The following is a 115,343-nucleotide window of genomic DNA, read 5'->3' on the forward strand; positions in this document are numbered from 1 at the left end:
TTCCTAAGCTTTCGAAAGGTTTAGATAATGGTACCATGCCAATGTATATAAAGACACCATCTGCCTCTAATTCTTGCTCGGTCTGATCTACTGTTGAAACAAGTGTCACACTGCCGACTTTGCCCTCTTTTTCATTAATGGACTTAATGGTATGGTTCCAGATAAAGTCCACTTTTTCATTATCAAACGCTCTTTTTTGCAGGATTTTCTGTGCTCTTAATTCGTCACGTCTGTGCACAATGGTAACTTGGGAAGCAAAACGAGTTAAGTATACCCCTTCTTCAACAGCTGAATCTCCGCCTCCAATGACGAATAATCGCTTATTCTTAAAGAATGCTCCGTCACAAACAGCACAATAAGATACGCCGCGTCCACCTAATTCTTTTTCTCCAGGAACTCCAACTTTTTTATATTCTGCTCCTGTTGAGATAATAATAGATCTTGCTTTAAATTCTTTTGATCCAGCCTTAACTGTTTTATATTCTTTTCCGTCCACTATTTCCTTAATGTCACCATATGCGTATTCTGCACCGAATTTTTTCGCATGATTAAACATTTTATTGGATAAATCTGGTCCTAAGATACTTTCAAATCCAGGGAAATTTTCTACATCTTCTGTATTTGCCATTTGCCCGCCTGGTATTCCTCTTTCAATCATTAATGTAGAAAGATTAGCACGAGATGTATATACGGCAGCTGTCATTCCAGCTGGTCCTGCTCCAATTATAATAACATCATAAATTTTTTCTTCCGTCATTTCAAAAACTCCTTTTCCATTAACTACCCAATGCATCTATTAGAATCCACATTGTCCATTTATTATTATAAGTATGATTATCTATTACTATCCTATAAAACAATCCCTTATCCGTCCAAATATCTGCTCATAAATAGTTATAATAAGTTCTTTAATTTCTTTGCCTCATTTTCTTCTTGATTTCTTTATCACTATATGCCTTTTTATTATTTTCCCAATTTGGATTTAATAAATCTAGTTCTTTATAATGCCGAATTTAAAAATTCCCCAATTTTTATTTTTAATTCTCCTTTTTACTTAAAAATTACTCTTAAAACGCGGAGATAAAATGTCACTAATTGGTTTGGTTTCACTCTTTGTATTACATCCATATTCCAGATGAAATGTATGGCACTCAACATCTTGGATTTTACTTATATGGAAAACTTCATATCATGCATCACATAGATTAATTATAACTGTTTTTATTATATATTTAATTAGGCTTTTTAAAAGCTTATAAAAAAGAAGCAGTCCAATTCCTAACTGCTTCTTACTACTATTTATTCAATAAATGCATAAAACATCAAAATAATGGAATCTTAGCTATAGATGGGCTGCATAAAATTCTTCATTGATTTTATATATTTTTGTAAAGTAGAGGTAGAAAGTCCATAATGATTAGCAATTTCTTGCTGAGTTTTTTTCTTCTCGCGAGATTGACTCCACAGATAGTCAATAGCAGCTGCACTCGCAATACAATTTTTAAATAAAGCTCCAGCTGTTTGCATTTCCATGACAGCTGAAAACCATAATAAATATAAACTAGTTTCTTCCGTACCAATTGGATGATAGTTGGTATAAATTTGTTCGGCTGTATGATGTGCAACATATAAGAATGGATCCTCTATCTCAGTGCCATTCTTCACAAAATCACGATAATCTTTTTCTATTTGTGTAAAAACATTCTGTTGCTGAAAAACAGAAGAAGACAGAATCTTATCTTTTTGAGAAGATATTGAAGTTAAAAAAGTAGCAAACATTCGCTCCTCAGCATGGCTGCTTTCAAATCTTTTGAGAATGGAGCTTACATGCTCCTCAAATCCATTGATTGTATATTCCAAATTATTCCAAGGCTCTTGTCCCTCTTTTTCAGGATGAATATCCATTACCTTTTTCCATGCTTTCTTTGCCGTTTGCTTATTTCCTGTGTAATAAGCTGCGTAAGATAACCAATAGTAAAAAGAACCGTCTCCCTGAAATCCTTGTTTATAAATCTTCTTCAACCAGAAATAGGCTGTATCATATTCACCAATAAGTGCGAAAGTGGTCCCTAGTTTGAACTGATGATCAATAGAAATAGGGTTGATTTTTCTTAATATAGCAGCCATTTCTTTCACATGCCTATCGTTATTTTGATAATAAGCAAATACAAGTTTATTACATAAAGCATGTAAGTTTCCGATATTATTCGTTAAAACATGCTCCAAAATCTCACTGGCCTTTTCCGATTGTCCTAGGTAGAAGTGTGCTAACGCTAAATTGTTATATGCTGACCAATATTCTGGATAATCTTGAATAACCTTTGTTAAAGCTTCCACAGCCTGCGCAAAGTTACCAGATTCAAGCAGAGCCCTTGCCTGTTCCTGTCTTGTAATAAGATCTTCTTCCTCGTTAGCTTCCTCTTCCTCGAGCTCCTCTGATTCAAGAGATAACACTTCCATAAGATCTTCCGTATCCTCTACAAATTCCCCATCTTTATCTAAACTTAAATATAGTTTTGCATGATAATATGCATCTTTAAAAAATCCCAAATGGGCGTAATTATTCGCTAGGAAATAATAACACTCAACCATGTCCTCATCTAATTCTTCAATAATAACATGGAGAAGTTCATTAGATTTTTGATATTCTCCAATATCTGCATAAACGACTGCAAGCTGACATGCAATCATTGGTTCTCCCGGTTCTAACGCCAGTGCTCTTTGCAAATATTTAAGGGATTTATAATAATCTCTTTGATGATATGCCTTAATTCCTTTGTTAAAATAAAATTCGCCTGTAGGATTAAATGTAATAAGTTTACCCACTGGTTGTACTCTATCTGAGTTTTTATTCATAAATCCTCCAATATATATGTTCCCTTATCAAGCTGCATTATAAAGTTCCTATTAACTCAACAAGTATACCATACTAAATACAAATCCGAGAAGAGTCAATGCCTTTTTGGAAAAACTTTTAGAGGAGAGAATTTAAATAAAAGAGACATGTGTGGAAAAGAGAGCGGCCCACTAGATGAACCATTCTCTAGTTTGCTTACTTCCCTGTCTTTTCTTCATGGCGCGCTTCTAGCACCTGCAAAATCTCAGAAAATGGAAGTTTTTGTTCTCGTAATAAGACAAATAAATGGTAAAGAAGGTCAGATGCTTCCCACTTCAATTCTTCTGAGTCGCGATTTTTTGCAGCAATAATAACTTCGGCGGCTTCTTCGCCAACTTTCTTGAGAATTTTATCTACTCCCTTTTCAAATAGATACGTTGTATAGGTACCTTCTGGGCGCTTAATATCTCTTTCTTCAATAACTTTTTCTAAGTTAGCAAGAATTTGATAGTCCGCTGAAGTTACATCCCTTTCTTTGTTTTGATACATACTGTCTACAAAACAGCTTGTTGTTCCATTATGGCAAGCGGGTCCATTCGGTTGAATCAGTACTACTAATGCATCTTGATCACAGTCGTATTTTATTTCTACAATAGATTGTGTATTTCCACTTGTTCCTCCTTTATGCCATAATTCCTGTCTAGACCTGCTATAAAACCATGTCTCTCCGGTGCTCATGGATTTTTCTAATGATTCTTTATTCATATAAGCCAGGGTTAACACCTCTTTTGTCACAACATCCTGTACGACAGCAGGTATTAATCCTTTTTCATCAAATTTCAATTCATCTAATATCATCTTACAAGCACTCCTTTTTCCTTTAAATAGCTCTTCACTTCCAAAACAGATGTTTCTTTATAATGGAAAATGGAAGCCGCAAGTGCAGCATCAGCTTTGCCATCTTTAAATGCCTCTTCAAAATGTGCGGCGTTGCCGGCTCCTCCAGAAGCGATTACTGGAACAGAAACAGCCTCACTTACCGCTTTGGTCAATGCTAAGTTAAATCCCTTCTTCTCCCCATCCGTATCCATGCTTGTTAATAATATTTCCCCTGCTCCTAAAGCAACAGCCTCTTTTGCCCATGTGATTACATCCTTATCTACTGGTTTCCTTCCACCATGGGTATAGACACGCCATGTACCAAACTCATATTTAGCATCAATGGCAACAACGATACATTGAGATCCAAAAAAATTAGCTCCCTCTTCAATCAAAGCAGGATTTAACACTGCTGCTGTATTTAAAGATACTTTATCGGCACCAGCCCGCAGAATCTTCTTCATATCTTCTAGGGAGTTTATTCCTCCTCCAACAGTAAAAGGAATGGCAAGTTCGGATGCAACTTCTTTTACTACCTCCACCATTGTTTTTCTACCTTCATGTGATGCAGAAATGTCGAGAAATACAAGCTCATCTGCTCCTTGTTCATCATAGAAACGCGCTAATTCAACGGGATCCCCCGCATCTCTTAATTGAACAAATTGAATTCCTTTGACCACACGTCCCTCTTTTACGTCTAAACATGGAATAATTCGCTTCGTTAACATTAATAAACTCCTCTCACCATATCCAGTTACTTCCCATTCAATCGTTCTAAAGCCTCTCGGAGCGTGAATCTTTTTTCATATAATGCTTTACCAATAATGGCACCTTTAGAGTCGCTTTCCTTTAGTTGGTTCAAATCTTGTATACTGCTGATTCCGCCAGATGCGATCACTTCTTTTTTCGTTATCAGAGCCATTTCTTCAATCGCTTTAACATTGGGTCCACTTAGCATTCCATCTGTTGCAATATCCGTAAAAATAAAAGTTTCCGCCCCAGCATCTGCAAAGCGTTTTCCAAGTTCTACTGCTTTTACTTCTGAAGTGGACAGCCAACCATGTGTCGCAACAAATCCATTTTTTGCATCGATACCTATCACTATTCCCTTTCCATATTTGCGGATCATCTTGATCGCAAAGTCTGGCTGTGAAACAGCGATACTGCCAATTATTACTCTTGTTATCCCATTCTCAAGGTAATGGACAATATCTTCTTCTTTCCTAATACCGCCACCAATTTGCACTTTTACCCCTAATTTTGTTGCTGTATCAATGACAAATTGATCATTTACTTTCTTGCCGTCCTTCGCACCATCTAGATCAACCATATGAATCCACTTCGCACCTTGGTCTACAAAGCTTTTTGCCATATCAAATGGTGAATCTCCATAAATAGTTTCTTTTTCATAATCCCCTTGCAGTAAACGAACACACTTTCCGCCTCGCATATCAATGGCTGGATATAAAGTAAAGGTCATCTTGTTTATCCTTTCTGTATTAAATTAGCGAAGTTGCTTAATAATTGCATTCCCAATTTGCTACTTTTCTCTGGATGAAATTGCATGCCAAACACATTGTTTCTTCCTACTACTGCTGGAACTTCTTTATCATAGGAACAGCTTGCTATAATAATGTCTTCTTTTGTTTCTGCATAATAAGAATGCACAAAATAAACGAAATCATCGTTCAAATCCGGTGTGACTAAAGACTCTCTTTTAAAATGCAGCTTATTCCAGCCCATATGAGGAACTTTATAGGCAGTACCATCACCTGTAATGCCAGGAAAGCGAACCACTTTTCCAGGTAATAAATTTAACCCTTCACTATATCCATACTCCTCACTTGATTCGAACAATAACTGCATCCCCAAGCAAATGCCTAACAAAGGCCTCCCACTATCAACAAATACAGAAATCATTTCAGATAGGCCCGTCTTCTTTAATTTTTCCATTGCATCTTTAAACGCTCCTACGCCTGGAAGAATCAATGCATCTGCCTGAAGTAATCTATCTTTATCCTCTGAAATAAAATAGGGAGCATCTAATCTTTCTAACGCTTTACTTACGCTGAACAAATTCCCCATTCCATAGTCAATAATTCCGATCATTTACAGCATCCCTTTCGTGGAAGGAATCCCCTTTATTCTAGGGTCAATTGTCGTTGCTTCATCTAATGCTCGTGCCATTGCTTTAAAGATTGCTTCGATCATATGATGAGTATTTTTCCCATAATGCAAAATAACGTGAAGATTCATTCTAGCTTCTAACGCTAGTTTCCAGAGAAACTCATGTACCAGTTCTGTATCAAAGGTTCCTACTTTATCATTTGGAAACTCTGCTCGGAATTCTAAATGAGGTCTATTGCTTAAATCGATAATCACTTGTGCTAATGTTTCATCCATCGGCACAAAGCTATTCCCATAGCGTTTAATCCCTCTTTTATCTCCAAGCGCATCTTTAATGGCCAATCCTAAACATATCCCAATATCCTCTGTCGTATGGTGATCATCTACTTCAATATCTCCATTCGCTTGGACTGTTAAATTAAATTGGCCATGTTTGGTAAATAAGTCGAGCATATGATTCATAAATGGTACACCTGTATCTAGTTCAGAAACTCCTTCTCCGTCTACATTAAACGATAACTGAATGTTCGTCTCACCTGTTTTTCTACTAATTGCAGCCGTCCTTGCCATTTTCCTTCCTCCTTTTATTATGTAGGTCTTTCAACTAGCGTCTAATTATCATATCGCGCTTCTATTGCTCTTGCATGAGCTTCTAACCCTTCTAGACGGGCAAACTTGGCTATTTTATGGGCGTTTTCTTTAAATGCTGCTTCACTGTAATGAGTAATACTTGATTTCTTTTGGAAATCATCTACGTTTAGTGGATTGGAGAATCTTGCTGTTCCATTTGTCGGTAAAACGTGGTTTGTTCCAGCAAAATAATCTCCGACTGGCTCTGAGCTATATCTTCCTATAAAAATGGATCCTGCATGACGGATATGTTCAAGGATATCGTATGGATTCTTTGTTAGGATTTCTAAATGTTCTGGCGCAATGGTATTGATGACTGCGACAGCCTTATCCAATGTTTCTACAACCACTATTAATCCATATTGGTCAATTGATTTTTCCGCTATTTCCTTACGTGGTAAATCATTTAACTGCTGCTTCACTTCTTGAGAGACCTCTTCAGCTAATAAAATAGAAGTAGTAACAAGAACAGAGGAAGCTCTTTCGTCATGCTCTGCCTGTGATAATAAGTCTGCAGCAATTTCTTTGGCACTTGCTGTTTCATCAGCTATAATGGCAATTTCACTTGGTCCTGCAATCATATCAATAGCAACATCGCCAAAAACTTCTCTTTTTGCAAGGGCAACAAAGATATTTCCAGGGCCGACAATCTTATCAACTTTCTCAATTGATTCCGTGCCGTACGCTAATGCTGCAATAGCTTGAGCGCCTCCCACTTTGTAAATTTCCTTTACCCCAGCAATATCAGCTGCTACTAAGACAGCACTAGGAAGAATTCCATTTTCATTCGGTGGAGATACCATAACTATCCGCTGAACTCCTGCAACTAATGCTGGAATGACGTTCATTAATACAGACGAAGGATAAGCTGCTGTTCCCCCTGGAACATAAACACCAACGGAATCTAATGGGAGAATCCGTTGACCAAGAACGGAGCCATTGTCTTGGGTAAAATCCCATGAGGTTTTCAGCTGCTTTTGATGGTATTCTTTAATATTTGCGGCTGCCTCTTTTATAATTGAAACCATTTCCTCTTCTACATGATTGTAAGCAGCTGCTACCTCTTCTTCCTTCACCCGAAGACATGTCAATTCGGCTCTATCCCATTTTTTTGTATATTCAATTAAAGCTTGATCACCACTTCTTTTTACCTCTCCCATAATCTCCCGGACCGCTTTTCGCTGTTCTTCCGTACCTGCATCAACAGAGCGCTTTAAACTAATATTCTCAATATCTGTCACAATTCTCATCTAGAATACTCCTTATTCGTTATTTCACACTTTGTTTCGACTTTACTACTGGCTGAAGCCGCTCTACTAATTCACTAATTCGTCTGTCCTTCAATCGATAGCTTGCCGGATTGACAATTAATCTTGAAGTAATATCTACGATTCTTTCGTATTCAATCAGGCCATTCTCAGCGAGTGTCTTTCCTGTCGAAACAATATCGACAATTCGATCTGTTAAGCCGATAATTGGTGCAAGCTCAATGGAACCATTCAGCTTAATAATTTCTACTTGAGAGCCTTGTTCACGAAAATAGGCTGCTGCCACATTAGGATATTTTGTCGCAATTCTAGGAGCAATTTCATTCAGTTCTGTATGAGGAAGCCCTGCTACTGCTAAATAACAGGCACTAATATGTAAATCTAGCAATTCATATACGTCTCTTTCTTCCTCAAGCATGACATCCTTTCCTGCAATCCCCAAATCTGCTACTCCATGCTCCACATAGGTAGGAACATCCATGGGCTTAGCCAAGATAAAGCGAAAGTTTTCTTCTTCAACCTCTATAATTAATTTCCGGGAGTCGTCAAACTCTGCTGGTAAACGAAAGCCTGCATCTCTTAATAAATCAGCTGCCTCTTCGAAAATTCTTCCCTTTGGCATTGCGATAGTTAGCATGTCATTCATTTGATCACCTCCACCCCTTTTTTCCCGACCAATAGTGTGATTTCACTATACTGTTTTGTACAGGCATCTACATCTTTCACTCCATTAATATCTTGCGTAATGACATGGATGCCAGCACGCCTTTTTTCTTGTGCTAATAGAAACGCTTCTTTTCTGCGTTCATTACTAAATAAAATACATTCGATTATGGTCGTTTTTGCCACCTTACCTAATGCTTCTAATAGTCGATCCACTCGAATAGCAAAACCAGTTGCTCCAGTGTCTTTGCCGAATTTTTCTAATAGCAAATCATACCGGCCCCCACTTCCAATGGGAAAGCCCACGCCTTCTGCATATACCTCATATACAATGCCAGTATAGTAGCTCATATGACTGACAAGTGATAAATCAAATGTCACTCTATCTGCTACTTCGTAATCTATGAGAATGTCCCTTAGCTGTTTTAAGTCATCGATTGCTTTTATACCTTGATCTCCTTCCATTAATTGATAGGCAAGGTTAATCACTTCTTCTTTTCCTCTAAGCGTTAAGAAGTCATTTAAGCGCTGTTTATCAATACTTGATAAAGCAAGCTGTTCTACATGCTGACGATAGCCGACATAATTTTTCTCATATAGATACTTGGTTAAACTGTCCACTCTATCTTTTGTTCCAAGAATTTGTTGGAAAAATGATTGGACAAAGCCAATATGTCCTACCGAAACTTGATAGTTTTTCACTCCTGCTTGTTGAAGAGAGGAAATAAGTAGAGAAATTCCTTCTCCATCCGCACTAATGGTTTTATCGCCAATATATTCAACACCTATTTGTTCAAACTCCGCCGGTCTGCCGCCTTCCCGCTGCTGTGCTCGAAACACAGACGCATTATAGGCAAGGCGTAATGGCAAATCTTCTGATAGAAGCTTAGATGCCGCTACTCTTGCTATTGGCGCGGTCATATCTGGGCGAAGAACTAGTGTGTGTCCCTGCTGATCCAATAATTTAAAAAGCTGCTGGTCTAAAATAGCGGAGGCTGTGCCGACTGTTTCATAGTATTCTAATGTCGGAGTTTCAATAAATTGATAACCCCATTTTTTAATTTCTGTATCTATTTTTTGTTTTACTTTATATTTTCTTTCGTAAATCGCTGGTAATGTATCTCTCATGCCTAATGGCTTTTCAAACATAAATAAGCTACTCATCATTACACCTCGTGTTTTAAAATTCCGAATGCTTTAGTTCGCTAATATACTACCAAATTAAAGAGTTGTTTTTAGTGTACTCTTCGTCTGATTCGAGGTCAAGAGAAAAGTTTCATTTATTAGATCTTTCTAAAAAATCCAAGACTAATAAATTCCTTATATAATTCTTTCGATAAATTCCATTTATTGTTATACCCCTCTTTATTTTTTATTTATTCTGATATTTTAAAAAAGACCTATCTTTTCATTACTCCTAGAAACTTATTCTTGAAATAATGGACAGATAGGTATTTCTATTTATTCATCTAAAACATAGGAAGGCTCATTTCGTTTACGTTCTTCCATTTGTTCTGCGGTATAAATGATTTGCATCGGATTTCCCCCAACAAAGCTTCCTGCCGGGACGTCCTTATGTACTAATGTACCTGCAGATACAATCGCACGGTCACCAATTGTCACACCTGGAAGAATAGTGGAATTGGCGCCAATCATGACTTCATCGCCAATTTCAACCTCTCCTAGCCTATATTCCTCTATTAAATATTCATGGGCAAGAATAGTGGTATTGTAGCCTATGACACTATTCTTGCCGACCTTAATTTTTTCTGGAAACATAATATCAAGCATTACCATTAAAGCAAAGGAGGTTTGTTCTCCCACCCGCATTTTTAATAGCTTTCGGTACATCCAATTTTTCACTTTCAAAAAAGGCATATATCTTGCTGTCTGAATAACAATAAAATTTTTAATTACTTTCAAAAACGGAACTGTTTTATAAACATGCCATAAGGAATTTGATCCACTAACCGGATATCTCGTCGTTTTTCTCATGTTTGTTGTACTTCAGGAATAGAAAGGATGTCTTTCATATTCTCAAAAATATAATCAGGATTATATGCCTGCAAAAATTCTTTCCCCTTTAGCGTCCAAGCAACACCCGCTGTTAAAGTACCTGCATTTTTCCCAGACAAAATATCGTGTTTATTATCTCCAACCATAATCGCTTCGCTAGGGGAAGCCTTTAATTTTTCAAGAGCAAGAAGAACCGGCTCGGGATCTGGTTTAGCTTTTGTTACATGATCTAAAGCAACCACTACATCAAAAAATTCATCTAGCTTCGTCAATTTCAAGCCCATTTCCACTACATCGGAAAGTTTCGTTGATACAATTGCCAGCTTAAAGCCTCTTTGCTTTAATTCTTTCATAGCATCGTACACACCATCAAATATCGTAACAATCTTATCGTGATTCGCAATATTATAAGAGCGGTACATTGCCATCATTTCTGGAGCACGCATTTTATCAATCGACTCAAATGTTTCCAATAATGGTGGTCCCATAAAAGGAATGACATCAACTCGTTTATATTTTCCTGGGTAATAATGATTTAATGTATGTAAGTAGGAGGAAATAATTAATTCATTTGTATTTATTAGCGTTCCATCCAAATCAAATAATGCTGTATTAATCTTTCCAGTCAACCTAAACATTCCTTTCCATGATTAACCATTTGTATCTAAATAACGTTCACTCGCAATACCCGTTTTCCGTCTATAAGCGATACAGATAATAGAAATGACAATTAACGCTAAAGAAATTAATTGAGCCATCCGTAAGTCACCTATCATAAGGCTGTCTGTTCTCATTCCTTCGATAAAGAATCTTCCAATCGAATACCAAATAACATAAGATAAAAAGATTTCTCCTCTACGTAAGTTCACTTTCCGTAAAACTAGTAAAATCACGAATCCAACAATATTCCATAATGATTCATATAAAAAAGTAGGATGATAGTAAGTGCCGTTAATATACATTTGATCGATAATAAAATTCGGCAAATGTAAGCCTTCTAAAAAGGAACGTGTAACTTCTTCGCCATGTGCCTCTTGATTCATAAAGTTGCCCCAACGGCCAATAGCTTGTCCCAGAATTAGACTAGGTGCAGCGATGTCTGCCATTTTCCAGAAGGAAATATCCTTTTTCTTTGTAAAAATATAAGTAGTTACGATTGCACCAATTAAAGCTCCATGAATGGCAATTCCACCATTCCAAATTTTCGGTATATCCCCTAGATGATCTTTATAGTAGCTCCATTCAAAAATGACATAGTAAATTCGCGCACATATAATGGAAATCGGGATTGCCCATAACATTAAATCAGGGAAGTCATCCTTTCCAAGTCCTCTTCTATTTCCTTCTCGCATTGCAATAATAAGAGCAAGAATCAATCCAGAGCCAATGATAAGTCCGTACCATCTAACATCAATCGGCCCTAACGAAAAAGCAATTGGATCAATTGGTTGTATATCTTCCATTCGATTTCCTCCTATTTCCCATGTTTTTACTATTTACTTCTAGCTATTTATTTTCGTTCGTCAGATATAACATTGTTTAATTTATTCGTGAATTGTTCGGCTGCATTAACACCCATTCTTTTTAAACGGAAATTCATTGCTGCGACCTCAATAATTACCGCTAAATTTCGCCCAGGGCGAACTGGAATTGTCAGCTTTGTTACTTCTGTATCAATTATTTTCATTTTTTCTTCATCTAAACCTAAACGGTCATATTGCTTGTTCTGCTCCCATAATTCCAGAGACATAACTAAAGATATCTTTTTGTGAGTACGTACAGCCCCAGCTCCAAAAAGCGTCATGACATTAATGATACCTAATCCACGGATTTCCAATAGATGTTCAATTAACTCTGGTGAACTACCAACAATTAAATTCTCATCTTCTTGGCGTATCTCCACACAATCATCAGCAACTAATCGATGCCCGCGCTTTACAAGCTCAAGGGCTGTTTCACTTTTACCAACACCACTTTTACCAGTAATTAAAACGCCCACACCATAAATATCAACAAGTACCCCGTGAACTGCTGTCGTTGGTGCTAATTTTCTTTCTAAGAAGTTTGTAAGACGACTGGAAAAAAGCGATGTTTTATGCTTAGATCGTAGTACAGGTACAGCTAATTCTTCTGATGCCTCTATTAATTGAGGAGGCACCTCCATATTTCGTGTAATGATAATTCCAGGCGTTGTATCACTACATAATTTAGTTAAGCGATTTGCTCTATCTTCCTCACTTAACCGTTCGGCAAAGGTCAGTTCTGTCTTCCCTAACAACTGAACACGTTCTGCTGGATAATAATTAAAATAGCCGGCCATCTCGAGACCTGGTCTTGATATATCACTAACTGTAATTGGTCGATTAATTCCCTCTTCTCCACTTACAATTTCTAAATCAAACTCTTCGATAACATCTTTTATTAGTACTTTCGCTGCCATGAAGCTCCTCCTTTAAAGGTCATTGCTGTTAAGTTTTTATAAACAGTATAGGGTGTTTAAGGTAGTTTTTTTTAGAATTCCATATTCACCTTATTTTAGCATTAAACTCTAAATATATGCTAGAATTCAGTCAAAATAATAAGAAAAGCTGCTAAGTAAAGCAATGGCCTTTTCTCCACTCCTTTACTCGGCAGCTTTTATCCTTTTCCTCGCAGAACTGTGTTTTGAACAATTATATTGCAAAGTGACAGCAGAATGCTAAAAAGTAAACACATACCAAAACTCGAAATTTCAAAACTATCTCCCATTAGCCTGTCTGTTAATGACAGCGTAATAGCGTTGATGACAAATAAAAATAGCCCAAGCGATAACACTGTTACAGGTAACGTCAATAAAATTAAAATTGGTTTGACAATAATATTTAGCAAGGATAAAATCACACTTGCCCCAATTGCCGCACCTATTCCCGATAAATAAAATTGTTCCTGAAATAAACCAGCTAATGCTACAAAGAAAATAGCATTAATCAGTATTCCGATTATCCATCTCATTCCAATTACTCCTTATTAAACACAGAAGAAGCTGATTAATTTAAGATACAGAAGAAGACAACTTTTTATCTTGTCTTCTCCAACGTGCAGTCCATGTATCTTATCCAATTCTTCTATTAAAATTAATTGCTTTTATCAATTTTCTTCACTTTAATCGATCCTGTTTTAGTATTAGCTTCAATTTTTGTATGATGCTCACTTGATTGGATTGATTTAAATTGTAACGTTTTTTGCAGAACTTCATTTTTTTCTTCTATTATTTGTATTCCCTCTAATTCTACATTGAATCCACCAAAATTCGTTTTTAATTCACCACTAACCGCTAAAGATTCTGGTAAACTTACTTCAATGCTTCCTGTTGTTCCTTGAAGTTCAAGGATGTCACAGGCTTCTGAATGATTCACACAAGAAATACTGCCGTTGAAGGCTTGTAAATCAACTTTATTAAAATAACCATCAACCGTAATAGAGCCATTTATTGTTTCTGCATCCAGCTTTTCCATCTTTCCTTTTTCAACTTTAATACTGCCGTTTGCAGCGTCTGCCTCCACTTTTTTATTTTCACCAGCTTTTAGCGTTATTTTACCATTTGCTGTTTTAGCATACAATTTTTCCGCTTTAACATCAAAAGTAGTAATTGGTCCATTAAATAAACGGATAATGGCCGATTCATATGAAATTTGTGGAATATAAACCTGTGTTTTCACTTTCATCCACTTATGGTTCGTTTTCAATACTAAGCGCTCCTCATCTACGATTACATCTACTTCCTTGAGAAATACCTTTTTTGCTTCCTCTAAAGAATTCACTCGATAGACCTTAGCTTTACACTCAATACTTACTTCCTCTTGATCCCATGGAATCAGCTCCACTTCCCCATTGGGAATATCGATATCCACCTTTTTTGGGGCAATATTATGGTATTGAAAAATGTGAGAAACTTCTTCAAAATGACCAAAGTTTAAATCAAGGTCTACTTCCTTCACCTTTTTTATGGTTGTATCAACTATGTCAAAAAGCTTATCTTTCGCTGCTTGAAAATTAAATCCATAATTTGAAGATGTTTCTTTCTTCTTTTCATGAAACTTTGTTTCCTTTTGAAAATCTTCTAAAATTATCTTTTCTTCTTCATTTAAAGACTTCTTCTCATTCACTTCATCAACCTTTTCCATTAGCTTTAACGCTTCATCTACAGTTAATTTTCCACTTTCCACTAATTCTAAAATTCGCTTTTTCTCGTCTGCCACTGTAAATCCTCCTCAAAATAACGATTTTATTCTTTTTAGTACTTTTCACATAAATAAGACGTTAAAACACTGCTTATTTTCATTTGCTAATGTAAAGACTATTTTGTTAAAGGAAAAAACACTTCCAAAGCCGCTCAGTGGTTGAAATTACTAATCAACAGTACGGACTCCTATATGTTAATACGGAATCACCCCTGCAAAAGTTTCAATCTGAATACTTTCTGACCTTTTTATTTTATGTAGCGATTTTCTAATTCAGAAGAACTTCTGCGTAAGTAAGAAAAAAAGAGACGAGGCTTAGCAGATAGCCGAATTGAATAATTAATTCAGCTTTTCTACTTTCCTCGTCTCTTGATTTAAGTTGTAGCGATCTTTTCAGCTTCTATGATACTATCCTTCATTCTTTGCCGTTCTCTCTCTAGGATTGGCTTTAAATATTTCCCTGTATAAGACCCTTTTAGATTGGCAATATCCTCAGGAGTCCCTGTTCCTAATATTGTGCCACCTTTATCTCCGCCTTCTGGTCCTAAGTCGATAATATAATCTGCTGTCTTAATGACATCGAGATTATGTTCAATAACTAGTACTGTATCTCCATTTTCGACTAGTCGCTGAAGAACAATCAATAGTCTTGAAATATCATCAACATGTAAGCCTGTTGTCGGCTCATCCAAAATATAAAAGGACTTACCCGTAGATCGGCGGTGTAGTTCTGATGCTAGTTTTACCCTTTGTGCCTCTCCGCCTGATAAAGTAGTCGCTGGTTGTCCGAGTTTAATATATCCTAAACCAACGTCCACAATTGTTTGCAATTTACGATGAATTTTCGGTATATTTTCAAAAAAGGATACGCCATCTTCTACTGTCATTTCCAATACATCGGAAATATTTTTCCCTTTATATTTCACTTCTAATGTTTCCCTATTGTATCGTTTGCCATGACAAACTTCACAAGGAACATAAACGTCTGGAAGGAAATGCATTTCAATTTTTATGATTCCGTCTCCACGGCAGGCTTCGCATCTTCCACCTTTGACATTAAAACTAAAGCGTCCTTTTTTATAACCGCGTACCTTTGCTTCATTGGTTGTCGCAAAAACATCACGTATATCATCAAACACTCCAGTATAGGTTGCCGGATTCGATCTTGGTGTTCGGCCAATTGGAGATTGGTCAATATCAATGACTTTTTCCAATTGTTCAATTCCCTTAATTTCCTTATGGGCACCTGGCTTTGCCTTCGCACGATTTAGCTTTTGAGCCAAGCCTTTATGAAGAATTTCATTAATTAAAGTACTTTTTCCTGAACCAGAAACCCCTGTCACAGCAATAAACATTCCGAGCGGTATTTTTACATTTACATTCTTTAAATTATTTTCTTTTGCCCCGGTAATTTCAATAAATCTGCCATCACTTTGTTTTCTCTCTAATGGAAGTGGAATGAATTTCTTTCCAGATAAGTACTGACCAGTTATCGATTGCGGATCATTCATTACTTCTTTTGGTGTTCCAACAGAAATAATTTCGCCACCATGGACACCCGCACCTGGTCCTACATCTATTAAATAGTCAGCAGCCATCATAGTGTCTTCATCATGTTCTACAACAATCAATGTATTCCCTATGTCACGCATCTGTCTTAGTGTATCGATTAATTTATCATTATCTCTTTGGTGAAGCCCAATAGAAGGCTCATCCAAAATATAAAGTACACCCGTAAGCCTTGAACCAATTTGTGTTGCTAAACGTATTCTTTGTGCTTCTCCACCAGATAAAGTTCCTGCAGCTCTACTTAGTGTTAGATAATCTAATCCAACATTGATCAAAAATCCAACTCTTTCTTTTATTTCTCGAAGAATTAAGTTAGCAATTTGTTTTTCTTTATCTGTTAAATCAACCTTCTCCATAAATTCATAGCATTCCACCACTGATTTTTCAGTTATTTTACCGATATGCTGTCCGTTAATTAAAACAGCCAAAGCCTCTTTCTTTAGGCGATATCCTTTACATGTGCGACAAGGCTGTTCCGCCATGTATTTTTGCATTTGCTCACGGATGTAGTCAGAACTAGTTTCTTTATATCTTCTTTCCACGTTTTTAATAACGCCTTCAAATTGGATATCATTTTCTCTCACTTGGCCAAAGTCATTTTCATAACGGAAATGGATATATTCCTTTCCAGATCCATAAAGGATTTTATCCATTAGATTCTTCGGAATGTTCTTTACAGGTATATTCATGTCAATCCCATAATGATTACATACACTTTCAAGAAGCTGCGGATAGTATTGAGAACTAATAGATTCCCATGGAGCTATCGCATTTTCCTTTAAAGTTAAATTCCAATCAGGAATAACTAAATCTACGTCTACAACTAGTTTATTTCCGAGGCCATCACAATCTGGACAAGCTCCAAATGGACTATTAAAAGAAAATAACCTTGGTTCTAATTCACTAATAGAGAAACCGCAAATTGGACAAGCGTGATGTTCACTAAACAGTAATTCCTCTTGTCCCATCACATCAATAATGACTTTTCCATTCCCAAATTGTAAGGCTGATTCCAATGAATCTGCCAGACGAGCAGTTATTCCCTCTTTGACAACAAGTCGATCGATAACTACTTCAATATTATGTTTCTTATTTTTCTCTAGAGAAATATCATCACCAATTTCAAACATTTCTCCATCGATGCGCAAACGAACGTACCCTTGTTTTTTTACATCTTCAAGTACTTTCACATGTGTACCCTTGCGCCCTGATACAACTGGCGCAAGTACTTGCAGTCTAGTTCTCTCAGGATATTCGAGAATACGGTCTACCATCTGTTCTATTGTCTGAGAAGAAATTTCAATACCATGCTCTGGACAAGTTGGTCTTCCTACCCTCGCAAATAATAATCTCAAATAATCATAAATTTCGGTTACAGTCCCCACAGTGGAGCGGGGATTTCGACTTGTCGTTTTCTGATCAATGGAAATAGCGGGAGATAAGCCTTCTATTGAATCAACATCAGGCTTATCCATTTGTCCTAAAAACTGCCGCGCATAGGCGGATAAAGATTCTACATATCTTCTTTGTCCTTCTGCATAAATCGTATCAAAAGCAAGAGAAGACTTTCCTGAACCAGATAAACCAGTTATCACTACTAATTGATCTCTCGGTATTGTTATATCAATATTTTTTAAATTATTTGCACGTGCACCTTTTACAATAAGTTTATCTTTTGCCATTGTTCTCTCACCCCTCAGCCTTTAATTCAAGCAATAAATCGCGAAGTTCTGCAGCTCTTTCGAAGTTTAATGCTTTTGCTGCTTCTTTCATTTCATTCTCCATTTGTGCAATCATTGCTTCTTTTTCTTTTTTCGTTAATTTATCAAGTTTTGTAGTTGTTCCATACTCTTCAGGCTCCTCTGCTGCTTGCGTAGCACGGATTGTGTCTCTAATTCCTTTTTGAATAGTTTGCGGGGTAATTCCATGTTCTTCATTATATTTTTCTTGAATTTCTCTACGTCTTTTCGTTTCACTGATGGCGACTTCCATTGAATGGGTTATCTTATCAGCGTACATGATGACTTGACCATTAGAATTTCTCGCTGCACGTCCGATTGTTTGAATAAGGGACCGCTCTGAACGAAGGAATCCTTCTTTATCTGCATCCAAAATCGTAACGAGTGAGACTTCAGGAATATCCAAACCTTCTCGCAATAGGTTAATTCCTACCAATACATCGTATTTCCCAAGACGTAACTCTCGAATAATTTCAATCCGTTCTAATGTTTTTACTTCGGAATGTAGATACTGTACTTTTATCCCTATTTCTTTCAGATAATCTGTTAAATCCTCTGACATTTTTTTCGTTAGTGTTGTTACCAATACCCGTTCATTTCGTTTAATTCTCTCATGGATTTCCGCTATTAAATCATCAATCTGTCCTTCAATTGGACGAACATCAATGGTTGGATCAAGCAATCCAGTTGGACGGATTATTTGTTCAATCATAACAGGAGTATGTTCGATTTCATATGGTCCTGGTGTTGCAGAAACACAAATCATTTGATTAATATGCTTCTCAAATTCTCCAAACGTTAACGGGCGGTTATCAAGTGCTGACGGCAGGCGAAAACCATGCTCTACTAATACGTTTTTCCGCGCTTGGTCACCATTATACATTCCTCTAATTTGCGGCAATGTAACATGAGACTCGTCAATCACAAGTAAGAAATCTTTTGGAAAATAATCCAGCAATGTATAAGGAGTAGATCCAGGAGGTCTTAATGTTAAATGTCTTGAGTAATTTTCTATTCCTGAACAGAATCCCATTTCTCGCATCATTTCTAAATCATAGCGGGAGCGTTGTTCTAGACGCTGAGCCTCTAATAATTTATTATCTGCTCTTAATTGCTCTAATCGTTCTTCTAATTCTTTTTCAATGTTTTCAATTGCTATTTTCATTTTCTCTTCTCTTGTTACGAAGTGAGACGCCGGAAAAATAGCAATATGATTTCGTTCTCCTAATATTTCACCAGTTAATGCATCCACTTCCCGAATCCGATCAATTTCATCTCCAAAAAATTCGACTCTAATACAATGTTCATCTCGGGACGCTGGGAAAATTTCGACTACATCACCACGGACACGAAAAGTTCCCCGTTTAAAATCAATATCATTTCGATCGTATTGAATATCCACTAATTTACGAAGCAATTGATTTCTTTCCAATTCCATACCGGTTCTTAATGATACAACCATTTCTCGATATTCTTCTGGAGAACCTAATCCATATATACAAGATACACTGGCAATAATTATTACGTCATCTCTTTCAAATAAAGAAGATGTTGCTGAGTGACGGAGCTTATCAATTTCATCATTGATGCTTGCATCCTTTTCAATAAACGTATCCGTTTGCGGGACATAAGCCTCTGGTTGGTAATAATCATAGTAGCTAACAAAATATTCTACTGCATTATTAGGAAAAAATTCTTTAAACTCACTATATAATTGACCTGCTAAGGTTTTATTGTGAGCAATAATTAAAGTTGGCTTTTTAACTTCTTTAATCACATTGCTTATGGTGAACGTTTTACCCGTCCCAGTTGCCCCCAGCAAGGTTTGAATCTTCTCTCCTGCTTGTATACCTGAGACTAATTTTTTGATTGCTTCTGGCTGATCTCCTTGAGGAGTATACTTTGAAACTAATTCAAAATCATGACTCACTAAACCATCCTCCGATCTATATAAGCACGCCTGCTTATTCATCCATTCCTTTGCTGCTTTATGTTAATACTCCATTATATTTAGAAGTTATTTTCGTAACTCTGTTGTTTTAAGGATTTAAATTCTTCACAAAAAGCGTCATATTAAGGAAAACAACAAAAATGGAAAAGGCGATTTTTACCATTTCTTTTTTATAATTCCTACCTATGTAATCAATATAACATCATTCTACCACAAACCTTCCATTTCAAACCACAAAAAAGAGAACAAACATTCGATTTATTTTTGAATATAATTTAGAATTAAGACAAAAAACATTTCCCTATAAAAAAATGACTACACGAATACCTATCCTCTTTATCGACGGAAAATCGTTTAGTCATTCTTCTTCTCTATTCTTTTTTATATTTCTTCTATTAAGTATCCTTACTTGCTAATCTCTCTTTCCAATTTCTACTGATCATATAACCAATAGTCATAGAAAAAGCATCAACAACAATTAATAAAAATGTATCAGTATATCCTCTATAAACCGAAGCAGCTATTAAAGCTACGGTTAAGACTAAACCAATAATTGGATAATAGGTTGCTTTTGAAAAAAGGATTACCAATAGGCACGGGAAAAATAGTGCAGCTAGATATTTCCCCATCTATATACACCTCTATTTAACAAATTTCACTTCATTGACCGTTAATCCAAATTTTCCTAGCGCACTTGCTAAATTATTAAATATTGGTATCTGGCTAAAATCTACACCTAGTTGAATAGCTGTTTGTGCCACCTCTGGTCTTAATCCTGAAAGATAACCTTTGACACCAATTAATCGCAAAGCATGAATCACTTGGAAAATTTGATGCGCAACCATTGTATCAATTAGGGGCACACCCGATAAATCAATAAATAAGTGATTAAATCGTTTCTCGTTACATTCCTTTAGTGTATTCTCCATAATTAATTGCGCTCTCTTTGTATCAATATCTCCGATTAATGGAAGAACACCAATTCCCTCCGTAATCGGGATAACTGGGCTGCTTAATTCATATATAGTTTCTTGCTGTGCCATCAATTGCTGAAATTTATATTTATCATAAGAATCAATAAAAATATTTACAAATAAATCAAATGCATAATGAATTAATCGTATCCATTCAAAGAGTGTAGGAATTGTTAAATGAGCAGTAGTCTCCGCAGAAAACTTCTCTACATATGATAAAAGAATCCCTTTAACCGTGTTAAGCTGTTCAATAGATTCTAAAATCGGAACTAATTCTTTCGCCCGCTTTTCTGCAACTTTAATAGCCCATTCAGAAATATTTGCTGAATACACTTCTTCTTCCTCAATAAAAACCTTTATTACATTTTCTAAAAGAGTTTGATGTGCGGTAATTAGTTCTTCCATATTCTCTGCTGATTTATTGGCTGAATAAAAGGATGAAATACTATTTTCTATCTTGCTTAGCCACTCTTTACGCATATCAACAAGATGGTCATTTAAATAAGTATATAAACTTTGCATACAAGGTTCCAACTAATTCTCCTCCTAATTCAAGAAACAAGGCTTCATTAGGTTTCTATATGGCTATTTCTCACAATACAATAACAGTAGCATCCACAACTGTCTATTGTTGATATTCTACTTGTTTTCTTAAAATCCGTTCTAGTGTTTATCGATAAATATATACTATTATATAGTTCTCCTCATAGTGAAACAAGCAAGAAGTCTTTTTTCTAGAAGTAGAATCCTTATGTATTTTTTAACAAGCTTGTTGCAATCACTTGAAAGATTGGTTTCACAGAAGATGCTCTTTTCTTAGCATGCTCTAGCAATACAATAATATCATCTACTTCTTCATGACTTAACTCTTCCACAATCCAATCTTCCAAATCCTGATTCTTAATGACTATCGTACGATTTGGTATATCAATCGTACGATACTTCCTCAATTCATTATGAATGAAATTAATATGATGTTGATATTTCTTTTGCTTATGTAAAGAAAATGTATTTTTATTCAATCGATTCTTCATCCTTATGCTCCTCTCTATATGTATCTATGCATCTTCTTCTATTCTATTTTTGTTAAATATATAGCTATTATAATAGGAAAAATATTCAGAAGGCCTTAATCCCTAGTAAATTCTACTAAAATAGGCAATAAGAAGTGTGATAACTAGTCAGAAAGTCTGTTTTATCTACGATAGAGCTAAGGTAATATTTACTAATAAGGGGATGCGAAGCAGCAATATATAGCCATTATGTAAAGGAGACAATTAATATGGGAAAAGGAACTATGAATATTGTTGGGTATCGTATAAAAAGGGATGTTTATTCAAACTCTATTGAAGGCTTATTTCTACTAAAAAAGAACTCCATCTTAACGAAGAAGCATATTGACTTACTTACAAAGCATCAGGTTAATCCATTTGATGTAATTGAACCTACAGATGAAACCTCTGCCTCCTCCGATAATAAGGAATTTACTAATTTGCTAGATGAGGTAAAAGAAACTTTCCATCGCATCATCGAACAAGATAACAGCACGGTGGAGAAACTTCTGCATGATTTTAAAAACACTATTAATTCTTCTCTTCAAGAATTAGCGATTTTAGAAATGCTTCATAAAGAAGTCTCACCAGATGATTATATTTACCAGCATAGTATTAATGTTGGAATCCTTTCTGCCATTATTGGGAAAATTTTAGGATTACCTAAAAAGCAATGCCATCTGCTTAGTCAAATGGGATTATTTCATGATATCGGCATGTTAAAATTGGATCCATCCATTTTAAAAGTATCTGCTCGTTTAACACAAACAGAATATAAAGAAATGCAAAAACACACGATCTATGGAAAAGGCATCTTATTTCAAGTTCCGCAATTGGATATATTAATATCGCGAACTGCTCTGTTACATCATGAAAAAATAAATGGCAAAGGCTATCCCTCTCAGCGTACAGAAAAGGATATTCCCTTCTTGATCCAAATCGTTTCCGTTGCAGACATATTTAATAGCATGTGTACTTCTAATACGTATAAAGACAAGAAAACCTACATTGAAGCTATCGATGAATTAATAAATGAATCCTATGGAAATGCTTTAAATCCTGCTATTGTTATTCCATTTACCAATTTCATTATGAGAAAGCAGCTCTTTAAAAAAGTCATACTATCTAATAATGAAACGGCAGAAATTATCTTTATTCATCAAAATGAACCTCATTTACCATTGATTCGGCTAAAGGATTCCTATATTGATTTACGCAGGACTTCCTCTTTGAAGATTACTGGATTAGCAAATTGAATAAAAAAAATGGTCAAATCACAAAGATTTGACCATTTTTTTTATTATTCAGGGATTTTTCAAACCCCTTTATAGGCTTTACGATAAATATCTGCCAACTCTGTAACTAATGGTAATTTAGGGTTAGCTGTTGTACATTGATCCTCAAAAGCCCGGTCCGCTAAATAATCCACTTTTGCTTCAAATTCTTTTGCATCTACGCCTTGGGCAGCAATACTCATAGGAATATTCAGTTCTTTCCCTAGTCTAATTACTGCCTTCACAAAGTTGTCTACACCTTGTTCAACTGTATTTGCTGGCAATCCAAGAATTCTGGCAAGCTCTGCATAACGTTCATCTGCTTTAAAGTATTCATATTTAGGGAATGACATGAATTTTTTTGGTTTCTCTGCATTATATCTGATAACATGTGGCAATAAAATTGCATTGGAACGACCATGTGCGATATGGAATTCGGCTCCTAATTTATGTGCCAAGCTATGGTTAATTCCTAAGAACGCATTTGCAAACGCCATACCAGCAATCGTAGAAGCATTATGCACTTTTTCACGTGCTTCTTCATCATTTCCATTGCGATATGCTCTTGGTAAATATTCAAAGATCAATTGAACAGCTTTAACTGCTAATGCATCTGTATAGTCATTTGCCATATTTGATACATATGCCTCCACAGCATGTGTTAGTACGTCCATACCTGTATCTGCTGTAACGGATGGTGGAACTGTCATCACAAATTGTGGATCAATGATTGCTACATCTGGTGTTAGCTCATAATCTGCTAAAGGATATTTAATATTTTGCTCTTTATCTGTAATAACCGCAAAGGATGTTACTTCAGAACCAGTACCAGAAGTAGTTGGAATTGCCACAAATTTAGCTTTTCCTCCCAACGCTGGATATTTATATACTCTTTTACGGATATCTAAGAACTTTTGCTTTAAGCCGAAGAACTCTTCATCTGGATGTTCGTAGAATAACCACATTCCTTTTGCTGCATCCATTGGAGATCCCCCACCAAGAGCGATAATACAATCTGGCTGGAATTTAGCCATCATTTCTGTTCCTCTAACAACTGTTTCAATAGATGGATCTGGCTCTACATCGGAAAATACTTCTACTTGCACTAGATTTGAACGTTTTCTTAAGTTATAAAGTAATTTATCTACATATCCAAATTTGACCATATATGGATCAGTTACGATAAACACCCTAGAAATGTCCTTCATTTTTTGTAAATACTGTACAGAGTTTTTCTCAAAATAGATTTTTGATGGAACTTTAAACCATTGCATATTTACATTCCTTTTTGCTAGTTTTTTTACATTCAATAAATGAATGTCTGTTACGTTAGTAGATACAGAGTTTTTACCATAAGATCCACAACCAAGTGTTAAAGATGGCATGAAGGCATTGTAGATATCACCGATCGCACCCTGAGAAGATGGTGCGTTGTTAATAATGCGGCATGCTTTCATTCTTAGCGCAAAGCTTTCGATTACTTTTGGATCTTCAGAGTGAATAACTGCTGAGTGTCCTAAACCGCCAAATTCTAGCATTTCTTCTGCACGTTTGATTCCTTCTTCTGTTGATTCTACTTTATAGCATGCAAGGACTGGACTTAATTTTTCTCTTGATAGCGGGTAATTTGGTCCCACACCCTCTAATTCTGCAAGAAGTATTTTAGTATCTTCCGGAACTTTTACTCCTGCCAATCCTGCGATATAATGAGCAGATTTACCAACGATATCAGGATTTACAGCACATGTGTTTTCATTAATTACTAGTTTTTCTACTTTAGCTAATTCCTCTTTATTTAAGAAGTAACAGCTATTACGAACTAATAGATTTTTCACTTCTTCATAGATTTCTTTATCAATGATTACTGCTTGTTCAGAGGCACAAATCATTCCATTATCGAATGTTTTAGAAAGAATTAAATCAGTGACTGCTCTTTTAACTTTTGCTGTTTTTTCAATATAACAAGGTACATTACCGGCTCCAACTCCCAGTGCTGGTTTGCCACAGCTGTATGCAGATTTAACCATACCTGGTCCACCAGTTGCAAGAATCAGCGCAATATCGTTATGGTTCATTAGTGCTTTTGTTGTTTCAATCGAAGGCTTTTCAACCCATTGAATACAGTTCTCTGGTGCTCCTGCTTTTACAGCTGCATCCCTTAAGATTCGAGCCGCTTCACTGCTGCATTTTTGTGCAGAAGGATGGAAAGCAAAAATAATTGGATTGCGTGTTTTAATAGCAATAATAGCTTTAAACATTGTAGTAGATGTAGGATTTGTAACAGGTGTTACTCCTGCAATCACTCCAACTGGATCAGCGATTTCGACAATTCCTGTTTGTTGGTCCTCATTTATTACCCCAACTGTACGATCATATTTAATATTGTGGTATATATATTCAGTAGAGAATATATTCTTTGTTATTTTATCTTCATAAATACCTCTTCCGGTTTCTTCTACTGCTAGTTTAGCTAAATACATATGCTTATCTAAGCCAGCAAGAGCCATTGCTTTTACAATTTCATCTACTTGCTCTTGATTTAAGGACATAAACTCCTTTAGTGCTTTTTTTCCTTTCGCTGCCATTTCATCAATAACTGCTTGCACATCAACTTGTTCATTTTTCCCTTTTACTTCTTTTTCAACAACTGACATTGTAGATCCCTCCAATTATAGAGAATGATAATTATGTGAATGTTTTCACATATAACTTTAAAGAAAAAACCACTTTACAAAAGCAGTCTGTTTGTGATTATTTTCACAAATTCTTCTTTAAAGAAAAACTACTAATATAGTAGTTTAATTTTCCTACCAACTTACAGTTCTTGTTGCTTTTTTGCAAATTCTCGTTAGTTTTTCTTTACATGCTTATCATATAACGACTCGCAAAAACCTTCAAGCCTATTTAAATAAAATTGTTCATCTTTTCACAAACTTGTTCACATTTTATTCAAATTTGAAATATCCCTTTATTTTTTCTATAATATTAAATGTGATAAATTCAACAATGAAAGGGTTTACAATGTGAATAAAAAAATAGTTAAGTCAAGTACCAATCATGATACCTATCATTTCATTATCCGTGTTTCCTATCAGTTATTTATGGAATTAGGATATCGGAAGGTTAGTACAAGGATGATTGCAGAACATTGTGGAATTACACAGCCAGCTTTATATCATCATTTTAAAAATAAACAAGATATTTATAAAGAAGTAATTAATACATCTATAAAGCAAACAGAACATGCTCTCTTAAACATTACGAAAGAATTTGAGAATCTTGAAGAATGTCTCTATCAAATTGCTATTTACTTTTTAGAAAATTATCAAGAGGATTTAATGCAAATGTTTCATGACTTACAGCATGAAATGCCGTCTGATGTCCAAACACATTTAAGAATTCGCTGGCAGGAAGGATTTTTGAATCCCATTATACATGTATTTGATCAAGAGGAAAAAAACAATGCAAATATTTCCTACAATAAAATAGACACTAATAGCAAAGAAATTGCCTTGATGTTTCTTCAATATATTCAAACAGCAATGCAGCCTTCTTATATGAAAGAACTATCTTCTAATCAACAAAAAAAAGAAATCCAGCGAAAGGCAAAGTTAATTGTTCATTTATTTTTGTTCGGCCTAGTAGATAGGTAATGATTTTGTAAAAAACACTTCATTTCTTTCTGTATTAATTATATACTCAACTTATCAAGTGATAAGTTTTTTTACATCTTACTTATCGATTGATAAGTTGTCTTTAAGGAGTGGAAAAATGAAACATTATATTCAGCGATATTTTACTGCAGTAACTAGTAAAAAGGGAAAGTGGATTACTTTAATTGCCTGGCTTCTCCTTGTCGGAATAGTAAGCATGTTTTTACCTCAGGCTAGCTCACAGAAAAATGATTTAGCTAGAAATATTCCCACTACTGCTTTATCACAGCAGGCAGAGGAAAAAATAAAAGAAGAATTTCCCAATGAACAAGGAACGCCGGCATTAATTGCTTGGTATCGATCAACAGGATTATCTAATCAAGATTTACAACAAATCCAAGAGCTTACCAAACAACTAACAGAGAAGCCGCTAATCCATCAAGAAATGATTATTCCCTATCATCAACTACCGATTGAGGCAGTAAAGCGACAAATTTCTGAAGATGGAACAACATTCGTTTTCCCGCTTTTATTTGAAAATAATTTAGCAACAAGTGAACTCAAGACAGGTGTTCAGGAATTAGAAAAAGCTGCTAGTAACTTATGGGGAGAAAATCCTTTTAACACCTCAATAAAAGATGAAACAAAATTACATGCAAGAACAACCGGTCCAGTAGGTATCTCTATTGATGCGACAGAGCTGTTTAGCCAAGGTGACTTATCATTACTCATTGGCACAGTTATGATAGTTTTAATTTGTTTGCTTGTCATTTATCGTTCTCCAGTATTAGCATTTATCCCGCTAATCGGAGTTGGAATCGCTTATGGAGTTATCAGTCCTTTACTTGGCTTCTTAGGTGAGTTAGGGTGGATTGAATTTGATTCTCAAAGCATTGCTATTATGACCGTATTGCTTTTTGGAGCCGGTACAGACTATTGTTTATTCATTATCAGTAGATATCGTACGTTACTAACACAAGAATCAGTAAAGGAAATTGCGATGCAAAAAGCCTTAAAACGTTCTGGCGGAGCCGTGGCGATGAGTGGTTTAACAGTATTTTTCTCCCTCATTGCATTATTATTAGCTCAATATGGGGCAGTTCACCGATTTGCCATTCCATTTAGCTTATCTATACTCATAATGATGATTGCTAGTTTAAGTATTGTCCCTGCCATTTTAGCTATTATCGGGAGACTATCTTTTTATCCATTCGTTCCTAGAACAGAAGAATTATTAGCAAAAAAGGGCATGAAAAAAACAGCGAAAAAAAGAAAATCACTTGGAAACGCGATTGGTACAGTAGTAACAAAACATCCATGGAAAGTGACGATTCTCACGACAATATTACTTGGAATTTTTGCTCTTTTTTCTCTTAAAACAGAGTATACGTATGACTTATTATCCTCATTTCCGGATGATATGCCATCAAGAGAAGGCTTTACTTTAATTGAAGATCATTTTAATGCAGGGGAACTTGCTCCCTTATCGGTTATTATTAACACCGAAGGAGAAGCTGTAAAAGTCGAGGAGTCATTGAAACAATTAGATTTTATCGCAAAGGTTTCAGAGGGTGAAGCAGGGAAAAAGAATCCTGATTTAATCAAATATTCAGTGGAGCTTCAAACTAATCCTTATTCAAATGAAGCGATGGATAAACTACCAGCAATTCGGGAAACATTGGAAGAAGTGCTTCAGGAGAATGGTATCAAAAATGCGAACGATAATGTTTGGATTGCTGGAATTACTGCAGAGCAATACGATACAAGAGAATTAACAAATGATGATGCGCAAATGGTCATTCCTGTTATTTTAACCATGATTGCCATCCTTTTACTTATTTATTTACGCTCTATAACAGCAACCATCTATTTGATTGCAACCGTTCTGCTTTCCTATTTTAGCGCATTAGGATTGGGCTGGATTATCCTTCATTACGGATTCGGAGTGGAGGCAATTCAAGGATTAATTCCGCTATACTCTTTTGTATTCATTGTGGCATTAGGAGAAGATTATAATATCTTCATGATTTCAAGCATATGGAAGAAACGCAAAGAAAAGCCCCTCTTACAAGCGGTGAAAGAAGGTGTAGCAGAATCTGGCGGTGTTATTACTTCTGCTGGAGTCATTTTAGCTGCTACCTTTATGGTACTTACGACTTTACCAATGCAAGTACTTGTCCATTTTGGAACCATAACTGCAATCGGAATTGTGCTGGATACCTTTATTGTAAGACCATTTTTAGTGCCTGGAATAACTTCCCTATTAGGAAATGCTGCCTTTTGGCCAAGCAAGAAACTACATGTAAAAGAAAAAGAATAGATTATTTATTCCTCCAAGTCCTGTCTCACTAGAAAGCTTGGAGGATTTTCTTCTCTCCCTTCCATTTAGTCCTTCTTTTTTTAATTTATTTGATTTTCTTAAAACAAAATCCCCTTTCCATACGTCTATTCCTTGTAAAACTTAAGTTATTACGTATTTCTTCCATAAAGGAGCTCTTCTATGTTAAACAAAAATAAAAAAGAAACGGAGTTAATTACATTTATTATGGATCATAAGGAAAGCTTCTACCGATTTGCATACTCTTATGTACGGAATCAAGAAGATGCCTTGGATATTGTACAAGACTCTATTCATAAAGCGTTAAGAAAACAACATCAATTAAAAGATACTGCTATGATGAAAAGTTGGTTTTATCGTATTGTCGCTACAACGTCTCTTGATTTTTTGCGAAAAAAGAAACGGTGGTATGTGGCAGACGATGACAGTTTAGAAGTGCTTGCTTCAAGTTCTGTCGATACTTACAAAAATTTAGATTTAGAACAAGCAATGAATCAGCTTCCACCATCTTATAAAACCATTGTGATTCTTCGTTTTTTTGAGGATTTAAAGCTCGAAGAAATCGCTTCTGTATTAGATGAAAATATAAATACAGTAAAAACAAAGCTTTATAAGGCACTAAAAATACTTCGTATAGAAATGAAATAGTGGAGGAATATAATGGATAGAAAATTAGAAAAGATGAAAAAGGATTATTTAAATATACCCATACCAAATGAATTGGAGAAACAGACACATAAATCGATTAAACGATATCGTACTTTGAGAAGTGTTTCAAAAAACGCTATCTTCTTAGCTGCTTCCATCCTTTTATTCATTACAACGGTTAATATAAGTCCGGCAGCAGCAAGCACCTTATCAGATATCCCTTTTTTAAACAAAGTCATTAAGGTCGTTACAATAACAGAGTGGAAAGAAACGAAAGAGAACAATCAGCTTGATATCAAAACACCTGAAGTAACTGGCTTAGAGAATAAAACTCTTTCACAGACATTAAACCAACAATACGTTCAAGAATCAAAAGAGCTTTATTCTAAATTTCAACAAGAAACAGCAAATGAGAATGGAAACTACTCGCTTGAAAGTGGCTATATCGTTAAAACAGATGATGATTTGTTATTATCGCTGGGTCGATATACGGTCGAAACAAAAGCATCTGCTGCAGAATCTATTCACTATGATACAATCGATAAACAAAACGAACTGTTAATTACATTACCAAGTTTATTTAAAGATAATTCTTACATTGATGCTATTAGTTCGTACATTTTACATGAAATGAACAAGCAAATGAAAGCAGACACCGGAAGCTATTTCATAAAAAATGATACCGATCCAGAAGGATTTGATAAAATCGATCCACACCAAAATTTCTATATAAACAAACAGCATAAATTGGTCATTTGCTTTAATGAATACGAAGTAGCACCAGGATATATGGGAACAGTTGAATTTCTCGTTCCATCCGAGGTAATAAAGGATTATTTAGTAAGTGATTTATATATAAGATAATGGTTATCATTGATAAGTCAGAGGATAGGATTTATTCTTTCCCTCTGACTTTTCTTCTTTTATAGTTGAAAAGTTTTCCTCTGGCAAACTGTTTTCTCTTCCTCATACTTTTGTTGATAGGTATAAAAACGTTGCTCTAGACCCACCCTATAGTGACTTGATATGATTAGTGAGGTAGTTAAGGAGGCATTTGCAATGGATAAAAAATATGAAGACTTAAAGCTCGGAGAACGAGCCGCGATATTAAGCATTATTACATATATTATTTTAGCATCAGTGAAATTAATTATTGGAAATAGCACTGATTCGCAAGCTCTAAAAGCAGATGGATGGAATAATTTCACCGATATTATTGCTTCTGTTGCCGTTTTAATTGGCTTGCGACTATCTCAAAAACCAGCTGATAAAGACCATCCTTATGGTCATTGGAAAGCGGAAACTGTTGCTTCGTTAATTGCTTCCTTTATTATGATGAGTGTTGGATTACAAGTATTATACCAAGCAATCTCTTCCTTCTTTACTCATTCTAGACAAGCACCTGATTTAGTGGCAGCATATACAGCTATCACCTGTGGTGCTGTTATGTTCTTTGTCTATCGGATCAATTTACGATTAGGAAAAAAAATAAATAGCCAAGCTGTAAAAGCAGCAGCGAAAGATAATTTTTCTGATTCGATAGTTAGTTTTGGTACTGCTGTCGGCATTTTTGGAGCACAATTAAACTTGGAATTTTTAGATCCACTAGCGGCTTGTATCGTTGGCCTGTTAATTTGTAAAACAGCTTGGGGAATTTTCCGAGAAACCACTCATTATCTGACAGATGGTTTTGATGTTTTATTGATTGATAAATATAAAAAGACCATTTTGCATACAGATGGCGTTAAAGCTGTAAAAGAAATTAAAGCGAGAAACTATGGGAACAGCCCAGTTGTGGATGTTGTTATTACTGTTAATCAGAAACTAGATATTACCGATGCCCATGATATCTCTTCTGCTGTAGAGAATGCTTTAATAAATGAATTTAATGTATTAGAGGTCCATGTCCATATTGAGCCAGACGAAGAAAAACAATAAAAAACAAATGAGATAGTATTTAGAAGTATAACGGAGAAATCTGGAGATCGACTTTTTTAAGTAATCCCCAAATACAAAAAGGCGGAATTTTCCTCACTATAGGCTAATGCTGCCTTTTGCTTTATTGAGTATCATGAGTATATATGAGCACACACACTATTATGTTGTATAGAGTAAGAAAATAGCCAACTCATTGAGTTGGCTTACATCATTACTCTTTAACTCGTTCCAATAAAATATAAAATAATAATATGTATTGGATAAAAGAAATAGAAAAAATATTTTAAGCCAACTCCTTTTTCCCCATTATAAAAATAGAGAAATGGCAAAGCTAAAATCATCATCCATTGGAAGTCTGCAAACGGAAGTAAAAGTCGGGAAAACCAATTTAAACTACCTCCCCATTTTTCATATACTAAAAAGATAAAAAGGCAATAAATCGAATAGCTTATTACTAGTTGTTTTTTATTTCAAAATAAATAAAAAACAATACCTAATAAAACGAACAAGATTCCCCCTTCTACATGCAGTACATTTCCAAATATAGCTCCATAAAAAGGATATGTCAGAGCTGCATTTAATATAAATATTTCTTTAAAGAGGGTAGAAAGCACCGTACTTATCATCTGCCATATTAAGTAGATACTGAAATATCTCCAACTTCGCTTATCGATTACATAAATTAATAATGCAATTGCAAATAATGTCGCAAAAAAATTATTAGTAATTCCTACTCCCGTATTATAATTTTGATTAATAAACACATTAATGCAAGCCATGATAACACTAGCAATATACAAACGGAAGAGATATCGATGTTTATTAGAGGTGTGAGTCATACCTATTATCACAAAATAAATAAAAATTGGTGCTGCTATTCTCCCTACCCATCTTAAATATACTGGAGTACCAGGGATAAATTCCCCTATATGATCTATTAGCATAAAAATTAAAGCTATTATTTTTATTAAAGTAGTATTCATGATCATCTCCTTAATGAAGAAAAGCACCTATAAAACTAGGTGCTTTATATTTGTCATTTAGTGTTTTTTATTATTTATATTTAAACTTAGAATTTCATGGTTGTCCAAGTAGATGATCTTACATTACCTACCTTTTACATAAATTTCAGCTTTTTTTACTAGAACCATCTACATATTTTCGAGATCCAAATTCCTCGTTTTTTACTATCCATTTGATTTAGGCAAAAATATTAATATGCTTTTGCCCAATATACTAATTTATTAGCTTTTTTGCCACAGCATACACAAGTGTCAGCGATGGTTTCTTGCTCAAAAGGCATACATCTAGATGTTGCACTTGTTTCTTCCTTTATTTTATCTTCACACGCTTGATCTTCACACCACATTGCTTTAATAAATCCTGGCTTTTCTTTTGCCGTCAACTGTTTAAATTCATCAAAATTTACAGCAGTATGAGTGTTTTCTTCTCTATGATCTGTGGCTTTCTTTAACAAGTTGTCTTGGATATCTGTTAATAATTGCGTAATTGTTTCTTCTAATCCATCCATAGAGACAAATTGTTTCTCTCCAGTATCTCTTCTCACAAGAACCACTTGATTTTTCTCGATATCTTTTGGTCCCACTTCTAGACGGAGAGGAATTCCTTTCATTTCATACTCATTAAATTTCCAGCCTGGCTTTTTATCACTTGCATCGATACCAACGCGGATCGAATTACTTAGTTTCTTCTGCAAATCGTAGGCAAAATCCAATACCCCTTCCTTATGCTGGGCAATTGGTACAATCATTACTTGTGTTGGTGCAATCATTGGCGGTACTACTAAGCCGCGGTCATCCCCATGAACCATAATCATGGCACCAATGATTCTTGTCGTAAAGCCCCATGATGTCTGCTGAACATGCTGCAAGTTGCCATCTCTGTCCGAGAACTGAATTCCAAAGGATTTCGCAAAGCCATCGCCGAGATTATGCGAAGTACCTGATTGTAATGCTTTGCCGTCATGCATCAGGCTTTCAATTGTATAGGTGTATTTCGCGCCTGCAAACTTTTCTTTTTCCGTTTTACGCCCTTTGATCACTGGAAGCGCCAAGTACTTTTCGCATATTTCGGCATAGACCTGAAGCATTTGAATTGTTTCTCTATCTGCATCCTCTTCCGTTTCATGACATGTATGCCCTTCTTGCCATAAAAATTCTAAAGTACGTAAGAATGGACGTGTCGTCTTTTCCCAGCGCACAACATTGGCCCACTGATTATATAGCTTAGGAAGATCGCGATAGGAATGAATAATATTTTTATAATGCTCTGCAAAAAGCACTTCTGATGTTGGGCGCACACAAAGTCTTTCTGCTAATTTCTCGTCTCCGCCATGTGTAACCCATGCTACTTCTGGAGCGAATCCCTCAATATGATCTTTTTCTCTTTGTAAAAGGCTTTCTGGAATAAATAATGGCATATAAACATTCTCATGCCCTGTTTCTTTAATACGTTTATCTAAAGCTTCTTTAATATTCTCCCAAATCGCTGTTCCATATGGTCGAATAATCATAGAACCTCTTACACTTGAATAATCGATTAGTTCCGCTTTTGTCACTACATCTGTATACCACTGGGCAAAATCATCTTCCATGCTAGTAATGCTTTTTACAAAATCCTTCGCCATTTTAAAGGGCCTCCTATTTTATCTGTGTTTTATTTCAAGTGGTCTTTTCTTAGTAAAAGACCATAAAAAAAAGCTTTGCTATTCATTAGGGACCAATTAATGGCGGTACCACCCTAATTCAAAGCAAAGCTTTACACTCTTCCATGTTAACGGTATTGAACCGCTGAATCTTCTTAAACAAAGTCTATTCGATACAGAACGAAAAAGGCAGGTTCAACAGGTAAGCCTATAGGTCCTTTCAGCATTTAGACCCTCTCTTTTTATAGACATTGCTGCATACTAATCCTTTTTATAGTTTCATTATTCATTTCTTTGTGAAAAATCATATCGGATAGAAACATTATTGTCAATATAGATTTTTTTATTCTTTTTTAACCGATAGGGCATATATCTTTTATTTTCGATAATGGAGAAGGAGTGAATGGCTTCTCTGTGTTTTCTTTAAGCTCTATGCTTTTTAGGCATAGAAAGTATTTCTCTGGACCCTTATCTATTAACCTCTTAAATAAAAATTTAGCGCTGCTTGCAGTGCTTGGCCTGCAGGGAGTTTTACACCATGGCTAATGAGGCATGCCTCTAAACTCGCAAGTACGAATAAGACATTTTCTTTGCGACAGCTATAGCCCATTGTTCCAATTCTCCATATTTTTCCGTGTAATGGACCAAAAGAGCTGGCTATTTCTACTCCAAATTGCTCAAGCATCATACTACGAACAGATTCTGCATCAATCCCCTCTGGGACGTTAATGCATGTTACCGTTGGCAGCTTCCACCTTTTATCACCGAACAATTCAAGCCCCATGCCTTTTATTCCTTCCATTAACGCTTGTTCATGGTACTGATGACGAGCAAACCTCTTTTCCAAGCCTTCTTCTAAAACAATTCTTAATCCTTCATGAAGAGCATATAACATGGTAGTTGCTTCTGTATGATGATTCAGCCTTCGCGGACTCCAATAATCCTGCAATTGTGCCAAATCTAAATAATTTGAGCGAATTGGGGCATGAGCTTTTATCTCTGCTAGCTCCACTTCTGTAGCTATTCCTCTTTCTACTTTCTTCCGTGCAGTTAACACTTTTTCCACTCGATCATTATACGTAATAGGGGCATTTCCAGATGGAACTGATAAACATTTTTGATTTCCTCCAATTACTGCATCGATATACCAATTATCTGTTTGAACATTGGCTCCTCCAATTGTTGCAACTGCGTCAACGATAAAGAGAATATCTTGTTCTCGACATGCTTTGCCGACCTCTTCTAATGGCTGCATACACCCTGTTGATGTTTCTCCATGAACAAGAGCAACTACTTTCGGTCTCACTCTTTTCATTTCTGCAATAATTACTTCTGGATCAAAAACCTCGCCCCATTTACATTGAAGCAAATGAATCTCAGCCCCATATCTTTCAGAAATTTCCGTCAAAAGATGTCCAAATCTTCCGTAAATTGGAATTAACACTTTATCTCCTGGCTCAATGACACTGGCCAATACAGCTTCTAGTCCAGATCTTGATGTTCCATCAACTGGATATGCCCATTGATTTTTAGTTTGGAAAACTTGTTGAATCATTCTCATAACATCATTCATGATAGATGTAAATGCAGGATCAAATTGTCCCAAAATAGGTGTACTTAACGCCCTTAACACTCTCGGATCAACCTCAACAGGTCCTGGTGTCATAATCGTTCTTAAGGGTGTGTTTAGTTCTAAAAAAGTCACTATGATACTTCCTTTCCTTATCTTTTAGTAATTCCCTCTGCTTGCTTCGTGATCCTTCTTTTTGGTCTTCATCAATCTCATAAACACCACTTTTCCTATTACTCTCCTACTTTTTGGCTTTCATCGACCTCATGAACACTACTTTCCGCCTTCCTCTCCTACTTTTTGGCTTTCATCAACCCCATGAACTCCACTTCTCTCTTTCCTCTCTTACTTTTTGGCTTTCATCAACCCCATGAACTCCACTTTTCCTATTCCACTCTTACTTTTTGGCTTTCATCAACCCCATGAACTCCACTTTCCTCTTTCCACTCTTACTTTTCGGCTTTCATCAACCCCATGAACTCCACTTTCCCCTTTCCTCTCTTACTTTTTGGCTTTCATCAACCCCATGAACACCACTTTCCTCTTTCCTCTCTTACTTTTTGGCTTTCATCAACCCCATGAACACCACTTTCCTCTTTCCACTCCTACTTTTCGGCTTTCATCGACCTCATGAACTCCACTTTCCGCCTTCCCTGCACCTTAAGTACGTTCATCTCAGAAAAAATCAATAAGCCAAACGGTGTAGTAATTCTATAAGGACAACAACCCCATTTTTTAAATCTTCTAGTTTCGTATGTTCCTTTGGTGAATGACTGATTCCATTTACACTAGGAACAAATAGTAACGCTGTCGGGCAATAGGTTCCGAAAATTTGTGCATCGTGACCGGCACCACTAATCATTTTTTGATAAGGAATATCTATTTCCTCCACAATTCTCTCCGATAGCTGCGTTAATTTAGCGTCCATTGCAACGGCCTTAACATCCAGCCATTGATTCCATCCTACTTCCATATCAGCAGTCTTACCTCTCTGTTTAAAATAAGCAAAAATTTTCTCACAATAGTAATCTAGTACTTCTTCTTGGTGGTGCCGGACATCCAGTGTAAACGTAACCTCTTTGGCAATCACATTAGGAATATTAGGAACTGCCTGTATTTTCCCAACTGTCGCCACTAAGTGAGCGTCTATTTCCGTAACTTGTTTAATAGCATATGTAATTAATTCTGCTGCAAGATGTACACTGTCCTTCCGATAGAGCATTGGGGTTGTACCTGCGTGGTTACTCTCCCCCATTACTTTGATCGTAAATCTTCTTTGTCCTACTATATGAGAGACAATCCCTATAGACTTCTGCTCTTTTTCTAAGACAGCCCCTTGTTCTATATGTATTTCTATAAAGCATTCAATATCCTCTCGCTTTACTTGTTTTTCATCTGGCTGCAAACCCGCCGATGTCATAGCTTGAGCAAAGGAAATATTTCTTACGTCAGCTAATCCTTCACAATCCCTTTTAGTAAATTTTCCTGTTACCGATCCAGATCCCCAGAAAGCTAAAGGAAATCTACTCCCCTCTTCCTCACATAACGAGACTACTTCTACTGTCTTTTTTGGTTTGCCATAATGCTTCTTCAAATAATTGACAGCGATAAAACTCGCCATAATCCCGAAGGCTCCATCGTATTTTCCGCCATCTACAACAGTATCAATATGAGAACCTGTTAATATAGCTTTCTCCTCTTGATCTGTTCCTTCTAACCTGCCAAATAAGTTGCCAACACCATCAAAATAAGGATTCAAACCACTTTCTTTCATTTTTTGAAAAAGAGAATGTTGTGCTAAGCGCCAGTTTTCATCATAGAGAAGTCGTGTAACTCCACCACTTTTCGTCTTTCCAAATCGAGCAAGCCATTCTAGCCAATCCCCTACCTCTTTTGTTTCAATATCAATAGTTGTCTTCATTGATTCCGCTCCCCTCCCTGATACTCTCCCCACATTCAAAATAAAAAGAAAGGACTCTCCTCTCTCCTTTTGTTATTTTCTAATAATATTTAAAACTACTTAAAACGCACTCATATTATGTAACCATTATTTTAATAATCACCTGCTAGCAATTCATTAGACAAAATGTTAGAATTATCTAAATAGTTTGTATAAAATAACTAAAGAAGCTTCTTGATTAATTGGATTACTTTAGGAGGGATACATTTGAAATTAGCAGAGATATTACAAAAACCTGCCTTTAAAGAGGTGCAAGTAATTACAGGTCACAAGGGATTAAATAAAGACATAAAGCATATTACCATGATGGATGCACCTGATATCGTCGACTTCTTAAACCCGAACGATTTATTAGTCACTACTGCCTATCATTTTAAAGATAATCCTGGTGTTCTGCTCTCCTTAATAAAAAGTATGCATAAAAGAGATTGTACAGCCTTAGGAATTAAGTCCAAGAGATTTTTAGGACATATACCACAAGAGGCGATTCAATTCGCTGATGAAATAGGATTTCCCCTATTAGAAATACCTTTAGAAACTTCACTAGGGGAAATCGTTAATGCTTCTTTAAACTATATGTTGAGTCAAAGAACAGCAGAGTTAACCACTGCCTTTGAAACTCATCGAAAATTTACGCAGCATATTCTGAAAGGGAAAGGGATAAAAAGGCTTATTGATGACTTATCTCAAATGATTAACAAGCCGATTGTTTTACTGGATGCCCATTTCCAATTACACACTTCTTCTCATAATCGAACATCCATCGATAACTTTTTTAGCTCTCTCCATGCAAATGGATTTGAATTTTTATTAGCTAACGCACCTTATTCATGTTTTTCGAGTAGAAATACAGAAGAAGTGTTTACCATTTTCCCCATTTATACTCATATGAGAAAACCAGCTTTTTTAGTTGTTCTGGGAGAAATCCCCATGAAAGATCACAGCTTACTTCTTACGATTGAACAGGCAACTAATGTGCTTTCTTTTGAGCTAATGAGGGAAAATACAGTGAAGCAATATACTAGAAGAGCAAGAAATGACTTCTTCGCTCACTTTATGGAAGGAAAGTTTAGCTTTGCTGAGGAAATCGAAAGCAGAGCTAAAGAATTTTTCTTAAAAAAAGAACAGGCTTCCATCGCAATAATTGGCAAATTGGATAGCGGCGATCAATATAAATCTTTCACACAGCATTCTGTTGAGGTAGATTATGTATATGAATTTATCGAAACAGAAATAAAAAAGGCACCTTTCGCTTCTCAGCTTTTTCTTATACAAGACCATTGTATTATTATCATGGAAGTTACCCATTCCTCTTATGAGCTAGACAAAACCATTCTTCCTTATTTACAAAATATCCAAACCTATCTTGCGAACACATTTAAAACAAGTATCTCATTCGGTATCAGCAATGTTTATCAGCGTCTGTTAAATTTACCCAATGCTTATCAGGAGGCGCTTAGTGCTTTACATACTGGACAGCTTTCTGGAAACACGCCTTTTATCCAGATACATCGACCAAAGGATGCCTTTGAAATGTTAAGAATCATTCCAACAAAGGATCTGCAGGAATTTTATGACCATATCTTCCATTCTTTTTCTAACAGTCACCAGCAAGAAGAAGAACAAATATTACTCCATACATTATCTGTTTACTTAGAGACCCATTGCCAAATCTCTGAGACGGCGAAACGCCTTTATGTACATCGTAATACAGTAATTTATCGCTTAGAAAAATGTGAGGATCTCTTAGGAAAAAGTCTTAAGGATCCAGAGACTACCTTCCACCTTCGTTTTGCTTTTCGGATTAAATCAATTTTAAAAATGAATGAAAGAAAAAAACAAAGCCAAATCTAAAGAAGTTTTTCATTTGTCTTAGTTATATAATCTATATTTTCTAAATATTTTGTATAAATTAACCAATGACTTCTTTCTTCTCACTTCTTATTATGTTAATAAATATAACACCATACGTTAGAATGAATAACAAAGGAGAAGGAGTGTTTATAATGCCTCAAAATAACAAAAAGGGAATTCGAATTTTTTCTTTAGGTCTTCAACATGTTCTTGCTATGTATGCTGGTGCTATCCTTGTTCCACTATTAGTTGGAAGAGCATTGAATTTAACAACCGAACAACTAGCTTATCTTGTTGCAATTGATCTTTTAACATGTGGAATTGCCACATTGCTCCAAGCCTGGAAAAACCAATATTTAGGCATTGGCTTACCAGTTGTACTAGGTAGTTCATTCGTTGCGGTTACTCCGATGATTTCGATCGGAACAAATTATGGAGTCACTGCTATTTATGGAGCCATTATTATTACAGGAATTTTTATGATTATTTGTGCTCCCTTTTTCAGCAAAATTACCAAGCTTTTTCCTCCAGTTGTAATTGGAACAGTTGTAACTATTATCGGTTTATCTCTTATCCCATCCGGTATTAAAAATATGGGTGGAGGAGCAACAAGCAAAGACTTTGGCTCCATTGAAAATTTGATTTTGGCATTCGGAGTCCTATTATTCATTCTTTTGTTAAACCGGTTTACAAAAGGATTTATACAATCATTGTCCGTCCTAATTGGAATTATTGCTGGTACTATCATTGCTGCTGTTCTTGGTAAGGTGAACCTTACCCCAGTAAGAGAAGCTAGTTGGTTCCATTTTCCTGAACTATTTTATTTTGGGACACCCAGCTTTGAAGTTGGGCCAATTCTTACTATGTTAATTGTCGGTTTAGTTATTGTGATTGAATCAACTGGTGTCTTTTTCGCACTAAGTAAAATAACGGAGACTCCACTAAGTGAAAAGGATTTAACGCGTGGGTATCGTGCCGAGGGTTTAGCCATTACTATAGGTGGACTATTTAATGCTTTTCCCTATAATACCTTTGCTCAAAACGTCGGTCTTGTTCAGCTATCAAAAGTCAAAACAGTAAATGTCGTGATTGCAGCAGGAGGAATTCTTGTTTTTTTAGGCTTCATTCCTAAGGTTGCGGCTTTTGCCACTATTATTCCGACACCAGTATTAGGCGGAGCAACCGTTGTTATGTTTGGAATGGTTGTTGCTTCTGGCATCAGAATGCTGAGCAAAGTTGATTTTACCAATCAGGCTAACTTGTTAATCATGGCTTGCTCTATTTCTGTCGGTTTAGGAGCAACAGCAGTTCCTAATTTATTTGACCAGCTTCCTTCCGCCTTAAGAATCATTGTAAGTGATGGGATTATCACAGGAAGTCTGGCTGCCATTTTATTAAATCTTCTTTTTAATGTTAAAACAAGTAAGAAAAGCTCTAATGCCTCTCTCTTGAGCAAACAAATAGGCGAAACACATACATTGTAAACAAAAAGAGGCTGCCATTTGGCTCGAGCCTCTTTCTCTCTCTCTTTATTGTTTATCAATAATCGTCGCTTTCATGGTTTTCAGCCTTACATCTTCTGGATTAACTTGAATTCTTGCTACATTTGTTTCCATTGCTGCTTTTGCCACAGCTGAAGCAACAGCGGGAGCAACTCTAGGATCAAAGGGACTTGGAATTACATAATCTTCATTCAACTCGGCATCCGCAACTAATCCTGCAATCGCTTCTGCTGCTGCTTTTTTCATTTCTTCATTAATAGTGGTCGCACGAACATCTAAAGCACCACGAAAAATACCTGGAAAGGCCAATACATTATTAACTTGGTTCGGAAAATCTGATCTTCCTGTTCCAACTATGATGGCGCCCGATTCTTTCGCATGTGCAGGACTTATTTCTGGTACTGGATTTGCCAGTGCAAAGATGATCGCATCCTTATTCATTGTCTGTACCATTTCTTTCGTTAAAGTGTCTGCTACAGAAACGCCAATAAATACATCTGCTCCTACCAAAACATCTCTCAGTGTACCTGTCGCCAACTTAGCATTCGTATATGCTGCTACAGATTCTTTCGCTGGATTCATCCCAACTTTCCTGCCAGCAAAGATCGCCCCTTTTGTGTCACATATAATCATATTAGTTACACCATAAGAGTTGAAAAGCTTGGTAATAGCAATGCCTGAAGCGCCAGCACCATTTATTACTATTTTCAAATCCTTCATTTCTTTCTTTACAATCTTAAGGGCGTTCAGAAGTCCCGCCAAAGCTACGATTGCTGTACCATGCTGGTCATCATGATAAACAGGAATGGCTAATTCTTGATTTAATCTTTCTTCAATCTCAAAACACTGCGGAGCAGCAATGTCTTCAAGGTGGATGGCACCAAAAGTAGGAGCCATTAGTTTAACTGCTTCTACTATCTTGTCTACATCTGTTGAATTTAAAGCAATTGGGAAGGCATCTACTCCTGCAAAACTTTTAAGCAATATTGCTTTCCCTTCCATTACTGGCAATGATGCCTCAGCACCAATATTCCCCAAACCAAGTACGGATGTACCATTAGTGATAAGTCCCACCATATTGCCCTTCATGGTAAAGTCATAGACAGTTTCCGGGTTTTCAAAAATTTCTTTACATGGTTCTGCTACTCCTGGAGAATAAGCTAAACTTAAATCTTGGGCATTTTTCACTTCCACTTTTGCATGGATTTCCAATTTCCCTTGTTTGACTTGATGCATATGTAGTGCATCTTCTCGTAAAGACATTCTATCTCTCCCTTATTTCTGTAACATGATTGCATCCTTCCATTGGATGCATTTCTTAGATAAGGATTCCCTTACCTATCTACGATAATATAACGTAGAAACAAAAAAAGAAACGCTTTCAAGCAAAAATAAAGATATCTTTAAAACAGCTCCAAAGCATGTCCATAAACCGCCATTATCCTTCCGTTACAAGGGAACTTATTCTACATAAATCCCCTATATCTAAAGCATTATCTGTTCTTGTGCTCCACGCTAATTTGATCTTGCTCATTTATTGAAATTAATACGTCTACCATATTAATAAAAAGGCCATTCTCTACTACCCCTACTATATTATTCAAGTCTTGATGTAATTGAGTGGGGTTTTGGATAGTAGGAAAGGAACAATCTATAATATAATTTCCGTTATCTGTTACGAAGAGCTCGCCATCTTTCTGCCGTATTGCTGTTTTGCAGCCGAATTTTTGAATAGCTTTCTCTGTATGTTCACAGCCAAAAGGTACGACTTCAATAGGCAGAGGGAATTTCCCCAATGATTGCACTTTCTTACTTCCATCAGCAACTACAATAAAGGTTTTAGCAGCATTAGCAATTATTTTCTCACGCAATAATGCTCCGCCTCCCCCTTTTATTGCAAAGAAGTTATCATCAATTTCATCCGCTCCATCAATAGCAATGTCTAATTGCTCCACTTCATTTATATCAACCAGCTGAATTCCACATTCACTGGCTAACTTTTCTGTAGCCTTTGACGTTGCTACACCTTTTAATTCCATCCCTTCCTTAATCATTTCTCCCATTTTTTTTATCACATAATAGGCAGTAGTTCCCGTGCCTAGTCCCACTGTCATCCCATCTTTCACAAATTGAACGACCGCTGCTTCTCCGACTATTACTTTTTCATCCTGTCTTTCCATTCTGTTCACCTACACACTTTTATTGTATTCATCCAAATAGTTATCCTCCTTCTATAATAGATGATAACGCCTTCTCTTTCATCTATTTTCCTTAGAAATTTTCTCCTAAATATACTTTCACTTTATTTTTCACTTGTTCCATTTTATCTGCATTCCTCCTATAGATCGCTTTTGCTGCAATAATCATATTTTCCTTCAAAAAAAGAAGCCATTATATTTTTTGAACTGTCCGATTTCCTTTTTTGTGCCCTTTTAAATGATTTCATTTCCTCCTTAGTTATTCCGCAAAAAAATTCCAATTTACCGAGTCATAGTTCGTTTGTCTTTCATTTGAAACTTTTTCATGCGTTTTTCGTATTTGTTAATAAACAATATAAGGGAGTTATATGATGATTATTATTGTGATTGTAATAGCTATATTCTTGAGTTCCCTAGCTGGAATTATCACGGATCATTTAGAAAAAAGGGCCAAGCTCAACAAAGCAATGCTAAAAGATCAGTTAGAGCTGGAAAGATTAAAACATGAAAATTTCTTATTAGAAACAGAAAAATTGAAATTAGAAGTGGAAAAAATGGAGAAGGAAAACAACTTATTAGAAAAGAAGTAATGGTGAATTCTATTAAAACGAAAACCGGAGTACACTTCCCTTTCGGGTGCGTGGATTCCGGCTGAATCAATCCAGTATTCAAGGACATTGACCATATAATTTTTCATTATATAAACAATAACAAACTTACTGCCATCACAGCCATCCCTGCTATCAGGCCGTATATGGATAAGTGGCCTTCGTCGTATTTTTTGGCTGCTGGCAGTAATTCATCTAAAGAAATAAACACCATGATTCCTGCTACTGCTGCAAATATGAGACCGAACATAACATCATTTAGAAATGGCATCAAGATGAGAAAAGCAACTAATGCGCCAACTGGCTCTGCTAATCCTGATAAAAACGAAAGTTTAAATGCCTTTTTTCGATCACCTGTTGCAAAGTAAATGGGTACTGCCACAGCAATCCCCTCTGGTATATTATGTATGGCGATGGCAACAGTAATTGCTACCCCCAGTCCTGGATCTTGTAAAGCTGCCGTAAAGGTTGCAATTCCTTCTGGAAAATTGTGAATAGCAATTGCCAATGCTGTAAAACTTCCCATCTTTAATAAAGAATGATCTGTCCTTTTTAGATTAGATTTATTAATTTCCTCTACTTTCTTTAATTCATGTGGGTTTCCTTGCTCTGGAACAAATTTGTCGATCAAGGCAATAAGGAGAATTCCACCAAAAAAGCCCGCCACCGTAAGCCAATTCCCAGTCTGTATCCCCAATGATCCTACTAATGCATCCTTTGCCTTCACAAAAATTTCAATCATCGATACATAAATCATTACTCCTGCTGAAAAACCAAGCATCCAAGAGAGAAACTTTGTGTTTGTGGTGGATGTAAAAAAAGCAAGGACACTTCCTATCCCAGTAGCAAGGCCTGCTAATAATGTTAAACCAAAGGCAATTAATAAATTTTCGGGCATTTAAATCCCCCTTTATCTACTATAATATTTCTGTGTTTTTCATTTATATAAAATTTATTTCTTCATTAAAAAATGTTTCTCTCAGGAAAAATTTTATCTAAATTCCAAATATTCGTCAATCTATACATTATGTATTATAGGTGAATTATCCATATCTCTATGCTAATCTTTTGCTTTTTTTATCCTTCTTCCCTAACCATTAACATCACTTAATACATTATACGCAAAAAGATAACTTTCTTTCCTTCCTTCTTTGTTTTTTCGAAATCAGCTCCATCTTCTAGGTAATAGTCTTATTTTTTATTATTTATCCCTTTAAACACTCTTTTAACTCCCTCAGTAATAATCGTACTTCCTATTAAATCAATAAGGAGATTGCCATTAATCATTTTAATTAAATAATAGGACAAAGTGCCGATTCCCATATCCATCATTAAAAATCTTTTCATTTGTGAAAATTCTAAAACCACAATCATTACTTCTTTTCCTCTATTGTCTTTCATTTTCCACAGCTCCCCTTTGCATTTAACGTATGAAGGCAAGAGATTGTCCGATGTCCCTAATTAATTTATTTAAGACAATAATCTTAATAGCAAAATAAAAGGTCCAAATCAAAAGTGATTTGAACCTTTTATCTATCAGCCTAATTGGCTAATGAAACTGAAATATAAGCTTTCACAGTACTATCGATTATTTTGCTTTTACATAATCTGCAGATTTCACACCAGCCTGACGACCAAAAATAATTATTTCTGCGACAGAATTACCGCCAATTCGATTTTCTCCGTGAAGTCCACCGGTAACTTCCCCTGCTGCAAATAAGCCTGGGATTGGCGCTCCTTCTTTATTAAGGACTTCTGTGTTTGTATTAATTTTTACTCCCCCCATTGTATAATGGATACCTGGGGCAATTTTAATAGCATAGAAAGGAGCTTTGGATAAATCATTGTCTATTCCTGTTGTTCTTCCGAAAGCTTGATCATCCTTATTTTTAACAGCACTATTCCATGTTTCTAGCGTGGCAGTTAACTCGTCAGCAGAAACATTCATCTTTTCCGCTAGAGCCTCGACTGTTTCTCCTTCTAATACAAATCCCATTTTTTTATACTGCTCAATAGCTTTTACACGAGATTTCACCCCAGCATCAAACACTAAAAATGCCGCTTTTTCTGGAAGCTCATTGATTGCCGCAGTAACTTTATCACGCGTGTCTAATTCGTTTGTAAATCTTTTTCCTTCTGCAGAGACCATTATTGCACCTTCTCCACGAACTGCTTCTCCTATTAAATATGATTCATCTTGTTGTACAGTTGGATGGACTTGAATTTGATCTAAATCAACGGTTGTCCCACCTAGTTTTTCAATCATTTTAATTCCGTCACCAGTACTACCAGCTTGGTTTGTTGTCACATAGTCTCCTAAATCACTTCTTACTTCTTTAATCATTTCCATATTGGCGCCGAATCCACCAGTAGTGACAACAACTGCTTTTGCAGCAATTTCTTTTTCATCGGTTTGATTGAATAATACATGGACGCCATTTACATTCCCGTCTTTTACTGTTATTTCTTTCACATCTGCATTAACAAATAATGGTATATCCTTTTCTTGCACATTTTTCAATAATCCATCTACAATGTACTGCCCAACTGCTGAGCCATCTTCAGGACGATGAGTACGTTTTTCGCTCATTCCACCTGTGATCGTTAAATTATTTAACCGGATATCAATGGAATCTAGCCAATCAATAGCACTTGCAGAATGATCAACAAAGAAACGTAACATTTCTTTATTATTTGTTCCATGACCACCCTTTAATGTCTCTTCATAAAAATTATCATTACTATCCTTAATGCCTTGTTCTTTCTGAAATTTAGTTTCTGAAGCATTCATTCCAGAAGAAGCCTTTGTTGTATTACCTCCTGCAACCGGCATTTTTTCAAGGATAACTGGATTTAATCCCTTGGCCTTTGCTTCTAACGCAGCTGTCATTCCAGCTCCGCCAGCGCCAACAATAATAATATCATAGCTGTCTTTAAGTTCTTCATATGGTGTATAACTAGTTTTGGACGCTCCTGATACTGTTTCTGCCCCCTTATCTTTTTTTTCTTGCTTTTGCGTGTTACTTGCTTTGTCGTTTCCACAACCAGCAAGGACAAGCACTAGGGAAAAAACTAAGATAAGCATAGATGTTATTCTTTTTTTCATCTTTTTACCTCCATACAGCACCTATTCTATTCATTGCTCAGGTGCCTTCATCTACCAAAGTATAGCACCAAAAACATAGTTTGTGCATAAGTTCACAAAAAAGTTAGAATTTCATTTACCTGTCACAATGGAAAATCTAAAAAGGCTGCCAATACTCTTATAAGGAGTATATCGACAGCCTATTTCCCTCTTTTTTATCGTTTTATTAATACAGATAATTCTCCTGTAAATACTTCCTCTTCTTTATCATTAAACGTCTTAAGCAATACAGTAAGAATACCGGTAGCACTTTTATTGGCTTTTTTTTCAAGAACTTTTACAATCGTATACAACTTATCACCTGGATATACAGGTTTAATAAATTGTACGTTATTCATCCCTGTTCCGGCAATAACATCCTCACCATATTTCTCCTCTTCGACCCATAGTTTAAAGGAAATAGCTAAAGTATGAATCCCTGAAGCAATTATGCCATTGAATCTTCCTTCTTTCGCTTTCGTTTCATTTACATGCAAATACTGCGGATCAAATTCTTCTGCAAACTTTATAATCTCTTCTTTCGTTAATGAAAGCGTCTTCGTTTGAAAAGTTTGTCCGATTGTAAATTCATCTAATTTCATCGTTACTTCCCTCTTCTTCTTGTAAATAATGTTTTTTCTCTAAAACAATGTAACTGGATTCACAATTAATGATTACACTAATCTTTCATTTCCGCAAATCAAATTTATGAGGCTTAAGAGCGGGGCTTACCCTCTGATATAAAGTATTGTTACGTTATTGATACAAATACTATGTAGCGCATGAAAAAGTAAGGGGAGTGGAGATCACCTGCAGACTGAATACACTTCACTTTCTAGGGCAAGCGGTGAGTTAATGCAATGGATTCGGTCCGCCAGTTTCTCTATTCCCATCTTTTGCAAAGTTCAAAACAAATAACTTTTCATTTTTTCCTTAAAGCAAGCTTTCTTCTAGTACCTTCATTTGATAAAAATAACCTTGCTTATCCATTAAATCCTTGTAAGAACCGCACTCGATAATTTCGCCATGATCCATTACAATAATTTGATCCATGGACTCTAAGCCATTTAAACGATGACTGACCATAATAAATGTATCCTGATCAGCATCTTTAAAAATTTCTTTGTAAATAGTTTGTTCTGTCTGTGCATCAAGTGATGAGGTTGGCTCATCTAATAACCATAGATGTCCTTTTTTCAAAAATGCTCTGGCAATAGCTAAGCGTTGTTTTTCTCCGCCTGAAAGATTTTCTCCTTTTTCTAATACGCGATGATCTAGGGAAAAATGTTCTAGCTGCACCTTTGCTAATACTGCTTCCATTTGTGTGTCACTAAGTTCTGATGCAGCTAATTGAAGATTTTCACGAATCGTACCATAAAAGTAATAATTCTCCTGCAAGACAACTTTTGTTTGTTCCCATATAGCCTCACCAGATACAGATGTTATATCTACTTCTCCCCAATAAATATTTCCGGCATCTACTTCTTGCAGCTTTAAGATCAGCTGAAGGACAGTCGATTTTCCAGAACCACTGGCACCAACAATTGCCGTCTTTGACCTAGCTGGTATCGTAAAGGATATGTTAGGAATCGTGCTGCGCCAATCCCCCATGTAAGTGAATTGCACATCTTTAAACTCTAATGATGGCGGAAGGCTAGATAACTTATTAATAGCAGAATCACTATGATTCTTTTTATAACTAGGATCTTCTACCACTTCATATAAGCGACTTGATGCATCTCTACTTTCTTGCATATAAATTGGAAATACAGCCATTGGAGCTGCAGACTCAAAGACAGTTAAAGAAATCATAACAAGCATTGCTAAAAATATCCCCTCAAGCATGCCATTCGCAACTAAATAGGCTCCAACTCCTATGACAGTCCAAATTGTAACCAACGTGATAAAACCATTAAATGATTGACTCGATACTTTATTTAAATTTTCTCGTTTTTGTTCATTGATATACGATTCAGAACGATTTAATAGCTGTTGTTGTTTATATGGTAATTGATGAAACAGCTTTAATTCGCGAAACCCATACATCACCTCTGTAATATGGGTGGATAAATCACCTCGCGCATGCCTAACTTTCCCTTTAATATTAACCTGCTTTAAGGAAAATAGTGCCGGAATGATAATTGTCGTCAAGAAAAAACCAAGTAAGAGAATCAGCGCAATGGTGATGGAATAAAAACTAGTAAATAAGATCGTGCTGACAAAAACAAGTAAGAGCACAAGCGGTGGGTAAAACACCCTTAAAAAGAAATTTTGCAAGCTTTCTACATCTCCAACTACACGCGCAAGTAAATCTCCGCTTCTATATTTATGAAATATTTGCGGAATAAGCGGCGTCAATTTTTCAAAGAAAGCCACTCGCAAATTACTTAAAATCGTAAAAGTTGCTCGATGTGATGAAAGACGTTCTCCATATTTTGCTCCTGCTTTAACAAGACCAAGTAACTTAACAGTTGAAGTTAATATAATTAAAGTATAGAAGGGAGGAATTAATGCCGACTTAGATATAAGATAACCACTTGCAGCAAATAAGCCGACACTGCTAATTCCAGCAATAAAACCACATACTACCGCTATAATAATGTCTTTTTTCTCTATTAACATTAATCTCATTATTTTCTGCAGCGCACTCATTATTGTGCCCTCCCTTTTTGAATCATTACTATCTCCTTATATGCAGGTGAAATTTCTAATAATGATTCATGTGTCCCAACAGCTTGGAGTCTCCCATTTTCTAAAAAAAGAATTTGGTCAGCATTTTTTATCGTATGCAAACGATGAGCAACGGTAATCACCGTAGCTGTCTCCTTTAATTTTTGAATTGACTGCTGTAAGATTTTTTCAGTAGCTAAGTCAAGTCCACGCGTTGGTTCATCCAACAATACAATATGAGGCTTTTTCAGAAAAGCACGTGCTATCGAAACTCTTTGTTTTTCACCGCTAGAAAGCCCTCTGCCAGCTTCGCCAATTCGAGTATCAAAGCCATGTTCTAATGAAGCAACTAGCGGTGCAATTCCCGCTAATTGTGCTGCCGTTTTAATTGCATCCATCCCAACTTCCTCTGTCGTTCCCATCGCAATATTCTCGCCAATCGTTCCTGAAAAAATATAAGGGGTTTGCGATATATAAGAAATCCTTTCTAACCAAGCGGCTTCTGCAAATTTAGTGAGTGCTTCTTGATTAATATAAATCGTCCCTTTTTCAGGAGTAATCATACCTGCTAATAAGTGAAGCAAGGTTGTCTTTCCAGCACCACTTGCGCCTACAATGGCAATTTGCTGGTTAGGTAAAAAAGTTGCTGTGATCGACTCTAATCGGAAATTAGTATTCGTATAAGCAAAGTCAACTTGATGAAGCTCAATCGTTGGGGGCACTTTCCACTTAGGAAAGGTTTGTTTTCCCCATAAAGTAGGTTCATCTTCCTCTTCAAACACCTCTAATACCTTTTTTGCAGCTCCCATGCTGCTTCTGCCATTATGAAACGTTACACCCAGTTCTTTTAGGGACGTATAAAATTCTGGAACCAAAATTAAGATCAAAAAAGCCGTGAAAAAAGAAATACTTTTATAAATAATTAATTGAATAGCAAGTTCTAAAGCCACAATTCCAATACTTAGCATCGATATAAGTTCAAGTGCAAAGGATTGTGTAAAAGCAATCTTCAATATTTCTAGTGTTGTATCACGAAAGCTTAAACTACTTTTTTCTAATTCTCCTTTTTGCCGATTTGTTTGAGCAAATAGTTTTAAAGTTACTAGCCCTTGTAAAGTTTCTAAAAACTTACCGGAAAAAGAAGCTAGTTTTTCCAGCTTCTCCTCCGATTTTTTTTGGGTTCTGATTCCAATTACGATCATATAAATTGGAATAAACGGGGCAGAAACCATTAAAATAATCCCTGAATTTACATGCTGAGTAAGAATAACAAGCAGCATTAAAAGCGGTACAAATGTACTCTGCATAACCTGTGGAATAAACTGGCTATAAAAACTATCCATCTCATCCACACCATCAAGAAGCATACTTACTTTTTCGCCTGTCTGTCCTTTTTCATTCAGCTGGACAGAATTAGCAGTATATTTTGCCAATAAATTCTTACGTGTTTCCCCTTTTACCTTGCTCGCAATCGAAACACCAATCCGTTTACTTATATAATCGGTACTAGACCTTACAAATAGGATAACAAGCAGCAGCATCAACCACGGTATAATCGCTGAAAACGACTGTTTTTTTAGGAAAACACCGTCGACAATGGACGTCATCACATAGGCCTGGGCAACAATTGCAAGCCCTAGTATCAAGGTTAGTCCAAATAACCAATAAATCTTTTTCTTATGCATCCAAACTGTTTTCTTTATATTTTGCATAATGATTCCGCCTTCTTATTTTTTTCCCTTGGCATAATCTGCATCAAATAAAAACAGGCGCATCAATAAGATTAGGGACGGAATTAGCAGTAAGAGTCCCCCTATGAAGGCAATGATAAGCGCCATTGCCATGGATGGATTTGTGGCACTATCCTCAATATTGATGTATGGATAGAGCAAATAAGGATATTTAGCCATTCCGTATCCGAAAAAGGCAAAGAGAAACTGCAGCATAATGGCAATAAAAGCAATCCCATAATTCCTGCCTATATATAATAGACCAATCCCAATAATAAAAAAGCCCATTGATAAGCCAAATATCCACCATAAATCCAGCATATTTTCGTAATTAACTTGGTTTCTCTGACTTAAAGCAATCATCGTTGTCAACGCCATAATAATGGTTGGCGTTGCCCAGAATAATGCCCATTTACGTACTAACTGAAGTGCAGCTATATCTTTTGCCCTTGATGCATAATAAGTAATAAAGCTTGCACTAATAAATAGAACAGATACAATCGCCAGCGCAACAATACTCCAAGCTAACGGGCTCGTAAATAATTCGAAATACTTTAACGAAACTTGGCCGTTGTGTTCAGAAATATATCCTCCTTCTGATATCGTTAAAGCGACCGATAATGAAGCTGGGATAAATAGGCCTGTCGCTCCATATAGAAACATATAAACATTACTTTGCTTAGAACCATAGTTTTCAAAAGCATAAAAGGAACCCCGAATAGCTAGCAAAACGATCGCAAAACTTGCAGGTACCAGCAATGCGGAGCCATAATAATAGGCTGAAGAAGGAAAGAAACCAACAATACCTACAAAAAAGAAAACTAAAAATACATTTGTTACTTCCCATACTGGTGATAGGTAACGCGAAATGATTTGATTAATGATATGGTCTTGCTTGGTAATCTTTGCATAATATGCAAAAAATCCTGCGCCAAAGTCAATCGATGCTACAATTAGATAGCCGTACAAGAACAACCATAGTACCGTAATCCCGATTACCTCATAACTCATTTTTCAATCCCCTCTTTCCATTCAGGGTAATTCTTTTCTAACTCCAATTCTGCTGGATTATCTTTAAATAATTTTCGTAAGGTGATCGTAAATAGAGTGCCAAGGACTATATACAGTGCTAGGAATAGAAAAAACATATGCAGAATATAAGGAGATGATGTAGCTGCCTCGTCTACAGTCATATATCCTCTTACTATCCATGGCTGTCTTCCCAACTCTGCAAAAACCCACCCAAGTTCTACAGCTAACATTGCTAATGGCCCACATATTGCGATTAACCATAGCATTAATCTATTATGCTGATTCCAGCGTTTAAACCTAGCTAATACAATATATATAAACGAAATTCCTAAAAGGAAGAATCCAATAGATACCATCGAATCAAATAAATAATGGATAACCAATGGCGGTCTTTCTCCTTCTGGTGTAACTTCTAACCCCGTTACTTCGCTTGTAAAATCACCATGTGCTAAAAAGCTTAAAAAGCCAGGTACTCGAATCGCTCCCACGACCTCATTCTCATCATTCAACCATCCAAATAGAAGGAGATCTGCATTCTCTTCTGATTCAAACAGCCATTCTGCAGCAGCTAATTTTTCCGTCTGATGTTTCGCTAAATATTTGGCTGATACATCCCCTGCTAATGCTGTAATCACGGAAAAGACAAACATAGCGATAACCGTCATCTTTAGTGCTTTTTTATGATATTCCCGTGCACCTTTGTTTCGCAATAACGCAATCGCAGCAATCGTTGCTAATATAGCTGCTACCGTCAAATAAGAACCTCCTAAGACGTGAAAAATTCTAGTCGGCGATGATGGGTTTAACATTGCTTTTAACGGATTAACCGCAGCAAATTCTCCATCAACCATGCTAAATCCATTTGGCGAATTCATAAAAGAATTTACTGTCGTTATAAAAACCGCAGACATCCCTGCACCGATTACAACTGGTAATGTTAATAGCCAATGCGTATATTTTCCTTTAAAGCGATCCCAAGTATATAAATAAATTCCTAAGAAAATAGCTTCAAAGAAAAACGCAAATACTTCCATAAATAGCGGCAGTGCTATGACATTACCTGCAAGCTGCATAAAATTGGGCCATACTAAAGATAGCTGTAAGGCAATGGCTGTTCCTGTCACTACTCCAATTGCAACCGTTATCACAAATCCTCTAGACCATCTTTTGGCTAGCAATTCATAGTGCTTATCTTGCTTTCTAATACCGATGAATTCAGCAATAGAAATAAACAATGGTACTCCGACCCCTAAGGTAGCAAAGATAATGTGAAAGGTAAGGGTCATTGCTGTAATCATTCTGCTAATGGTGACTGTATCAAACTCCATGTTTCTCCCTCCTGTTTTTCTTAGTGAAATATTGAGCAAGTTTAAGCTATATTTTTAACTATTTTGGAATTTAATACACAGGTACTATCTATACTTCTTTATTAATACCCAAATTATTAAGTACTTATGTACTTATCCAAAATATACGAATACTTATATTAACACTACGCTTATAATGTTAACATAGAAGAATAAATTAATATGTGTACACTTTTAGAAGGATTTTTTTCCCATTTTCCCAGTGGCATTTTTACATAAAAAAGAACCAACTCCATTTTAGAATTGGTTCTTGCTGGCTTATTTATTTTCTTCTACTTGAAATGGTTAGTAAAATTAATTTGCTTGAACATTCAGCAGGCGGTACACTTTTTGTTATTTTTCATAATCTTTCGGAATGCAATCTTGCTAAAGCGCCTATTTTTTTATTGTTTTCTTCATAATTATCAGGAACGGTCATTTTAATAGATAAATACTAATTATTTTTTCATATTTAATCGGAAAAAATATTTTGTTTTCTATTAGAAATAATATATTAGCTACAGAACTACAAAGAATATAAAGGTGGCTATGCAGGAGGAAGAGCAACTTTTGGGGCAAAAATAATTCAAAAAAGCTACACAAATGATAAAATAATCAAAATGTGTAACTTTAAATTTGGGTGTAAATTTTAGGATTTTAATTAACTCTCTATATAATACTAATCAACCCAATTTATTGATTTCAAGTCTTGCTCTAGCCATTTATAAATAATGTCAGTTATTGGTGTATCCTCGAATATATCTAATACTTGACCAGTACGAGTCACACTTAACCACATACAATCATCTCGACGATATTCTTTAATTTTTTTACCAATTTCATAGATAATATTATCATCAAGATGAAAATCATCTGAATCTTCTTTTGTAAATTGGATATCTAAAATAAAATCTTTATAATCTGACGGCAAAGGTTCTAAGTGCCAATTTAATCCCGGACCCGCAGAGAATCCATCTGTTTCTTTAGGTGCTTGTAAATCTCCTTTTAGAGTAAAAGGATAAAGTACAAACTTCCTTAACCTATTTTTTAATAATGGGAAGAATGTTTCAACAATCTCTTTATATCCAATAATCACTTCTTTATAAATTTTTACAGTTCTTATATATAGCTGTTCATCGGAGTAGGCACTCCATACCCAATCGTCTTTAGGATTTTCAATATCCTCCCCAGGTATCGGACATTCTACAACATTAATACCTTTAATCTCTAAATTTGCAATGTAATCCTTATACAATGACATTGGAACTCGTTTTTTATTTACATTTATATCTGAAATATTCTGATATTCTTTTTCAATTCTAGATTTTATTTCATTTATACTGATACTTTTGGTGTATAAAGAGCCTTTCCTGACTATTTTTAAGGAAGTGCTCCACATTAATTCTTTATAAATTATCTCTGTACAGATGGGCAATGCCTTATTTTTAATTATTTTTGTTAATTTACCCCTTAATTCCTCGAATGTCCATCTCCAATACCAACTTGATCTATCACCTGGTCTAGCTCCTTTATAACTTAGCCAGTCATATTCAATCTTATTTCCATCTAGGATATTGATTTCAGGCAGTTTTTTTCTTCCCCTATACCAAGATATATATAACCATTCGTCATCTTTCAATATTCCAATAGGTAGGATAGTTCGATTCATATCCACTGGTGCAATAATATCAGCTAAGATGCCTAAAGATTTTATCCAAGAACTCATGGTCATTCTAATTTTTTCTCCACATTCTTGTGTTGATAAAGAGGTTATATCATTATGAATTCCCCATTTTTTTATACTTTCCTCTATTAGTACTGAAGCAAAACCTGGTACCTTTTCTACAATTTCGCGAAGAATATTGTCAATAGTATCCTCCTTAAATATGTAATTAGAATAATAAGAGGATATTTCCAGTAATCTAAAGTACCCTTTTCAATTATGTGATTAATATTTATCATATTTTCGGATAACGACTTAGCAGCAAACCATTGATTCAATATCGGAAGAACAAATGATATGTAACCATTTTCTTCAATAATCAAACCACTGTTTAAGAGATTCCTAACTTCGACAATGTCACCTATTTCAGTCTTTTTAACAGGAACATTTCCACTGCTAGTACTTATCATAGCTAAATTCATTAGTAACTGATTTGTATTTGATTCATTTATTTCTACATTTTTAAAGGCGTTTTCTATTAAGTATGCTAGTAGTTCGCCACTGGTATTGGGGATTATATTATTTATTTTTCTTAAATATAATCCAAGTAAAATCGCGAAAAGAGGACGTTGAATTACTACTTCTATGTCTTTAGGTAGATTGTAAAAATGATAAAGTTTTTGCTGATTGTTGATAAAATTTACTATTTCTAATGCTTCATCTTCATTCAAACCTTTCATTCTTATCTTTTCAGAGATATTAGCAAAAATACTTAATGGTCTGCTTGTAAGGATTATGCAGAGATTATCCCATCTTTCAATAGCTATACGCATATTTTCCAATATACTTGATGCGATTGATACTGATACTTCATCCATTCCATCTACTATAATCCAGTATCTTTTTGATTTATCAAGAACTATTTTTTCTAGATACTTTTGAACGTCAATGTCTAATTGTGCTGCATTTATACTTATCGGAATAGGAAAATCAAATTCATTCTCTGCTCTTAATAACAAATCTAAATAAATCTTATCAATAGCAAAAGATTTACCTAGTCCAAACTCACCTTCTATTACTACTAATCGTTTTTCGTCAGTTGGCTTTAAATATTCAAAATTATAGTGTTTATTCTCTAAAAAATATAAAGCTTGTTCTTTATCCAAACCATTTGCCTTAAGTCGTGAAATAGATTTTGCTAAAGTTAGCTTTCTTTGCTCATCTATTATTTTTTTTTTAATACAATATCTCTTTCAAAAATCTCATTTACTGCTTCACTAACATGTCTGTAACTTATAGAACTATGATTTTCTACTTTCAAGATCCCACTATGATCTCCTGGAAGAGGAATTCCTCCTGTCCATTTCGATCTGACAATATGTGGAATGGCGCTGTTTTCTGGCACAATAGTATCCTCTGTTCCAAAGAAAAATTTAAAATCTAAATTAATTGTTTCTAAATGCTTTTGCCATAATCTTATCGTTTCATCTAAAAAACTGCTATTAGGCTCTAAAGATGGAATTTGAGCATGCTTGTTTATACTTTTTATTAATTGATTATATAAAGCAAATGAAGAACCATTATATGGTGTAGCTAAACTAATCATACCTTTTACATTATGAGTTTGATTATGTTCAAGTTCCTCGAGAATATATCTTATAGCTACTAATCCACCCATACTATGACCGATTAATAATACATTTTTATATTGCTTAATTTTTTTAGAGTCAATTTCTCTTTTTAATTCCCTAGCCAAAGTTTCAATAGTAGTAAAAGGACCTTTTCCAACAGAAAAACTTTTAAATTTACCTAGTTTAAGTTTTTTAATTCCCATTAGAGCCAATAATCCGTTTGCTAAATGGAATGTATCATAAGTTATTTCCGCTACATCTACATTTTTAAATGTATCATCAGTTAAAAATAGATCTATCCATGAAATACCATCCTGTTTCCATGTATTATCAGATGCACCAAGTCCATGTATCAGTACGATTAAATTATCATTTTTTATATCATTTTTTTTATGTAACAATAAATTTAACGCCAATTCAAATCCCTCATTTATCCATATAACAAAATGTTAACACTCATAGTCAATTATACCAAGATATGCTTCATCATTCATTACAATAAGCGAAATACATTGAAACTTCGCTATCTTTCAAAATTACTAACTTTCACCATCTCTTTATCTTTTGAAACAAGATTGTAAGTTTGATTAGAGTTCATTATATCAATTTCTATCTGGAACGAAAAAATCATAATAATCACCTTGTATAATTATTCTGCTCCCATAGCGACAAAAGGAAGAGAAGTTCCATTTATTCAAGGGAAGCACCCATTTGTTTAAGTACATTTTTTTACAAGCTCTTCTTCTTAACTTAGTATTGGATATATAACACTTTTGCAAAAAAGACCCCAAGTACTCTACACCCGAGGTCTAAATGTTAATTTTTATTTATTCTTCATATAATTTTGGTAATTCTTATTTCCACCAGAAAGATTATATATATCATTAAACCCTAAGTTACGCAAAACATTTTGTGCAGCATTCCCAGTGACTCCACCATTACAGTAAGTTACGGTTGGTAAGTTACGATCAAGCTCTCTACTTTTCACACGCAATTCACCTAGTGGTATATTTATCGCACTCTCCACTTTTGATACATTATGTTGTTTTGGTGCTCTGGTATCAATTACTTGAAGAGCTTCTCCTTTTTTTATTCTCTCCGTTAGTTCCTTTGGTGTCATCAACTTATTTTTCTTTTCGATAGCATTTTGCAGAGCCATTCCAGTGTACATTACTGGATCTTTTGTTGTACTGAATGGAGGTGCATAGGCAAGATCAAGATGGAATAAATCTTCTGCTTTTGCTTTAAACGTCATTGCCGTTACAAATACATCAATTCGTTTATCCACACCTTCTTCTCCTACTATTTGGACACCTAATACTCTGCCAGATTCTCTATCTGCAATTGCTTTAATAACTAATTCTTTTCCTCCGAGGTACTCTGCTCTAGCTGGCTTAATATTATGAAGTATTTCAATATCATATCCTTCTTCTAAAGCTTCCACCTCATTCATACCTGTTTGACCAACAGCCAAATCAAATACTCTTAAGATACCAGTACCTAAAATACCTCGGTGTTCTAAAGAACCTCCCGTTATTACATCTCCAGCTATTCTTCCCATTTTATTAGCTGTACTTCCTAATGGACGATAGATAGGTTTTCCTGTAATAACGGAGTAGCTTTCAGCAACATCACCAACAGCATAAACATCAGGAAGGTTAGTCTGCATTTTGGAGTTAACTGCAATAGCTCCAGTACTACCAATTTCAACACCGATTTCCTTAGCCAATTGTGTATTTGGACGAACACCCGTAGCTAATATAACAATATCCGTTTCAATAGCTTTTCCTGATTTAGTTTGTACTTCCTTCTTGCTTATCGCAGTTACCTCATCATTTAAGATGAGATTGACTCCTTTTTTAACTAAGTGTTCTTCCACTCGTGAAGCGATATCTTTATCCATATGTGCCATTACATGATTACTACGTTGTACGATTGTTACCTCTAAACCTCTATGAGTAAGCTGTTCTGCCATTTCTAATCCAATATAGCCAGCTCCTATGATGGTTGCTTTCTTTGGTTGGTTTGCTTTCATATATTGATCAATAGCTGCTGTATTTTGTATCGTACGAACTTGGAAAACATGCTCTCCATCTACTCCATCAATATCAGGTTTAATTGGAGAAGCCCCTGTTGCAAAAACCAATACATCATAAGAGTCTTCTTTTATTTCATTTGTATCTAAGTTCTTCACTTGAACTTTCTTCTGCTCGGCATCAATTGTAGTTACTTCATGACGAGTAAAAATATCTACGTTATATCGCTTTTTAAACCAAGCAGCACTTCTTGGAGTTAATGTTTCCAGATTTTCTACTTCTCCACCTAGAAAATAAGGAATACCGCATATGGAATAAGAAATGTCATAGTCTGCATTATATAGAGTGATTTCCGCATTTTCATCGTTCCTACGTGCCTTTGCTGCTACAGATGTTCCTGCTGCTACAGATCCTATAATTAGTACTTTCATATTTATATCCTCCAAAATTAGTATCAATATTACTCTGTATAATTAACAATTCCCGTTCATTTATGAAAGAATGGAAAGCCACAGATATAAGCCGATTAGAGTTATCAAAAGGGTTGGAATAGTTAAGACAATACCTGTTTTAAAATAAGTTCCCCATGATATTTTTACACCTTTTTGAGATAAAACATGGAGCCATAACAACGTTGCTAATGAACCAATTGGTGTAATCTTAGGACCTAAATCAGATCCAATAACATTGGCATAAATTAACCCTTCTTTTATTACTCCTGTAGCATTTGTATCTGCAATTGCTAATGCATCAATAAGTACAGTTGGCATATTATTCATTATGGACGATATGATTGCTGCAATGAATCCCATTCCCATGGTTGCAACAAACAATCCTTGGTCTGCAGCTGCTTGAATAACACTAGATAGCAGGTCTGTTAAACCTACATTACGCAATCCATAAATTACGACATACATTCCAATAGAGAAGAATACAATTGCCCACGGAGCACCCTTTACTACTTTCTTAATAGATACAGCAGCGCTTCTTCTTGCAAATACAAGGAAAATAATCGCAATTACACCTGCTATGATTGAGACTGGAATAGACAGGAATTCACTCACGAAATAGCCAATAAGTAAAACAGCTAAAATCATCCAAGATAAACGAAACATCTTTAAATCTTTTATTGCTTCTTGTGGTACTTTTAATTGATTTAAATCATAAACCTTTGGAATTCTTTTACGGAAATATAAGTACAACACCAGGATACTTGCTATTAAAGAAAAAATATTTGGCACAATCATTCTGGATGCATATTCTACAAATCCGATATCAAAGAAATCAGCAGAAACAATGTTGACCAAATTACTAACAACTAAAGGTAATGATGTAGTGTCTGCTATAAAACCACTTGCAATGATAAACGGAAAAACCATTTTCTCGTCTAACTTTAAAGCTCTAACCATCGCTAAAACGATTGGTGTTAAAATTAGTGCTGCCCCATCGTTTGCAAAAAACGCTGCAACAATAGCACCTAAAATAGCAACGTAAACAAACATCTTCAGGCCATTACCACCAGCAACTCTTGCCATATGTAAAGCTGCCCATTCAAAAAATCCAATTTCATCTAAAATTAAAGAAATAATAATGATTGCGACAAATGCTAGTGTTGCATTCCAAACAATTCCTGTTACGGCAATGACATCATGGAAATCAACTACACCAACTAGAAGAGCTAATATTGCCCCGCCACATGCTGACCAACCGATAGATAGATTTTTCGGTTGCCAGATAACTAATGTTAGTGTTACTAAAAAGATAATGATTGCTAATATTGTTTGTAGCAAAGCTGTTAACCTCCATTAATTACATATAATTCTTAAACCCTTTTCCTCCAGCCATTGAAATTTTTCTCTCTGACTTGGTACATGTTTTAGTAACTCTTTTACTAATGCATAGTATTCACTTGATGTGTTTAAAGAATAAACCACCCATTGACCTTTTCTTTGTTCTTTAACAATTCCAAGATCTCGCATCTTCCGTAAATGCTGGCTAATAGAAGGTTGTGACATATTAAAAATTTCAACAAATTCACAGACACAACATTCCTGTTCATCCAACATGCTTACCATAGATAATCTTGTTTTATCTCCTAAAAGCTTTAATACATTTGCAGTATCCTTTAAATCCATTACAGTTGCCAGATTTATTTACCTCCCTTAGTATCTTCAAAAAAAAATGGTACTCATGTAACCAATCAAAGATATTAATGAAGAACTCATTTGCGTATATAATTATATGCTTATATGTTAATTATAAAAAAAGTTAATGTCAACCACATTAACCCTTATTATTTTATTTATTCACAAGAAATACGCATTCCGTTTTCCTCAAGCCAAATAAATTTTTCATTTTGATTTGGAATGTAATTTAAAATGTTTTTAATCATAGGGAAATATTGATTCCCTTGCTCTAGAGAATAGATAACCCATTTGCCTTTTCTTTGCTCTTTAACCAGACCAGCATCTTTTAATTTTCTCAAATGTTGACTTATAGCTGGCTGTGACATTTGAAACACATCCACAAATTCACATACACAGCAGTCATTTATCATTAGCATTCCCATTATGGATAACCTTGTCTTATCACCTAGTAGTTTCAAAATATTCGCAGTAGTATCTATTTGTTCAATAGTCATGTATAATCATCCGTTCCATTTGAATTACCTTTATACTAAATGGAGTAGTCATACTATGCAAGAAAATAAGAGTTAGTTAAACTCTTATTTTCTCTTTTCAATAGTATATTTAATTAATGAGCTATTTCCTTCTCTAATTCGCAATAAGCTCGAATGAAATTACTATAGGATATAGATCCAAGTGTATTTTCTTTATTGCTAAATAATCTTGCAAAAGCCTTTTCTCTTGCTAATTCAATGGAAACTTCCAAACTATTCATGATTAATTTCAAGTAAGCTTTAAAATAATCTTTACTTAGATTGCCACCTTTATTTATAACCATATATAACCCTCACTCTTAATTATTAGGAGCAACACGAATTCGTCTCACAACTATTATTAGGTGTAATATTAGAGAAACTCACGCTACAAACCCCTGTCTCAGGTAAATCTAGCTCTACTTTTTCAGAAGATTCTATATCTCCTGCCATAAATGCTGCTATTGAACGTACCTGTTCATATCCTGTAGCCATTAAGAAGGTTGGAGCTCGACCATAGCTTTTAGATCCAACAATATATAGATTCTTCTCAGGCTGCCTCAATTCTTTTTCACCATGTGGACGAACTGTTCCACAGCTATGCAAATTAGGATCAATTAAAGGAGAAATTGCCTCTACACTTTCAGTAGCAAAATCAACTTTTGTACGTAATTCATTTAAAAAAGAGTAACTAGGTCGATTTCCTGTATTGACAATAACTTCATCAATCGATTCAATTTCCAGCTTTACACCGTTCACTTCTCCTATAATATTTAGCGTTGAGGTATTATTCCTTTTTATCAACTGATCTACTCTAAAGGAAGTGTGTACTTGAACGATCCCTTTATCCACCAATCCATGAATTCTGCTGCCTAATAATCCTCTTGCTTCTAAGGCATCCTTTTCCTCTCCACCATATGCATCCTCTACCCGTTCTTTGCGGATAATCCATATAATTTCTGTTTTAGGGTTCTTTTCCTTTAAAATCCCTAATTCTAATAAAGCATTAATGGCAGAGTGACCGCTTCCTATAACTGCTACTTTCTTATTTTTGTAGCGGTTTATACTTTCTCCCAAGATATCAGGTAACCCATAAAAAATGTTGTCCTTCAGGGATTTTTCTGATTCTAACCAAACTCCATTGGAGTTAGCTGGATTAGGATTTCCCCATGTACCAGTAGCATCAATGACAGCTCTTGCCTCAAGAACTTGAATAGTCCCTTTATACTCTGTATAAATAACAAATGGGACATTCTCTCTGTTAGCTGTCTTCATTTTATCGGTATTTTTTTTGGCTATAGAAATGACTTTTGTATTTAAAGCTATTACTTCTTGTAATTCTGGAATCTTTGATAAAGGGATTAAATAATTTTCCACGAGTTCTTTACCAGTAGGTATTTCCTCAAGATTCGGTTGTTCCCATCCATATCTCTCTAATAAAGTAGATGCTGCTTTATCAATGTTGTATTTCCATTGTGAGAATAGTTTTATATGCTTCCAAGTAAGGATGTTTGCTCCAACTTCAGTTCCAGCTTCTAGAATAATCACTTTTTGCTTATATTGAATGAAATGAGCTGCAGCAGCTAAACCTACAGGACCCGCACCGATAATAGCTATAGGTAATTCTTTTTCAATATAATCATTTTCTTCAATCGCACTAGAAGGCTTACAGCAAGTTGATAGGATATTGAATTCTGACATATTATTTACTCTCCTTTGTTTTTAACAAATAATAATCTTGATCAAAAAGCAATTTTTCCATAATCATTACATCTACAAATTCCCCTCTTAATTTTCCTTGATTTTTAAATAATCCAACTTTCCTATAATTCTGCTTTCGATAAAGACCTTGACCTAAAGCATTGATAGGGAATGTAAAGAGCACTAACTTGTAAAAACCATGTGATTTTGCTTCTTCTTCTAAGACCCGTAATAATTGCTGACCTATTCCTTTCCCCCTAAATCCCCTATGTATATATATGGATAGTTCTCCTACACCCTGGTAAACAGCTCTTGTATTATAAGCATTTATGGAAGCCCAACCAGTTATTTCTCCTTGTTCGTTTGTTGCTACGAAAGCACAATATCTTCCATTATGGAGATTAAACCACTTGTAAATATAGTTTTCGTCTTTAAGTTCTTCTTCAAAGGTGGCTATTCCATCTTCAATTCCTTGATTATAAATCTCTAATATAGCCAATAAATCCCTTTCCTCTACTTTTCTAATCATTTTTCCAACTCCTTAATTGACTTTCACATTAATTGACTTTATCAATTATAATATTTAATGAAAGCCACCTTATTTGGTGGCACAACTACCTAGCCCATTGTTTTTATTCATTGCATATAGAAGCAAACTTAGACTTTCCATTACCTGTTGATGTTTATCTTCCTGAATATGTTGAAAAATATTACCTAGATACTCTAACATTTGATTGGAAATTTCCTCTGCCTTCAATTCCCCTTCATCCGTAAGTGACAAAAGGACATACCTTCTATCATTAGGATCTGGAACTCTTAAAATAAAGTTAAGTTCAACCAGTTTATTTACCTGTCTACTTAAAAGCCCTGTATCCATCATTAACTTTTCTGCCAATGTCTGTAGAGATATATTTGGGCTCTTACTTAACTCATAAACAATGTGACTTTGTGATACTGTAATTCCACAACAATCAGATCCGTCTTTCTGAAGAAGACCAAAGTCCCTTACCAATTGCTGGAGCAATTCACGTATTTGAATTTTATCCTGTGTTTTCATATATTATCGCCTCTAATTAGATGTTATCATCATTAATTGATAATGTCAAATAATATTTTGAACTTATACCTTATTCAACTCCCCCTTTAGTTACACAAGAGACTCCTCCACTAAAATAAAATGAGTGTTAACTTTTAAATTAAGCGTTAATTACTATTAACCTTAAATCTCATAAAAAACGTCTAATCCCTTATGAAACAAGGTTCTAGACGTTTATCAATTATAAAAGCGTTAATATTAGTAAAAACGAGTTCATTTATTTTTCACCTTCTTATTACGCGTTATTATATGTATTTTTTCATCCTTTTCTCTTTCTCAAATGCATCAATCAAATTAAATTTCTCATCATTAAATGGATTGATAACAAAGGGTCTTGTTGATAATGAAATGGATTTAAATGAAATATACAAGTCATCCTCAGAAATTAAATCACTCCCACTTTTTAAAGCCTGTACGGTTGATTCTTCTATTAGTTTTTTTATATAAAATGGATTTCCTTTAGTTGCATAAAAAATCTTCTTTGCTAATACTGGATCAGCTAAGAAAGCTTGCTCAGGAAAGGGCAGTTGCTTATCTAATCCATTTAAAAACGCTCTAAATTCTATTTCCTCTTCTTTCGATTGGTAGGAAAAAGGCTGTAAACTTTGCTTTTCACAAAAGCGGCGGTCTAATTGTTCATTATAAACAAAGACTTTATTTGATTCAGGCATTCCGCATACTAATATTGGTATTCTAACTTCATTAGATAAATTTTTCACCCAATTAGATGCTTTGTTTAATACATTTTTACTTTCGCTATCAATTAAATGTTGAAACTCATCTACTATAATCATTTCAACTTCACACTTTTCAACAAAAGATAATATTCTGACAGTCATATTATTCTCTGTACCACGATCATAGTTTGGATCTCCCATATTCAACAATATTTTAGAAGCCACTGACTTTGGTGTTGCTCCTACAGGAACTGTTAAATATAAAATCGGAATTTTTGTAAAACCATCAATAATTTTTCTCGGATATTTACTTTCATACTCTTTGAGTAGAGTAGATTTCCCAAGACCAGTTTCACCATATATAAATAAACCATCAGGCTGAACAGAACCAAAGGATAACTGATGGTGTTCTTCTATTTTATCTAATATTTTTTTATAACGCGGATATTGAATAATGATACTTTTAACGTGCTCTTTCCTTTTTTTTAATTCTTTGACATCAGGAATTTTACCTTTTAGTGGCTTAAATAATTCATTCATCGTTATGACCTCATTTTTTGAAACTCACTCCATAATCTGGTAATGAGTCTAAATCAATATAATCACTATTACTTTTCCCAATCATTGTTTCTTCATCTTGTAATTGCTCTTTTTTACTTTTAGTTGCATATTTTTTCTGTTTATTTTCCCTTTCTTTCTGTTCATCATAATGAACAACTATTGTATCAGCTTCAATAGGACTTTCAATTTGTAGTTCCGCTAATCCCATTGAAGAAATACCTTCATAATTATAACTCTTAGGCAAATCTCGTTTATTCAACTGTTCCAAGTTGCGTTTTTGTTTGTTATATTTCTTTTTATCACAATTTGTGAGCTCTTTTACTTTTCTTATGGTTTTTGCTAAATTAGGTTACATCATCTTTGTTAGCGCCAAGTGTTCTTACCGAAGAGTCTAGTTCTAACTGAGACAAATAAACAGGTAAATTCGTGGGAATTTCCTTTCTTTCAAGAGATGTGTTATTTGCTTGAATATATATTTTTTTAAATTTATCATAAACATAAACAGATCTCATATCCGCTAAGTCATATCGAACTTTAACAGACCCAATTTTCTTTTCGTGTTTTACCTCGTTAATTAAGTTAGCTCTAAGTTCCATTAAATCTTTACTATTATAGTATTCGTTTTCTATAACAACGCCTTTATTTTGTATCTTTCTATAATCTATTCCACTCATAAAAATTAATTTAAGCTCTTTTTTGCTTTGTGGTATAGGTAATTGTAGCAAAGGATTATTCACTAATCCTTTAAGCCATAGATCCTTTGGCTTTCCTCCTCGTCTCTTATCATAAGAATTCGCAATTACATCTACCATCACCAGATGAGCCATATAAATAAACGTCTGCATTGTTATACAAGCTTCTCCTACAGAATCATATAATCCTTTCTCATAAACATTTGAAAAAGTCGTTCCTTTTAATGTATGAATCCATGTAGTGTTAAGTGTTCTAAATCCTCTCTCGATAGTTCCCTTTTGATAACCAGCACCAACTTTACAAAAGTGAACATTTATATTTAACTGTTGGCAAGTATCCTTAACATCATACGATTCATTTATTATTGAATTATCAAATACTACCTCAGAGGGTTTTCCATATGCTACCCAATCATTTTCTATTAAGGGATATAATTTTTTCAGGTACGTTTTTGGCATAATAGAATGTAATAGACATTGTTTCACCGCAGATGCATTTACATCCTTAAATGTTACATAAAATCCTAGTGGATGACCGGTAGCTTTTTCTATTGCATAGACTAGCCAAGGACGTTCTGGCTTTAGTGTCGATGGATTAATTAATAAGACATCGACAGGTGTCCAATCAATTTCCACTCTTTCCAAGGGTTTAGTAATTACAACTTCTTTTCTAGAACCTTTCTTCCTCAATTCAGTTTCAACTTTACCAAGCCTAATCTCTTCTTTTCTAAATTTGTCTTCTATAGTTTTCTTCCTTCTATAAAATGTAGAACGAGATACTATTTTAATTTTATTTTTATCATCTCTAAATCTGTTAATTTCTTCGATTCTTAATGAAAATTCAGAAAAAAGATGTTCATCTGTAAACTTTTCACCACTATATTGGAATTCATTTACCAGTTCTTCTATTAGTTCGACTATCTCTCCCTTTGTATAATGATTTTTGGGACCAGGCTTCTTTTTTACAAGAGTTCGAATATCTTCATATTTTTCCCATCTACTCTTCCATTCATAAAAGGTTGTTTTACTAACTTTTGGTTCTATCGTATCTAAATAACTCTTAATTTCTGCAGGTAGTATCTCTCCATCTATCACTGGTTTTATAATTTTATACCTTCTTTTAGCCTCGTTAACTGAATCTATATCTAGCAATGAAAAGTCCCTAATTTCAAATTCATTGCTGCGCCAATCGTTATTTCTGAATACTAATTCTTCTTTATTCCACTTTTCTAATAAGTGTTCTTTATCCCAAATCTCGATTTTATTGTAATTTAAATTCTCTAGTTCGATTGCTCCATTTATTTCTCTTCTAACTATATATCTATCTTCATCTATCATTAACTTTGTTCCTGCTAAAAATGCAAACATACTCATTAGTAACTATCCCCTCACAATATCTATAAAAGTTTCATCATTGAGTAATTCATTTATGAGATCAATATTTAATTGCTGATTATAAATCATATAGTATAAATTCGAATAAATTTCTGGACTAGGTATACTATCATCAAACTTTATGATATCTTCCATCTTACTTTTTCCATTTTTTTGTATAAAATTATAAATTTTTATTTTTGTACTTTCTTTAGTTAACCTTTCGTCGACTCCTCTAATCTTATCGAGGTTTTGTATTAGATATCCTTGTCTTATATCTTTTTCTGTAACTATTTTGAATTTCCATCCTTTTTTTTCACAATATATTTTCCCTACTTCAAATTTAACTTTATTATCTTCTTCTTTAATCTTATCCTCTGGCTTAACTTCAAAAATAATATACTGTTTATCCTTAGTTTCCACTAAAAAATCAGGAAAATATTTGTATATCTTCCCTTTATATCTGTATTCTATTTTTATTGGTTGAGATTGAATTTTTATGATTGAAGGATCAAAATCTAAAACCTTAATGAAGTCCTTCTCTAACAGACTCTCCCAAGCAACCATTTCATTAGACTTTTTGCTATTTATAAAGCCTCTAAAGCTGCCTTTTTTGGATGGTTTTATTTTTCTAACTTGTTCCATATTATCACCTAGTTTACCAGAGTATTTTTTTGGAGATTATTATATTTGAGGTGAAGAACATCATGTTACTTTTTTATTTAAAGCCTAAGAACAACGAAAGCCTTACTGGATTCTTTTATAGGACGGCAAAAGAAAACTTAATGGATAACATAAAATGGATTAATGATCACTTTTCCGTATTTACAGGTTATCAGCCTAATGTTAATTTAATGAATTGGGGCGAACAAAACCATATTAAAGATACTTCAAACTTTTTACGCATCGAATATCAGCTTGCAAACAGTATGACTTTTACTTATCTATTAGAATTTCACGGTTTAAGAGTAGATTATACCAAGAACACTATTAAGTGCCCTTGGTTTTCATACCAAACAACAAAGGTTTGTCCAGTATGTTTAAAAGAGGAACCGATTCACCGTTTAGACTGGAGTTTTACATATAGTTTTATATGTAGAAAGCACAAATTATTTCTAATTGATAAATGTATGTATTGTTCTAGAGATATAAATATTAAGACCGTTATTTCCGATAAATGTGTTTGTGGGATGCCTTTATCTTCAGCTAAACCCAAAAATGTTACATTATCTCTTCTATTTAATTATCAACAAGAGGTTGATAAATTTTTCTCCCATGATAAAACTGTTAATATTAATGATTGGATTTCAAATTCTTCGACATTCTATTATGCATTAGAGTTTTTAGCAACTTGGATACCACAAACAATCAATATTGATGAGATTATAACATTAGATGGTTTTAAATATAGCGGAAACGCAGTTGTTAATAGCCGTTTAAAAAAATCAAAAACACTTATTCAATCTTGTCCTTTATACATACACGCTTACATATTATTGAGGGATTGGCCAAAGCAATTTTATACATTCATTAGATTGATGAAAAATAAAAACAACCTTAATAGTTTTCGTCTATTTTGTAATGCTGTTAATAAGTTAATTGGCACTAATTTGGAACCATTGCACACTGAGTTTATGAACTATATACTTAAGAATCAATTACCAAATAGTTATCCAAATCAATTTATTAGTATAAAAAAGGCATGTGAAATTACTAAATTAAAAGAAGATACAATTAAAAGAAGTGATTTTTTTCAGCTGTTTATGTGTAACTTCAAGGAAATGGAATTTTTCTTTGTGAAAAAAATGGAAATCGAAAAATGGTTGTCCCTTTACAAAGAATCGATTTCAAAAGAACACTTACGGAATACTTGGCGGACAAGCCCAAAAGTTACTTTTAACATACTTTCCAATAATGTATTATGGCCAGCTATTAACATACAAACTGGTTCTGTAATGCAATGGCAAATCCCTATTGGCAAATTAGAAGAAATCACTTTAAGGTTACAACAGAGAACCACTCTAATAATTGGACCAAAAATTATTTTAAATAAAGCCTTTCAGTGGGTTGGTGTACATTACTCTTTTGTTGTAATTAAAGCAATGTTGGCAGGGTGCTTACCATTCGAATTAGATAAAAAAGTTTTGGGTAATTCTTTGGTTTCAAAAAGAGTACTTTTTAAAATAGTTCGAAATATTGTTGTTAAACTGGCTAAACAAAGTGGAGTTTTATCGCAAAAAGATGTTGCCTTCTTGTTTGGTGTTAAGAAAAAGGATATTGAATATTGGATTTGTACAAATAGACTTAAAACTAATAGCTCAGGGGCTATTACAAACGATTCCTTTACTAAATTTGAATCCAAGTACTTTACAACCTTTCAAATTTCCATGATTAAATCTATTAGTACAAAAAGAATATTAAAAAAATATAATAAGGGGAAATTGATTGCTGTTTCAGGACCTGAATTAAACGATGGTAAACGCTTATTATTCTTAAAAAGCGTAATTAACATAATCTAATAAAGATTAAAATAGCTTTCTAATGACTGAATCCTACTGAATTTTATTAATTATTCAAAAAAGCTGAGATTTTATATTTATTCTTCTATAATTAGCTTTACATCACTTTTACTATATATTTTAAATTTATTCTGGAAATGATTTAATACAGGGCTAATGTCTTTACTAGTTAATGTGTTTAACAGTAAGTCAATGTCTTGGGAAACAAGATCACTAAGCTGAGATAAATTAATATAATTATTTTTGTATTTTTTTGCTTCATTTACTGAAAAATATGGCTTTTCCATTAGTTCGGTTGGTTTTAATAGCCCATATTTGATTAACAAACTAATTTGACTATTTTTTATCCCTAGGTATTTAACTAGTTCCAGTCGAGATAATACCCCTTTTCCTGTTTCTAACTTATTTTTTAGTGACTCTTCCCATACTTCATTTTTTCTAATAAGATATCGTTTTAAGCCTGTATCTTTCACTCTTTTATCAACCACACGTATTTTCCCCTTGACTATAAGTGTAATCATATCGGATAAATTGGTGCCTACTGAATATTTAATACTCTTTGTAATATCTGTTAGCTCTTCTTCATTACAAGAAATTTGATTACTTTGTAAACAATATCTTTCATACCTTTTCTCTATAATTCGGAAGATTTGGTCAATCTTCCGCCGGTCATATAATACTTCATTAGTACCATTAATGATTGGAGAACTTTTTACTTCCAAAAGAGTCTTTTCTAAAGAAATCACACCGTTAAGTGATATGTTTAAAATACTACTTGTTACTTTTCTATTAACCAAGAATCTTTTATTTGAAAGATATCTATTAACACTTTCTCTCGATATTAATAAAAATTCTTCTCTCTCCTTGGTAATACTCGCTTTAAGAAATCCATTAGCTATAAGTTTTTTTACAGTAACGTGTTTGCATTTTAACATGTTAGCGACTTGTGATAATGAAAGATAATAAGCACTATAAATATCCTTGTTAAAACTCCTACTATTTGAAATTAATGAACTATCCCAGTTTTTAAATATATAATTTTCAAATTCATTTCTTAAGAAGTCCATTTGAGGATGATTATACTTATTATATAAATCAATAAAAAAGTAGCCAAAGTTATTAATATAACTGCCTCTATCATATTTAGGCTTACACTTCTTAAAATTTCTGTACAATTCCAAAAAATCAGAATAATTAACAGGCCAATTTTCGAATCTTTTTGTAATGTTCATAATTAAGGTAGTAAATTCTCTATCTTCATATTCAAATGGAATTGAAATACTCCCTACTCTACTCTTATCTCTATAGTACAATCTTATAAAAAAGTGATAAATCAATAAGATATATTTTAGATCAAGTTTAGTTAACAAATTTAGATTACTTTCTTTAAAATTTCTGGTATCAGAGTTAAATTTATAATAGATGATTCTCGACACGAAGGAATTGCTTTCGTCAGCATTTTTAACTTTTAAGGTCCTTAAGTCCTTATTACATTTACAATAATAAAACTTCTTTCTATATTGTTTAATTGGTTTTCCACAGCTACTACATGAAGAAACAAGGAAACAATTATGTATTGGACATACTAAAAAAATTCTTATATCCCATAATTTATGATGAATACCAACAGTTTCAAGGCATCTAGGACATACCTTAGCATGAGCATTCATCAAACTGTCTTGATACAAAGAAAAATTAAAATGCTTAAATTTTCCTTTTTCATAGTCAAACTCGTTATAAAATGTAGTTATTAATAATTCATTAAGTGACAAGCCAGTTAAATTCATTAAAGATGAAAAATCAAATTTCCATGGTAGCAGATTGCGAGGACCAATATAGTGATTAAAATCAGAATCGTTTAATATCCATGTATTTGTTTCATACATATTTTCAATTGATAATCTATTAATATAACTAAAGATATTTTCATCTTTTCTAGGTTTAACTACACAAAGTAATTTTTTGTTCAATAAATAATCACCCCCAAAAAAGTTATTTTACTTATAAGTTTAAAAGATATAATAATATATAATTGAGTAATCTTAAATCAATTTAAGATTACTCAATTTTTCATTCCGAATAATTATGAAAAACCATTCCGGTCAATTATGAAATTATTCCGGGGAATTAAGAAAAATCACACTTTTACACTGCTTCATTCCCATGAACTTTTTCATCTGGAATCAATAACAAACCTAATTCATGGTGATCGCCCTCAAATAGAGCTCTTTGCACGAAACGAATTTCGCCATGAGTATCAAAGACCTCCAGCTTACAATGGGCAGAATTCTTCTGTAATGCTTTGTATAATTGAATTTTATCTTGAACTGGAATGCTATTTACTTTCGAAATCATTTCTCCGATTCTAAGTCCCATTTTATCAGCGGGCGAATCTGGTACAATTCCCAAAATTACTACCCCATTATTTTTTCTAGAAAAATAAAAAGATCTGTTTTTTTCTTTATTTCTCTGTTTTAAAGTAATCCATTCCCGACCGATAATGGCTACAATCACTAGGGCAAGCGATGCAAGCGGGTATAAATAAGCTGCCGCTCCACCTACTATGACAAAAGAACCAAGAATAATTAGATTTCGTCCCACATTTCTAATAGCAATAATAGGGTGCTCTCCTTGTACTTCTAGTTTTGCACCAATCAAGAACGGAACGAAAATTAAAGAATAGGTTTGATTTGCAATAGTAAACATAGGCCACCATTCAAATGGAATCGTCAGTACGCCTGATGGGATAAATAAAAATACCGGCATAATCCATGCTCTTTCAAGTAAATGAACACCTATAACTTGACCTCGCTTACTTTTCTTCAATCGCGGCGAAGTCCCCTTTACTCCGTTTCCACGAACAAATATTCCCTCGGAAATAATCAATAAGCCTAATAAAATAATGGCAGTTGGAAAAATATACTCAGAAGGCTGAAGATTGCTTTTAGAAAACAAGAAAAAATCCAAGCCAAGGAAAACAGATACACTACTTGCGATAATGCCTAAACCAGCCGTGTATACAGGTGATAATATTCTTGTTTTTCCAATTAAAGCAAATATTATGGTGAAAATTCCTGTGAAAATAATAAATTCCATTGGAACTACTAAAACAAGACCAATTGAAAGAACAGAAACACATAGCCCAACAATTATCCCTCGTGGAAGTAATTGTTTCAGTTCAAAATAAGCATCCCGTGCTCTTACTGTGAAATTTCTTCTTTCCTTTTTCACTCTAGATACCCCTAAAAAAGCGGCAAATAAAAATGATAAATAAAAAACAGGATTTAAAAATAATTTACCAAATCCTTTTAATAGTTCAAGCAGCCAATCTTGCCACATAAAACTTCCCCCATCCTTACAATAAGCTTTCAATCTATTCATTCCTCGAAATAAAGGAATTTAATCTTTTTGATAATATAAATCTATTATATTCTACTCATATGGTAATAGAAAGACTATGTGGAAGAAATATCTATCTTTTTATCAGTATTTCTAATTATATACTAGTTTTTTCATACTAAAAAAAGCTAGCAACTTATTACAGTCGTTAGCTCGTATTCATTAGTGTTTAGTTTTTTGCCATGGAAGCTTTCACCTTAGCAACAACATTTTCCACCGTAAATCCATACTCTTGGAAAAGTTTATCTGCCGGAGCTGAAGCACCAAAATGATCAATTGTGATATGTTCCCCTTTTGCACCGATATATTCTCTCCAGCCAAGAGAGGCCCCAGCCTCGATAGCAACACGTGCTTGAACGCTTTCCGGCAGTATTCTTTCTTTATATTCAGGAGATTGCTTTTCAAAAAGATCCCAGCTTGGCATACTTACCACATTTACAGAAATTCCTTCATCTGCTAAAGCTGCTTGTGCCTTGATTGCAAGAGAAACTTCTGATCCTGTTGCTAAAATTAATGCCTGCGCTTCCTCTGAAGCCCGGGAAAGAATGTATGCACCTTTTTTTACCCCTTCGTATGCTTCTTCTTTTGTTATGTCGAGAGTCGGCAGGTTCTGACGTGTCAATACTAGCGCTGTTGGTGTATCTGTACTTTCTAATGCCAGCTGCCATGCAGCAGCTGTTTCTTTGGCATCTGCTGGACGAATAATCGATAATCCTGGCATTGCCCGTAGGGAAGCTAATTGTTCAATTGGCTCATGGGTCGGCCCATCTTCTCCGACAGCAATACTATCATGTGTGAATACATATGTTACTGGTAGTTTCATTAATGCTGCTAGACGCATAGCTGGACGTAAATAATCAGAGAAAACGAAGAATGTTGCGCCAAATACTTTTACTCCGCCATGCAGTGCTAATCCATTTAATGCTGCACCCATTGCAAATTCACGTACACCAAACCAAATATTTCTACCAGCATATCCATCGATGGCAAAGTTCTTTTCAGCATTCATTAACGTCTTATTGGATCCTGCTAAATCAGCTGAGCCACCAAATAAAAATGGAAGTTCTTTTGCTGCTGCTTGAATTGCTTTCCCTGAAGATTCTCTTGTTGCCATCGATTCCCCTACAGTAAATTCAGGTAGCTTTGCTTGCAAATCAGCTGGTAACTTCCCTTTGATTGCGGATTCTAATTGGCCAGCTAATTCTGGATAGGCTGCTTTATATTTTTCATAACGTTCATTCCATGCTTTCTCTTTTTCTGCGCCTGCTTGCGCTAATGCCGCAAAATGATCCGATACTTCTGCTGGAACGCAGAATGCTTCTTCATATGCCCACCCATACGTTTGTTTTGCTAATTGTGTTTCTGAAGCTCCAAGTGGTGCACCATGTGATGCAGATTTTCCACCTTTATTTGGAGAACCGTATCCAATTATGGTTTTCACCTCGATGAGAGTAGGAATCTCTGATTGTTTCGCCTTTGTAATAGCCTTATGAATTTCTTCTATATTATTTCCATCTTCCACACGGATAACTTCCCATCCATATGCTTCAAAACGCTTTTGAACACTTTCAGAGAAAGAAAGATGCAAATCACCATCTAACGAGATATCATTGGAATCATATAATACTACTAATCTACCTAATTTTAAATGACCTGCAAGCGATGCTGCTTCTGCAGATACGCCTTCCATTAAATCGCCATCACCGCAGATGCTGTACGTATAGTGATCCACTACTGGATAATTTTCTTTATTATAAGTTTCTGCCAAGTGTCTTTCTGCCATTGCCATTCCTACTGCCATCGCAATTCCTTGTCCTAATGGGCCAGTAGTTGCTTCCACACCTGGAGTATGGCCGAACTCTGGATGACCTGGCGTTTTACTTCCCCATTGACGGAAATTTTTCAAATCATCAATGGTTACATCATATTGAAATAAATGTAATAAGCTATAAAGAAGCATGGAGCCATGTCCTGCTGATAAAACAAACCGGTCACGATTAAACCAATTAGGATTAGCTGGATTATGATTCATTTCCTTTGCCCATAGTGTATATGCCATTGGTGCTGCCCCCATTGGCATACCTGGATGACCAGAATTTGATTTTTCAATGGCATCAATGGATAATGTTCGAATTGTATTTACTGCTAGTTTTTCTACGTTTGCAACAACTGTATTAGTCATACTATCATTCCTTCGTATTTTTTATTTAAATAAAGAACTCCCTCTTTTTTCACTGCTATTTCTCCTGTCGGATTATCATTTTTTATCCATAATAATATGGTTTCCGCTATTTCATTTGCTAATATTCGATCAATTGTTGTTGGATTGGTTCCCATGCATAGAGCTTCATCAATTTCCGTGTATTTCCAATCCACATTTAAAGAGCGAATCAGCTTCTTCTCTACACTTGCTTTATTTAAATGACTGTATACTAGTACTGAAGAAGTTTGAAGAGAATTAAAACTATTATCGATTTTATTACATAAAAGCTCTACTTCTTCTAATTCAATCGTATTTGCTAAAAAATGGCCATCTACCGCCATGGAAATATCTTGGAGCATATGATTCGAAGGGTATCCATTTATAGCAATGCCAAACAATCTTGGTTTTTCGTATTTCAGAGAATGAATGGTATCTTTTACCTTCAGAACCATTTGTGTAATACTGTTAATAGCGGTGTCATAGCCTAAAGACCAATCTGAACCTTTGATATTGTTATAAATAGAAACGGGAACGTATAAGGAATGAATCGTTTTGCTCATTGCAAATGTCTGCGCCCACCGTTTTTTTGCCTGTGCATCGCCAATAAAAATTATACTATCCATCGGGGAACAGATTTCTTCCCATCTAATATTGTCTAATAATGGAGTTGGCTTCAATACATAATCACTTAAATAGGGAGAATCATTATTAACAATAAATTCAAGATAGTCCGCTTTCCCTGTTTCTTTATTCACTTCAATCCCAAATAATTGGTGAGTTGGAGTCAATTCATTAAATATTTTATAAATAATCTGCTTTACTCCCCCAGGCAGTACTCCTGCAATCATGATACCTACCTTCAAATTGGATGCCTCCTGTTTCCCCTTATTTAGTCTTATAGATTTCTATTTGTTAGCTGTTTTACATCCTTTTATCTTTATACTCTTTATCTATCAACATAGATATTTTTCTAATTCCCCAATAGCTCCGACTCTTCTTTCATGTCTTCCTCCTAAAAACTTCGCCTGAAGCCATGTTTCTACAATTAGCAAGGCCAACCCTTCTCCTGTCACTCTCTCTCCTAAACATAGAACATTACTATTATTATGTTCCCTAGTAGCTTGCGCGGAAAAAACATCTCCAACTACAGCTGCTCGAATTCCTTTTATTTTATTTGCCGCAATACTCATTCCAATGCCAGTTCCACAACAAAGAATTCCTAAATCATTTTGACCTCTAACAATCGATTCTCCCACTTGTTTGGCGTAGTCTGGAAAATCTACACTTTCTCGACTGTGACAACCAAAATCTTCTACTTCAACTTCTTGTTCTAATAAATATTTCTTCACTGCTTCCTTTAGCAAAAATCCACCATGATCACATGCAATGGCTAACTTCATGCTCTTCATCCTCTCTATTAGTCAACTCTATTAATCGGGAAAAAACGTATTATTTCCTTCCAGGAAGAACCAAATAATAGAATCTATCATGAAACAATCAACTCTCATGCCCATTACATTTTGTTAGTTCCTTTTTGGCATGTTCATTTTATCACATAAACCCTAGTTATCTGTATACGTTTTCATCTTCAATATTGTTATTTCTTTTGTGCCATCTAGTGATGAAAGATAATTAATAATAAAGTAAATAGATAAAAATACCCCGCTTTATGATGTAAGTGGAGTATTCTTATCTGACAGCTGCTTAAGATTCAATTAAAACTTTTATCTCATCACCAGCCATTACTTTTTCAAAACCAGTGCGCCATTCAGCGAGTGATACGATCTTTGTAATCATTTTATCTGTATCGATTTTTCCATCCTCTAGTAATTTCAGGGCAATATCCCAAGAACTAGGTTTTTGAGAACGACAGCCGATATAGTTAATTTCGCGTTGAATAATGGACTCTTGATCGATTTCATTTGCTTTCTTTGCAAATAATCCTACTTGAACGAATGTTCCTTTTTTCTTTGTTAGTGCAAGACCTTGGTTTACAGCTGGAACCGCTCCCGAACAATCGAATACTTTATCCGCACCATAGCCATCCGTATATTGGTAAACCATTTCGTTCAAATCTTCTTGTAAAAGATCCACGACAACATCTATTCCTAATTCCTTTGCAAGATCTAATCGCTTTCTATCTTTTGTAATGCCAGCCAATATAACGAAGGCGCCTTGTGCTTTTACTACTTGACTTAATAACAATCCAATGGGACCAGGACCAAATACTAAAACAGTATCGTTTTCTGCAATCATTGTTTTTTCTAACGCAGCATGAACACAACAAGCTAATGGTTCTGTTAAAGCAGCTGCTTCTAAACTAACCTTTTCGTTTAATACATGTATGCTCTCTTCCCTAGCAATCACATATTCTGCCATACTACCATTTACTTGTGTACCAAGACCTGTTCTATTTGGACAAAGATTATAGTCCTTTTCTTGACAATAGATACATTCTCCGCAAGTTGTAAAGGTCGTTTCACTTGTTACTCGATCTCCGACTTTTACTCTTGTAACATCTTTGCCGACCTCCACTACTACACCAGAAAACTCATGTCCTAATACTACTGGAGTATTTTTACTATTGTATTCTCCTTTAAAGGTGTGAATATCTGATCCACAAATCCCTGTGTATGCAACTTTTATTTTTACTTTATCGTCATATGCAGAAGGCTCATCGATTTCGATTAGCTCCATTTCATCATAACCAGATTTTAATTTTGTTACAGCTTTCATTTAATTCTCACTCCCATTTGGTAAAATTAACACTTTTCCATAGTTCTCCTCACGATTAATAATTAGATTAAAAGCCGCTTGAGTATCTTCTAAAGAAAATCTATGAGAAATTAAATCTTTCAACTTAATTTGTCCCTTTTGTAAAAATGAAATGCTTTTTGTCCATTCTTCACCAGGGAAAGGAGCTGAATAGGAATTCCAAAACCCCTTTAAGGTTAACTCTCTTCTAAAAATATTTTCGAATGCTTTCTGTGATAAAGTTACATCAGAATATGCAATGCCTAAATATCCGATCTTTCCCTTCTTACGTGTAATCAATAAACATTGTTCTTGTGTAATTTTTGAACCTGCACATTCTAAAGCTATATCTACACCAAGGCCATTGGTATATTCTTCGATTTTTTGATATAAGTCTTCTTTTTTTGCATTAATAGTTTTTTCACAGCCAAATGCTCTTGCTTCTGCTAACTTTTCATCGGAAATATCAATAGCTATTATTTCTTTAACCCCGGCTATTTTTAACCACTGAATAACGAGCATACCAATTGTTCCTGCACCAAAAACTGCTACTACATCACCTAAATGCGGCTTAATATTTAATACTCCATGTAAAGCAACTGCCAGTGGTTCAATCATTGCTGCCTCTTCAAAATCCATTTCGCCAATTGATAAAATATTCTTAGCAGGAACATTACAATACTCTGCAAATCCTCCATAAGATTTTGAACCTATCATTCCATGATTTTCACACAATGAAAATTGTCCCTTTAGACAATATTCACATTCGTTACAAGGTATAAAAGGAATGACAACAACTCTTTCACCAACTTTCACATTTGTAACCTTAGATCCAATTTCAGTAACAATTCCTGAAAATTCATGTCCCATTATTGCTGGTAATGGATATTTCCAAACACTTGTCATTTTATGTGTATCAGATCCGCAGATACCAGCAGCCATTACTTTGACCTTAACTTCTGTAGCATTACAAGATTCTAACTCTATATCTTCATAAATTATTTTGTTTTCAGCGTGGAGAACTGCTGCTTTCATCGTTTAAACCTCCATTCATTATTTTCATTTCAAAATAAAAGCAGACGCACCAGCCTAATTGCTTAAATCATCTGCTTTTATTCATTAAGTTCTAATTATTTTCCAAACAAAAAGGCAACCGCTTCAGAGAATTTTAATATTAACCAGTTAAATAAGTTACCTCCTAGATCTAAACTAGAAATTTGGGTAGCACCCTCAGGTAAAGTAAATTGTGCACCAGAAATCATCTGAGTATGAACCTCCGCAAAATTAGTAGCCATATATAGTGATAACGCTACCATTACGATTCCAGCTAAAACAGAGTGAATGATATTTCCTTTACGAGATCCTACAACAAACGCAATATAAAATGGAATTGTCGCTAAATCACCAAATGGCAGCACTTTATTACCTGGTAAGATTACAGCTAAAAACAATGTAATTGGAACTAATATAAGTGCAGTTGCCATCACTGATGGATGTCCTACAGATACTGCAGCATCCAATCCTATATAAATCTCTCTATCACCATATCTCTTTTGCAAAAACGACCGTGCTGACTCTGAAATTGGTATTAAACCTTCCATTAAGATCTTAACCATACGCGGCATCAATAACATTACTGCTCCCATTGAAATACCTGTTTGTAATATTTTTCCGATATCATAACCAGCAAGTAATCCAATAAGTGCACCAAGGATTATTCCCATCATCATTGGTTCACCAAAAATTCCAAAACGCTTTTGAATGGTTTCAGGGTCTGCATTTAATTTATTTATTCCGGGAATTTTTGCGATAGCCCAGCCTACTAATATACCAATTGGTCCGAAAGCCGCTGTAGAACCAGTTGGTAATGAAATTCCATCAAGCCCATAAAATTTTTGAACCATAGGAGCCGTTTTATCAGCAACAAACAGTACTGCATATTGATAAATAATTGCACATAAAATTGCAAACCACCAACTATCTGTTACAATATAGCCAGTTGCACCAGCTGCAATAAAGTGCCAGTAGTTCCAAATATCAATATCCAAAGTTTTTGTCATCTTTGTTAATAAGAAAAAGATGTTTGCAAATAAACAAATCGGAATTAAAATTGCTGCAACAGGTGATGCCCAAGATAGAGCTGCTGCTGAAGGCCACCCTGTATCAATAACTGTTAGATTTAATCCAAAACGCTCAACCATCTGCTGTGCAGCTGGTCCAAGAGTACTAACAAGCAAATCAATAACTAAGTTAATCCCTACAAATCCAATCCCAATAGTTATTCCCGCTTTTAATGCCTTTTTAAAGCCTGTCTTAAATGCAAGACCCAATAGAATGATAGCAATAGGTAAAATTACAGTTGGTCCAAGATTTAGTACATACTGAACGCCATCTAATAGCTTTTGCATATTTTTCCCTCTTTTCTTTTGTTATATATTAGAATTAATTACTGTTTGTTGTTATATAACAACAAACAGTAATTTCACCCAAATTCACTTAACTTCTTTTCATTATTGCAAGTGATCAAGTATTTTTTTATCTAAACTTTCCATTCCAATTCCAGTGATATAAGCCGTAGCTATAATTGCTGGTATCTGATAAGTTGTAGGAAGAATAGTAGTTGAAACGATAATATCTGCCTCACTTTGTTTTGAAGCTACTTCTGCTATTTTACATTGAATAACTTCTGCATTAATATTGTTATCCTTCACCAAATTCTCCACTCGATTACAAACTACAGTTGAAGTTGCGATACCTGCTCCACATGCTACTAAAATTTTATATTTTTTCATTTTTAAAATCCCCTTCCATTCTTTTAACTTATTAATTGGCTTGTATTTAGATTGTTTTGTTTGTTTTTTCAAAATAACTTAGAATCTCTTTATCTAGTTTTTCTATACCTAACCCACTAATATAAGCAGTAGCACTGATTGCTGGGACTTTATATTTTGTCGGCAAGATAGTAGTTGATATAATTAAAAACGCATCATCTTGTAAAGATGCCACTTCTGCTATTTTACATTGAACAAGCTCTACCTTTAGATTTTCTCGTCTAAATAATTCTTCTAAATGATCTAAAACAACTGTTGATGTAGCAATCCCTGCACCACATGCCACAAGTACTATTGGCTTGTTCAATCTACTCACCACCTTTCATAAAATTTTAATGCTTTCAAATAATGCTGTTATATCAGATTTATCCTTTGCATGAATAAGCTTTTCAAGATGCTCTTCTACTTGGATGACTTGCATTAATTCCTGAAGAACTTCAATTTGGCTATGTGGCTGATTTAAGCCAAGCATTAATACAGCTTGCACCTCCGTTGTTTTTGTATTATCTTCCATTAAATGAAAGGATACTGGTTTTTCTAAAACAGAAACGGCGATAAATTGCTCCACTACATGTTCCGGATCTGTATGAGGGATAGCGATACTATAATTATTGACACTGAGCCCTGTTGGGAAGATCGATTCTCTCTCCTTAATTTTCGGTAGAAATGTTTCTTTTACAAACCCCTGCTTGTATGCCTTTTCGAACATTGCGTTGAAAAGCTCATCTTGATTTTCTACCTTTAATCCGACGTTTATTAAGCTTTCTTTAATAAATGAAGCAACTGCCATTTTAAACTCCTCCACTTTCACTTAACTTTAAGAATATTTTTTAATGATTTCATATATTTGATTGGAATCATTACTGTTTTTTAAATTGCTGATATCTTCTTCATTTTTCGATAAACTCATCAGCTGTCTTAATGCATAAAGATGTTTATGCTTATCTGTAGATGCCAGTACCACGATAAAATGCACGCAAATATTATCATTATATGGGATACCTTCTTCTATTTTTAATAAGCTCATGCCAACTTTATTTACACCATCTTCTGGACCTGCATGAGGAATGGCTATCACGTTTCTTAGTAAGATATGCTGGACCATTGTAGGATACTGTTTCACCATTTCTGCAATATAATTTTCTGTGATGCTGCCATTATTCAACAGCTTTTCTGCTGCAAGTTGGATTCCTTGCTGCCAACCTTCTATTCTTTTCACCACGGTAATCATGTCTGGTGCTAAGAGAGAGGAAAGGGATAAATCTGTCTTCGCTATTGATTCTTGTGAATCAATAGTTGTTGTAATAGAGAAATGTTCTTGTAAGGTACTGCGCAAAGACTCTTTATCTTTTATTGAAGCATATTTCTCAATTTTCCCCATTAACTGTTCAATGTTGATCACACTAGTATTTAAGTCAAATATTTCTCTTAATACTCGTTGTCTAAGCTGAACTTTTTCAAAATCTGTTAATATGCGATTAATGACAAATTGCTTTGTATCCGTTTGTAAAGGTACTGGTGAAAAAATAATATCCACTTGGTAATTAAGTTGTTGAAATTCCCGAATAGATAAAGCTTGATAAAAGTAAAATTCAGGGAATAACTCACGTAATGTGCTTTCCATTAGGCGTGATATAGATACACCATTTGGACAAACAACTACCGCTTTCTTCTTCTTCTGGATTGTTTCTCCTGAGCTGATTAAATGGCCGCCAATGAAGATGGTGATGAACATTAATTCGCTTTCTGGTATGGGACAGCCGATATATTCTTCTACAGGAGAAATCGAATCCTTTACAATAAAATGAATCGTTTCAAATTCTTCGCTTACTTTTTCCATCATCGTGTAATTCGTCGTTAAATTATATTTCATTCGATAATAAGCAGGCTTCATATGAAGAACCAATCTTTCAAGTAATGCCGCTTTATCTTTGAAGGTTATACACGCTTTATATTCAAAAGTATGAAGAAAGTGTTCCAAGGTCCTCGTCAGCTCTGGTATTTGATGATCAGCTAAAAACTGGGCTGATAATATCTTGGATGTAAGCAGCTGCAAGGTTAAAAACAGATGCTCTTCTTTCGGAATAGATTTCATGTCTTTAATTAAGATTTCTGCAGCAATAAATTCTTTCGTATCAGACAAGGCTCGATAATCAATATGGTAAAAATCTTGAATTACTTTCCCTTGTTGAATACGCTTTAGTATGACTGCTAAAATATATGGCAAAAGATTAATTCGTTCATCAATAAACTGAAGGTGTAAACTGCTTTCGACTTCTGCAAGTCTTTCTTTTATCGTTGTCAGATTGTCTTTTGATATATCAATAAACTTTTGAATATAAACTTCGCCATTATAAATCGATAAGATATTTTCCAATACTTCCACTAATAATTTTCGGACATCCCATTCCTTTCCTTTTAATTCATATCCTTTCATTCTTGAATAACTAACCTCAAGTTCGTATGGCTCAATCATTTGCTGAACATTTTTCATATCACGAAGGACCGTATTTTTACTTACACCTAATGCGGTAGTAAAATGCAGTAGGGAAAGCTCTTCACTGCTACTAATAATATACAATAGAATAAATTGAGCTCTTTCCGTTTCAGATGGAATGTAATGTTTATCTACTTGTTCGTCTGTCTTTTCAGCAAATAATTCCATAATGACTGGGCTAATAATGAATTTTCCACCATTTGTTCTTTTGATAGCTGGGTAATTATTCGATTCAAGCCAATCATTAATCTTCTGAAAACTGTAACTAACTTGCCTTCTAGATAACTGAAATTTTTTCTCTAGCTTTATGTTAGAAGTATCCGGATTGCTCAATACTTCCTTTAATAAGATATTACTTCTTTCGTCAAGATACATTATCTATCACCTCTTAACTTGATTTCATTGTAGCATGTAAAAATAAGATATTGTATCCGTTTTCATTTCCATTACTAGTTTGTGAATTGTGTCACTAAGTGATTAACTTGCACAAATCCCAATCTATTCTCCTTCTTTCCTAAAGACAAACTTGTTGCCAAGATTAATCTGATTATGTATGTACAGCATAAAGCATATTTCTTTATTGTGACTGTATTTAACTACTTTTGCTACTTAAACTAATGATAAAGTTGACACCGATTCCTAAGACAAAATTTAACTATTCTATTTTTTCTTTGGTGCCTACTTCTTTTTCTTTGTACAAAAAAGAAGCTAATAACCATCTCACATGGTTATTAGCTTCTGCCCTTTTCACCTAGAACTTTCGGATATTATTTTGCTTTTGCGATAGATGATTTTACTTTTGCTACAACATTCTCAACAGTAAATCCATACTCTTGGAATAGTTTATCTGCTGGAGCAGATGCCCCGAAATGATCAATTGTAATGTGCTCTCCTTTAGAACCGATGTATTCTCTCCAGCCTAGAGATGCACCAGCCTCAATTGCAACACGTGCTTGAACACTTTCTGGCAATACACTTTCTTTATATTCAGGAGATTGTTTTTCAAAACGATCCCAGCTTGGCATACTTACTACATTTACAGAAATTCCTTCTTCTGCTAAAGCTGCTTGTGCCTTGATTGCAAGAGATACTTCGGAACCAGATGCTAAGATTAAGGCCTGTGCAGCTTCTTTACCAGCTGCAACTGTATAAGCACCTTTTTTCACACCTTCATATGCTTCTGCTTTTGTTAAATCTAATGTTGGTAAGTTTTGACGAGTCAACACTAGGGCTGTTGGAGTATCTGTGCTTTCAATTGCCAGTTGCCATGCAGCAGCTGTTTCTTTGGCATCTGCTGGACGAATGATAGAAAGCCCTGGCATTGCACGTAAGGAAGCAAGTTGTTCAACAGGTTCATGTGTTGGACCATCTTCCCCAACTGCAATACTATCATGTGTAAATACATATGTTACTGGTAATTTCATTAATGCTGCTAAGCGGATTGCTGGGCGTAAATAATCAGAGAACACGAAGAATGTTGCGCCAAATACTTTTACTCCACCGTGCAGTGCTAATCCGTTTAATGCCGCACCCATTGCAAATTCACGTACACCAAACCAGATATTTCTGCCGGCATATCCATCGATGGCAAAGTTTTTCTCACTAGTCATTAATGTTTTGTTCGAACCAGCAAGGTCTGCAGAACCACCGAAGAAAGCAGGAACCGCACTAGCAATTGCTTGAATTGTTTTACCAGAAGAATCTCTTGTCGCCATAGAATCTCCAGCATTAAATTCAGGTAATTTTTCTTGTAAATCAGCAGGTAGTTCTCCTTTAATAGCTGTTTCTAATTGAGTAGCTAATTCTGGATATGCTACTTTATAATTTTCATAAAGCTCATTCCAAGCTTTCTCTTTTTCTGCACCTTCTTGTGCTAATGCCGCATAATGCTCCGATACTTCTGCTGGAACGTGGAATGCTTCTTCATATGCCCAACCATATGTTTGTTTTGCTAATTGTGTTTCAGAAGCTCCAAGTGGTGCACCATGTGATGCAGATTTTCCGCCTTTATTCGGAGAACCATAGCCAATAACTGTTTTCACTTCAATTAATGTCGGTACATCTGATTTTTTCGCTTGAGCAATTGCCGCTTGAATTTCAGCTAAGTCATTGCCATCTTCTACACGAATAACTTCCCATCCATATGCTTCAAAGCGCTTTTGAACACTTTCAGAGAAAGAGAGATTTAAATCACCATCTAAAGAAATATCATTGGAATCATATAATACTACTAGTCTTCCTAATTTTAAATGACCTGCAAGAGACGCTGCTTCTGCAGATACGCCTTCCATTAAATCACCATCACCGCAAATGCTGTACGTATAATGGTCAACAACTGGATAATTTTCTTTATTATAGGTTTCTGCAAGATGTCTTTCTGCCATTGCCATCCCAACAGCCATCGCAATACCTTGTCCTAATGGACCAGTAGTAGCTTCCACACCTGGTGTGTGTCCAAATTCTGGATGTCCTGGAGTTTTGCTTCCCCATTGACGGAAGTTCTTTAAGTCATCTACAGTAACACCGTAATTGAAAAGGTGCAGCAAGCTATATAGAAGCATAGAACCATGTCCAGCTGATAAAACGAAACGGTCACGGTTGAACCAGTTAGGATTAGCAGGATTATGATTCATTTCCTTAGCCCATAATGTATAAGCCATTGGCGCTGCCCCCATTGGCATTCCTGGGTGACCAGAATTAGATTTTTCAATTGCATCAATGGATAAAGTACGGATTGTGTTAATAGCTAATTGTTCGATATCTGTTTTTACTTGATTACTCATTTTCCTCATCCTTTTTTGATTTATTTAATGCTAACCCTAAATTAGTAAAAGAATTTATTCATTTTGGCTTAGCGTTTATTTAAATTGAATTCCATCCTTTTGAACGGTGAGTTCACCTGTTAAACAATTATTTTTTATCCATCGCAAGATTTCATCCGCAAGTTCATTTGCAAGGATTCGATCGATGGCTGTTGGGTTTACTCCCATACATAGTGCTTCGTCAATTTCTGTATATTTCCAATCTACCTCTAGCTTACTAATAACTGAATTTTCAATTACCTCTTGTAAAGCTTGGCTATATATTAGAACATTAGAAGTTTTAGTATATGTATAGCTTTTCTTTATCGCATCACATAAAGTGGTAATTTCTTCTTCCTCGTAATCTACTGCTAAATAGTTACCATCCACCGCAAGAGAGATATCCTGCAGCATATTAGTCGATGGGTTCCCCTCTATTGAAAAACCAAATAATCTTGGCTTATCATATTTAAGAGAATGAATGGTATCTTGCACCTTTAACACATTCTGAGTAATACTGTTAAGTGCGGTATCATATCCTAGAGTCCAATCATTTCCTTTAATATTATTGTAAATGGAAACTGGGACAAATAATGTACGCAGCGCTTCTTTATCGGCTATAGAAGTCTGCCATATTTCTTTTGCCTGCGCATCTCCCAATACAACAGTCATATCCATCGGAGCAAGTGTTTGTTCCCATTGATTATTTACTGGTGCAGCGCTTACCTTTAAGATAGTATGGCTTAAGTATGGTGAATCACTCACTTCTTTTATCTCCGTATAATTGACTTCACCGGACCCTCTATCTATTTCCATTCCAAATAGTTGATGCTTAGAAGATAACTCCTCATATAATCGATGAAGAATTTGCTTTACTCCCGAAGGCAAACAACCTAAGACAATTACACCAACCTTCAACACCTTACCCCCTAACCTTTACAAGCTATAAGTAACTAATAATATACAGAAAAAAAGTACATACTTTTTGAAGAAAAAGGACTAATTTTCCCTTTTCTTCTCCATGATATATTTTTCCAAAACCATTATAGCATACAACTTCCCAAGAATAAACCATACATATTTAGTATAACCTATTAATAGTACGTACAAGTTATAATATGTTTCATTTAACAAATTCGAGGTTAATTTGTCCTACTATTAACAATAATATGATTCTAATTCTTTAATTCCACTGATACGCTTTTCATGTCTGCCGCCTAGAAATTCTGCATTTAACCAGGTATCTACTATTAGACACGCTAATCCTTCCCCAGTCACTCTTTCTCCTAAACAAAGGATATTACTATCATTATGCTCTCTTGTTGCCTTTGCTGAGAAGACATCACCAACAACCGCTGCACGAATTCCAGTGATTTTATTGGCAGCAATACTCATGCCTATTCCTGTTCCACAGCATAAAATACCTAGTTGGTTTTCACCATTCACAATTGATTCACCAACACTTTTTGCATAATCCGGAAAATCCACACTTTCTCTACTATAGCAACCAAAATCTTCTACTTCCATCCCCGCATTATGAAGATGGGCTTTTACTGCTTCCTTTAACTGATATCCACCATGATCACTGGCTATTGCAATTTTCATAAACTCATCCTTTCTAGATAAGATGGTTCTATTTCAGATGTATTCTAACATAAAAACTACTATTTGTATTCGGTTGCATGTGAAAACTTTATTAATTTTCAGCCACAAACTAATGGGAATAAGATCTATACCTAAACAATTCCCAGATCATATAGAAATTTGTGTGATAACATACTTTAGTCAACCCAATGTATTTAGTAATATTTAAAAACAAACAAAGAACGATGAATTTTAAAATTCTCTCGTTCTTTGTTTGGATGTTTTCTTGTGAACTAAATATATTAGTTTACAAGAAAGCATTACAGTTATTTATTCATAGGATAGCTGAACTAGGAATGTCTTGTTCTTTTACGAATAAAATAAAACCAGATTAATTGGACTATAAGGATAAATACAAATGGAACAGCCAAAATTATAAATGTAATAATTCTGATTTCAGGAGTTTGCACAGCCCCCGATCCATCTATTTGCCTTGTTGCGATGATAATCGATAGTATTGAAAAAACGACTACCCAAAAAACATTTGCAATCCACCAGAGTTTCACCTTTTTTCTCCTTCCTCCATTACTATTTTCTGCACAAATTGTATTACGGTAATTCGAGAGAAAGGTTACATTTTTTTTAGATTCCCACCATGATTTTAAAATATAAGTAATTGATATAATGACTTATTAGCTGTTATTATACTAATTTGGTTGCGAATTTATTTGTATGAATAAGACGAACAATCTCTAATTTAGTGGTGAAACCAATTCATTCCATTACACTACAGACACTCCGTTTTTAAAGATTATTTGTTTTTCAGCAAACTAAAATTACTAGGAAAAAACAGAGCAGCCTGAATACACGTAGACTCCTATGGGAGCTGCGAGAAAGTCCATGACCCCGCAGGAACGTAGTGACGACGAGGAGGCTTGGCGCTCGCCCCATGGAAAGCGAAGTGTATTCAGGCTGCGGGTGATTACCTCAAACCTTCTTTCCTAAATTTAATTAACCCCCGAACAATTATACGAATATTTTTTAGTGTGTACGTATAATTGTTCGGGGCTATATTTGATTGAAATACTTATGACCCACCCTTTTGTACTACTTCTATTTGTTTCTTTTCAGAAATGGGATTAACGCTCCATTAAAAATCGAAATTATCTGGATCAGGACCAACTCGTTGATCCAGATTTAAGGCATCAATTTGTTCCATTTCGTCTTTTGATAATGTGAAATCAAAAACATTTCCATTTTCGATAATACGGTGCTCTTTAACGGATTTAGGAATCGTAATAATACCATTTTGCAAGTCCCAACGAATAATTACTTGTGCAACAGATTTCTGATGTCTTGCAGCTATTTCCACTAATTCCGGCTGATCGAATAATTGTCCTTGCATTAACGGAGACCATGCTTCCACTTGTATTCCTTTCTCTTGGCAATATGCTATTAACTCTTTTTGTGTAAGCCTTGGATGCAATTCGATTTGATTAATCATTGGTTTCACTTCCGCATCTTTCATCAAGTCTTCTAAATGATGGATTTGAAAATTACTTACTCCAATTGCTTTAACCCTGCCTTGTTTATATAGTGTTTCTAAAGCTCTCCATGCGTCTTTATATTTTCCTTCTTTTGGCCAGTGAATAAGATATAAATCTAAATAATCGAGTCCGAGCTTTTCTAAACTTACTTCATATGCCTTTATTGTTTCTTCATATCCTAAATCGTCTGTCCATACTTTTGAAGTAATAAATAAATCATCTCTTGTAATGCCTGCTTCTTTCATGCCTTTCTTTATTCCTTCGCCAACCCCTGCTTCATTAGCATAAATAGCCGCTGTATCAATACTACGGTAGCCATTCTTAATTGCAGAGCTTACAGCATCCACAAGCACTTGCCCTTCCTCCACTTTAAATACACCTAATCCTAGCCAAGGCATTTTGATTCCGTTTGTTAGTTGAACTGTATCTTGTAAGTTTTTCATCGTGAAATAACTCCTTTTTTCAATGAATTTTTTTCTAAAATTAAGCTGAAACCAGTTAGGAGAATAGCGGCAATAACCATGATTCCGCCTACCCACGAAGTATGGATAAGCCCTAGTGAATTGGTCACTATCCCTCCCAAGTAAGAACCGATTGCTATTCCTGCGTTAAAAGCTGCAATATTTACAGCAGAGGCTACATCTACTGCACTTGGTACATAACGTTCTGCGAGCATTACTACATAAACTTGCAGCCCCGGAACATTCATAAATGCTAATAAGCCCATAAAAAGAATACTTATTAAGCCAATTACCTTAAATGGAAGGGTAAAGGACAAAACAAATAGGATAATAGCTTGGATAATAAACATAAAAAATAATGCCCGAAGCGGGTTTTTGTTTGATAACTTGCCGCCAATCATATTACCAATGGCAATTGCTACACCATACAATAGTAAAATTCCTGCTACTGTATTTTGCTGAAAGCCTGTTACTTCATGCAGTAATGGAGAAAGATACGTGAAAACCACAAATGTTCCTCCATAGCCTAATGCTGTAATAAAAAAAAGCATTAGTAGTCGTAGGTTTGTAACTAACTGCAACTGATCTTTAAAGGTTGCACGGCCACCTTTCGATAAGTTATTTGGCACAAGCAAACTATTGGCGATAAACGCAATGATTCCAATAATAACAATGGTGATAAATGCTAATCTCCAGCCAAAGTGCTGACCGATAAATGTCCCAAAGGGAACACCTGTTACAGTGGCAACCGTTAATCCGGAGAACATGATAGAGATAGCACTTGCTCTTTTTTCTTTCGCTACTAGATCTGCTGCAATCGTGGAACCAATCGACATAAATATACCGTGAGCAAAAGCTGATACAATACGTGCAATCAGTAAAATAGTGATATTGGGAGCAAATGCAGCCATACTATTACCAATAATAAAAACAATCATGATCCCCAATAATAAAGATTTTCGTGAAATATTAGAGGTAATAGCTGTCAAAACAGGTGCTCCAAATGTAACGCCTAGTGCATAAATAGAAACAGTTAATCCTGCTGTTGTAATCCCTACCCGAAAGTCATCGGCAATCAAAGGTAATAATCCAACGCTTATGAATTCAGTAGTACCAATAGCAAAAGCACTAACAGCCAAGGCTATTAACGCAAATGTATTCATATTTTGCTTCAACTTCCTTTTCCTCCTCTTACATATATCGCTAACCACTAGTGGTATTTTTTGTAGTTTTGCATTTTAACCGGCTAGTGTTATTATGAATCATATAAGATAAATAGAAAAGTACGTACTTTTTTGTAATGTAGGAACCTAAAGGTAATATAGGTACAAAAAAGTTCCTATAAAAAATGGAGGATATTATGGAAAATAAAAAATACAATATATCAGTTGAAGCCACTTTGGAAGTAATCGGCGGTAAATGGAAGTGTGTAATTTTGTGCCACTTAACACATGGCAAAAAAAGAACAAGTGAATTAAAACGCTTAATGCCAAATATTACGCAAAAAATGCTTACACAGCAATTAAGGGAATTGGAAGAAGACGGTGTTATCAATCGTATAATCTATCAACAAATACCACCAAAAGTAGAATATGAATTAAGTGACTATGGAAAAAGTTTAGAGCCCATTTTAAATGCTCTTTGTGAATGGGGAGATACTCATATCACAAAAATATACGGAGATAAGAACTTAATGCTGGAAGATAGTGTGTTAAATAAATAAAACATTATTGAGACTGGGGACAAAACAAAATATAAAATGAGTAAAAATGAACATCCTCTAACTTAGTAGGAAAACCATTTTTTCCATTGCGCTGCAACCACTCTATGCGCCGGAGAGCAAGTTTTAGAACGCTGTATTCTTTAGGTGAAGAAGACAGGCTATTTCTTTATTATTTTGGTCAGCATGAGGGGGTTTTGCACTTTTTCTTCTGGGAGCGGGCACAGCTAATGTTCCTCTGTTACTTTTTTGCTCTGCTCCTCTTCCTTTTTGGCACAGAGCACGTTCCTCTGTTACTTCTTCCATTTATCTATGTAAAATACTTACTTCTTTCAAATTTTCTTCTTTCCTCTTTATTATGAACCTACTTTTTCATCATGCACAATGCAGTGATAAAGAAGTTCAAGCGCAGCCCCATGGAAAGCGAAGCATATTCAGCCTGCGGGTGATTTCCACAACTCTTCTTTCTTTAAATTAAATAACCCGAACAATTATCCGAAAAACCTAATAGTATCTTAAGGATAATTGCTCGGGTTTATCTGGTTGAATTCTTTGTGCCCTACGTTTTATTAATGAACTAAATAGCGGATAGCTGTTTGTAATTGAATATCGTTTTCGTCCTTTTGTTTTTCTATCCTAACTGCTTCCTCCATCTTTGCAGCTGTTTTTCCATCTATCACACCAGTAACCTCCAGTGCATTTTTGCTTTGAAATGCTCTTACAGCTACTTCTGTTTGCGGACTATAATAGCCATCTTGCCTATCTGTTGTGAATCCTAAGCTTGTTAAAATTTCTTGTGCATATTGGACCTGTTCATCATTATCCTCAGGCTTAAGTGAATCTACAATCTGCAATGGGTGGGTATGATATAAGTCCGTTTGCTCGACTTCGATAGTGGGCTTTATTCCTTGTCTATGAATCCAATTTCCATCAGGAGTAAGCCATTTAGAAACCGTTAGTTTGATTTCACTGCCATCATCCATTAATATAGGCTGTTGGACGGTTCCTTTTCCAAATGAATTTTCGCCAATTAGCGGATATCCAGCTCCCTCTTTTAAGGCAGCAGCTAAAATTTCGGACGCCGATGCACTTCCATTATCAATCAATACTACAACTGGATATTCCTTTTGTTTCTTCAAATCAGAATAAAACTGTTCACGATCTCCATTTCGATTCTCTACTTGCACATAAGGTTTTTTATTTGTTAAAAATTGTTCTACGATCGCATTTACACTTGTTAGCAAGCCACCAGGATTACCACGTACATCTAAAATTAGACTTGAAATACCATTTTTCTCTAATTTGCTTAATTCCTTTTCAAACTCACTTGCTGTATCTTTAGAAAATGATGTAATTTCTATATAACCAATCTTTTCTCCACCGTCTTTTATGATATTAGAATAAACCGTGATTTGAGGCACTTCATCGCGGACAATTTCCAATTTTAATGGTTTATCGACTGTTGCTCGCTTTATTTCTAATTCTACCTTTGATCCTTTTTCCCCTCTGATTTGGCTGATAACGTCATTAAGATCTTTTCCTTCTACGTTTTCTCCATTTACTGAAATTATTTGATCTTGAGGTTTAATACCTGCTTTTTCTGCTGGAGACCCTTTTATTGGTGACACAATGATCATTTTATCTTCTTCTATACTAATTTCTGCACCAATTCCTTCAAAAGAAGAATCAAGAGCTTGTTCAAATTGCTTTGCGGCTTCTTGATCCATGTAAACAGAGTATGGATCCTCCAATGTAGCCAGCATCCCTCTTATTGCACCATCTTCTAACTTTTGCTTGTCTACATTTTCCACATAGTTTTGCAAGATTATTTGATAGGCTTTATCCAATTTATCAAGCGAACCAGCCTCCATTGATTGATTATTTAATTGTTCCTCCTGTCTTTTTTCCAACACGTTTATTCCTATATATGTCATTCCTGATCCTGCTAATAAGGAGCCTGCCATATAAATAGCCAACCACTTCCGATTCATTGCAATCGTCCCTTCTTCTGCCACGATGTATTTATCCTTTTTTTATGTATATGAAGGGCTCGGACAACTTATGATTGAAACTATTTTTCAAACTGGACACGTACCTATAAAGAAAGCATGCATAGTATATAAAGAATTATGAGGAGGGGAACCAATGTTTTTTCACATCAAAGAGCTGGCCTATGAAGCAAAACCTGAGAGGCCGGATCCCGTTTTCGCTAAAAATTTACAGGAACTAATCGGTGGACAATTTGGAGAAATGTCGGTCATGAATCAATATTTATTCCAAGCTTGGGGAACAAGAAAAAATGATAAATATCGTGATTTATTATTAGATACTGGAACAGAAGAAATTGGCCATATTGAATTACTATCAACCATGGTAGCAAGGTTATTAGATGATGCCCCCGTTACCGAGCTTGAAACAGCAGCTGCAAGTAATCCCGCAATGGCGGCTATTATTGGTGGAACTAATCCACAGCATGCGATCGTTTCAGGACTTGCCGCAATGCCAAAGGATAGCGTAGGTGTACCTTGGAATGGAGGATATGTGGCTGCAAGCGGAAATCTACTCGCTGATATGCGCGCAAATTTAAATGCAGAATCGCAAGGCAGGCTCCAAGCAGTCCGGTTGTTTGAGCAGACCGATGATCGAGGCATTAAAGATATGTTATCGTATTTAATTGCACGGGACACGATGCATCAAAACCAATGGCTTGCCGCTATTTACGAATTAGAGCAACAAGAAGGCGTAGTTGTACCAAACACTTTCCCTAGAAAATTAGAAAAGACAGAAGTATCTTATCTCTTTCTTAATCATTCAATGGGAGATGAAAGCAGTAAGGGGAGATGGGCATCGGGACCAAGCATGGATGGTATGGGAACATTCCAATATGTCCGAGATGTACCACCATTTGGCTCTGCACCTAAATTAAAGCCTGCTCCTCCAGCTGAACATAATACTCCTCCTAATGTTAAATAGGGGTCAATTTCATTCAAATAAAAACGGAGCGAGTGGTCAGTATACTAGCTCCGTTTTTTCTTTGGAAATGAGTCCCCTCTCGGAAATTCTCTCTTTATAACCCTTTCACATGCAATACTCTCATTGCATTAATAACGGCAAGAACAGTAACACCTACATCAGAGAAAACTGCTTCCCACATCGTTGCAATCCCAAATGCGCCTAGTAGTAAAAAGATTGCTTTAACTCCTAAAGCAAATATTATGTTCTGCCACACGATTCGGCGGGTCCGTTTTGCAACAGACAGTGCTGTTGCTATTTTAGAAGGCTCATCTGTCATAAGGACGATATCTGCTGCCTCTATTGCTGCATCAGCACCTAAACCTCCCATTGCCATTCCCACATCTGCTCTTGCCAGAACAGGTGTATCATTTATGCCGTCTCCAATAAAGAGAATTTTTTCCTTTGCTTGCTTATGTTGATCAAGCTTTTCGATTTCTTCTACTTTGTGCTGTGGCAATAATTCTGCATGAACTTCATCTATTTTTAAAAGAGCCCCAATCTTAGAGCCAACCTTTTGAGCATCACCAGTTAACATCACCGTTTTCTTAATTCCTTGTTCTTTTAGTAGTTGGATGGCTTTCTCTGCATCCTCTTTTATCTGATCAGAAATAACAATAGAACCGATGAATTCTTGATTTGCTGCCACATAAATAACTGTTCCGACTTCTTCGTTTGGTAAATAGCTGATATTTTCTTTTATCATCAGTTTTTGATTACCTGCTAACACTTTTTTTCCATCTAGCTCTACCATAATTCCATGACCCGATAATTCTTGATATTCTCCTATGCGTTCCTCCATGATCTGTCCCTGATATGCTTTGCGAATGGATTCAGCAATTGGATGATTAGAATGCACTTCTGCATATGCTGCATATTCCAGCACTTCTTTTTCTGCAAATCTAGGTGCTGGGTGAATGGAATCTACTTCAAATACTCCTTTTGTTAAAGTACCAGTTTTATCAAAAACAACATACTTCACATCATTTAAAGCTTCTAAATAATTGCTTCCTTTTACTAAAATTCCTTTTTTAGATGCTGCGCCAATTCCACCAAAGAATCCTAATGGAATAGAAACAACAAGCGCACAAGGACAAGAGATAACAAGAAAGACAAGGGCCCGATACAGCCAGTCTGAGAAAGTAGCACCACTTATTAAGAGTGGTGGTACGATAGCTAATAATGCAGCTGTTATTACTACTACTGGTGTATAATATCTTGCAAATTTAGTAATAAAATTTTCAGTAGGAGCTTTGCGGTTACTGGCATTTTGAACAAGCTCCAGTATTTTCGTAACAGTTGATTCTCCAAAGTCCTTTGTTACTTCGATTGTTAATACACCCTGATTATTAATATAACCACTAAGCACCTCATTGCCGATTTCTATATCTCGCGGAATGGACTCTCCTGTTAAAGCGGATGTATCGACAGAAGAGCTTCCTTCTATCACTCGCCCATCAAGCGGAATTTTCTCTCCAGGCTTTACGATAATAATATCTCCGATGTTCACTTGCTCTGGAGATAGCTTCTTCAGTTCAGAGCCAACTTTTACATTGGCATAGTCTGGTCGTATATCCATTAAGCTAGTAATCGATTTTCTAGAACGATTGACAGCTATCCCCTGAAATAACTCGCCTATTTGATAAAAAAGCATAACAGCTACTCCTTCAGGATATTCCTGAATAGCAAAAGCTCCTAATGTAGCGATAGACATAAGAAAATGCTCATCAAATACTTGCCCACGTAAAATATTTTTTATCGCTCTAAATAAAATGTCTCCTCCAACAATTAAATAGGCCAAAAAGAAAAGAGCAAATTCCGATATTCCGTTTAAAGGAGCAAAAAATCCAATTGCTGCAACAATCGTTCCAGCTGCTAATCTTCCAATTAATCTCTTTGTATTCTCTGTACCATGGTCATGGTCATGCTCATGACCATGAGCGTGATCGTGATCGTGGTGAAGCGGATGATCAGGAGATGGAGAAGTAGCTTTTTTCCTCTTTTCTACCATCTTTACATGTGGCTCTAGTCTTGTGATTGTTTTTTCTGCTTTTGCTAAAATACTCTTTTCTTCTATTTCATCGACCTGTAAATGTAATGTTTGTGTAGCAAAGTTAACCGTGCATTCTCTGACTCCATTAATGGATGCTATTCCATTTTCTATTTTCATTGCACAATTTGCACAGTCCAAGCCTTCTAATATAAATTCTTTTTTCCGCAGCTGCTTCTCTTCCTCCATTCCTTTCCCTTCTTTCCTTTAATTTTGATCTATTATATACAATTACTTCTACTTTTAATATATGCACAAATATTCATATACTCATATTTATATTATATGAATAGTCTAATAAAAGTGTCAATCCATTTTCAGATTTTTTGTATAAAAAATACCATTAAAATTTAGAGTAAAAACACTTTAATCAGAAATGGCTATAAAAAAACTGTAGAATTCATCTATCTATTATAGAAGCTTCTACAGTCCTCTACAGTCCATCTAATTGGTATTTTTTTAATGATGTCTTGCGTGATCAATCATTTGTTTTAACACGCCCATTACATGCTCATCATCACATGAATAAATCATAGTAGTTCCTTCGCGTTTATATTTAACTAAACGCAAATTCTTTAGAAAGCGAAGCTGATGAGAAACCGTGGATTGAAGCATACTTAGGCTTTCTGCTATTTCATTAACTGAATGTTGTTTTTTTGATAATAGATGGAGAATTTTTATTCTGGTAGGGTCTGATAATGCTTTAAATGTTTGAGAAACAATAAATAATGTTTCTTCATCCAATTCAAACTTATTTATGGAACTCATTGATTCCTTTTTCTCATTAAATTCGCTCATCTCTATTCTTACCCCTTTATTATTACAAACCTTTCCATCTATTATAGCATAGAAATGATTGCTTTCTGTAGTAACATGATTCTTGCTAAAATCGGTTCTAACAACAAAAAACAATGGCGTTCATTTAAAATGAACGCCATAAAGTCAGGTTTCGGAGAACAAAGAGATTAGGTTTAACTCTCCTTATTTCGGATAAACTAATACTATACTATTCTATTACAATGGAACAATTCCAACTGGGTTAATAGCATTGGATTTCGCTTGATTCCAAGGCCCTTTATGCAATTCGAAATGTAAATGCTGACCAGTAGAATCACCTGTATTACCCATTGTACCGATTTGTTGTCCTTTAGAAACGACATCACCTGCATTTACTAAACGGCTGCCTTCTCTCATATGTGCATACACTGTTGTGTATTGTTGACCATTAATATAATGACTAATAAAAATAACTTGTCCATAACTGCTTGAAGGATATGATCTAATAACTACTCCATCAGCAGCTGCGTATATTGGAACTGTTCCAGTCGCTGCAATATCAACACCTGCATGGAAAGTCCCCCAGCGATGACCTAGCCCTGAAGATAAATATCCTCCACCTGCTGGACGGGTAAAGCTACCAGATGATACAGAAGTTTTTGGCTTGGATGCAGGAGAATTGCTTCCGCTATTAGATGAAGCAGTTGTTTTTGAAGCTGCTTGAGAAGTAGCTTTTGTATTATTAGCCGCTTGCTTTTGTGCTGCAGCTCTTTCAGCCGCTGCCTTTGCTTCTGCTGCTTTTCGTTGTTTTTCTGCTTCTGCTGCTTGTCTTGCTAATTCAGCTTGTCTTTCCTTCTCTAACTTGATTGCTTTTTCCATCGCCACTTGTTGATCCTTCAATAGCTGTTCTTCCTCTTCTAAAGAGAGCATTTCTGCATGAACATGATTTTCTTCTTTTTCCAATTGAGCCATTAATTTATCTTTTTCTTTTTTCTCTGCGTTCAATTGAGAACTCAGTGATTCAAGATCAGCAAGCATGGTTTCAAGTGCATTTAATTTTGACTTTAGCTCAGCTTTGGATTGTTCCAATAACTTTTTATCTGCTTCTTGTTCTTTAATGATTGTTTGATCAGCTTCTACGATTGTTGCTACTGCACCAACTCTATCAATAAAATCACTGATGCTTTGTGAACCCATTAACACATCTAGGTAATTAACCATACCACCTGTTTGTTGATAAGATCTTGCACGTTCCTTCAATAATTCATTTCTTTTTTCAATTCTTGCTGTTACTTCTTCAATTTGCTTCTCTAATTTTTTTACTTCTTCTTTCGTAGTGGAAATTTGTTCTTTTTTCTCTGTAATTTTGACTTGTGTACTAGAGATAGAAGTATTTATTCTTTTAATCTCTGTTTCTACTGAATCTTGTTTAGAATGGATATCATCTAATTTATTGGATGAATCATCTAGTTTTTTCTTTACGTTACTATGCTTATTTTCAATATTACTTTTTTCCTTATTCAATTCACTGAGTGAACCTTGGGCAGATACTGGTGATGCCGTAATAGATGTATAAGCGATCATACTACTTACACTTAGTGTAGATACAAGTGTTAATTTTGCTAGTTTCTTTTTCATTTAGTACAAGCTCCTCCCCCGTATACCAATCGTAAAGTTGGTAAACCTGATGCTTTCTCTCTTTTTTATTACTTAATCCCCAAGTCTAAACAATAGCCAACAAATCTTTAGAAAACAGCATTTTTTCCAATATAATAGCTTGAAGCACTGTAGTTCTCGCTCTTCAAGCTATTGACCATAAGACTAATTTATTTAACGACAACTACTTTACACTCTTAAAAACTTGCGGATACTCATTACGGAACCCCATATTCCAATCACCGCTCCCATTACTAGAAGTAATCCGGATACTTGGAATACAAATGGAGTATAATCCAGAATTTTAATATAGCTTCCTGCTAATTTTGCAATTAAGAACTGATATGCATAGTAATATATTGCGCTAACTGCAGCTATCGGGATAATCGACCCTAATAGGCCCAGCCACATACCTTCTAAGAAAAATGGCCAGCGGATGAACCAGTTAGTCGCTCCTACTAAACGCATAATTTCAATTTCTTTTCTTCTTGCTACAATTGTAATCTTAATTGTATTAGAGATTAGGAACATCGCTGTAAATAGCAATCCAATAATCAGGACAATTCCTACGTTTCTACTCAAATTAATTGCGCTAAACAACTTTTCAACCGTGCCTTGTCCATACCTTACTTTTGCAACATGTTCAAATTTCTCAATCTTCTTTACTACAGCTAATGTATCCTCCGGATCTTTTGTTTTCACCACAAATACGTCATTCAACGGGTTATCCTGTTCAAAAAGTTTAAAGGCATCCCCATCTTCTCCTAGACTAGTGATTAAGTTGTCCAGTTCTTCTCCTTTAGGTGAGAAGATAACACTACCAACTTCAGGAATCCCCTTAATTTCTTCTTCTAGAGCGCTTTTCTCTTCTTTCGTTGCTGCCACATCAATATGCACTCTGATCTCTACATTTTCTTCAATGGAAGTCGCTACATGATTTAAATTCATCATAATAACGAAAAAAACACCAACAAGAATTAATGTGATCGTTACCGCACTGACAGAGGCAAATGTCATCCAACCATTACGAAGAAGGCTTTTAAAACTTTCTCTTGTATGTCTCGCTACTGTTCTAGCCTTCATAGCCGTATTCACCTCTCGTTTCGTCCCTTACAATTCTGCCGCCCTCAATAGCAATAACACGATGCTTAATCGTGTTAACAATTTCACGATTATGTGTTGCCATTACAATGGTTGTTCCTCTATTATTTATCGTTTCAAAAATATTCATAATATCCCATGACGTTTCGGGATCCAGGTTACCTGTAGGTTCATCTGCAATTACCAGTTTAGGAGAATTAACGATCGAGCGTGCAAGCGAAACACGCTGCTGCTCTCCTCCAGATAATTCTGTTGGCAGCATTCTTGCCTTATGCTTTAATCCAACTAGCTCTAAAGTATCCATGACTTTTTTCTTTATATTTTTTGGGTTTTCTTCAATAACTTCTAATGCAAAAGCCACATTTTCAAAAACAGTTAACGTGGGAAGAAGTTTAAAATCTTGAAAGACAACTCCCATGTTTCTTCTTAATAACGGAACTTTCTTATCTTTTAATTTTTCTAAATTAATACCATTTATTCGAATACTTCCTTGTGTGGGCTTTTCCTCACGATACATCATTTTAATGAACGTAGACTTCCCTGCACCACTTGGTCCTACTACATAAACAAATTCACCTTGATTAATCCTAACATTTATTCCATTAGCGGCTATTACACCGTTCGCATACTTCTTCATTACATTTTTCATTTCTATCATCTATTATCACACCTGAATTATTTTTTGTATGGATTATTGAAAAGCGAAGAAGGTACATATAAGTTTGAAAACATAAACGAATCACTGAAGAGTTATGATAGAAGTGATTTGGTTTATGAATTTATCCCCTAGCAATAAGTTTTATTTCTTTCACTTATTCCTTCCACTTTTCCATATGATTCAAAAACCAAAATTCGACAAGTTTCAACCGACTAAAAGTGACAATCTGCAATCTCTGCAGGTTGTTCCTTTTCTTACTTAAATTATTATATCATCATAATACGACAAATTAATGTAAAAAATTATTACATTTTCTTTTCAAACATAACATAAAGTACTATTGATTTCAGCACATACCAGCATTTCCTATTAATATAGTACTACAAATCGACCTATTTCCCCTTTATTTTTGTAATTTTCCTTGATAAATAGTATTATATACCTAAAAACACACATTAATATATCCAGTATTTACATAATGAAGGGATGCTTTTAGGCGGCAAAAAAGTTCATAAAATTAATTTTGTCTGCTTTTATAGGAGCAAAAAGAAAAATTCGACAAAAACAGGTCAGCTTTTTTCCCTTTCTCTGTTAAAATCAACATAAAAAAATATCTTTTTTAGTCCAATTCCTATTTCACGAATCAAATCTAAAAAAGATACTCTCATTTACTATTTATTTAAACCCTCTCCCGAGAACCTCTGAAGCGTCTGTTACAACAACAAAAGCTGTTTCATCGATTGATTGTACTAATTGCTTGAGCTTGATAAATTGAGATTGGTCTACGACACACATTAAAACAGGTCTTTCTGAATCTGTATAACCACCATGCGCTGTTAATCTTGTTACGCCACGATCAATCTTATTTAAAATCCCTTCTCTTACTTCTTCTTGCTTATCTGTAATGATTAAAGTCATTTTGGAACTGCCAAAGCCCACTTGAACCAAATCAATGGTTTTGCTCGTTACAAATAGGGCAATTAAAGCATATAAACCTTGTTCAATACTGAAGACGATAGAAGCGGTGATGACGATTACGCCATCGATCAGAGCTACACATTTTCCTAACGAAATGCCTGTATATTTGTTGATAATTTGTGCGGCTAAATCTGTGCCGCCAGTAGATGCTTTGCCTCTAAAAACAATACCAATCCCCAGGCCAATACCGATTCCGCCATATATCGCAGCTAATAAAGGTTCATTGGTCCATGGCTCCAATCCTCTAGAGAGATACACAACAAATGGCAAAAATACGGTACCTATTAATGTTTTCACTCCAAAGTTTCTTCCTAATAATATAACCCCTAACACAAATAATGGAATATTAAAGGCCCACTGTACATAGGCTGGCTCCCACTTGAATACCGCCTTCGTAATAGTGCTTATTCCACTTACACCGCCAGATGCAATATTATTAGGTAATAAAAATAAATTAAAGGATAAAGCGACAATAGCCGACCCTATTAGCACATAAATATATTCGCGCCATTTCATTTTTTTACACCTCTATTTTCTTGTCAGTTTATGTCATATTTACTTGGTGTTCGTATTCGACAATCTTTTTTATGTTAAAAAGTATAATCAAGAATATGACATGGTTTTACTATTCAGCTTATTCTATAGAAAAAATCCACATAAAAAAGAGGAAGCGATGTGCATTTCCCCAGTTTTCTGCTTCTAAAAAACAAAATGATTCTTCCAAGCAGAGAGTATATCATCTATTATTTGAAGTGTAAATGGTGGCAAATTAGCGTGGTAAAGCGATGAAATAATGGAAATCTTCTTCAGAAGGGTTTTGTTATTTGCCGTATTTATCCATGAAACTAAACAGACCTTTACGACAGTTTGGATAGAAAAATGGGACCTCACAACAAAAGTACTGCGAGGCCTTTCTTCCAAGCTTATAAAATAAAAATCCAAAAGAGGAAGGCAAGTACAAAACGATAATAGGCAAAGGGTGCAAGTTTAATTTTATTGATCAGTTTCAAAAAGAATTTGATTGCTAATAATGCAACAACAAAAGCAGTGATAAATCCAGTCAAGAAAAGAGGAAGATCCTGTGGGGATAAATAGTTCCAGCTTTCGAATAAGTCTTTTCCTGTTGCTGCTGCCATAATAGGAATGGCCATAATAAATGTAAATTCAGATGCTGCTTTATGGCTCATACCAGCAAGAATTCCGCCAGATAAAGTCGCTCCAGAACGAGAAAATCCTGGTACTAACGCAAAACACTGAAACATTCCAACTGTAAAGGCTTGCTGATACGTAACCTGATCGAGTGTTTCTGCTGTAGGGCTACGGGGCTTCCATTTCTCGGCTGCAAGCATCAGTAAGCCGCCAATTATAAGGGTGATCACGACCGTTCCTGACCGAAAAAGCACTTCCTTAATAAAATCATAGAACAGGATGCCACCTACCCCAAACGGGATAATGCCAATTGCGATATGAAAAATACTTAATGTCCCAACATCCTCTTCTGCCTGCCATTTTTTTATTCCAAGAATACTTAAAATTCGTCTCCAAAATACAAATACAACAGCAAGAATGCTTCCTAGCTGAATAATAATCTCAAATGTTTTTGCTTTTTCCCCTGTGAATTCCAGTAAATGTGCTACCAATATAAGATGTCCCGTTGATGAAACAGGTGCAAACTCGGTTAATCCTTCCACTATTCCTAATATAATAGCAATCATAATCTCCATGAAGCTCCTCCTATAAGAACGGTATGTGTAAAAATGCTTATTAACGCCTGTCCATTTTAATATATTTTTTTACCTTCCTATCTAGAATCAAAAATAAAAAAATGCCTGACTTCTTCTTGATAACGAGAAGTCAGACATTCTTTTACATCACTTTATATAAATAAATATGCCAATTGCTATTTTTGGATTCGAAGTCCTTCATAAAAGTGAGATTAGTTTCTGCTGCATTATTAATCGGAACGGCTGAGAGAATATATTGGCCACCCATCTCTTTCAACGCCTCAACATTTAGTTGTAAATGATTGATTTCTTTATTGGACCGCTTCGAGTATTGATAATTCTTACCCAATTCATCGACGAAAATATAACATCTTCCACCCCAGTCATCATAGTAGGTTCTCAATGCTTTATTTTTATTAAGCTCTGGCTCTATTATTTTCCTGAATTGAAGCTTGTAATCTAGTGGATAAATATTGCTGTAGGAATCAAGGGTATACAAGCCATTGTATTGTGCTATATTCGGATGAATACCGATACTCACTACTCTATATTGGTCGAGCGGTTTTCCAATGTATTTCTTTATGTCAGTAAACTGTTCTGTAGCAAAGTATGCTTTATAGCTTGGTTGATTTTTGTACATGATTTGTTCATTTGTCGGTACTAAAACAAGTAATTGACCAATAATCAGCACATAGACTAACTTTCGTCCCATGTTACGGTACTTCCATAACATTTTTAAGGTAAGAGCAAATAAAACATAAATAATCATTGGGCGCAGATAATGGAAGCGCGCAAAGTTGAAGCTTGTTAAAATACCAAACTTCTCTTTTAATGGCTGCCAGCCTTCAAAAAACCAAAAAGCATACCATGTGGATAAGACAATATTCAATAGGTGAAGACCGATGTATAGTTTATTTTCACGCCACTGTTTTTTCAAAAGAACAAAGAGTAATCCAAATAAAGTCAATGGTAAAATAATATATTGATGAATGGTTCGATCTTGATTATGACTGAATACATAATTTTTACCTACAAGCTTTAAGGTTTGTACAAAATTCAACTTTGACTGGTAAAATACATCTCTGTTCGTTAATTCATCGGATATCGGGGCAATCATCGAAACAACAAGACGATAATCGATTGCCAAATAAACCATTGTCATATACAAAATGGCGAAAAATAATGGCCAGTTGCTTTTTTTATTCCGCACGAAGTCATATAGCCAGAACAACCCCAGAGCAGCTAGGAAATAGAAAAAGCCGATCACAAAGGTGGAAAAGAAAGGAAGCAGCGTTAAAACAGCTAGATCTTTCCAGCTTCTTTCCCCCTTATAAATATTCAGCATACTCCATAAAGCAAGAGGCATTCCAAGAATACTAAGCATTCCTGATGGCCAATAAGGTGTTAAGCTAAAGGCAAGCGCCACCCCAATAGTTAGGATATAAGCTTTATTATGCTCTTCTTTCATCACATATTTTTTCAATAATAGATACATGCCAATAAAAGCAACAAAATGTGTTATTGCTTGGCAAAGGCCATAGGCAATAACAGGTGGCAAGAATTGAAATAGAAACACCATTGCATAATACTCTGAATAATAGGTGTCTCTCGAAAATTCCCCATTCATAATTTGTTCCACTGGTGTATGTAATGGCGAGAAGGCAATTCCGTTATCTTTCATCACCTCATACCAGCCCAAATTAGAATCTAGGTTATCATGCACACGCATATGTGCATCTTCATTTAACACAAAATAAGGAAGTACCCATACGAAAATAATGGCAATTGCTATATAAAAAAACGTTCTTTCTCTTTTTAGATAATTCATTTGACGCTCCTAGCATTTTGTTGATATCTTTTTGGAAAAACAAAATATTTTTGTCCAGCATAATTTAACAAGGTATAGAAGCCACTTCCAAACAGAACGGCGATTTCATCTGTATAGGAAGCGAAAATGTTCCAATCACCAAGCAGCATTTCAACCAGCACTAACCCAGCTTTATATGCCAGCAGATAAGAGGCTAAAATTACGGCAATAAAGCGAAGTCCACTGCTTCCTAGAGCGGCATTGCTTTTGAATGTAAATCGCTTATTTAAAAAGTAGCTCACACATGCTCCTACAGCATTTCCGATAAAAGTTGCGGCCCAATAGTCGAAATGAAAGGCGTTTAAGCATAAATAAATCATTGTTAAACCAATAAAAGTATTCATAAGACCAACTACTAAAAATATAAGAAATGATTTATCCTTCATCTAGATTGTACCTTTGATCTATTTTCTATTTTTTTGCATAGGTTGCTTTCAATAATATAACGGGGCCGCTGCTTCACTTCTTCATAAATTTTTCCTATGTACTCACCGATTAAACCGATACTCATAAGCATTAATCCACCAAGCAGCCAAACAGAAATCATTATAGAAGTCCATCCCGATTCTGTATGCCCCATAAATTTTTGGACGATGGCATATACACCAGCAAATACGCTAATAACAGAAAATAAGAAACCTAGTATGGTAATAAGACGGATTGGCTTGACACTAAAAGAAGTGATTCCATCTAAAGCAAAAGCAATCATCTTACGGAACGGATATTTGGATTCTCCTGCCGCTCGTTCCTTTCGCTCATAATAAACCTTTGTTGATTTAAAGCCTAGTAAAGGGACAATCCCTCTTAAAAATAAGTTAGACTCTTTAAAGCGAAGCATTTCCTCAATCGCTCTTTTACTTAACAATCGGTAGTCAGCATGGTTATAAACAAGGGATAATCCCATTTTCTCCATTAAACGATAAAAGCCCTGGGCAGTATTTCTTTTGAAAAAAGTATCTGTTTCTCTCTTACTTCTTACCCCATAAACTATCTCATTGCCTTTTAAATACTCTATTATGAAATCTCTGATTACACTCGTGTCATCTTGAAGGTCAGCATCGATGCTTATTACACAATCTGAAAACTTCACAGCCTCTTCTAAACCAGCTAATAATGCCCGCTGATGACCAAAATTTCTAGATAGCTTAATTCCACTAACTAACGGGTCAAACAAAGTAGCATTTTCTATTTTCTCCCATGTCGCATCTTTACTGCCATCATCAATAAACAATAATTGGCTTTGTTCACTGATTAAATTTTCTTCCATTAAATCGCGCAAAACAGTACGTAAATTCCCCATTGTCTGCTCAAATACCTCTTCCTCATTGAAACATGGTACTGCAATGGTTAATATTGTTTTTTGCATTTGTACTACCTCTTTTCTTTCCGTTTATTGCTCAAACCAAATATCCCTTTTAAATTATCCCACTTAAGTAAGACGATAAAACTGTAGAATAGTTTCATAAATTGGAAAAAATTATATGAAAAATATGTAAAAAATAGTGAAATGCTAGTGATAACGGATACATTTTCCTGAAATTCCAATAAAAAAGCCAAATTCGGAATGGATTAGCACACACTAATCCATTCCGAATTTGACTCGCATTTATTAGGCATTAATTTTTGAACGAAGATAAGCATTAATAAAGATATCAAGGTCACCATCCATAACAGATTGTGTATTCCCGACCTCTGTATTGGTGCGGTGATCTTTCACCATAGAATATGGATGGAAAACATAAGATCGGATTTGGCTTCCCCACCCAATTTCTTTTTGTTCACCGCGGATTTCTGCAAGCTTCTCTTCCTGCTCTTCAATTTTGCGTTGATATAATTTCGCTTTTAACATTTTCATGGCTGTTTCTCTGTTTTTAATTTGGGAACGTTCTGTTTGACAGGAAACAACAACCCCTGTTGGAATATGTGTAATACGTACAGCAGAGTCCGTGGTGTTAATATGCTGACCACCCGCTCCACTTGCACGGTACGTATCAATTTTTAAATCTTCTGTACGAACTTCGATTTCAATTTCATCATTAAACTCAGGCATTACATCACAAGATACAAAGCTTGTATGTCTGCGCCCCGATGAATCAAACGGGGAAATACGAACTAAACGGTGTACCCCTTTTTCTGCTTTTAAGTATCCATAAGCGTTATGGCCTTTAATCGCCAATGTTACACTTTTAATCCCAGCTTCATCCCCTGGCAAATAGTCCAAAGTTTCCACCTTGAAGCCTTTTTTCTCTGCATATCTTGTATACATACGTAAAAGCATACTGCCCCAGTCTTGAGACTCTGTTCCACCAGCTCCTGGATGAAGTTCCAAGATGGCATTGTTTTTATCATATGGTCCACTTAATAATAAATTTAACTCGAACTGACTTAAACGACCGACTAATTCTGTAAGCTCCTCTTCCAACTCCGCACGAAGTTCAGCATCGTCTTCCTCTTTCACCAATTCATATGTTAACTCAAGGTTTTCAAAAGTCTCCACTAATTTATAAAACTCATGAACTTGATCTTTTAATGCATTGCTTTCTGAAATCACGGTCTGAGCAGCCTGCTGATCATTCCAGAAATCAGGATGAAGCATATCATCTTCTAACATAGCAATACGCGCCTCTTTGTTTTCTAAGTCAAAGAGACCCCCTAAAGTTTTCTAGTGTTACATTTATCTTTTCTAACTCATTGCGAATATCTGCTAATTCCATTCATGTCACCCTTTTATATAAATTATAGTTCTAGGTAGTTTACTACTTCCTTTATGTATTATATGGCTTTTTGAAAAAAAATGCATGTTTTCCTGTTAATTTCATGGTGGATAATGATTTTACCGGCGGAGAGAGAGGATTAGTTGCGGTTTTTATTCAATATGCTTGCGGATTCTTCTGCATTACTTGCGACTCTTCTCACTTTATTTGCGACTCCCCAAACTTTTATGACTCTCCTTTTCCCCCTACAAACTTGTTCCGCAAACCAAAGCCAATTAAAAAAACCTATCCTTCCTTAAAAGGAAAGATAGGCTGCTCACGAAATTCTTTTATAAATTTGCTCCATGGCAATTTTTATATTTCTTGCCGCTTCCACAGAAGCATGGTGCGTTACGTCCGATATCTAGTTGTTTTACTGCTGGCTTTTTCTTTGGTTTCTTGTCGCCGCCGTCTTCTTTCGGGTTTACTGCTTGGCCTTTTGCCACTTCTTCCCTTTCCAGATTATTGCGGATTTCTGCTTTCATGATATATTTAGCGACATCTTCTTCAATGGCAATAACCATTGCTTCAAACATAGCAAAACCTTCTGATTGATATTCACGAAGCGGATCGATTTGTCCATAGGCACGAAGGTGAATACCTTGTCGTAACTGATCCATTTGGTCAATATGGTCAATCCACTTGCTGTCTACTGCACGAAGCACGATAACTTTTTCAAATTCGCGCATTTGCTCAGGAGAAAGCTTCTCTTCTTTCTCATCATAGCTTTGTAGTACTTTCGCGAAAATAAATTCAACGATTTCATCGCCTTCTTTTCCGCGAAGATCACTTACTTCTACTTCGCCTTCGTTAAGAAGATTTCCACTTACATAATCCACGATCGCTTGTAAATCCCAGCTTTCTCTATCAGCATTATCTGGAGTATGCGCTTGGATATTTCTCTCTAATGATGATTTAATCATATTTTCTACAATAGAGCGCAGATTTTCCGAAGTTAATACTTCGTTACGTTGTGAGTAGATAATCTCACGTTGTTGACGAAGAACATCATCGTATTGCAGCAATTGCTTACGTGAGTCAAAGTTATTTCCTTCAACACGTTTTTGGGCAGATTCTACAGCACGAGAGACCATTTTACTTTGAATTGGCTGAGAATCATCCATGCCTAGTCTTGTCATCATATTTTTCATATTATCGGAGCCAAAACGGCGCATCAATTCATCTTCCATCGAAAGATAGAATTGTGTAACCCCTGGATCTCCTTGACGACCAGAACGACCACGAAGCTGATTATCAATACGTCTACTTTCATGACGCTCTGTACCGATAACGGCTAATCCGCCTAATTCTTTTACACCTTCACCAAGTTTAATATCCGTACCACGACCTGCCATATTCGTTGCGATTGTCACGGAACCTTGTTCTCCGGCAGTTGCAATGATTTCCGCTTCTCTTTCATGGTTTTTCGCGTTCAAGACATTATGTGGAATGCCCTTTTTCGTCAAATATTTAGAAATAATTTCAGACGTTTCAATCGCAACTGTACCGACAAGTACCGGTTGGCCTTTTTTGTGGCGCTCGGCAATGTCCTCCACTACTGCTCTAAATTTCCCATCCATAGAAGCATAGATTAAATCTGCGCGGTCATCACGAACGATCTCACGGTTTGTTGGAATAACAACAACATTCATATTATAAATGTTGCGGAATTCTTCTTCTTCTGTTTTCGCTGTACCAGTCATCCCTGCAAGCTTTTCGTACATACGGAAATAGTTTTGGAATGTGATGGTTGCAAGGGTCATACTTTCATTTTGAATCTCTAAGTTTTCCTTTGCTTCAATTGCTTGATGCAAACCATCGCTGTAGCGGCGACCTTTCATCAGACGACCTGTAAATTGGTCAACAATGACAATTTCACCATCTTGAACCACATAGTCTACATCCTTATGCATACTTGCATGGGCTTTTAACGCTTGGGTAATATGATGATTAATCGCAACATTGGAAACATCAAAGAGGTTTTCAATTTGGAATACACGCTCTGCTTTGGACATTCCTTCTTCTGTTAATTGAACACCCTTTGTTTTTTCATCATACGTATAATCTTTTTCTGGTTTTAAGCTGCTGACAAAAATGTTGGCACGAACGTACAGCTGTGTTGATTTTTGCGCAGAACCGGAAATGATAAGCGGTGTACGTGCTTCATCAATTAAAATAGAATCGACTTCATCGATTACGGCATAATACAATGGTCTTTGTACCTTCTGCTCATTATAAAGAACCATGTTATCACGCAAATAGTCAAAACCAAACTCATTATTTGTTCCATAAGTAATATCTGCATTATACGCAGCTTGCTTATCTTCTCTTGAAAGGCCATTTAAGTTAAGGCCCACGGTTAAACCAAGAAAATTATATAATTGTCCCATTTCTGCCGCATCACGAGTAGCAAGATATTCGTTGACTGTAACAACATGGACCCCTTTGCCAGAGAGAGCATTTAAATATACAGGCATTGTCGCAGTTAACGTTTTACCTTCCCCTGTTTTCATCTCTGAAATATTACCGTCATGAAGGGAGGCTCCCCCCATTAACTGGACAGGATATGGATAAAGTCCAAGCACACGCTTTGCTGCTTCTCGAACAACTGCAAATGCTTCTACCAATAAGTCGTCTAATGTTTCCCCTTTTTGGAATCGTGCCTTGAATTCTTCTGTTTTTCCCTTTAATTGCTCATCCGATAATGCTGCCGTTTCATCTGCAAGCAATTCAATCTTATCCGCAATTTTAGTTAATTTTTTAATATCGCGTTTGTTTTGATCAAATACTTTATTTAAAATTCCAAGCATTAAAAAACGCTCCTTTTTCTATTATAATGAGAAATCGCACTAGTTAAAGGGAAGACTATCTTTTTTTCATTAAAAACAGATGAAAAATATTTGTCTTCTTTGTTAACTTATCCTGTGATTTCATCCTTTAAAATCCATTTTTTGATTATTTATCTATAAGACTGACGTAATACTATATATTATAGAAGAAAAATGATCGCTAAATACCCATTTTTCTTTAAAATGAAACTAGTATCATCTATACATCTTACCATTTCCACAATAGCGTGACAACTTATACCTAGTAAAACAAAGCATTCTATCAAGCAGACGGACACAAAACAAATAAAACGAGAGGCATGAATATTATTCTGCACTCTCGTTTTATTTGTTTTGGCTATCGCCAATTCACTAACAATCTTTTAATAGACCTATTCGATTTTTATCGCTTTTTCCTGTGCTTCAATACATAATGCCGCAGCAGTAAAGGCATGTTCCTGCGTCATCGCATTTTCTGTGCCATTTATGCAATCTAAAATAAATTGACCGAAAAATGGATAGCCTACTTTACCGCTTAATTGATAGTATTTTTCTCCTTCTCCATTTACCAAAAATAAATGGTTCCCCTCCTTGCTGCGTGCTATATCAATATACTTTCGGACTTCAATATAGCCTTCTGTCCCAATAATTGTCACACGGCCATCTCCCCAAGTTCCCAGCCCATCCGGAGTAAACCAATCGACACGGAAATAAAAGGTAGCGCCATTATCTGCCACCAAGGTTGCATCCCCATAATCCTGAAATTCTGGATATTGCTTATAGTGATAGTTAGCAACCGTACTATGGAGAACTTTTGCACTTTTCGCATTTGCATAATGTAAAAATTGCTCGATTTGATGACTGCCAATATCCGTTAAAATTCCGCCATATTGCTCTGGATCAAAGAACCAGTCAGGTCGGCTATTGACATTAGCACGATGAGGTCCTGTGCCCATTACAGAAATAACCCGGCCAATCGCTCCTTCTTCTATTAATTGACCAGCAAATACGGCACTTTCTACATGTAATCGTTCACTATAATAAATTCCCCATCTTCGACCAGTCTCTGCTACTTTTTGCTTTGCTTGCTCGACTTGAGCCATTGTAGTAAAAGCAGGTTTATCCACAAAATAGTGTTTCCCAGCATCTAATACTCTTAACCCTAGTGGACCACGCTGGACTGGAATATTCGCACTTGCTACAAGCTGAATCGTTTTATCTTGGAGGATTTCCTCTTCTGACGCTGCTGCCCTTGCTTGTGGATAGGTTTGGATAAATTTTTGCACTTTTTCATCATATAGTGATAGGTAAACCTTTGAGGCCATCTCCAGCTTTTCCCCCACTTCACACCGTGCATGAGACTTTCACCTCACACGGCGTTCCATTGAAAATTCCAAAAGAATCGTGTGTTATTTATTATGTATCTAGCATTCTTGGAAATTTCCAACTAGAGCCTATCCCTCCCCCATTTATTATCATGGTTTCATAGGTACTGTGACTCCACTCTCACGAAAGGTTAATCTGTTTTAATAGGTTATGTTATTCCCCTTTATATACAGAACTGCTTCATAAGCAGGTTAATGCCTCCACATCCTTCCGCTTTCCACGTTCCAATTTCTCTATCCTTCCCATATATCCTTAGGTCTCTCCTATGGTCCTGTATGTATAACTTGCCTGTAACAAGCTATGGGCTTTCATAATCCAGATTCTTACTTACCCACCCATACGATCGCAATTTTGCCACCTGCTGCATTTCTACAGCATTTATGTCTAGAACCGTACATTCGGAGATTTGTCAGTATATCCCTATTCATTCTAACCATAGATACTTTATGGACTCCCGGCATATAGGATACACCATCTACCGCTAGACAGCTTTCGTGATTGACAAGGAATGCCCCTTATCAACTTACGGTATCTCTCTGCCGACTTCACCGAGCTTCATACCAATCTATTTAACCATAGAAATGGCATGTCGGAGTATTAGAGTAGGCGTTTCAGAGCGTTACCTCTTCATTCCACCTATCGAGAAATTAGTTCTCCTAAGGTGATTAAAGTACCTTAGTGTCTAACCTTTTCCGTTAGAAACGTGTCGCACCTGGATCATAAACAGCTACTAACGTGCCGCCTGCTTCTATTAATCCATTACACATCCCATAGATATGCCCATGGTCTAAGCCAATCGCAGCAAACAGAAATTCCCCTTCTGCGACTACCTTATTTACTTGACCTTTCGGCGCATAATTCATTCCATCATTTTTATTCACATTTTTCTCCTCCTTCATATTACTCATATTTACCGCCTACCGTAATATCATTATCTTCAAAATTTTCAATGGCTGTTTTCTTTTCGTAAAAATGAATTGCATTTGTCTGTGTACCTTCTCTTGTGTAGAATAAATTATCTTTTGTTAATGGCAGCTTAATGGTTTTCCCTGTACTCGCAGATTCATAGATTGCTGAAATAAGCTCAAGTGTTTGTCTGCCTTGTTCTCCATCTACTAGCACTGCTGTTCCTTGTTCCAACGCTGTTAACACATCATCGATTTGCCCAGGGTGCCCTTCATATGGAATATCATCTAGCTGCTCATAATAGCGCTGAATTTTTTCTTCCAGTTCTATATCCGCTTCTGGAAATCCATTTCCCTTTGATTTAGACGCTTTTACTTTCCATGGTACGGAGACTCTAGCATTTTTCCCTTGAAAAATTAACTGCTGTTCTTCTCCATGATGGATAACAGAGCTTGTTATTTGTGCAAGGCTGCCATCATCATAACGGCAAATAGCAATAGAAATATCCTCAACTTCTGCATTATCGTGGGAGGCATTACTCATCACAGCAGTTACCTCTGTTGGCATTCCATTCATCCATTTAAAAATATCAATATGATGGACTGCATGATTTAAGGTACAACCACCGCCTTCTTTTTCCCAAGTACCTCGCCACCATAAATCATAATAACTATGCCCGCGCCACCAGAAGGAATCAATCTGTGTATGGACAATCGGTCCCATCATTTTCGTATCTAGTACGCTCTTTAACTTCATCATTGGACTTAGAAAACGATTTTGCGAAATAACGGACAATAACTTGTTATTTCTTTCTGCCGCTGCATTCATGGCATCACACTCTTCTAAAGAAGAAGCCATTGGTTTTTCCACCAATACATTTTTTCCAGCATCAAGAAAATCAATGGCAATTTTTGCATGAGTATAAGGCGGCGTACACACCGAAACTAAATCAATGTCTGTTCGCTCCAGCATCATTTGATAGTCTTCGTACACGGTTGCATTCAAATGGAATTCCTCGGCCTGTTTTTTTGCCTTTTCAGGATACAAATCACATAAGGCAACAATCCTACAGCGCTTAGGAAATTGTTGATATGCTTCAATATGAGCAGATGAAATGGCTCCTGAACCGATAATAGCTACGTTTAGCACAAAACCCTCTCCTTTTCCTTAATCTATTTATTCTTGTTAAAAGAGATTTAGAATCGTT

Annotated in this window: 97 protein-coding genes, 1 pseudogene and 1 other annotated feature (1 of these 99 only partly in view); of the genes and pseudogenes, 12 read left to right on the forward strand and 86 right to left on the reverse strand. The window is 35.3% G+C overall.

Translation table 11 applies throughout. The features are described 5' to 3' along the window. The 21 genes from trxB to MHH96_RS00385 form a co-directional block, all read right to left on the reverse strand. Positions 1 to 757 carry the 5' portion of a thioredoxin-disulfide reductase gene (trxB, locus tag MHH96_RS00285; RefSeq protein ID WP_047943775.1) on the reverse strand. The gene continues 194 nt to the left of window position 1, outside the view, so 757 of the gene's 951 nt are visible here — the first part of the coding sequence; its start codon is at positions 755 to 757; its stop codon lies beyond the left edge, outside the window. Positions 758 to 1,338: 581 nt separating this feature from the next. Then, positions 1,339 to 2,856, reverse strand: a complete 1,518-nt coding sequence (locus MHH96_RS00290) for a tetratricopeptide repeat protein (protein WP_095258585.1) — start codon at positions 2,854 to 2,856, stop codon at positions 1,339 to 1,341. A 196-nt stretch (positions 2,857 to 3,052) separates the two neighbouring features. After that, the gene (hisIE, locus tag MHH96_RS00295; RefSeq protein WP_047943773.1) at positions 3,053 to 3,694 is read right to left on the reverse strand and encodes a bifunctional phosphoribosyl-AMP cyclohydrolase/phosphoribosyl-ATP diphosphatase HisIE; all 642 of its coding nucleotides are present in this window, start codon (positions 3,692 to 3,694) and stop codon (positions 3,053 to 3,055) included. Then, on the reverse strand, positions 3,691 to 4,443 hold the full coding sequence (hisF, locus tag MHH96_RS00300; protein ID WP_328283305.1) for an imidazole glycerol phosphate synthase subunit HisF: 753 nt from the start codon (positions 4,441 to 4,443) through the stop codon (positions 3,691 to 3,693). Before hisF ends, hisIE begins: the two co-directional genes overlap by 4 nt. 26 nt (positions 4,444 to 4,469) lie before the next feature. Beyond that, the gene (hisA, locus tag MHH96_RS00305; protein ID WP_047943771.1) at positions 4,470 to 5,195 is read right to left on the reverse strand and encodes a 1-(5-phosphoribosyl)-5-[(5-phosphoribosylamino)methylideneamino]imidazole-4-carboxamide isomerase; all 726 of its coding nucleotides are present in this window, start codon (positions 5,193 to 5,195) and stop codon (positions 4,470 to 4,472) included. 5 nt (positions 5,196 to 5,200) lie between these two features. Next, positions 5,201 to 5,824, reverse strand: coding sequence for an imidazole glycerol phosphate synthase subunit HisH (gene hisH, locus MHH96_RS00310; protein WP_047943770.1), 624 nt, complete (start codon positions 5,822 to 5,824; stop codon positions 5,201 to 5,203). Then, positions 5,825 to 6,412: an imidazoleglycerol-phosphate dehydratase HisB gene (hisB, locus tag MHH96_RS00315; RefSeq protein ID WP_047943769.1), complete on the reverse strand. Its 588-nt coding sequence runs from the start codon at positions 6,410 to 6,412 to the stop codon at positions 5,825 to 5,827. 41 nt (positions 6,413 to 6,453) lie between these two features. Next, complete coding sequence (gene hisD / locus MHH96_RS00320) at positions 6,454 to 7,722, reverse strand: histidinol dehydrogenase (protein ID WP_341116287.1); 1,269 nt, start codon at positions 7,720 to 7,722, stop codon at positions 6,454 to 6,456. A 19-nt stretch (positions 7,723 to 7,741) separates the two neighbouring features. Beyond that, entirely contained in the window at positions 7,742 to 8,386 is a 645-nt protein-coding gene (gene hisG, locus MHH96_RS00325) for an ATP phosphoribosyltransferase (RefSeq protein ID WP_047943767.1), read from the reverse strand. Further along, a complete protein-coding gene (locus MHH96_RS00330; RefSeq protein WP_047943766.1) occupies positions 8,383 to 9,567 on the reverse strand; it encodes an ATP phosphoribosyltransferase regulatory subunit in 1,185 nt (394 codons plus the stop codon). Before MHH96_RS00330 ends, hisG begins: the two co-directional genes overlap by 4 nt. Before the next feature lie 297 nt (positions 9,568 to 9,864). After that, on the reverse strand, positions 9,865 to 10,398 hold the full coding sequence (locus MHH96_RS00335) for an acyltransferase (protein WP_095322103.1): 534 nt from the start codon (positions 10,396 to 10,398) through the stop codon (positions 9,865 to 9,867). After that, positions 10,395 to 11,048 (reverse strand): pyrophosphatase PpaX, encoded by a 654-nt coding sequence (ppaX, locus tag MHH96_RS00340; RefSeq protein ID WP_095258577.1) that lies wholly within the window; start codon positions 11,046 to 11,048, stop codon positions 10,395 to 10,397. Before ppaX ends, MHH96_RS00335 begins: the two co-directional genes overlap by 4 nt. Before the next feature lie 21 nt (positions 11,049 to 11,069). Then, positions 11,070 to 11,882, reverse strand: a complete 813-nt coding sequence (lgt, locus tag MHH96_RS00345; protein WP_047943763.1) for a prolipoprotein diacylglyceryl transferase — start codon at positions 11,880 to 11,882, stop codon at positions 11,070 to 11,072. Between the two features lie 47 nt (positions 11,883 to 11,929). Then, positions 11,930 to 12,859 (reverse strand): HPr(Ser) kinase/phosphatase, encoded by a 930-nt coding sequence (gene hprK, locus MHH96_RS00350; protein WP_047943762.1) that lies wholly within the window; start codon positions 12,857 to 12,859, stop codon positions 11,930 to 11,932. Between the two features lie 197 nt (positions 12,860 to 13,056). Continuing rightward, a complete protein-coding gene (locus MHH96_RS00355) occupies positions 13,057 to 13,410 on the reverse strand; it encodes a phage holin family protein (protein WP_047943761.1) in 354 nt (117 codons plus the stop codon). Positions 13,411 to 13,532: 122 nt separating this feature from the next. After that, complete coding sequence (locus tag MHH96_RS00360; RefSeq protein WP_047943760.1) at positions 13,533 to 14,657, reverse strand: DUF4097 family beta strand repeat-containing protein; 1,125 nt, start codon at positions 14,655 to 14,657, stop codon at positions 13,533 to 13,535. Positions 14,658 to 15,013: 356 nt separating this feature from the next. Further along, positions 15,014 to 17,890, reverse strand: coding sequence for an excinuclease ABC subunit UvrA (gene uvrA / locus MHH96_RS00365; protein ID WP_047943759.1), 2,877 nt, complete (start codon positions 17,888 to 17,890; stop codon positions 15,014 to 15,016). Positions 17,891 to 17,897: 7 nt separating this feature from the next. After that, a complete protein-coding gene (gene uvrB / locus MHH96_RS00370; RefSeq protein ID WP_095258576.1) occupies positions 17,898 to 19,877 on the reverse strand; it encodes an excinuclease ABC subunit UvrB in 1,980 nt (659 codons plus the stop codon). A 416-nt stretch (positions 19,878 to 20,293) separates the two neighbouring features. Beyond that, the gene (locus tag MHH96_RS00375) at positions 20,294 to 20,527 is read right to left on the reverse strand and encodes a CsbA family protein (protein ID WP_047943757.1); all 234 of its coding nucleotides are present in this window, start codon (positions 20,525 to 20,527) and stop codon (positions 20,294 to 20,296) included. A gap of 12 nt (positions 20,528 to 20,539) precedes the next feature. Further along, the gene (locus tag MHH96_RS00380) at positions 20,540 to 21,406 is read right to left on the reverse strand and encodes an STAS domain-containing protein (protein WP_095258574.1); all 867 of its coding nucleotides are present in this window, start codon (positions 21,404 to 21,406) and stop codon (positions 20,540 to 20,542) included. A 215-nt stretch (positions 21,407 to 21,621) separates the two neighbouring features. Further along, positions 21,622 to 21,906, reverse strand: coding sequence for a hypothetical protein (locus MHH96_RS00385; RefSeq protein ID WP_235850097.1), 285 nt, complete (start codon positions 21,904 to 21,906; stop codon positions 21,622 to 21,624). 248 nt (positions 21,907 to 22,154) lie between these two features. Here MHH96_RS00385 and MHH96_RS00390 point away from each other — a divergent pair, with 248 nt between their 5' ends. Further along, entirely contained in the window at positions 22,155 to 23,180 is a 1,026-nt protein-coding gene (locus MHH96_RS00390; protein ID WP_095258573.1) for an HD-GYP domain-containing protein, read from the forward strand. Between the two features lie 59 nt (positions 23,181 to 23,239). Here the strand turns inward: MHH96_RS00390 and adhE are convergent, their stop codons facing one another. Beyond that, the gene (gene adhE / locus MHH96_RS00395) at positions 23,240 to 25,852 is read right to left on the reverse strand and encodes a bifunctional acetaldehyde-CoA/alcohol dehydrogenase (RefSeq protein WP_047943756.1); all 2,613 of its coding nucleotides are present in this window, start codon (positions 25,850 to 25,852) and stop codon (positions 23,240 to 23,242) included. A 369-nt stretch (positions 25,853 to 26,221) separates the two neighbouring features. Here adhE and MHH96_RS00400 point away from each other — a divergent pair, with 369 nt between their 5' ends. The 5 genes from MHH96_RS00400 (at position 26,222) to MHH96_RS00420 (ending at position 31,775) form a co-directional block, all read left to right on the forward strand. Next, positions 26,222 to 26,851 carry a TetR/AcrR family transcriptional regulator gene (locus MHH96_RS00400; RefSeq protein ID WP_095322098.1) on the forward strand — a complete coding sequence of 210 codons (630 nt, stop codon included), beginning with the start codon at positions 26,222 to 26,224 and terminating at the stop codon, positions 26,849 to 26,851. A gap of 118 nt (positions 26,852 to 26,969) precedes the next feature. After that, the gene (locus MHH96_RS00405) at positions 26,970 to 29,171 is read left to right on the forward strand and encodes an MMPL family transporter (RefSeq protein ID WP_341116299.1); all 2,202 of its coding nucleotides are present in this window, start codon (positions 26,970 to 26,972) and stop codon (positions 29,169 to 29,171) included. Between the two features lie 180 nt (positions 29,172 to 29,351). Beyond that, positions 29,352 to 29,837 carry an RNA polymerase sigma factor gene (locus MHH96_RS00410; RefSeq protein WP_047943753.1) on the forward strand — a complete coding sequence of 162 codons (486 nt, stop codon included), beginning with the start codon at positions 29,352 to 29,354 and terminating at the stop codon, positions 29,835 to 29,837. A 12-nt stretch (positions 29,838 to 29,849) separates the two neighbouring features. Further along, positions 29,850 to 30,701 (forward strand): DUF3298 and DUF4163 domain-containing protein, encoded by an 852-nt coding sequence (locus MHH96_RS00415; protein ID WP_251688325.1) that lies wholly within the window; start codon positions 29,850 to 29,852, stop codon positions 30,699 to 30,701. A gap of 195 nt (positions 30,702 to 30,896) precedes the next feature. Beyond that, on the forward strand, positions 30,897 to 31,775 hold the full coding sequence (locus MHH96_RS00420) for a cation diffusion facilitator family transporter (protein ID WP_328283307.1): 879 nt from the start codon (positions 30,897 to 30,899) through the stop codon (positions 31,773 to 31,775). 218 nt (positions 31,776 to 31,993) lie between these two features. Here the strand turns inward: MHH96_RS00420 and MHH96_RS00425 are convergent, their stop codons facing one another. The 5 genes from MHH96_RS00425 to allC form a co-directional block, all read right to left on the reverse strand. Beyond that, the gene (locus MHH96_RS00425; protein ID WP_336045541.1) at positions 31,994 to 32,119 is read right to left on the reverse strand and encodes a TraX family protein; all 126 of its coding nucleotides are present in this window, start codon (positions 32,117 to 32,119) and stop codon (positions 31,994 to 31,996) included. Between the two features lie 126 nt (positions 32,120 to 32,245). Then, on the reverse strand, positions 32,246 to 32,758 hold the full coding sequence (locus tag MHH96_RS00430; protein WP_341116305.1) for a TraX family protein: 513 nt from the start codon (positions 32,756 to 32,758) through the stop codon (positions 32,246 to 32,248). Positions 32,759 to 32,988: 230 nt separating this feature from the next. Further along, complete coding sequence (gene proS / locus MHH96_RS00435) at positions 32,989 to 34,422, reverse strand: proline--tRNA ligase (RefSeq protein ID WP_047944899.1); 1,434 nt, start codon at positions 34,420 to 34,422, stop codon at positions 32,989 to 32,991. A gap of 84 nt (positions 34,423 to 34,506) precedes the next feature. Further along, positions 34,507 to 34,724 (reverse strand) — a binding site (T-box leader). Between the two features lie 191 nt (positions 34,725 to 34,915). Beyond that, on the reverse strand, positions 34,916 to 36,145 hold the full coding sequence (locus tag MHH96_RS00440) for a pyridoxal-phosphate-dependent aminotransferase family protein (protein WP_321198340.1): 1,230 nt from the start codon (positions 36,143 to 36,145) through the stop codon (positions 34,916 to 34,918). A gap of 550 nt (positions 36,146 to 36,695) precedes the next feature. Beyond that, positions 36,696 to 37,931, reverse strand: coding sequence for an allantoate deiminase (gene allC / locus MHH96_RS00445; RefSeq protein ID WP_095258560.1), 1,236 nt, complete (start codon positions 37,929 to 37,931; stop codon positions 36,696 to 36,698). Between the two features lie 246 nt (positions 37,932 to 38,177). Between allC and MHH96_RS00450 the strand changes: the two genes are divergently transcribed. Together MHH96_RS00450 and MHH96_RS00455 are read left to right on the forward strand one after the other, a co-directional pair. Further along, positions 38,178 to 39,824: a PucR family transcriptional regulator gene (locus tag MHH96_RS00450; protein WP_328283308.1), complete on the forward strand. Its 1,647-nt coding sequence runs from the start codon at positions 38,178 to 38,180 to the stop codon at positions 39,822 to 39,824. Between the two features lie 152 nt (positions 39,825 to 39,976). Then, positions 39,977 to 41,308, forward strand: a complete 1,332-nt coding sequence (locus MHH96_RS00455; protein ID WP_328283309.1) for a nucleobase:cation symporter-2 family protein — start codon at positions 39,977 to 39,979, stop codon at positions 41,306 to 41,308. 45 nt (positions 41,309 to 41,353) lie between these two features. Here the strand turns inward: MHH96_RS00455 and MHH96_RS00460 are convergent, their stop codons facing one another. Continuing rightward, a complete protein-coding gene (locus MHH96_RS00460; RefSeq protein ID WP_047944892.1) occupies positions 41,354 to 42,589 on the reverse strand; it encodes an NAD(P)-dependent malic enzyme in 1,236 nt (411 codons plus the stop codon). A 230-nt stretch (positions 42,590 to 42,819) separates the two neighbouring features. Then, positions 42,820 to 43,506: a ribose-5-phosphate isomerase RpiA gene (rpiA, locus tag MHH96_RS00465; RefSeq protein ID WP_047944890.1), complete on the reverse strand. Its 687-nt coding sequence runs from the start codon at positions 43,504 to 43,506 to the stop codon at positions 42,820 to 42,822. 386 nt (positions 43,507 to 43,892) lie between these two features. Here rpiA and MHH96_RS00470 point away from each other — a divergent pair, with 386 nt between their 5' ends. Then, the gene (locus tag MHH96_RS00470; RefSeq protein ID WP_338068364.1) at positions 43,893 to 44,114 is read left to right on the forward strand and encodes a hypothetical protein; all 222 of its coding nucleotides are present in this window, start codon (positions 43,893 to 43,895) and stop codon (positions 44,112 to 44,114) included. Positions 44,115 to 44,220: 106 nt separating this feature from the next. Here the strand turns inward: MHH96_RS00470 and zupT are convergent, their stop codons facing one another. From zupT to MHH96_RS00585, 23 genes are all read right to left on the reverse strand, one after another. Beyond that, positions 44,221 to 45,030: a zinc transporter ZupT gene (gene zupT, locus MHH96_RS00475; protein WP_095330334.1), complete on the reverse strand. Its 810-nt coding sequence runs from the start codon at positions 45,028 to 45,030 to the stop codon at positions 44,221 to 44,223. Positions 45,031 to 45,323: 293 nt separating this feature from the next. Then, positions 45,324 to 45,533: a hypothetical protein gene (locus MHH96_RS00480; protein ID WP_123258214.1), complete on the reverse strand. Its 210-nt coding sequence runs from the start codon at positions 45,531 to 45,533 to the stop codon at positions 45,324 to 45,326. A 187-nt stretch (positions 45,534 to 45,720) separates the two neighbouring features. Continuing rightward, positions 45,721 to 47,238 carry a flavocytochrome c gene (locus MHH96_RS00485; protein ID WP_336045388.1) on the reverse strand — a complete coding sequence of 506 codons (1,518 nt, stop codon included), beginning with the start codon at positions 47,236 to 47,238 and terminating at the stop codon, positions 45,721 to 45,723. 194 nt (positions 47,239 to 47,432) lie between these two features. Further along, positions 47,433 to 47,858: a MaoC family dehydratase gene (locus tag MHH96_RS00490; protein WP_095330331.1), complete on the reverse strand. Its 426-nt coding sequence runs from the start codon at positions 47,856 to 47,858 to the stop codon at positions 47,433 to 47,435. A gap of 331 nt (positions 47,859 to 48,189) precedes the next feature. Then, a complete protein-coding gene (cydC, locus tag MHH96_RS00495; RefSeq protein ID WP_341116323.1) occupies positions 48,190 to 49,908 on the reverse strand; it encodes a thiol reductant ABC exporter subunit CydC in 1,719 nt (572 codons plus the stop codon). Further along, positions 49,908 to 51,638, reverse strand: a complete 1,731-nt coding sequence (cydD, locus tag MHH96_RS00500; protein ID WP_336045390.1) for a thiol reductant ABC exporter subunit CydD — start codon at positions 51,636 to 51,638, stop codon at positions 49,908 to 49,910. The genes cydC and cydD overlap by 1 nt, the downstream gene beginning before the upstream one ends. Before the next feature lie 15 nt (positions 51,639 to 51,653). Next, a complete protein-coding gene (locus MHH96_RS00505) occupies positions 51,654 to 52,667 on the reverse strand; it encodes a cytochrome d ubiquinol oxidase subunit II (protein WP_047944877.1) in 1,014 nt (337 codons plus the stop codon). Then, positions 52,664 to 54,016, reverse strand: a complete 1,353-nt coding sequence (locus tag MHH96_RS00510; RefSeq protein ID WP_047944875.1) for a cytochrome ubiquinol oxidase subunit I — start codon at positions 54,014 to 54,016, stop codon at positions 52,664 to 52,666. The genes MHH96_RS00505 and MHH96_RS00510 overlap by 4 nt, the downstream gene beginning before the upstream one ends. A gap of 697 nt (positions 54,017 to 54,713) precedes the next feature. Then, positions 54,714 to 55,766, reverse strand: a complete 1,053-nt coding sequence (locus MHH96_RS00515) for a hypothetical protein (protein WP_144546120.1) — start codon at positions 55,764 to 55,766, stop codon at positions 54,714 to 54,716. Between the two features lie 110 nt (positions 55,767 to 55,876). Continuing rightward, the gene (locus MHH96_RS00520; RefSeq protein WP_144546118.1) at positions 55,877 to 56,863 is read right to left on the reverse strand and encodes an NACHT domain-containing protein; all 987 of its coding nucleotides are present in this window, start codon (positions 56,861 to 56,863) and stop codon (positions 55,877 to 55,879) included. Between the two features lie 59 nt (positions 56,864 to 56,922). Further along, complete coding sequence (locus tag MHH96_RS00525; RefSeq protein ID WP_047945083.1) at positions 56,923 to 57,744, reverse strand: alpha/beta fold hydrolase; 822 nt, start codon at positions 57,742 to 57,744, stop codon at positions 56,923 to 56,925. Positions 57,745 to 58,151: 407 nt separating this feature from the next. Next, complete coding sequence (locus MHH96_RS00530; RefSeq protein WP_163187427.1) at positions 58,152 to 59,795, reverse strand: FAD-dependent oxidoreductase; 1,644 nt, start codon at positions 59,793 to 59,795, stop codon at positions 58,152 to 58,154. Positions 59,796 to 59,855: 60 nt separating this feature from the next. After that, positions 59,856 to 61,154, reverse strand: coding sequence for an arsenic transporter (locus MHH96_RS00535; protein WP_328283316.1), 1,299 nt, complete (start codon positions 61,152 to 61,154; stop codon positions 59,856 to 59,858). 15 nt (positions 61,155 to 61,169) lie between these two features. Continuing rightward, a complete protein-coding gene (locus tag MHH96_RS00540; RefSeq protein WP_171510383.1) occupies positions 61,170 to 61,499 on the reverse strand; it encodes an ArsR/SmtB family transcription factor in 330 nt (109 codons plus the stop codon). Between the two features lie 167 nt (positions 61,500 to 61,666). Continuing rightward, positions 61,667 to 62,005, reverse strand: coding sequence for an ArsR/SmtB family transcription factor (locus MHH96_RS00545; RefSeq protein WP_144546113.1), 339 nt, complete (start codon positions 62,003 to 62,005; stop codon positions 61,667 to 61,669). 113 nt (positions 62,006 to 62,118) lie between these two features. Further along, positions 62,119 to 62,328, reverse strand: a complete 210-nt coding sequence (locus tag MHH96_RS00550; protein ID WP_016204931.1) for a hypothetical protein — start codon at positions 62,326 to 62,328, stop codon at positions 62,119 to 62,121. Positions 62,329 to 62,350: 22 nt separating this feature from the next. Next, positions 62,351 to 63,724 (reverse strand): NAD(P)-binding domain-containing protein, encoded by a 1,374-nt coding sequence (locus MHH96_RS00555; RefSeq protein ID WP_144546111.1) that lies wholly within the window; start codon positions 63,722 to 63,724, stop codon positions 62,351 to 62,353. Between the two features lies 1 nt (position 63,725). Then, positions 63,726 to 64,253: an arsinothricin resistance N-acetyltransferase ArsN1 family A gene (locus MHH96_RS00560; protein ID WP_016204943.1), complete on the reverse strand. Its 528-nt coding sequence runs from the start codon at positions 64,251 to 64,253 to the stop codon at positions 63,726 to 63,728. A gap of 69 nt (positions 64,254 to 64,322) precedes the next feature. After that, positions 64,323 to 64,781, reverse strand: coding sequence for a MarR family winged helix-turn-helix transcriptional regulator (locus MHH96_RS00565; RefSeq protein WP_047943233.1), 459 nt, complete (start codon positions 64,779 to 64,781; stop codon positions 64,323 to 64,325). A 284-nt stretch (positions 64,782 to 65,065) separates the two neighbouring features. Beyond that, a complete protein-coding gene (locus MHH96_RS00570) occupies positions 65,066 to 66,037 on the reverse strand; it encodes a TniB family NTP-binding protein (RefSeq protein WP_328283317.1) in 972 nt (323 codons plus the stop codon). A gap of 10 nt (positions 66,038 to 66,047) precedes the next feature. Beyond that, the gene (locus MHH96_RS00575) at positions 66,048 to 66,266 is read right to left on the reverse strand and encodes a hypothetical protein (protein ID WP_341116329.1); all 219 of its coding nucleotides are present in this window, start codon (positions 66,264 to 66,266) and stop codon (positions 66,048 to 66,050) included. 136 nt (positions 66,267 to 66,402) lie between these two features. Next, the gene (locus MHH96_RS00580) at positions 66,403 to 68,118 is read right to left on the reverse strand and encodes a Mu transposase C-terminal domain-containing protein (protein ID WP_341116331.1); all 1,716 of its coding nucleotides are present in this window, start codon (positions 68,116 to 68,118) and stop codon (positions 66,403 to 66,405) included. Between the two features lie 12 nt (positions 68,119 to 68,130). Continuing rightward, positions 68,131 to 68,769 (reverse strand): TnsA endonuclease N-terminal domain-containing protein, encoded by a 639-nt coding sequence (locus MHH96_RS00585; protein WP_053215733.1) that lies wholly within the window; start codon positions 68,767 to 68,769, stop codon positions 68,131 to 68,133. 62 nt (positions 68,770 to 68,831) lie between these two features. Here MHH96_RS00585 and MHH96_RS00590 point away from each other — a divergent pair, with 62 nt between their 5' ends. Beyond that, entirely contained in the window at positions 68,832 to 70,643 is a 1,812-nt protein-coding gene (locus tag MHH96_RS00590; RefSeq protein WP_163187419.1) for a TniQ family protein, read from the forward strand. A gap of 77 nt (positions 70,644 to 70,720) precedes the next feature. Here MHH96_RS00590 and MHH96_RS00595 read toward each other — a convergent pair whose 3' ends face one another. From MHH96_RS00595 to MHH96_RS00680, 18 genes are all read right to left on the reverse strand, one after another. Next, positions 70,721 to 72,613: a TniQ family protein gene (locus MHH96_RS00595; RefSeq protein ID WP_163187417.1), complete on the reverse strand. Its 1,893-nt coding sequence runs from the start codon at positions 72,611 to 72,613 to the stop codon at positions 70,721 to 70,723. A gap of 175 nt (positions 72,614 to 72,788) precedes the next feature. Further along, positions 72,789 to 73,982: a PDZ domain-containing protein gene (locus MHH96_RS00600; RefSeq protein WP_047943930.1), complete on the reverse strand. Its 1,194-nt coding sequence runs from the start codon at positions 73,980 to 73,982 to the stop codon at positions 72,789 to 72,791. A 229-nt stretch (positions 73,983 to 74,211) separates the two neighbouring features. Further along, on the reverse strand, positions 74,212 to 76,224 hold the full coding sequence (tkt, locus tag MHH96_RS00605; protein WP_095258530.1) for a transketolase: 2,013 nt from the start codon (positions 76,222 to 76,224) through the stop codon (positions 74,212 to 74,214). Beyond that, the gene (locus tag MHH96_RS00610; RefSeq protein ID WP_341116334.1) at positions 76,221 to 77,108 is read right to left on the reverse strand and encodes a 6-phosphofructokinase; all 888 of its coding nucleotides are present in this window, start codon (positions 77,106 to 77,108) and stop codon (positions 76,221 to 76,223) included. Before MHH96_RS00610 ends, tkt (MHH96_RS00605) begins: the two co-directional genes overlap by 4 nt. Positions 77,109 to 77,198: 90 nt before the next feature. After that, the gene (gene rpiB / locus MHH96_RS00615; RefSeq protein WP_082138413.1) at positions 77,199 to 77,645 is read right to left on the reverse strand and encodes a ribose 5-phosphate isomerase B; all 447 of its coding nucleotides are present in this window, start codon (positions 77,643 to 77,645) and stop codon (positions 77,199 to 77,201) included. Between the two features lie 304 nt (positions 77,646 to 77,949). Beyond that, a complete protein-coding gene (locus tag MHH96_RS00620; RefSeq protein WP_047943926.1) occupies positions 77,950 to 78,981 on the reverse strand; it encodes a zinc-binding dehydrogenase in 1,032 nt (343 codons plus the stop codon). Next, positions 78,982 to 80,034: a galactitol-1-phosphate 5-dehydrogenase gene (locus tag MHH96_RS00625; RefSeq protein WP_047943925.1), complete on the reverse strand. Its 1,053-nt coding sequence runs from the start codon at positions 80,032 to 80,034 to the stop codon at positions 78,982 to 78,984. A gap of 95 nt (positions 80,035 to 80,129) precedes the next feature. Next, complete coding sequence (locus MHH96_RS00630; RefSeq protein WP_047943924.1) at positions 80,130 to 81,407, reverse strand: PTS galactitol transporter subunit IIC; 1,278 nt, start codon at positions 81,405 to 81,407, stop codon at positions 80,130 to 80,132. Positions 81,408 to 81,509: 102 nt separating this feature from the next. After that, positions 81,510 to 81,791, reverse strand: coding sequence for a PTS sugar transporter subunit IIB (locus tag MHH96_RS00635; protein WP_047943943.1), 282 nt, complete (start codon positions 81,789 to 81,791; stop codon positions 81,510 to 81,512). 46 nt (positions 81,792 to 81,837) lie between these two features. Further along, positions 81,838 to 82,137, reverse strand: a complete 300-nt coding sequence (locus MHH96_RS00640; protein ID WP_047943923.1) for a PTS sugar transporter subunit IIB — start codon at positions 82,135 to 82,137, stop codon at positions 81,838 to 81,840. A 15-nt stretch (positions 82,138 to 82,152) separates the two neighbouring features. Beyond that, positions 82,153 to 82,620 carry a PTS sugar transporter subunit IIA gene (locus tag MHH96_RS00645; protein ID WP_047943922.1) on the reverse strand — a complete coding sequence of 156 codons (468 nt, stop codon included), beginning with the start codon at positions 82,618 to 82,620 and terminating at the stop codon, positions 82,153 to 82,155. Between the two features lie 27 nt (positions 82,621 to 82,647). Further along, a complete protein-coding gene (locus tag MHH96_RS00650; RefSeq protein ID WP_328282798.1) occupies positions 82,648 to 84,702 on the reverse strand; it encodes a BglG family transcription antiterminator in 2,055 nt (684 codons plus the stop codon). 392 nt (positions 84,703 to 85,094) lie between these two features. Beyond that, complete coding sequence (tkt, locus tag MHH96_RS00655) at positions 85,095 to 87,110, reverse strand: transketolase (protein WP_047943920.1); 2,016 nt, start codon at positions 87,108 to 87,110, stop codon at positions 85,095 to 85,097. 75 nt (positions 87,111 to 87,185) lie between these two features. Then, positions 87,186 to 88,049 (reverse strand): 6-phosphofructokinase, encoded by an 864-nt coding sequence (locus tag MHH96_RS00660; RefSeq protein ID WP_235844536.1) that lies wholly within the window; start codon positions 88,047 to 88,049, stop codon positions 87,186 to 87,188. A gap of 237 nt (positions 88,050 to 88,286) precedes the next feature. Beyond that, entirely contained in the window at positions 88,287 to 88,733 is a 447-nt protein-coding gene (rpiB, locus tag MHH96_RS00665) for a ribose 5-phosphate isomerase B (protein ID WP_047943918.1), read from the reverse strand. Between the two features lie 329 nt (positions 88,734 to 89,062). Further along, complete coding sequence (locus MHH96_RS00670) at positions 89,063 to 89,278, reverse strand: DUF3923 family protein (RefSeq protein ID WP_053215769.1); 216 nt, start codon at positions 89,276 to 89,278, stop codon at positions 89,063 to 89,065. 584 nt (positions 89,279 to 89,862) lie between these two features. Then, positions 89,863 to 90,702 carry an aldo/keto reductase gene (locus MHH96_RS00675; protein WP_047943916.1) on the reverse strand — a complete coding sequence of 280 codons (840 nt, stop codon included), beginning with the start codon at positions 90,700 to 90,702 and terminating at the stop codon, positions 89,863 to 89,865. Continuing rightward, on the reverse strand, positions 90,699 to 91,883 hold the full coding sequence (locus tag MHH96_RS00680) for an MFS transporter (RefSeq protein WP_047943942.1): 1,185 nt from the start codon (positions 91,881 to 91,883) through the stop codon (positions 90,699 to 90,701). The genes MHH96_RS00675 and MHH96_RS00680 overlap by 4 nt, the downstream gene beginning before the upstream one ends. A 197-nt stretch (positions 91,884 to 92,080) precedes the next feature. Here MHH96_RS00680 and MHH96_RS00685 point away from each other — a divergent pair, with 197 nt between their 5' ends. Beyond that, positions 92,081 to 92,443 (forward strand): winged helix-turn-helix transcriptional regulator, encoded by a 363-nt coding sequence (locus MHH96_RS00685; RefSeq protein WP_047943915.1) that lies wholly within the window; start codon positions 92,081 to 92,083, stop codon positions 92,441 to 92,443. 566 nt (positions 92,444 to 93,009) lie between these two features. Here the strand turns inward: MHH96_RS00685 and MHH96_RS00690 are convergent. Next, positions 93,010 to 94,431: a S41 family peptidase gene (locus MHH96_RS00690; RefSeq protein ID WP_047943941.1), complete on the reverse strand. Its 1,422-nt coding sequence runs from the start codon at positions 94,429 to 94,431 to the stop codon at positions 93,010 to 93,012. 154 nt (positions 94,432 to 94,585) lie between these two features. On the opposite strand from MHH96_RS00690, the gene MHH96_RS00695 reads away from it, so the two are divergent. Then, entirely contained in the window at positions 94,586 to 95,413 is an 828-nt protein-coding gene (locus MHH96_RS00695; RefSeq protein ID WP_061801328.1) for a manganese catalase family protein, read from the forward strand. A 94-nt stretch (positions 95,414 to 95,507) separates the two neighbouring features. On the opposite strand, the gene MHH96_RS00700 is transcribed toward MHH96_RS00695, so the two are convergent. The 15 genes and pseudogenes from MHH96_RS00700 to MHH96_RS00770 all read right to left on the reverse strand — a co-directional run bounded on the left by MHH96_RS00700 (position 95,508) and on the right by MHH96_RS00770 (position 115,285). Continuing rightward, complete coding sequence (locus MHH96_RS00700; protein ID WP_047943914.1) at positions 95,508 to 97,691, reverse strand: heavy metal translocating P-type ATPase; 2,184 nt, start codon at positions 97,689 to 97,691, stop codon at positions 95,508 to 95,510. Positions 97,692 to 97,961: 270 nt separating this feature from the next. Beyond that, positions 97,962 to 98,300 carry an ArsR/SmtB family transcription factor gene (locus MHH96_RS00705; RefSeq protein WP_047943913.1) on the reverse strand — a complete coding sequence of 113 codons (339 nt, stop codon included), beginning with the start codon at positions 98,298 to 98,300 and terminating at the stop codon, positions 97,962 to 97,964. A gap of 216 nt (positions 98,301 to 98,516) precedes the next feature. After that, positions 98,517 to 99,917, reverse strand: coding sequence for a murein hydrolase activator EnvC family protein (locus MHH96_RS00710; protein WP_047943912.1), 1,401 nt, complete (start codon positions 99,915 to 99,917; stop codon positions 98,517 to 98,519). A 207-nt stretch (positions 99,918 to 100,124) separates the two neighbouring features. Beyond that, a complete protein-coding gene (gene ftsX / locus MHH96_RS00715) occupies positions 100,125 to 101,018 on the reverse strand; it encodes a permease-like cell division protein FtsX (protein ID WP_047943911.1) in 894 nt (297 codons plus the stop codon). Then, positions 101,008 to 101,694: a cell division ATP-binding protein FtsE gene (gene ftsE / locus MHH96_RS00720; protein WP_047943910.1), complete on the reverse strand. Its 687-nt coding sequence runs from the start codon at positions 101,692 to 101,694 to the stop codon at positions 101,008 to 101,010. The genes ftsX and ftsE overlap by 11 nt, the downstream gene beginning before the upstream one ends. Positions 101,695 to 102,369: 675 nt before the next feature. After that, positions 102,370 to 103,188, reverse strand: a complete 819-nt coding sequence (locus tag MHH96_RS00725) for a YitT family protein (RefSeq protein WP_047943909.1) — start codon at positions 103,186 to 103,188, stop codon at positions 102,370 to 102,372. 407 nt (positions 103,189 to 103,595) lie between these two features. Continuing rightward, positions 103,596 to 104,396 (reverse strand): undecaprenyl-diphosphate phosphatase, encoded by an 801-nt coding sequence (bacA, locus tag MHH96_RS00730; RefSeq protein WP_047943908.1) that lies wholly within the window; start codon positions 104,394 to 104,396, stop codon positions 103,596 to 103,598. A gap of 142 nt (positions 104,397 to 104,538) precedes the next feature. Next, entirely contained in the window at positions 104,539 to 106,224 is a 1,686-nt protein-coding gene (locus MHH96_RS00735; RefSeq protein WP_144546097.1) for a DUF6044 family protein, read from the reverse strand. Further along, positions 106,221 to 106,649, reverse strand: a complete 429-nt coding sequence (locus tag MHH96_RS00740; protein ID WP_144546095.1) for a GtrA family protein — start codon at positions 106,647 to 106,649, stop codon at positions 106,221 to 106,223. The genes MHH96_RS00735 and MHH96_RS00740 overlap by 4 nt, the downstream gene beginning before the upstream one ends. Then, positions 106,646 to 107,629 (reverse strand): glycosyltransferase family 2 protein, encoded by a 984-nt coding sequence (locus MHH96_RS00745; RefSeq protein ID WP_047943905.1) that lies wholly within the window; start codon positions 107,627 to 107,629, stop codon positions 106,646 to 106,648. Before MHH96_RS00745 ends, MHH96_RS00740 begins: the two co-directional genes overlap by 4 nt. Positions 107,630 to 107,872: 243 nt before the next feature. Beyond that, positions 107,873 to 108,977, reverse strand: a protein-coding gene (prfB, locus tag MHH96_RS00750) for a peptide chain release factor 2 (protein WP_123258225.1) whose coding sequence is annotated in 2 segments (ribosomal slippage) — positions 107,873 to 108,904 and positions 108,906 to 108,977 — 1,104 coding nt in all. Because the reading frame shifts where the segments join, the coding sequence is not laid out codon by codon here. A 329-nt stretch (positions 108,978 to 109,306) separates the two neighbouring features. Continuing rightward, complete coding sequence (gene secA, locus MHH96_RS00755) at positions 109,307 to 111,826, reverse strand: preprotein translocase subunit SecA (protein WP_144546093.1); 2,520 nt, start codon at positions 111,824 to 111,826, stop codon at positions 109,307 to 109,309. Between the two features lie 410 nt (positions 111,827 to 112,236). After that, the gene (locus tag MHH96_RS00760) at positions 112,237 to 113,169 is read right to left on the reverse strand and encodes a Gfo/Idh/MocA family protein (protein WP_328282794.1); all 933 of its coding nucleotides are present in this window, start codon (positions 113,167 to 113,169) and stop codon (positions 112,237 to 112,239) included. A 774-nt stretch (positions 113,170 to 113,943) separates the two neighbouring features. Beyond that, a pseudogene (locus MHH96_RS00765) lies at positions 113,944 to 114,111 on the reverse strand (Gfo/Idh/MocA family protein); the annotation flags it as partial. A gap of 19 nt (positions 114,112 to 114,130) precedes the next feature. Then, positions 114,131 to 115,285, reverse strand: coding sequence for a Gfo/Idh/MocA family protein (locus MHH96_RS00770; RefSeq protein WP_144546091.1), 1,155 nt, complete (start codon positions 115,283 to 115,285; stop codon positions 114,131 to 114,133). Between the last annotated feature and the right edge of the window lie 58 nt (positions 115,286 to 115,343).

This window comes from Niallia sp. FSL K6-0212 (genome assembly GCF_038007605.1).
Classification (GTDB): Bacteria; Bacillota; Bacilli; order Bacillales; family Cytobacillaceae; genus Niallia; species Niallia circulans.

Coding starts and splice junctions, on each gene's coding strand:
- MHH96_RS00580 (WP_341116331.1), bottom strand. CDS start 68,118: ATGTTTGCATTTTTAGCAGGAACAAAGTTAATGATAGATGAAGATAGA.
- MHH96_RS00510 (WP_047944875.1), bottom strand. CDS start 54,016: ATGGAGTTTGATACAGTCACCATTAGCAGAATGATTACAGCAATGACC.
- zupT (WP_095330334.1), bottom strand. CDS start 45,030: ATGCCCGAAAATTTATTAATTGCCTTTGGTTTAACATTATTAGCAGGC.
- MHH96_RS00470 (WP_338068364.1), top strand. CDS start 43,893: ATGATGATTATTATTGTGATTGTAATAGCTATATTCTTGAGTTCCCTA.
- bacA (WP_047943908.1), bottom strand. CDS start 104,396: ATGGAGATTATGATTGCTATTATATTAGGAATAGTGGAAGGATTAACC.
- lgt (WP_047943763.1), bottom strand. CDS start 11,882: ATGGAAGATATACAACCAATTGATCCAATTGCTTTTTCGTTAGGGCCG.
- ftsE (WP_047943910.1), bottom strand. CDS start 101,694: ATGATAGAAATGAAAAATGTAATGAAGAAGTATGCGAACGGTGTAATA.
- MHH96_RS00705 (WP_047943913.1), bottom strand. CDS start 98,300: ATGAGCGAATTTAATGAGAAAAAGGAATCAATGAGTTCCATAAATAAG.
- MHH96_RS00460 (WP_047944892.1), bottom strand. CDS start 42,589: ATGTCTTTACGAGAAGATGCACTACATATGCATCAAGTCAAACAAGGG.
- MHH96_RS00415 (WP_251688325.1), top strand. CDS start 29,850: ATGGATAGAAAATTAGAAAAGATGAAAAAGGATTATTTAAATATACCC.
- MHH96_RS00405 (WP_341116299.1), top strand. CDS start 26,970: ATGAAACATTATATTCAGCGATATTTTACTGCAGTAACTAGTAAAAAG.
- hisA (WP_047943771.1), bottom strand. CDS start 5,195: ATGACCTTTACTTTATATCCAGCCATTGATATGCGAGGCGGAAAGTGT.
- MHH96_RS00685 (WP_047943915.1), top strand. CDS start 92,081: ATGGAAAATAAAAAATACAATATATCAGTTGAAGCCACTTTGGAAGTA.
- MHH96_RS00410 (WP_047943753.1), top strand. CDS start 29,352: ATGTTAAACAAAAATAAAAAAGAAACGGAGTTAATTACATTTATTATG.
- rpiB (WP_082138413.1), bottom strand. CDS start 77,645: ATGAAGTTAGCCATTGCATGTGATCATGGTGGATTTTTGCTAAAGGAA.
- MHH96_RS00480 (WP_123258214.1), bottom strand. CDS start 45,533: ATGAAAGACAATAGAGGAAAAGAAGTAATGATTGTGGTTTTAGAATTT.
- cydD (WP_336045390.1), bottom strand. CDS start 51,638: ATGCAAAATATAAAGAAAACAGTTTGGATGCATAAGAAAAAGATTTAT.
- MHH96_RS00425 (WP_336045541.1), bottom strand. CDS start 32,119: ATGATGATTTTAGCTTTGCCATTTCTCTATTTTTATAATGGGGAAAAA.
- MHH96_RS00505 (WP_047944877.1), bottom strand. CDS start 52,667: ATGAGTTATGAGGTAATCGGGATTACGGTACTATGGTTGTTCTTGTAC.
- MHH96_RS00695 (WP_061801328.1), top strand. CDS start 94,586: ATGTTTTTTCACATCAAAGAGCTGGCCTATGAAGCAAAACCTGAGAGG.
- MHH96_RS00430 (WP_341116305.1), bottom strand. CDS start 32,758: ATGAATACTACTTTAATAAAAATAATAGCTTTAATTTTTATGCTAATA.
- MHH96_RS00485 (WP_336045388.1), bottom strand. CDS start 47,238: ATGAAAAAAAGAATAACATCTATGCTTATCTTAGTTTTTTCCCTAGTG.
- hisIE (WP_047943773.1), bottom strand. CDS start 3,694: ATGATATTAGATGAATTGAAATTTGATGAAAAAGGATTAATACCTGCT.
- MHH96_RS00680 (WP_047943942.1), bottom strand. CDS start 91,883: ATGAATACATTTGCGTTAATAGCCTTGGCTGTTAGTGCTTTTGCTATT.
- MHH96_RS00600 (WP_047943930.1), bottom strand. CDS start 73,982: ATGTGGCAAGATTGGCTGCTTGAACTATTAAAAGGATTTGGTAAATTA.
- MHH96_RS00390 (WP_095258573.1), top strand. CDS start 22,155: ATGGGAAAAGGAACTATGAATATTGTTGGGTATCGTATAAAAAGGGAT.
- secA (WP_144546093.1), bottom strand. CDS start 111,826: ATGCTTGGAATTTTAAATAAAGTATTTGATCAAAACAAACGCGATATT.
- MHH96_RS00355 (WP_047943761.1), bottom strand. CDS start 13,410: ATGAGATGGATAATCGGAATACTGATTAATGCTATTTTCTTTGTAGCA.
- MHH96_RS00590 (WP_163187419.1), top strand. CDS start 68,832: ATGTTACTTTTTTATTTAAAGCCTAAGAACAACGAAAGCCTTACTGGA.
- MHH96_RS00330 (WP_047943766.1), bottom strand. CDS start 9,567: ATGAGTAGCTTATTTATGTTTGAAAAGCCATTAGGCATGAGAGATACA.
- MHH96_RS00575 (WP_341116329.1), bottom strand. CDS start 66,266: ATGGGATTAGCGGAACTACAAATTGAAAGTCCTATTGAAGCTGATACA.
- hprK (WP_047943762.1), bottom strand. CDS start 12,859: ATGGCAGCGAAAGTACTAATAAAAGATGTTATCGAAGAGTTTGATTTA.
- MHH96_RS00530 (WP_163187427.1), bottom strand. CDS start 59,795: ATGAAAGTACTAATTATAGGATCTGTAGCAGCAGGAACATCTGTAGCA.
- MHH96_RS00585 (WP_053215733.1), bottom strand. CDS start 68,769: ATGGAACAAGTTAGAAAAATAAAACCATCCAAAAAAGGCAGCTTTAGA.
- MHH96_RS00620 (WP_047943926.1), bottom strand. CDS start 78,981: ATGAAAGCTGTAACAAAATTAAAATCTGGTTATGATGAAATGGAGCTA.
- MHH96_RS00545 (WP_144546113.1), bottom strand. CDS start 62,005: ATGACTATTGAACAAATAGATACTACTGCGAATATTTTGAAACTACTA.
- MHH96_RS00420 (WP_328283307.1), top strand. CDS start 30,897: ATGGATAAAAAATATGAAGACTTAAAGCTCGGAGAACGAGCCGCGATA.
- MHH96_RS00690 (WP_047943941.1), bottom strand. CDS start 94,431: ATGAATCGGAAGTGGTTGGCTATTTATATGGCAGGCTCCTTATTAGCA.
- hisH (WP_047943770.1), bottom strand. CDS start 5,824: ATGATCGGAATTATTGACTATGGAATGGGGAATTTGTTCAGCGTAAGT.
- MHH96_RS00675 (WP_047943916.1), bottom strand. CDS start 90,702: ATGAAAAACTTACAAGATACAGTTCAACTAACAAACGGAATCAAAATG.
- MHH96_RS00625 (WP_047943925.1), bottom strand. CDS start 80,034: ATGAAAGCAGCAGTTCTCCACGCTGAAAACAAAATAATTTATGAAGAT.
- adhE (WP_047943756.1), bottom strand. CDS start 25,852: ATGTCAGTTGTTGAAAAAGAAGTAAAAGGGAAAAATGAACAAGTTGAT.
- allC (WP_095258560.1), bottom strand. CDS start 37,931: ATGAAGACAACTATTGATATTGAAACAAAAGAGGTAGGGGATTGGCTA.
- MHH96_RS00550 (WP_016204931.1), bottom strand. CDS start 62,328: ATGGTTATAAATAAAGGTGGCAATCTAAGTAAAGATTATTTTAAAGCT.
- MHH96_RS00740 (WP_144546095.1), bottom strand. CDS start 106,649: ATGAAGGATAAATCATTTCTTATATTTTTAGTAGTTGGTCTTATGAAT.
- MHH96_RS00735 (WP_144546097.1), bottom strand. CDS start 106,224: ATGAATTATCTAAAAAGAGAAAGAACGTTTTTTTATATAGCAATTGCC.
- MHH96_RS00555 (WP_144546111.1), bottom strand. CDS start 63,724: ATGTCAGAATTCAATATCCTATCAACTTGCTGTAAGCCTTCTAGTGCG.
- uvrA (WP_047943759.1), bottom strand. CDS start 17,890: ATGGCAAAAGATAAACTTATTGTAAAAGGTGCACGTGCAAATAATTTA.
- MHH96_RS00760 (WP_328282794.1), bottom strand. CDS start 113,169: ATGGCCTCAAAGGTTTACCTATCACTATATGATGAAAAAGTGCAAAAA.
- MHH96_RS00335 (WP_095322103.1), bottom strand. CDS start 10,398: ATGAGAAAAACGACGAGATATCCGGTTAGTGGATCAAATTCCTTATGG.
- rpiA (WP_047944890.1), bottom strand. CDS start 43,506: ATGGAAAGACAGGATGAAAAAGTAATAGTCGGAGAAGCAGCGGTCGTT.
- MHH96_RS00560 (WP_016204943.1), bottom strand. CDS start 64,253: ATGATTAGAAAAGTAGAGGAAAGGGATTTATTGGCTATATTAGAGATT.
- MHH96_RS00630 (WP_047943924.1), bottom strand. CDS start 81,407: ATGCAAAAGCTATTAGATGGCGTTCAGTATGTACTAAATCTTGGACCA.
- proS (WP_047944899.1), bottom strand. CDS start 34,422: ATGGCGAAGGATTTTGTAAAAAGCATTACTAGCATGGAAGATGATTTT.
- MHH96_RS00645 (WP_047943922.1), bottom strand. CDS start 82,620: ATGGCAGTTGCTTCATTTATTAAAGAAAGCTTAATAAACGTCGGATTA.
- hisB (WP_047943769.1), bottom strand. CDS start 6,412: ATGGCAAGGACGGCTGCAATTAGTAGAAAAACAGGTGAGACGAACATT.
- MHH96_RS00385 (WP_235850097.1), bottom strand. CDS start 21,906: ATGAAGAATCGATTGAATAAAAATACATTTTCTTTACATAAGCAAAAG.
- hisG (WP_047943767.1), bottom strand. CDS start 8,386: ATGAATGACATGCTAACTATCGCAATGCCAAAGGGAAGAATTTTCGAA.
- MHH96_RS00570 (WP_328283317.1), bottom strand. CDS start 66,037: ATGAATGAATTATTTAAGCCACTAAAAGGTAAAATTCCTGATGTCAAA.
- MHH96_RS00455 (WP_328283309.1), top strand. CDS start 39,977: ATGCCTCAAAATAACAAAAAGGGAATTCGAATTTTTTCTTTAGGTCTT.
- MHH96_RS00565 (WP_047943233.1), bottom strand. CDS start 64,781: ATGAAAACACAGGATAAAATTCAAATACGTGAATTGCTCCAGCAATTG.
- MHH96_RS00745 (WP_047943905.1), bottom strand. CDS start 107,629: ATGCAAAAAACAATATTAACCATTGCAGTACCATGTTTCAATGAGGAA.
- MHH96_RS00650 (WP_328282798.1), bottom strand. CDS start 84,702: ATGTATCTTGACGAAAGAAGTAATATCTTATTAAAGGAAGTATTGAGC.
- MHH96_RS00490 (WP_095330331.1), bottom strand. CDS start 47,858: ATGAAATTAGATGAATTTACAATCGGACAAACTTTTCAAACGAAGACG.
- cydC (WP_341116323.1), bottom strand. CDS start 49,908: ATGAGTGCGCTGCAGAAAATAATGAGATTAATGTTAATAGAGAAAAAA.
- MHH96_RS00540 (WP_171510383.1), bottom strand. CDS start 61,499: ATGGATTTAAAGGATACTGCAAATGTATTAAAGCTTTTAGGAGATAAA.
- hisD (WP_341116287.1), bottom strand. CDS start 7,722: ATGAGAATTGTGACAGATATTGAGAATATTAGTTTAAAGCGCTCTGTT.
- MHH96_RS00710 (WP_047943912.1), bottom strand. CDS start 99,917: ATGAAAAAGAAACTAGCAAAATTAACACTTGTATCTACACTAAGTGTA.
- MHH96_RS00725 (WP_047943909.1), bottom strand. CDS start 103,188: ATGAAATGGCGCGAATATATTTATGTGCTAATAGGGTCGGCTATTGTC.
- ftsX (WP_047943911.1), bottom strand. CDS start 101,018: ATGAAGGCTAGAACAGTAGCGAGACATACAAGAGAAAGTTTTAAAAGC.
- MHH96_RS00375 (WP_047943757.1), bottom strand. CDS start 20,527: ATGGGGAAATATCTAGCTGCACTATTTTTCCCGTGCCTATTGGTAATC.
- tkt (WP_047943920.1), bottom strand. CDS start 87,110: ATGAGTAATCAAGTAAAAACAGATATCGAACAATTAGCTATTAACACA.
- MHH96_RS00700 (WP_047943914.1), bottom strand. CDS start 97,691: ATGGAGGAAGAGAAGCAGCTGCGGAAAAAAGAATTTATATTAGAAGGC.
- rpiB (WP_047943918.1), bottom strand. CDS start 88,733: ATGAAAATTGCAATAGCCAGTGATCATGGTGGATATCAGTTAAAGGAA.
- MHH96_RS00290 (WP_095258585.1), bottom strand. CDS start 2,856: ATGAATAAAAACTCAGATAGAGTACAACCAGTGGGTAAACTTATTACA.
- hisF (WP_328283305.1), bottom strand. CDS start 4,443: ATGTTAACGAAGCGAATTATTCCATGTTTAGACGTAAAAGAGGGACGT.
- tkt (WP_095258530.1), bottom strand. CDS start 76,224: ATGACTAATACAGTTGTTGCAAACGTAGAAAAACTAGCAGTAAATACA.
- MHH96_RS00515 (WP_144546120.1), bottom strand. CDS start 55,766: ATGACCATGAGTTCTTGGATAAAATCTTTAGGCATCTTAGCTGATATT.
- MHH96_RS00635 (WP_047943943.1), bottom strand. CDS start 81,791: ATGAAAAAATATAAAATTTTAGTAGCATGTGGAGCAGGTATCGCAACT.